The organism is Desulfitobacterium metallireducens DSM 15288 (assembly GCF_000231405.2).
Taxonomy (GTDB): Bacteria; Bacillota; Desulfitobacteriia; order Desulfitobacteriales; family Desulfitobacteriaceae; genus Desulfitobacterium_A; species Desulfitobacterium_A metallireducens.
Genome location: NZ_CP007032.1, coordinates 2073610 through 2188952 on the forward strand (window position 1 = coordinate 2073610; position 115343 = coordinate 2188952).

General features: G+C 43.4%; 106 protein-coding genes, 32 tRNA genes, 6 rRNA genes and 1 other annotated feature (1 of these 145 running past the window's edge). Of the genes, 7 read left to right on the plus strand and 137 right to left on the minus strand.

What is annotated here, in order from left to right; all coding sequences use genetic code 11:
• Nucleotides 1-66: 66 nt before the first annotated feature.
• From DESME_RS09995 to DESME_RS10275, 58 genes are all read right to left on the minus strand, one after another.
• Nucleotides 67-633 (minus strand): SpoIIIAH-like family protein, encoded by a 567-nt coding sequence (locus DESME_RS09995; protein ID WP_006716063.1) that lies wholly within the window; start codon nt 631-633, stop codon nt 67-69.
• Between the two features lie 2 nt (nt 634-635).
• Nucleotides 636-1196, minus strand: a complete 561-nt coding sequence (locus DESME_RS10000) for a hypothetical protein (RefSeq protein ID WP_006716062.1) — start codon at nt 1194-1196, stop codon at nt 636-638.
• Nucleotides 1197-1233: 37 nt separating this feature from the next.
• Nucleotides 1234-1824 carry a stage III sporulation protein AF gene (locus tag DESME_RS10005; RefSeq protein ID WP_006716061.1) on the minus strand — a complete coding sequence of 197 codons (591 nt, stop codon included), beginning with the start codon at nt 1822-1824 and terminating at the stop codon, nt 1234-1236.
• Between the two features lie 12 nt (nt 1825-1836).
• Entirely contained in the window at nt 1837-3105 is a 1269-nt protein-coding gene (gene spoIIIAE, locus DESME_RS10010; RefSeq protein WP_006716060.1) for a stage III sporulation protein AE, read from the minus strand.
• A gap of 10 nt (nt 3106-3115) precedes the next feature.
• Entirely contained in the window at nt 3116-3505 is a 390-nt protein-coding gene (gene spoIIIAD, locus DESME_RS10015) for a stage III sporulation protein AD (RefSeq protein WP_006716059.1), read from the minus strand.
• 11 nt (nt 3506-3516) lie between these two features.
• On the minus strand, nt 3517-3714 hold the full coding sequence (spoIIIAC, locus tag DESME_RS10020; protein WP_006716058.1) for a stage III sporulation protein AC: 198 nt from the start codon (nt 3712-3714) through the stop codon (nt 3517-3519).
• 18 nt (nt 3715-3732) lie between these two features.
• Nucleotides 3733-4242, minus strand: coding sequence for a stage III sporulation protein AB (locus tag DESME_RS10025; RefSeq protein WP_006716057.1), 510 nt, complete (start codon nt 4240-4242; stop codon nt 3733-3735).
• A 19-nt stretch (nt 4243-4261) separates the two neighbouring features.
• Nucleotides 4262-5275, minus strand: coding sequence for a stage III sporulation protein AA (gene spoIIIAA / locus DESME_RS10030; protein ID WP_006716056.1), 1014 nt, complete (start codon nt 5273-5275; stop codon nt 4262-4264).
• Between the two features lie 302 nt (nt 5276-5577).
• Nucleotides 5578-7242 carry a ribonuclease J gene (locus DESME_RS10035; RefSeq protein WP_006716055.1) on the minus strand — a complete coding sequence of 555 codons (1665 nt, stop codon included), beginning with the start codon at nt 7240-7242 and terminating at the stop codon, nt 5578-5580.
• 98 nt (nt 7243-7340) lie between these two features.
• Nucleotides 7341-7898, minus strand: a complete 558-nt coding sequence (gene efp / locus DESME_RS10040; RefSeq protein WP_006716054.1) for an elongation factor P — start codon at nt 7896-7898, stop codon at nt 7341-7343.
• A gap of 66 nt (nt 7899-7964) precedes the next feature.
• Nucleotides 7965-9023 carry a M24 family metallopeptidase gene (locus DESME_RS10045; RefSeq protein ID WP_006716053.1) on the minus strand — a complete coding sequence of 353 codons (1059 nt, stop codon included), beginning with the start codon at nt 9021-9023 and terminating at the stop codon, nt 7965-7967.
• A 129-nt stretch (nt 9024-9152) separates the two neighbouring features.
• Nucleotides 9153-9863 (minus strand): LysM peptidoglycan-binding domain-containing protein, encoded by a 711-nt coding sequence (locus tag DESME_RS16450; RefSeq protein ID WP_006716052.1) that lies wholly within the window; start codon nt 9861-9863, stop codon nt 9153-9155.
• Nucleotides 9864-9889: 26 nt separating this feature from the next.
• Nucleotides 9890-10393, minus strand: a complete 504-nt coding sequence (locus DESME_RS10055; RefSeq protein ID WP_006716051.1) for a hypothetical protein — start codon at nt 10391-10393, stop codon at nt 9890-9892.
• Between the two features lie 4 nt (nt 10394-10397).
• Complete coding sequence (pilM, locus tag DESME_RS10060) at nt 10398-11804, minus strand: type IV pilus biogenesis protein PilM (RefSeq protein ID WP_006716050.1); 1407 nt, start codon at nt 11802-11804, stop codon at nt 10398-10400.
• Nucleotides 11805-11828: 24 nt separating this feature from the next.
• Nucleotides 11829-12578, minus strand: coding sequence for a prepilin peptidase (locus DESME_RS10065; protein WP_041484217.1), 750 nt, complete (start codon nt 12576-12578; stop codon nt 11829-11831).
• 66 nt (nt 12579-12644) lie between these two features.
• Nucleotides 12645-13133 carry a type II secretion system protein gene (locus DESME_RS10070; protein ID WP_006716048.1) on the minus strand — a complete coding sequence of 163 codons (489 nt, stop codon included), beginning with the start codon at nt 13131-13133 and terminating at the stop codon, nt 12645-12647.
• A gap of 18 nt (nt 13134-13151) precedes the next feature.
• A complete protein-coding gene (locus tag DESME_RS10075; RefSeq protein ID WP_006716047.1) occupies nt 13152-14381 on the minus strand; it encodes a type II secretion system F family protein in 1230 nt (409 codons plus the stop codon).
• Between the two features lie 31 nt (nt 14382-14412).
• On the minus strand, nt 14413-15450 hold the full coding sequence (locus DESME_RS10080) for a type IV pilus twitching motility protein PilT (protein ID WP_006716046.1): 1038 nt from the start codon (nt 15448-15450) through the stop codon (nt 14413-14415).
• A 119-nt stretch (nt 15451-15569) separates the two neighbouring features.
• On the minus strand, nt 15570-17381 hold the full coding sequence (locus tag DESME_RS10085) for a GspE/PulE family protein (RefSeq protein ID WP_006716045.1): 1812 nt from the start codon (nt 17379-17381) through the stop codon (nt 15570-15572).
• Complete coding sequence (locus DESME_RS10090; RefSeq protein WP_242837401.1) at nt 17345-17827, minus strand: hypothetical protein; 483 nt, start codon at nt 17825-17827, stop codon at nt 17345-17347. Before DESME_RS10090 ends, DESME_RS10085 begins: the two co-directional genes overlap by 37 nt.
• Nucleotides 17734-18240 carry a PilW family protein gene (locus tag DESME_RS10095; protein WP_006716043.1) on the minus strand — a complete coding sequence of 169 codons (507 nt, stop codon included), beginning with the start codon at nt 18238-18240 and terminating at the stop codon, nt 17734-17736. The genes DESME_RS10090 and DESME_RS10095 overlap by 94 nt, the downstream gene beginning before the upstream one ends.
• 20 nt (nt 18241-18260) lie before the next feature.
• Entirely contained in the window at nt 18261-18653 is a 393-nt protein-coding gene (locus DESME_RS10100; protein ID WP_006716042.1) for a type IV pilus modification PilV family protein, read from the minus strand.
• 3 nt (nt 18654-18656) lie between these two features.
• Nucleotides 18657-18995: a competence type IV pilus major pilin ComGC gene (locus DESME_RS10105; protein ID WP_006716041.1), complete on the minus strand. Its 339-nt coding sequence runs from the start codon at nt 18993-18995 to the stop codon at nt 18657-18659.
• A gap of 373 nt (nt 18996-19368) precedes the next feature.
• A complete protein-coding gene (gene aroB, locus DESME_RS10110) occupies nt 19369-20451 on the minus strand; it encodes a 3-dehydroquinate synthase (protein ID WP_006716040.1) in 1083 nt (360 codons plus the stop codon).
• Nucleotides 20435-20962, minus strand: a complete 528-nt coding sequence (locus DESME_RS10115) for a shikimate kinase (protein WP_006716039.1) — start codon at nt 20960-20962, stop codon at nt 20435-20437. Before DESME_RS10115 ends, aroB begins: the two co-directional genes overlap by 17 nt.
• Nucleotides 20963-20988: 26 nt before the next feature.
• Nucleotides 20989-22140: a chorismate synthase gene (gene aroC, locus DESME_RS10120; RefSeq protein ID WP_006716038.1), complete on the minus strand. Its 1152-nt coding sequence runs from the start codon at nt 22138-22140 to the stop codon at nt 20989-20991.
• Nucleotides 22141-22159: 19 nt separating this feature from the next.
• The gene (locus tag DESME_RS10125; RefSeq protein ID WP_041483981.1) at nt 22160-22594 is read right to left on the minus strand and encodes a hypothetical protein; all 435 of its coding nucleotides are present in this window, start codon (nt 22592-22594) and stop codon (nt 22160-22162) included.
• 12 nt (nt 22595-22606) lie between these two features.
• Entirely contained in the window at nt 22607-23437 is an 831-nt protein-coding gene (aroE, locus tag DESME_RS10130) for a shikimate dehydrogenase (RefSeq protein ID WP_006716036.1), read from the minus strand.
• A 116-nt stretch (nt 23438-23553) separates the two neighbouring features.
• Nucleotides 23554-24084, minus strand: coding sequence for a YqeG family HAD IIIA-type phosphatase (locus DESME_RS10135; RefSeq protein ID WP_006716035.1), 531 nt, complete (start codon nt 24082-24084; stop codon nt 23554-23556).
• 287 nt (nt 24085-24371) lie between these two features.
• Nucleotides 24372-25214 (minus strand): flavodoxin family protein, encoded by an 843-nt coding sequence (locus tag DESME_RS10140; RefSeq protein ID WP_006716034.1) that lies wholly within the window; start codon nt 25212-25214, stop codon nt 24372-24374.
• Nucleotides 25215-25400: 186 nt separating this feature from the next.
• The gene (sigK, locus tag DESME_RS10145; protein WP_006716033.1) at nt 25401-26153 is read right to left on the minus strand and encodes an RNA polymerase sporulation sigma factor SigK; all 753 of its coding nucleotides are present in this window, start codon (nt 26151-26153) and stop codon (nt 25401-25403) included.
• Between the two features lie 83 nt (nt 26154-26236).
• On the minus strand, nt 26237-26923 hold the full coding sequence (gene pilO, locus DESME_RS10150) for a type 4a pilus biogenesis protein PilO (protein ID WP_025248763.1): 687 nt from the start codon (nt 26921-26923) through the stop codon (nt 26237-26239).
• Nucleotides 26924-26940: 17 nt separating this feature from the next.
• The gene (locus tag DESME_RS10155) at nt 26941-27492 is read right to left on the minus strand and encodes a hypothetical protein (RefSeq protein ID WP_006716031.1); all 552 of its coding nucleotides are present in this window, start codon (nt 27490-27492) and stop codon (nt 26941-26943) included.
• Between the two features lie 3 nt (nt 27493-27495).
• The gene (gene pilM, locus DESME_RS10160; protein WP_006716030.1) at nt 27496-28461 is read right to left on the minus strand and encodes a pilus assembly protein PilM; all 966 of its coding nucleotides are present in this window, start codon (nt 28459-28461) and stop codon (nt 27496-27498) included.
• A gap of 28 nt (nt 28462-28489) precedes the next feature.
• On the minus strand, nt 28490-30205 hold the full coding sequence (locus tag DESME_RS10165) for a hypothetical protein (protein ID WP_006716029.1): 1716 nt from the start codon (nt 30203-30205) through the stop codon (nt 28490-28492).
• A complete protein-coding gene (locus tag DESME_RS10170) occupies nt 30189-30731 on the minus strand; it encodes a hypothetical protein (RefSeq protein WP_006716028.1) in 543 nt (180 codons plus the stop codon). The genes DESME_RS10165 and DESME_RS10170 overlap by 17 nt, the downstream gene beginning before the upstream one ends.
• Before the next feature lie 19 nt (nt 30732-30750).
• A complete protein-coding gene (locus DESME_RS10175; protein WP_006716027.1) occupies nt 30751-31311 on the minus strand; it encodes a PilW family protein in 561 nt (186 codons plus the stop codon).
• Nucleotides 31308-31652, minus strand: coding sequence for a type II secretion system protein (locus tag DESME_RS10180; protein ID WP_006716026.1), 345 nt, complete (start codon nt 31650-31652; stop codon nt 31308-31310). The genes DESME_RS10175 and DESME_RS10180 overlap by 4 nt, the downstream gene beginning before the upstream one ends.
• A gap of 19 nt (nt 31653-31671) precedes the next feature.
• Nucleotides 31672-32190 (minus strand): pilus assembly FimT family protein, encoded by a 519-nt coding sequence (locus DESME_RS10185; RefSeq protein ID WP_006716025.1) that lies wholly within the window; start codon nt 32188-32190, stop codon nt 31672-31674.
• A 23-nt stretch (nt 32191-32213) separates the two neighbouring features.
• Entirely contained in the window at nt 32214-33419 is a 1206-nt protein-coding gene (locus DESME_RS10190; RefSeq protein WP_006716024.1) for a type II secretion system F family protein, read from the minus strand.
• Nucleotides 33420-33474: 55 nt separating this feature from the next.
• Nucleotides 33475-35196 carry a GspE/PulE family protein gene (locus DESME_RS10195; RefSeq protein WP_006716023.1) on the minus strand — a complete coding sequence of 574 codons (1722 nt, stop codon included), beginning with the start codon at nt 35194-35196 and terminating at the stop codon, nt 33475-33477.
• 102 nt (nt 35197-35298) lie between these two features.
• Nucleotides 35299-35817 (minus strand): type II secretion system protein, encoded by a 519-nt coding sequence (locus DESME_RS15415; RefSeq protein WP_006716022.1) that lies wholly within the window; start codon nt 35815-35817, stop codon nt 35299-35301.
• 253 nt (nt 35818-36070) lie between these two features.
• A complete protein-coding gene (locus DESME_RS10205) occupies nt 36071-36313 on the minus strand; it encodes a DUF4911 domain-containing protein (RefSeq protein WP_006716021.1) in 243 nt (80 codons plus the stop codon).
• A gap of 37 nt (nt 36314-36350) precedes the next feature.
• Nucleotides 36351-37640 (minus strand): peptidase U32 family protein, encoded by a 1290-nt coding sequence (locus DESME_RS10210; RefSeq protein ID WP_006716020.1) that lies wholly within the window; start codon nt 37638-37640, stop codon nt 36351-36353.
• A 61-nt stretch (nt 37641-37701) separates the two neighbouring features.
• On the minus strand, nt 37702-38727 hold the full coding sequence (gene mltG, locus DESME_RS10215) for an endolytic transglycosylase MltG (RefSeq protein ID WP_006716019.1): 1026 nt from the start codon (nt 38725-38727) through the stop codon (nt 37702-37704).
• A 31-nt stretch (nt 38728-38758) separates the two neighbouring features.
• Nucleotides 38759-40063, minus strand: coding sequence for a VanW family protein (locus tag DESME_RS10220; protein ID WP_006716018.1), 1305 nt, complete (start codon nt 40061-40063; stop codon nt 38759-38761).
• Between the two features lie 153 nt (nt 40064-40216).
• Nucleotides 40217-40552, minus strand: a complete 336-nt coding sequence (locus DESME_RS10225) for a DUF1292 domain-containing protein (protein ID WP_006716017.1) — start codon at nt 40550-40552, stop codon at nt 40217-40219.
• A gap of 54 nt (nt 40553-40606) precedes the next feature.
• The gene (ruvX, locus tag DESME_RS10230; RefSeq protein ID WP_006716016.1) at nt 40607-41020 is read right to left on the minus strand and encodes a Holliday junction resolvase RuvX; all 414 of its coding nucleotides are present in this window, start codon (nt 41018-41020) and stop codon (nt 40607-40609) included.
• Nucleotides 41021-41100: 80 nt separating this feature from the next.
• Nucleotides 41101-41352, minus strand: a complete 252-nt coding sequence (locus DESME_RS10235) for an IreB family regulatory phosphoprotein (RefSeq protein ID WP_006716015.1) — start codon at nt 41350-41352, stop codon at nt 41101-41103.
• A gap of 80 nt (nt 41353-41432) precedes the next feature.
• Nucleotides 41433-44063, minus strand: coding sequence for an alanine--tRNA ligase (gene alaS, locus DESME_RS10240; protein WP_006716014.1), 2631 nt, complete (start codon nt 44061-44063; stop codon nt 41433-41435).
• A 59-nt stretch (nt 44064-44122) separates the two neighbouring features.
• Nucleotides 44123-44360: a binding site (T-box leader), on the minus strand.
• 43 nt (nt 44361-44403) lie between these two features.
• On the minus strand, nt 44404-45486 hold the full coding sequence (locus DESME_RS10245) for an AI-2E family transporter (RefSeq protein ID WP_006716013.1): 1083 nt from the start codon (nt 45484-45486) through the stop codon (nt 44404-44406).
• A 68-nt stretch (nt 45487-45554) separates the two neighbouring features.
• Entirely contained in the window at nt 45555-45686 is a 132-nt protein-coding gene (locus DESME_RS16390) for a hypothetical protein (protein ID WP_282432808.1), read from the minus strand.
• Between the two features lie 23 nt (nt 45687-45709).
• Nucleotides 45710-45904, minus strand: coding sequence for a hypothetical protein (locus DESME_RS10250; RefSeq protein ID WP_006716011.1), 195 nt, complete (start codon nt 45902-45904; stop codon nt 45710-45712).
• Nucleotides 45901-46395 (minus strand): PRC-barrel domain-containing protein, encoded by a 495-nt coding sequence (locus tag DESME_RS10255; RefSeq protein ID WP_006716010.1) that lies wholly within the window; start codon nt 46393-46395, stop codon nt 45901-45903. Before DESME_RS10255 ends, DESME_RS10250 begins: the two co-directional genes overlap by 4 nt.
• A gap of 78 nt (nt 46396-46473) precedes the next feature.
• Entirely contained in the window at nt 46474-47601 is a 1128-nt protein-coding gene (mnmA, locus tag DESME_RS10260) for a tRNA 2-thiouridine(34) synthase MnmA (RefSeq protein WP_006716009.1), read from the minus strand.
• A gap of 18 nt (nt 47602-47619) precedes the next feature.
• Nucleotides 47620-47991, minus strand: a complete 372-nt coding sequence (nifU, locus tag DESME_RS10265; protein WP_025248765.1) for a Fe-S cluster assembly scaffold protein NifU — start codon at nt 47989-47991, stop codon at nt 47620-47622.
• A gap of 23 nt (nt 47992-48014) precedes the next feature.
• Nucleotides 48015-49205: a cysteine desulfurase NifS gene (gene nifS / locus DESME_RS10270; protein ID WP_006716007.1), complete on the minus strand. Its 1191-nt coding sequence runs from the start codon at nt 49203-49205 to the stop codon at nt 48015-48017.
• A gap of 36 nt (nt 49206-49241) precedes the next feature.
• Entirely contained in the window at nt 49242-49694 is a 453-nt protein-coding gene (locus tag DESME_RS10275) for an RrF2 family transcriptional regulator (RefSeq protein WP_006716006.1), read from the minus strand.
• A 242-nt stretch (nt 49695-49936) separates the two neighbouring features.
• Here DESME_RS10275 and DESME_RS10280 point away from each other — a divergent pair, with 242 nt between their 5' ends.
• Nucleotides 49937-51244, plus strand: a complete 1308-nt coding sequence (locus tag DESME_RS10280) for a replication-associated recombination protein A (RefSeq protein ID WP_006716005.1) — start codon at nt 49937-49939, stop codon at nt 51242-51244.
• 187 nt (nt 51245-51431) lie between these two features.
• Here the strand turns inward: DESME_RS10280 and trxA are convergent, their stop codons facing one another.
• From trxA to hisS, 4 genes are all read right to left on the minus strand, one after another.
• Nucleotides 51432-51761: a thioredoxin gene (gene trxA, locus DESME_RS10285; protein WP_006716004.1), complete on the minus strand. Its 330-nt coding sequence runs from the start codon at nt 51759-51761 to the stop codon at nt 51432-51434.
• Nucleotides 51762-51839: 78 nt separating this feature from the next.
• Entirely contained in the window at nt 51840-52121 is a 282-nt protein-coding gene (locus DESME_RS10290) for a metal-sensitive transcriptional regulator (protein WP_006716003.1), read from the minus strand.
• Nucleotides 52122-52279: 158 nt separating this feature from the next.
• The gene (gene aspS, locus DESME_RS10295) at nt 52280-54058 is read right to left on the minus strand and encodes an aspartate--tRNA ligase (RefSeq protein WP_006716002.1); all 1779 of its coding nucleotides are present in this window, start codon (nt 54056-54058) and stop codon (nt 52280-52282) included.
• On the minus strand, nt 54055-55326 hold the full coding sequence (hisS, locus tag DESME_RS10300; protein WP_006716001.1) for a histidine--tRNA ligase: 1272 nt from the start codon (nt 55324-55326) through the stop codon (nt 54055-54057). Before hisS ends, aspS begins: the two co-directional genes overlap by 4 nt.
• Before the next feature lie 394 nt (nt 55327-55720).
• Here hisS and DESME_RS16395 point away from each other — a divergent pair, with 394 nt between their 5' ends.
• On the plus strand, nt 55721-55846 hold the full coding sequence (locus DESME_RS16395) for a hypothetical protein (protein WP_282432809.1): 126 nt from the start codon (nt 55721-55723) through the stop codon (nt 55844-55846).
• Nucleotides 55847-55860: 14 nt separating this feature from the next.
• Here DESME_RS16395 and DESME_RS10305 read toward each other — a convergent pair whose 3' ends face one another.
• From DESME_RS10305 to DESME_RS10425, 25 genes are all read right to left on the minus strand, one after another.
• Nucleotides 55861-56358 (minus strand): DNA-deoxyinosine glycosylase, encoded by a 498-nt coding sequence (locus tag DESME_RS10305; protein ID WP_006716000.1) that lies wholly within the window; start codon nt 56356-56358, stop codon nt 55861-55863.
• A 22-nt stretch (nt 56359-56380) separates the two neighbouring features.
• Nucleotides 56381-57598 carry an EAL and HDOD domain-containing protein gene (locus DESME_RS10310; RefSeq protein ID WP_006715999.1) on the minus strand — a complete coding sequence of 406 codons (1218 nt, stop codon included), beginning with the start codon at nt 57596-57598 and terminating at the stop codon, nt 56381-56383.
• 161 nt (nt 57599-57759) lie between these two features.
• Nucleotides 57760-59310 carry a coproporphyrinogen dehydrogenase HemZ gene (gene hemZ / locus DESME_RS10315; protein WP_242837402.1) on the minus strand — a complete coding sequence of 517 codons (1551 nt, stop codon included), beginning with the start codon at nt 59308-59310 and terminating at the stop codon, nt 57760-57762.
• An 8-nt stretch (nt 59311-59318) separates the two neighbouring features.
• Complete coding sequence (locus tag DESME_RS10320; RefSeq protein ID WP_006715997.1) at nt 59319-59945, minus strand: MBL fold metallo-hydrolase; 627 nt, start codon at nt 59943-59945, stop codon at nt 59319-59321.
• Nucleotides 59946-60029: 84 nt separating this feature from the next.
• On the minus strand, nt 60030-60479 hold the full coding sequence (gene dtd / locus DESME_RS10325; protein ID WP_006715996.1) for a D-aminoacyl-tRNA deacylase: 450 nt from the start codon (nt 60477-60479) through the stop codon (nt 60030-60032).
• On the minus strand, nt 60479-62659 hold the full coding sequence (locus DESME_RS10330) for a RelA/SpoT family protein (RefSeq protein WP_006715995.1): 2181 nt from the start codon (nt 62657-62659) through the stop codon (nt 60479-60481). Before DESME_RS10330 ends, dtd begins: the two co-directional genes overlap by 1 nt.
• Nucleotides 62660-62695: 36 nt before the next feature.
• On the minus strand, nt 62696-63208 hold the full coding sequence (locus DESME_RS10335) for an adenine phosphoribosyltransferase (RefSeq protein ID WP_006715994.1): 513 nt from the start codon (nt 63206-63208) through the stop codon (nt 62696-62698).
• Nucleotides 63209-63270: 62 nt separating this feature from the next.
• Entirely contained in the window at nt 63271-65754 is a 2484-nt protein-coding gene (gene recJ, locus DESME_RS10340) for a single-stranded-DNA-specific exonuclease RecJ (RefSeq protein WP_156922807.1), read from the minus strand.
• Between the two features lie 60 nt (nt 65755-65814).
• Entirely contained in the window at nt 65815-66759 is a 945-nt protein-coding gene (locus DESME_RS10345) for a cation diffusion facilitator family transporter (RefSeq protein WP_025248767.1), read from the minus strand.
• A 269-nt stretch (nt 66760-67028) separates the two neighbouring features.
• The gene (locus DESME_RS10350) at nt 67029-67469 is read right to left on the minus strand and encodes a hypothetical protein (protein ID WP_006715991.1); all 441 of its coding nucleotides are present in this window, start codon (nt 67467-67469) and stop codon (nt 67029-67031) included.
• Between the two features lie 872 nt (nt 67470-68341).
• Nucleotides 68342-68836, minus strand: coding sequence for an acetolactate synthase small subunit (ilvN, locus tag DESME_RS10355; protein ID WP_006715989.1), 495 nt, complete (start codon nt 68834-68836; stop codon nt 68342-68344).
• Between the two features lie 4 nt (nt 68837-68840).
• A complete protein-coding gene (ilvB, locus tag DESME_RS10360) occupies nt 68841-70532 on the minus strand; it encodes a biosynthetic-type acetolactate synthase large subunit (RefSeq protein WP_006715988.1) in 1692 nt (563 codons plus the stop codon).
• A gap of 181 nt (nt 70533-70713) precedes the next feature.
• Entirely contained in the window at nt 70714-71700 is a 987-nt protein-coding gene (gene secF / locus DESME_RS10365; RefSeq protein ID WP_006715987.1) for a protein translocase subunit SecF, read from the minus strand.
• Nucleotides 71700-72935: a protein translocase subunit SecD gene (secD, locus tag DESME_RS10370; protein ID WP_006715986.1), complete on the minus strand. Its 1236-nt coding sequence runs from the start codon at nt 72933-72935 to the stop codon at nt 71700-71702. Before secD ends, secF begins: the two co-directional genes overlap by 1 nt.
• Nucleotides 72936-73159: 224 nt before the next feature.
• The gene (locus DESME_RS10375; protein WP_006715985.1) at nt 73160-73822 is read right to left on the minus strand and encodes an HD domain-containing protein; all 663 of its coding nucleotides are present in this window, start codon (nt 73820-73822) and stop codon (nt 73160-73162) included.
• On the minus strand, nt 73815-74558 hold the full coding sequence (locus DESME_RS10380) for an EcsC family protein (protein ID WP_006715984.1): 744 nt from the start codon (nt 74556-74558) through the stop codon (nt 73815-73817). Before DESME_RS10380 ends, DESME_RS10375 begins: the two co-directional genes overlap by 8 nt.
• A gap of 131 nt (nt 74559-74689) precedes the next feature.
• Entirely contained in the window at nt 74690-75046 is a 357-nt protein-coding gene (gene yajC / locus DESME_RS10385) for a preprotein translocase subunit YajC (RefSeq protein WP_006715983.1), read from the minus strand.
• Between the two features lie 86 nt (nt 75047-75132).
• Nucleotides 75133-76269, minus strand: a complete 1137-nt coding sequence (gene tgt, locus DESME_RS10390; protein ID WP_041483983.1) for a tRNA guanosine(34) transglycosylase Tgt — start codon at nt 76267-76269, stop codon at nt 75133-75135.
• Nucleotides 76270-76334: 65 nt separating this feature from the next.
• Entirely contained in the window at nt 76335-77360 is a 1026-nt protein-coding gene (gene queA, locus DESME_RS10395) for a tRNA preQ1(34) S-adenosylmethionine ribosyltransferase-isomerase QueA (RefSeq protein WP_006715981.1), read from the minus strand.
• A gap of 35 nt (nt 77361-77395) precedes the next feature.
• Nucleotides 77396-78775: a SpoIID/LytB domain-containing protein gene (locus DESME_RS10400; RefSeq protein WP_006715980.1), complete on the minus strand. Its 1380-nt coding sequence runs from the start codon at nt 78773-78775 to the stop codon at nt 77396-77398.
• Between the two features lie 53 nt (nt 78776-78828).
• Entirely contained in the window at nt 78829-79851 is a 1023-nt protein-coding gene (gene ruvB / locus DESME_RS10405; RefSeq protein WP_006715979.1) for a Holliday junction branch migration DNA helicase RuvB, read from the minus strand.
• Nucleotides 79852-79887: 36 nt separating this feature from the next.
• Nucleotides 79888-80484 carry a Holliday junction branch migration protein RuvA gene (gene ruvA / locus DESME_RS10410; RefSeq protein ID WP_006715978.1) on the minus strand — a complete coding sequence of 199 codons (597 nt, stop codon included), beginning with the start codon at nt 80482-80484 and terminating at the stop codon, nt 79888-79890.
• Complete coding sequence (gene ruvC / locus DESME_RS10415; protein ID WP_006715977.1) at nt 80481-80978, minus strand: crossover junction endodeoxyribonuclease RuvC; 498 nt, start codon at nt 80976-80978, stop codon at nt 80481-80483. The genes ruvA and ruvC overlap by 4 nt, the downstream gene beginning before the upstream one ends.
• Before the next feature lie 163 nt (nt 80979-81141).
• Entirely contained in the window at nt 81142-81900 is a 759-nt protein-coding gene (locus DESME_RS10420; protein WP_006715976.1) for a YebC/PmpR family DNA-binding transcriptional regulator, read from the minus strand.
• Nucleotides 81901-81975: 75 nt separating this feature from the next.
• Nucleotides 81976-82386: a DUF3842 family protein gene (locus tag DESME_RS10425; protein WP_006715975.1), complete on the minus strand. Its 411-nt coding sequence runs from the start codon at nt 82384-82386 to the stop codon at nt 81976-81978.
• Nucleotides 82387-82787: 401 nt separating this feature from the next.
• Here DESME_RS10425 and DESME_RS10430 point away from each other — a divergent pair, with 401 nt between their 5' ends.
• Nucleotides 82788-83006 carry an alpha/beta-type small acid-soluble spore protein gene (locus DESME_RS10430; RefSeq protein ID WP_006715974.1) on the plus strand — a complete coding sequence of 73 codons (219 nt, stop codon included), beginning with the start codon at nt 82788-82790 and terminating at the stop codon, nt 83004-83006.
• A gap of 126 nt (nt 83007-83132) precedes the next feature.
• Here DESME_RS10430 and DESME_RS10435 read toward each other — a convergent pair whose 3' ends face one another.
• The 3 genes from DESME_RS10435 to DESME_RS10445 all read right to left on the minus strand — a co-directional run bounded on the left by DESME_RS10435 (nt 83133) and on the right by DESME_RS10445 (nt 86606).
• Nucleotides 83133-84764, minus strand: a complete 1632-nt coding sequence (locus DESME_RS10435) for a long-chain-fatty-acid--CoA ligase (protein WP_006715973.1) — start codon at nt 84762-84764, stop codon at nt 83133-83135.
• A 200-nt stretch (nt 84765-84964) separates the two neighbouring features.
• Nucleotides 84965-86041 carry a cytochrome c3 family protein gene (locus DESME_RS10440; RefSeq protein WP_006715972.1) on the minus strand — a complete coding sequence of 359 codons (1077 nt, stop codon included), beginning with the start codon at nt 86039-86041 and terminating at the stop codon, nt 84965-84967.
• Between the two features lie 31 nt (nt 86042-86072).
• Entirely contained in the window at nt 86073-86606 is a 534-nt protein-coding gene (locus DESME_RS10445; protein ID WP_006715971.1) for a cytochrome c3 family protein, read from the minus strand.
• Between the two features lie 182 nt (nt 86607-86788).
• Between DESME_RS10445 and DESME_RS10450 the strand changes: the two genes are divergently transcribed.
• Nucleotides 86789-88345, plus strand: a complete 1557-nt coding sequence (locus tag DESME_RS10450; RefSeq protein WP_006715970.1) for an ABC-F family ATP-binding cassette domain-containing protein — start codon at nt 86789-86791, stop codon at nt 88343-88345.
• A 261-nt stretch (nt 88346-88606) separates the two neighbouring features.
• Here the strand turns inward: DESME_RS10450 and mch are convergent, their stop codons facing one another.
• The 6 genes from mch to DESME_RS10480 form a co-directional block, all read right to left on the minus strand.
• Nucleotides 88607-89581 carry a methenyltetrahydromethanopterin cyclohydrolase gene (mch, locus tag DESME_RS10455; RefSeq protein WP_006715969.1) on the minus strand — a complete coding sequence of 325 codons (975 nt, stop codon included), beginning with the start codon at nt 89579-89581 and terminating at the stop codon, nt 88607-88609.
• A 127-nt stretch (nt 89582-89708) separates the two neighbouring features.
• Entirely contained in the window at nt 89709-90464 is a 756-nt protein-coding gene (locus tag DESME_RS10460; protein WP_006715968.1) for a TSUP family transporter, read from the minus strand.
• 146 nt (nt 90465-90610) lie between these two features.
• Complete coding sequence (locus DESME_RS10465) at nt 90611-90799, minus strand: hypothetical protein (RefSeq protein ID WP_006715967.1); 189 nt, start codon at nt 90797-90799, stop codon at nt 90611-90613.
• Nucleotides 90800-90999: 200 nt separating this feature from the next.
• Nucleotides 91000-91116, minus strand: a 5S ribosomal RNA gene (rrf, locus tag DESME_RS10470).
• A 138-nt stretch (nt 91117-91254) separates the two neighbouring features.
• Nucleotides 91255-94169: ribosomal RNA gene (locus tag DESME_RS10475) — 23S ribosomal RNA — on the minus strand.
• 352 nt (nt 94170-94521) lie between these two features.
• Nucleotides 94522-96087: ribosomal RNA gene (locus DESME_RS10480) — 16S ribosomal RNA — on the minus strand.
• The 16S, 23S and 5S rRNA genes sit together here, the layout of an rRNA operon.
• A 659-nt stretch (nt 96088-96746) precedes the next feature.
• Between DESME_RS10480 and DESME_RS10485 the strand changes: the two genes are divergently transcribed.
• Nucleotides 96747-96917 carry a helix-turn-helix domain-containing protein gene (locus DESME_RS10485; RefSeq protein ID WP_242837455.1) on the plus strand — a complete coding sequence of 57 codons (171 nt, stop codon included), beginning with the start codon at nt 96747-96749 and terminating at the stop codon, nt 96915-96917.
• A 157-nt stretch (nt 96918-97074) separates the two neighbouring features.
• Here DESME_RS10485 and DESME_RS10490 read toward each other — a convergent pair.
• Together DESME_RS10490 and DESME_RS15420 are read right to left on the minus strand one after the other, a co-directional pair.
• Nucleotides 97075-97149, minus strand: a tRNA-Gly gene (locus tag DESME_RS10490).
• A 222-nt stretch (nt 97150-97371) separates the two neighbouring features.
• Complete coding sequence (locus DESME_RS15420) at nt 97372-97587, minus strand: aspartyl-phosphate phosphatase Spo0E family protein (protein WP_025248770.1); 216 nt, start codon at nt 97585-97587, stop codon at nt 97372-97374.
• 171 nt (nt 97588-97758) lie between these two features.
• On the opposite strand from DESME_RS15420, the gene DESME_RS10500 reads away from it, so the two are divergent.
• Nucleotides 97759-98154, plus strand: a complete 396-nt coding sequence (locus tag DESME_RS10500) for a CoA-binding protein (protein ID WP_006719173.1) — start codon at nt 97759-97761, stop codon at nt 98152-98154.
• A 92-nt stretch (nt 98155-98246) separates the two neighbouring features.
• Here DESME_RS10500 and DESME_RS10505 read toward each other — a convergent pair.
• From DESME_RS10505 to DESME_RS10655, 31 genes are all read right to left on the minus strand, one after another.
• A tRNA-Gly gene (locus tag DESME_RS10505) sits at nt 98247-98320 on the minus strand.
• Between the two features lie 42 nt (nt 98321-98362).
• Nucleotides 98363-98436 (minus strand) — tRNA-Gly (locus tag DESME_RS10510).
• Nucleotides 98437-98444: 8 nt separating this feature from the next.
• A tRNA-Ile gene (locus tag DESME_RS10515) sits at nt 98445-98521 on the minus strand.
• Nucleotide 98522: 1 nt separating this feature from the next.
• Nucleotides 98523-98597 (minus strand) — tRNA-Asn (locus DESME_RS10520).
• Between the two features lie 19 nt (nt 98598-98616).
• Nucleotides 98617-98707 (minus strand) — tRNA-Ser (locus DESME_RS10525).
• Between the two features lie 15 nt (nt 98708-98722).
• Nucleotides 98723-98807, minus strand: a tRNA-Leu gene (locus DESME_RS10530).
• 4 nt (nt 98808-98811) lie between these two features.
• A tRNA-Thr gene (locus DESME_RS10535) sits at nt 98812-98887 on the minus strand.
• 34 nt (nt 98888-98921) lie between these two features.
• Nucleotides 98922-98998, minus strand: a tRNA-Arg gene (locus tag DESME_RS10540).
• 9 nt (nt 98999-99007) lie between these two features.
• Nucleotides 99008-99082, minus strand: a tRNA-Gly gene (locus tag DESME_RS10545).
• A gap of 8 nt (nt 99083-99090) precedes the next feature.
• Nucleotides 99091-99166: transfer RNA gene (locus tag DESME_RS10550), tRNA-Lys, on the minus strand.
• A gap of 6 nt (nt 99167-99172) precedes the next feature.
• Nucleotides 99173-99247, minus strand: a tRNA-Gln gene (locus DESME_RS10555).
• 46 nt (nt 99248-99293) lie between these two features.
• Nucleotides 99294-99368: transfer RNA gene (locus DESME_RS10560), tRNA-Met, on the minus strand.
• 8 nt (nt 99369-99376) lie between these two features.
• Nucleotides 99377-99460: transfer RNA gene (locus DESME_RS10565), tRNA-Tyr, on the minus strand.
• Nucleotides 99461-99483: 23 nt separating this feature from the next.
• A tRNA-Asp gene (locus DESME_RS10570) sits at nt 99484-99560 on the minus strand.
• A gap of 8 nt (nt 99561-99568) precedes the next feature.
• A tRNA-Val gene (locus DESME_RS10575) sits at nt 99569-99644 on the minus strand.
• A gap of 6 nt (nt 99645-99650) precedes the next feature.
• A tRNA-Glu gene (locus DESME_RS10580) sits at nt 99651-99726 on the minus strand.
• A gap of 393 nt (nt 99727-100119) precedes the next feature.
• Nucleotides 100120-100193 (minus strand) — tRNA-Gly (locus DESME_RS10585).
• An 8-nt stretch (nt 100194-100201) separates the two neighbouring features.
• Nucleotides 100202-100278, minus strand: a tRNA-Ile gene (locus DESME_RS10590).
• A gap of 1 nt (nt 100279) precedes the next feature.
• A tRNA-Asn gene (locus DESME_RS10595) sits at nt 100280-100354 on the minus strand.
• A 19-nt stretch (nt 100355-100373) separates the two neighbouring features.
• Nucleotides 100374-100464, minus strand: a tRNA-Ser gene (locus tag DESME_RS10600).
• A gap of 15 nt (nt 100465-100479) precedes the next feature.
• Nucleotides 100480-100564 (minus strand) — tRNA-Leu (locus tag DESME_RS10605).
• A gap of 4 nt (nt 100565-100568) precedes the next feature.
• Nucleotides 100569-100644 (minus strand) — tRNA-Thr (locus tag DESME_RS10610).
• Nucleotides 100645-100679: 35 nt separating this feature from the next.
• Nucleotides 100680-100756: transfer RNA gene (locus tag DESME_RS10615), tRNA-Arg, on the minus strand.
• An 8-nt stretch (nt 100757-100764) separates the two neighbouring features.
• Nucleotides 100765-100839: transfer RNA gene (locus DESME_RS10620), tRNA-Gly, on the minus strand.
• Between the two features lie 8 nt (nt 100840-100847).
• Nucleotides 100848-100923, minus strand: a tRNA-Lys gene (locus DESME_RS10625).
• A 6-nt stretch (nt 100924-100929) separates the two neighbouring features.
• Nucleotides 100930-101004: transfer RNA gene (locus DESME_RS10630), tRNA-Gln, on the minus strand.
• Between the two features lie 46 nt (nt 101005-101050).
• Nucleotides 101051-101125, minus strand: a tRNA-Met gene (locus DESME_RS10635).
• An 8-nt stretch (nt 101126-101133) separates the two neighbouring features.
• Nucleotides 101134-101217: transfer RNA gene (locus DESME_RS10640), tRNA-Tyr, on the minus strand.
• A 23-nt stretch (nt 101218-101240) separates the two neighbouring features.
• Nucleotides 101241-101317: transfer RNA gene (locus tag DESME_RS10645), tRNA-Asp, on the minus strand.
• A gap of 8 nt (nt 101318-101325) precedes the next feature.
• Nucleotides 101326-101401: transfer RNA gene (locus tag DESME_RS10650), tRNA-Val, on the minus strand.
• A gap of 6 nt (nt 101402-101407) precedes the next feature.
• Nucleotides 101408-101483 (minus strand) — tRNA-Glu (locus tag DESME_RS10655).
• Between the two features lie 726 nt (nt 101484-102209).
• On the opposite strand from DESME_RS10655, the gene DESME_RS10660 reads away from it, so the two are divergent.
• Entirely contained in the window at nt 102210-102842 is a 633-nt protein-coding gene (locus DESME_RS10660) for a YczE/YyaS/YitT family protein (RefSeq protein WP_006718858.1), read from the plus strand.
• Between the two features lie 831 nt (nt 102843-103673).
• Here the strand turns inward: DESME_RS10660 and rrf (DESME_RS10665) are convergent.
• The 8 genes from rrf (DESME_RS10665) to DESME_RS10700 form a co-directional block, all read right to left on the minus strand.
• A 5S ribosomal RNA gene (gene rrf / locus DESME_RS10665) occupies nt 103674-103790 on the minus strand.
• A gap of 137 nt (nt 103791-103927) precedes the next feature.
• A 23S ribosomal RNA gene (locus tag DESME_RS10670) occupies nt 103928-106842 on the minus strand.
• 353 nt (nt 106843-107195) lie between these two features.
• A 16S ribosomal RNA gene (locus tag DESME_RS10675) occupies nt 107196-108761 on the minus strand.
• Nucleotides 108762-109132: 371 nt separating this feature from the next.
• Nucleotides 109133-110797: a ribonuclease J gene (locus tag DESME_RS10680; protein WP_006718860.1), complete on the minus strand. Its 1665-nt coding sequence runs from the start codon at nt 110795-110797 to the stop codon at nt 109133-109135.
• Nucleotides 110798-111104: 307 nt separating this feature from the next.
• Nucleotides 111105-112157, minus strand: coding sequence for a cytochrome c3 family protein (locus DESME_RS10685; RefSeq protein WP_006718862.1), 1053 nt, complete (start codon nt 112155-112157; stop codon nt 111105-111107).
• A 236-nt stretch (nt 112158-112393) separates the two neighbouring features.
• Entirely contained in the window at nt 112394-113272 is an 879-nt protein-coding gene (gene dapA / locus DESME_RS10690; protein ID WP_006718864.1) for a 4-hydroxy-tetrahydrodipicolinate synthase, read from the minus strand.
• Nucleotides 113273-113297: 25 nt separating this feature from the next.
• Nucleotides 113298-114524 carry an aspartate kinase gene (gene dapG / locus DESME_RS10695; RefSeq protein ID WP_006718866.1) on the minus strand — a complete coding sequence of 409 codons (1227 nt, stop codon included), beginning with the start codon at nt 114522-114524 and terminating at the stop codon, nt 113298-113300.
• A 35-nt stretch (nt 114525-114559) separates the two neighbouring features.
• Nucleotides 114560-115343 carry the 3' portion of an aspartate-semialdehyde dehydrogenase gene (locus tag DESME_RS10700; RefSeq protein ID WP_006718868.1) on the minus strand. It continues 212 nt past the right edge of the window, so 784 of the gene's 996 nt are visible here — the last part of the coding sequence; its start codon lies beyond the right edge, outside the window — the gene reads right to left on this strand; the stop codon is at nt 114560-114562.

Sequence of the window (115343 nt, forward strand, 5' to 3'; positions counted from 1 at the left end):
ATTTGTTCTAAGTTTATTTTAATTCGTTCTAAGTTTAAATAAATCCTGCAAGTTAAAATACTTATTTTATTTTCTTATTGAAATATTAATCCGGTCTAAACGAACAGGCGTAACCCGCATCGTAATATCCTGAATTATACTTATTTCATGAGGCGATAATGACGCAGCTAAGATAATGATATTAATACTATCCGGTGCTAAATCAACAACTACATCCTGAAATCCTTTGATTTTCAACAAATTTTCGATTTCGTCTTCTTTGCTAATTCGGCTCGTGAGCTCAAGCCATTTCTGCTGAGCGTCTTCCTTTGTCTTCTCAATATTCGAATTTAGGACTGCCGCAAGCATTGTTTTTTCATCTTGACGAAGCTGGTCTCGCCGCAAGCGATAATCCACAAAATAGTTCTCACCTCGCAATTCCGGTTTTACTACTTCTGTCGAGACTTGAATATTTTGGCTATCGATTACTCCATTGACCGCTAGCGTATTTTTTTCATCAATATGAGACGGTTGATGATCTGTAAAAATCCATCCTACTCCGATCAAGATACAAAGTAAGAGCAACAATCCACCTATACACCATCGAACCTTGTTTCTTAACATTTGTCTCGGTATCTGAATCAAAATCTTCATTTTCAGACTCCTTCCATAGGTTGAACCGAGATTTTCTGAGTTGGAATATCTAATAGTGTTTTCACTGCATTATGAATATTTTCCCGGATATTTGGATCCTGTGCTCCTTCAGCAATAATCAACACCCCGGCAACGGTCGGACGTTCTTCCATAACGATTACAGGTTGACTCGCTCCGTTAGGTATTACCAGTTGATTGTTCTCTGTGACCTCTGAGGACTCTCGTGTCCCCCCCGTTTTATCCGCTTCTTTGATTGTTTTTTTCGTTACACTTCCACTCATTGCGAACTCTGATTTAAGTGAGGTTGAGAGCGTAACTGAGACTTGAACTTTTCCAACGCCATTCATTTGCTGCAAATTTTGAACGAGTTTATCTTCAAGATCTTTTTCTAAAAGATTAATTTGAGCGGATTCGTTATCTGTGTCTTGCACAGCGGGTTGTTGGGTTAGTTCCGTTCCTACATTGGAACTTCCATTGCTGGTCAGCATCAAGATGATGGCAACCGCAATGGCAGCTACAATGGTTACGAGGAACTTCGGGGATATTTCTTCGAAAAACTTCATCAAGATCATCCTCCATCTTTTATAGGCAACTTATGCCTTATTTTTGAGTCACAAATATTTTATTCTGAGGGATTTGAAGAAACGTTGAGATTTTCTCTTTGATGGTCAGGTCTAGAGCAGATTGAGATTCAGGTTGAGACTTAATTTCATTCCCTTGATTCCCGATGGTGATCGGCGAAACGTTCTGCATCTCCGTTTTAGGTGAATTAAGCTGAATGTTAACCCGTTGCACTTGAGGTTGATCCACAAGTCCTGCATCAGAAGGCTCAAAAACGGCTTCAACCTTAACTTGATCCACACCTGAAATTCCAAGGACTAAGGCTTCGATCTGATTCTCGACGATCTGCTTGAACTGTTCTTGGACTGCATTCCTGCCGATATCAAGCCCATTGTTTCCTGCTAATACAGGAAGTTCTTGAGACCGGACTTCTGTCCAGGCTGGGATTGATGTACTCTGCGGAAGATGGAGCAGCGCGGTTAGGGGATCAAGCACTGCCGAAATAACAAAGAGCCCCATCACCAATTTTACAAACCCCTGCATGGATTTATTCGGAAGTAACATTTCTAAGACACTAGCCAGCAGAATGATAATGGCTAAATTCCGCACGAGTGTTTGTAAATTCTCCAATTTATCCCTCCTTTACCTCAGCATAACGGTTAAATTTCCTGAACCGACGACAATCGCGATGCTGATAAAGAACATAATCGCCACAGAAGCCACCGAGGCAAAAATATAGGTAAGGCTTTTAGACATATCTTGAAGACTATCAGAAAGCTCTTTTAACCCTAGAGGTTCGACTAAGGCCGCTGAAATTTTAAACACAAAAATCATCGCTGCAATCCGAACGGCCGGGCCTATACAGAGCAAAGCAATCGCTAAAACGCCAATAATTCCTAATGAATTTTTCAAAAGCAATCCTGAACTCGCCACGATTTCCACTGCATCTTTGAAGAACTTCCCGACAACCGGAATTAGATCCGCAGAATACTTTGCTGTCCTAAGTGTTACCCCATCCGCAACCCCACCGCTTAGCCCTTGAATCGTCATCACTCCGATAAATACGGTCATCAAGACCCCAATTCCCAACTTTCCTGTGAACTCAAATAAACTAGCAAGCTTACCGAGTTTAAAGTCACTGGAAATATTATTAAATAATTTAAGGACCGCCGTTAAAAAGAACAAGGGTAAAATAACGGTTTTCATGAGAGTCGCTAACAAGGTTAAACTTCCAATCACCATCGGTTTAAATAACGCTGCTGTCGTTAAATTTCCCATAGCCATCAAAAGCGTCAGCATGACCGGAAACAAGGTCTGCATGAAGCTCGTCATCTGATCAATCGCGTCTGTTGCGATCTCCAGGGTCTCTTGAAAAGCAGCAAGGGCTATGACCATCAGGACTAAGTAGCTTAAGCTCTTGACCATTTTTCCTATACTCTCGCTGCTAAAGGCGTTCTGAAGATTTTGAAGAACGGCAATCAAGACAGCTAATACGAGCAGTTTGCCCATAAGCGGGCCGCTTTTTAAAATTTCTTGACCTAAAAATGAAAGCAAACTACGCCCCAATTTTTGAGGGTCAAGACTCAATTTTCCTTCACGCAAATCGTCAAACATTTGCCCGAGTGAGAAATTAGGTACAGAGGCTTGGACATCACGATCAATCTGCTCTAAAAACCCTCTAACCTGGCTTAAGTCAATCTGTTTCTCTAAACCTTCAGCTTCCTGACTTTCTTGAGTACCTATAGTCCCCCTATTTGCGGCTAGGTCGCTGCTCGCCTCTGAGTTGATCTCGATTTTGATGCTAGTATCCTCAATTCCCGAAGGAGAACCATTTTCTGCCCAAACTACTCTAGGAGTTGTCCAACTCAAGATTAAAAAAAAGAGGACTCCCCATCCTAATAATCGCCGCACGTTCTTCACCTCACGGAACAAGTCGCTTGATCGACTCGAGAATCGCTACAATAATGGGCATCGCCAAGACAAGAACTCCCACTTTCGCCGCCAGTTCAATTTTAGTCGCTAAAGCCTTCTGATCCGCATCACGGCAAATATCTGCCGCAAATTCGGCGAGGTAGGCTACCCCGACAATTTTTAAGACGATGAACAAATAATAAGAACTGATATTCGCTTGATCAGCGAGACTTTGTAGGAGATCCACAATGATTTTGATTTTATCTAAGACCGCGACAAAAATAATTGTCCCAGCCAAAATTGTCAACTGAAGGGCAAATTCATTCCGTTTTACTTCTTTCAAAACCGTGCCGATAATGGCCACAATCAAAGCCAACCCAACAATCTGCCATATTTCCACGTTCAGACCCCCTAGTACAGTTGAAATACACTCTTCACCAGACTAAACAAGTCTCCCACAGCCTGAACGACGATATATAAAACAACCACCACCCCTGCCAAGACTGTCAATTGGCTGATCTCCCTACGGTTGGCCTGATCGAGAACCATGACCAAGATTCCAACTAATAATCCGATGCCTGCGATCTTCAAAACCATATCAAAAGACATCTTTTCTCCCCCTCTTTCTTAAATCAAGAAGATGACTCCGGCAATCCCGCCCAGGAACCCCAGATAAGACCACATTTTCGCTTGTTTATCACACATAATCAGAGCCTGTTCCTGCACATCCCGAATTTGCTGTTTAACCAGTTCGAGCTGTTTATGTTGCTCTTGCCGATCAGATCGACCGAGCCCTTTACCGACATTTTGGATGACCTGCCAATCCTCAGATTTAAGACAAAATCTCTTTTCTTGGATTCGGATAGTTTCGCTCCAGGCTGTGTTGGCACTTTCGCCCTCCTGGACTCTGCGCTCAAGTTCCGCAAAAAATACCTTCCAAGCACCCTCAGAACGGTGTTTAAGGAGTGCAAACGCCTCCGGCAAAGGTGTTCCTCCCCAAATAATTTCCGTGTCAAGGAGAGTCAGTGCTGTGATGAAGTCTCGCAATTCTACAGGCCGTTTTTTAATCCGTGCCGCCAAGTAAAGCCCTAGACTTCCACAACCCAGAATGAGAATGATCGAGGCTAAAATAACCATTCCGCTCTCCCCTTTCTTTTTAATCTCTTCGCAGTTCGAGCTGATTTTTGAGGTCAAAAATGGATTCCACTGTGCCAGGACCCTTACGCCGACTGAGTATAACTAACCGCTCGAAAACACCACTGGCAAAAAGTGCTTTAAGAACAGGCCGTTTTTTCGCTTCTTCCCCACTCTCGGCGTGAGCCGTACTAAGTACACTGACTCCGGTTCTTAGTGCGTCCAGCACGGCTTCAACGTCTTGAGGATGACCCAGTTCGTCAACAGCAACGACACGTGGAGACATGGAACGAATCAACATACTCATCCCTATAGCCTTGGGACAACCATCAAGAATGTCCGTGCGGCAACCTAAATTATATGAAGGATGTCCCTGCCACATGCCCGCAATTTCTCCTCTTTCATCGACGACCCCAACTGTTTGGCCCTTTAAGGAAAGATTGGGTACCCCATCACTTATACAACGGATCAGATCGCGAAGTAAGGTTGTCTTTCCCGCCCGTGGCGGAGAAAGGATAAGCGTATGATATAAAGACCCATCAGCACGGATTAAGCGAGGCAAAATTTGAGGGGCTTGCCCTGATATTTCTAAGGCCAAACGAATATTTAAGCCTGAGATATGCTTAAGATTTTGAACCATCCCTTGCTTTAAGGTAACCTCTCCAGTCACACCTACTCGATGTCCGCCAGGCAGTGTTATATAGCCTTGTCTGAGCTCATCTTCAGCTGCATAGAGTGAACTTTGGGTCATTCGCTCTAACGTTTGCATCAGATCCTCACGTTGGACATGATAAGCCTTTTCGCTCGATACAGACTTTCCCCAAGCATCGAGAAAGTACTCGCTATCCTTACCCTGAAGCAGTAGCGGTTTGCTCGTGCGTAACCGTATCTCCTCAATTTCTGATAGAGGAAGACCTGTTGCTGCGGCAAAAATATCGCGTAAGGGATCACTTAACCACTTCACGATTGCTTCTAAGCGGTTCATTTTGTCTTCTTTTTCTGGATGGATAGAAACTAAACTATAACGTAACGACACACTCTGTCCTCCTTTGTTAAAAGGTATGTCCCACACCTATAAATTAGACATCCCCCTTGAAAAAACATGATTTAGCCATTAGTCATTAATAATTCATGAAATTTATTTGATTTCTAAGTCGAGTGTGTTCATATTTATTCCTTTACAGTAGAGCACTCCATCCTTTAATCTAGCGGTAGTTAAGTTAAATACTCTCAAGGTGAAATAAAGTTACAAAAAAAACAGCAGATATTAAAAATCTGCTGTTTTTTTGAGAAGAAATGACTCATTCCGTTTTTAACTCTAAAATAAAATCCTTAGTATTACACTTGGAGTAAAACCGGTAATATCATTGGACGACGACGCGTTTTATCCCAGAAATAATTACTCAAGCTTTCATGGATCGCAGCTCTCATTACTCCCCATTCCCAACTTTCCTGTTTTAGTTGAACCTCAATAGCTACCGTCGCATTGTTTTTCGCTCCCTCGATCAAATCGTTGGCTTCTTTCATGAAGGTGAATCCACGAGAAATAATATCCGGACCCGATACAATCGAATGGGGAACGCCCTTACCTCGGGTTAAGCCAACAACGACAACGACAACCCCATCTTTAGAGAGTTGTTTACGATCTCGAAGGACAATTTGTCCAACATCTCCGATTCCCAAGCCATCAACATACACGCTTCCTGCTTCAACTCTGTCCCCTATTTCCATTTTTTCCGGAGTTATCACAACCCGCGTACCCAGTTGAGTAATGGGGATTTGCTTTTCCTCATAGCCCAGTGATTGACCAATCTTACGTAAAGCCACTTGGTGACGAACTTCTCCATGATGAGGAATCAAGAATTTGGGCCGGGTTAAACGAATCACGAGTTTAATCTCTTCTTGACACGCATGACCTGATACATGTACAAGCCCCATGTCTTTAGTCACAACTTCTGCACCGATTTGATACAAATGATTGATCGTTCTCCCAATCAGCTTCTCATTTCCGGGAACAGGGGTTGCCGATATAATCACTGTATCCCCTGGGGCAACATTAACTTGACGATGATTTCCTGTGGCCATTCGTGTTAAAGCGGCAAACGGCTCTCCTTGACTCCCTGTTGTTAGCACTAATAAACGAGAATGTGAAAAATTATTAATCTCACCCACATCCACCAACATATCCTCTGCTGGCAAATGCAAGTATCCTAGCTCGTGTGCTGTTCTTACAACTTGTTCCATGCTTCGACCCACAACACAAACTTTTCGCTTTAATTCCATGGCAGCATCAATCGCCTGCTGAATTCGATGCACATTTGAAGCAAACGTTGCCATGATAATTTTTCCCTCAGCACGGGCAAACCAATCCCTAAGGGTTTTCCCCACCACTCTTTCAGACATCGTCATCCCCGGGCGCTCCGCGTTAGTAGAATCACAGAGAAGCGCCAGCACTCCCTCTTGACCCCATTCTGCTAGTTTACTCAAATCCATCTCATGCCCATCAATCGGCGTGTAATCGACCTTAAAATCTCCTGTATAAATTACCCGCCCAACAGGGCTCAATAAGGAATATCCTACAGCATCGGGAATGCTGTGAGTAACGCGAAATGCTTCCACTTCAAATTCGCCAGCCTGTACTGGTTTACCCGGCTCAAGCACCCGAAATAGAGAGTCCGGATACCCTCCACGTTCTTGAACTTTAGCACGAACTAACCCTATCGTCAGCTTAGTCGCATAGACGGGAACATTCAGTCTTGGCAAAATAAAAGGCAAGCCTCCAATATGATCCTCATGCCCATGAGTCACAAAGATACCCTTAATTTTATCCTTCCTTTTTTCTAGATAACTAATATCAGGAATCACTAAATCAATTCCTAATAATTCATCATCCGGAAATTTTACCCCACCATCGATCACGACAATCGAATCTTCATATTCAAAAACAAGCAAGTTTTTCCCAATCTCACCTGTTCCACCCAAAGGAATAATATTTAGTTTCATTAAAAAAACCTCCTCGAGAAGCGATCTAATTCATAGACAAAGCTTGCCCCGAAGGAGGTTTTTTAATTCGTTATACTATTATACTAAAAGCTTAATAATTAAGCACGTTGCACATAGTTTCCTGTACGAGTATCGATGATTAGAACTTCACCTTCATTGACAAAGAAAGGAACCTGTACAATCGCTCCTGTTTCCATCGTTGCCGGTTTTGACCCCCCGGTAGCCGTATCTCCTTTAACCCCAGGTTCCGTATGAGCTACAACTAATTGTACCGTATTGGGAATATCCACACCAATAACTGTTCCATTAAAGAAAAGGACCCCTAAATTCATATTTTCCTTAAGCCATTTAACACCGTCTCCGATTTGTTCTTCAGTCAGAGTGGTCTGTTCATAGCTTTCATTATCCATGACTGCGTAAAGCTCTCCATCTTTATAAAGGTATTGCATATCATGACGTTCAACATGAGCTGTTTCAACTTTTTCGCTGGCATTAAATTTTCGTTCAGTAACTCCACCCGTTTTTAAATTCTTAAGTTTCGTACGTACAAAGGCAGCACCTTTTCCTGGTTTAACATGTTGGAACTCAACAATTGAATAAACGTCACCATCAAGTTCAATCGTAAGACCCGTCTTAAAATCGCTAGTAGAAATCATAAAATCCTATTCCTCCTATATATATAATATCTTATATTAGCTTGTCCCAATCAAAAGCAAAAAATTTTACTCAATAATAATGAACTCCTTTGGCGCTTGTGTCAAGACCTCACAGCCATTTTCCGTAATTACAGCCATATCTTCGATACGAACGCCACCCCAATCAGGAATATAAATTCCAGGTTCAATCGTAATGACCATACCTGGTTTCAGAATCCGTTCTTCCCGAAGATTTAAATTTGGTCCTTCATGAATGGCAAGGCCAACTGAATGTCCTAAACCATGTCCAAAATATTCACCATAACCAGCCTCTGCAATGATGCCTCGTGCAACTGCATCGACTTCTCTCCCTGAGATTCCCGGTTTAAGTGCTGCAATTCCAGCCTTTTGAGCGCGTAGTACAATCTCATAAATTTCATGCTGTTTTTCTGTCGGTTCACCAAAACAAATCGTTCGTGTAATATCAGAACAATAACCTTGGTAAATTGCGCCAAAATCCATTGTCAAGAAGTCACCCGGTTGAACTTTTTTCGGGCTTGCTACGCCGTGAGGCATTGAGGAGCGTAATCCAGATGCCACAATGAAGTCAAAAGAGGCCCCACTCGCACCATTACGACGCATCGCGAATTCGAGTTCCAAGGCAATCTCTTCTTCAGTTTGTCCCACTTCAACAAACTGAAGAATATGGGCAAAAGCATCATCAGCAAGCTTAACCGCTTGACGAATTTTCTCCAGTTCCTCCACATCTTTAAGTGAACGCAGTTCTGCTAAAAGCTTGGACTGAGGAACCAGCTCTACTTGAGGAAGTGATTCTTTCAGATCCAAATAGTCCGCATAGGTCGTGTACTCTTCTTCGAAACCGACTCTAGCCGCCTTTTGAGCCAATTCTGTAAGAGAAGAATACATATTTGTGATCTTAACCACCTGAAAATCAGGAGCTTGCGCAGTGGCTTGTTGTATGTAACGAAAATCCGTAAGTAAATAGGCTTTTTCAAGTGTAATGAGTAACATTGCACTTGTTCCAGTAAAACCACTCATATAGCGACGATTTTCCGGTGAGGCGAGGATAAAAGCATCTAACTTTTCCTCCTGCATTTTCAAGCGAATTCTTTCTAATCGACTCATGCCATTTACCCCTTTCCTAACACAACAAATTTTATCATAAATTTTCCGCTACGACTAGTTTCCCTTCATTTTTGGCAATTAATAAGCCGGATGAGAATTTAACTCAACCGACTTGCTTAATCCTTCACTTTACTTGCGAAATATCTGCGGACGCATCTGGCGAATATCAAAACCGAGTTCTTGTGTCCGCGTTAGCGGATTTTGCATAGGTTGGCTTTGCTCACCATATAACCCCATCTGACCTGTCGGAGCAAAAGAAGTATTAGGACCGAATTGACTGGATGGAACAGATTCATTGGACTGACTTTGTTGAGTTGTTGTTCCGCTGATACCTGGGCTTTGGCCAAAAGATAAATTTGCAGTCCCCGAGGATGGCTTCGCGGAAGGTGCAGTCGCGGATACCGTTGTTCCTCCCCCTTCGCTCATCAAACGAGGAGAATGCACAATATCGACATTACTCAGCATAATTTGAACTTCGCACGGACCGTGTTCACCTTGGGGCTGTATTTTACGAATCTCTGTCCGTGGAACAATCAAATGGATTTCATGAGGAACTCTACTTTCCCCAATCCGCTTAATTCGAAAGCGAACCCCTTCAATTTCCATTTCTACATCATCCATCTTATCTCCAGCATACTGATTTCCCTTGTCAACACTTATTTCAGCATACTGTTCATGAGCATTGGAACTTTTGAGTTCCGGCAGAACAATCTTTTGACCAATCTGGAGCGTCAAAGGATTTATTCCAGGGTTCGCAAGCATCCATTCTTCACAGGTTCCGCCAAGTCGTTGAGCAAGACGGAAATAATCATCTCCACGCTGGATTACGTAATCAGGCATTAAGTTCGCCCCCTCTCCCTTCCATATTATGGTGAATCAGGTTTGTCAGGTTCATAAAAATAAACTTTTAGAACTGACTCCCCGCCTTCGGGGTTAAGCCGAACCTCCTGAATCTGAATCGCTTGATCGGAATTATTTTCAAGATGCTGAAAAGCAGTTTCAATCCCGCTCCAACTTCCCGCTAATTTAAAATGAAACAAAGCATAACTTAATCTTCTGGGTTGATCTGAACTTATTGAATCCTTGCTCTCATTCTCAATCCGGTCTAAATTGACCGAAAGCACTTGGACATTTTCCTCCTTAAAAAATCTTTGGCATTCTTCAATTGTCGTTGGAAGATCCATTAGAGTAGGAAACATGACTTGCTGAATTTCAGGACGTTGGAGTTCCACTTGCGCTTGCCAATACTTTCTCTCAACGTTTAACTCCTGATTCTTATCATGGATCGGATAATAGATCAGACCCATCAAGAAAAGAGCCCCACCCACAATTACCAGATATTTTAGACGATGATATTCTATCCCTAGCACGCTCTCACCTCACAGCAGTTACCGTGAAATTGATCACGGAAGGCGCTTCTTGACGGTATTCATGGAGATGAACCTGTCTCCAATCTTGATCTTGTAGATCCATCAGGAATTGTTCAAATTGGCCAGCCTTCAAAGCCGTACCTTGCAGGGTAAGTACCGATTCTTTATACTCCAGATGCTCGAAGCTTATCCCGTCACCTACAAGGTCTCGAAGTGAAATCAGAGAAGTTGTAATTCCCCTGCTCGACCCTTTTGCTTCCTTCCATTCGTTCACTAAGTAAGTCTGGCTTTGTTGCTGAGCCTGTTGGGTTTCAACATTTGTTTTCAGGTCATCAACTTCCGCTTGCAAGACTTTCTGTTGATTCTTCCCCTGAACCCACAGACCCAAACTACTGAGAAGAATACTTAATATAAGGCCTGCAACTATCCATTTTTGATGACTTTCTCTTTTCTTCAGAAGATATTCAGAGAGAAGATTGATGTTTTGAGTCTTACCTTTCTGACCCCTACCGAGCACCAACCCTAGACAAGGCAAGCACGGAAGAATCGACTGGGGAAGACTTTTTCTCCAAGGCCATGTCTCCACTAATTGTTCAAGTGATGAAATCTCAGTCAGCTGATTCAGACCAGGTAGTTTTGCATCCATTAAACTTTGGGCAAAAAATAATACGCTTCTCTGTCCACTTGTAAATATTCGATGAATAGGGGTTTCAGTATTTATCAATCTAAAAATACGAGCAATTTCATCAATCCATTCCTGAGGATCACTTCCCGAAGAAACTGGAAAGAATCGAGTCATCTCCGGAAGGATTCCATGATACAAGAGGATTTGAATTCCACCCTTCGTTTCACTAAAATATAAATAACGTTCCTGAGGTTGAAGATTTAAGGCATTCCCCATGGCAGTCACCGAAAATTCAACGGTAATTGGTTTAAAACCCGCTCCCCTCAATGTTTGGAGCATACTCTCTAGTACAGATCGCCGTGTTGCACCTAAGGTAACCCTCATTCTATTTAGCTTCTTATTCTCCTCAGTCAAAGCATACCCGATCACTTGATTATCTTGGGGAATTGGTGTTTCTTCCTTGGCCAGATACTGGATGGCCGCCTCACGAAACTTTGGATCAATCCAAGGAAGAGGATATTCCCGAATAAATCCATTTACTAGCGGGATTGCTAACCGAATTGGTGTATTAACGGGAATTTTATGGGCTTGACGAATCTCATTTAGAAGTTCGGTTAACATTTCGCTCTGAACTTGGCCTTGTTCAAGCCATCCTCCGGGAATCGAACGCGAGTCAAACTTGACCTGATTCAGGTTAACAAGCTTACCCCGCTTCGATTCTGAAATATAGACGAGAAGATGCAATTCCCGCTCACACAGCTCGAGGCAAACCTGCAATCCGGACATAAACTCGCTCCTTTCAGTCTGTTTCTAGAAAAGGGTCAAGTACGCTTGGATCAGACAATCTCCGCCAAATAGGGTTGCATAGGCTCCGAGTACGAGAAACGGGCCAAAAGGGATCTGTGCCCGAAATTCCCTGCCTCGAATAACCATCCAAAGTAGCCCGATAATAGAGCCAATCAAACTCGCGATAAAAAGAGCAAGCAGGATGTTAGGAAATCCCAGAAATGCACCCATACCCGCAATCAATTTGACATCTCCTAACCCCATCCCTTGTGGATAAATCTTAGCGATTAACCAGAAAGCACCTCCTGCCCCGATCGCTGAAGCAAGACTTTCTCCTCCAGAAAGTCCCATCGGAAGAAAAAAAGAAGACCCAATTCCAATCGTAAGGAGAGGGAGTGTTAAAACATCCGGTAAGCGCATGGTATCCCAATCAATGAGGGCTAAGGCTAAAAGGACAGCCAACAGGATAAAATGAAGCCCAAGCACAGGAAGAGGCTCCGCAGGGTTTCTCCATGCCCACAAGAAGAACAAGAGACCTGTCAGCAATTCTACCCCTGGATATCGCCAGGATATTTTGGTGCCACAGGAATGGCACTGCCCACGAAGTGCAATAAAACTCAAGACGGGAACAAGCTCCCAAGCTTTTAGGGCATGGTTACATTGAGTACAGTGAGAGCCGGGTTTTACGATAGATTCCCCACGAGGTACACGATAAATAACAACGTTTAAAAAGCTTCCGATGATAAGTCCAAAGATTCCCCAAAACAGGCTCATAATAATCTCGTCCACAATTCTTACCTCTAATATTATCATTTAATACATTCTTACTTTAGGTAAAGTTTAATTACTTGAAGTCCAGAGTATGTCAGCTAAAGTTGGATCGTAGGCCCGCACCTCAGCCCCTAATCCATCTGTCGCAAGATAAATCATAATTAAATTCGTAGGAGTTGGCGAAGCAGGTATCAATCCATCTGTACCCAGAGTTGATACTCCAAATCCTTTGTTAGCATCGTCTGTTTTCTGTTGCGTTGTCGCTATATCGAGTTTAGCGACATATTTCGGAATGAAATTAGCAGCTGTTACCTTACCCGCGGTCGCGGAAAACTCCGTGGTCGTCGGTTTAGGATAGATTCCATTTTCCGCCTGATAACGATCTAAGGCAGCTTTTACTTGGTAAGCTGTAGCAATATCGGCATTTCTACGGGCTGTTTCTGAACTCGAACTAATCTTGGGTATAGTGATCGCTGCCAATACAGAAATAATGACAACCACCATCAGGACTTCAACCAAGGTAAATCCTTCATGTTTAATCTTCGAGCATTTAACCATTTCTCCGTCCTCCATTTTCTATTGGATTTTCGTTCCTACCTCAAAAACAGGCATCATCACTCCAATAGCTATAGCTCCAATGATTGCTGCAATTCCAATAACTAAGATTGGACCTAAGATCGACGTTAATCGTTCCATTTTTTCTTCTAAATCCTGGCGCAATATCTTTGCTAAATGGTGAAGGATCGTACTCAATTGACCAGACTCCTCTCCTATTGCCCAGAGCAGATCAACATCAGGAGGAAAAAATGAATCCGATTGAAATATCATCGAGAGGCGTCTTCCTTCACGAGTCGCGCGCGTTAATTCCCGAATTTTCTCTTTCATCACAGGTAAGCGCACCGTTTCTTGAGCAAGGCTTAAAGCATCCGCAAGAGGAATACCAGCCTCCATCAATGTTCCAAGTATCCTGAAAAACTGAACTTGGTCACTTTGTCTATAAAGTGAGCCCCACAGAGGAATTCGCTCCAAAAATTTGAGACCTTTACCTCTCCATTCTTTGGCATACTTCAGACGTAAAAAACATAGTCCCCCCAAAATACTGATAAATAACAAGCTAAGGCTGAGAGGGATCCAGCGAGCAACCGTAAAAATGACTTGAGTCATAAGTGGCAAAGTACTATCTAAATTGCTTAAAACCTGTTCATAAACCGGTAAAACAAATAGGCTAAGCGCAAAAACAACGCCAAGTGCGAGAATGAAGAGAAAACTAGGATAGGCCAACGCTCCCTTAATCTTACGCTGGAACTTGTACTCCTCTTCCAAATCACTCGCCAGCTGAGTTAATATTCCCGGTAATTTTCCAGCTTGCTCACCTGCCCGAATCAAGGCCCTTATGACTGGAGTGGGGGGTGGATTAACGTCATTCAAAGCCTCTGAAAGCTCTAATCCAGCTTCAATATTTGCTTTAACCTCTGCCCAATTCGTTTGCCTACCTATTCTTGCTTTTCTTCGCCCTTGAATAGACATCAAGTCAAGAGCGGAAGTAATGGGAATTCCCGCTTCGAGAAGCATTCCTAAACGTTGGCTCAAATCTGTCCAAAATCGGAGAGAATTTTGTCGCAAATCAAAAGCTTGAAGCGCAGAAAGGATCTCACTCAGACCTTGAGAAGAACGAATCAAAATGGGGTAATATCCTTCATGATATAAACGTCGTCGGATCTCTGCTAGACCCGTCCCCTGCCAGGTTCCTTGAATGATTCGGCCTTCAGCATCAGCCGCCTTCCAGAAATATTCTCGAACCTTCATCCCACCGACTCCTCTTTAAAACACGTTCTCTTTAACGTCCCAGCACCTGTAACTTTTCTTGTACTACCTCTGGTGAAATCAATCCTTGTCTGACTAAATCTTGGAGGCCTCTTTCCATAGACTGCATACCCTGCTTTCCCCCCGTTTGGATCACGGTGGGAAGTTGGTGGGTTTTTCCTTCGCGGATTAAATTTCGGGCGCCTTGAGTAACCCTCAAAATTTCAAAAGCTGCAACTCGACCTTGTTTATCTGCCCGTGGCAAGAGTTGCTGAGCTAAAACTCCCTGGAGCACCGCCGCTAACTGAACCCGAATTTGTTGTTGTTGATAAGGAGGAAAAACATCAATCATCCGATCAACAGCCTGTGTCGCATCATTGGTATGGAGCGTACTAAAAACCAAGTGTCCTGTTTCAGCCGCGGTCACCGCTGTGCTTATAGTCTCTAAATCCCGCATTTCCCCGACGAGAATCACGTCCGGATCCTGACGCAAAACAGAACGAAGTGCATTAGCAAAGGAAAGCGTATCATTTCCAATCTCGCGCTGATTAACTAAACTTAAGCGATGCTGGTGGAGATATTCAATCGGATCCTCAATCGTCACAATATGAGCAGAGCGCGTCCGGTTAATATAATCAATCAGCGAGGCCAAAGTTGTCGACTTACCACTTCCCGTCGGGCCTGTCACTAATACTAAACCTTTTTCAAGTTTTGCTAACTCTATACAAACCGATGGTAAACCTAAACTTTCGGGTGAAGGGACTGTAAACGGAATAATCCGAATGACAACAGCAACCGAACCTCGTTGCCGAAAGGCATTCACCCGAAAACGTCCTACTCCGGACAGACTATACGAAAAATCGAGTTCACCCATTTCCAAAAAGCGTTGTGCTTGAGTCTCATTCATCAAAGAATGGGCAAATTGATCCAGCTCTTGACGAGATAATTTTTCTTCCCCAATGCGCGTTAAAACCCCATCAATTCGGAGAACTGGAGGACTTTCAACTGCCAAATGAATATCTGATGCTTTATGTTCTACTGCTAATTGAAGTAACGACTCAATATTTAACATTTACTACACCTCTCTGGTTTAAGGTAAAGAAAACCCGACTTTCGCCGAGCCTTAGCGAGAAACGAAAGTCGCTGGTTGCACTTATGCTATCTGCCCCAAACTTATACTTTCTGTTAGTGCTAGACACCCGTTGATGAGCTCCAGACTTCTTCCCATGTTGTTAACCCTTTTCTAACCTTATCTAATCCGTCTTGATACAAAGGGATCATTCCTGAACTTAAGGCAGCTCGTTCAAGCTCAAGCGCACTCTGCCGAGCTAAAACCAAATTTTTAATCGTCGAATCATAGTGTAATAATTCATGAATTCCAATTCTCCCTGAATATCCAGTTCCCCGGCAATGAGGGCAACCCTTCGCTTGAAAAATCTCTTCAAAGGTTTCACTCAACCCTAATGAATCCCGTTCAACCTTGCTTAAAGTATGAGGCTCTTTGCATTTCTCACACAATTTTCGGACTAAACGTTGAGAAAGTACGCCCCGAATCGCGCCCCCTAATAAATAAGGCTCAATCCCCATATCCATTAACCGAGTCAACGCTTCAGCCGCAGTATTCGTATGTAGCGTCGAGAGAACCAAGTGTCCCGTTAAGGCTGCTGCAATCGCAATCCGCGCAGTCTCTTCATCCCGTATTTCCCCAATCATAATCACATCTGGATCTTGTCTTAGAATCGCTCTTAAGCCCTTGGCAAATGTTAAACCAATGCGGGGTTGAACTTGAACATGAACAACTCCAGGCAAGCGGTATTCTACAGGATCTTCAATCGAAACGATGTTCAATTTCTCTGAAGCTAATTCTCGCAAAAGAGCATAGAGTGTTGTCGTTTTGCCACTGCCCGTCGGCCCCACAACAAGAATAATTCCATGAGGTTGTTTAAGTAGAAGTCGCATCTTTTCTTCAACTTCAATCCTCATTCCCAACTGTTGCAGCGTTCGCTGAGCTGTATCCGGATTCAATAACCGGACAACGACTTTTTCTCCATAGACTGTTGGCAAAGAGGCGAGCCTTAAATCAATCCAGTTGCCAGCCACCGTTAATTCAGTTCTTCCATCTTGAGGTAAGCGTTTTTCCGCAACATCCATACGAGCCATCACTTTTAAGCGAGCAATCACATTCCGAGCAACTTCTAAAGGAAATTTCTGTCGTGTCTCTAAACGTCCATCGATCCGGTAACGCACAATAAATTGATCTTCACGCGGTTCCCAATGCACATCACTAGCCCCGAGAGAAACTGCTTCTATTAGCAGGGAATCAACCAACCGTACAGTTGGCGCATCATCTTCCAAGTTTTCCATGCGTTCAAAAACGGAGGGTTCCTGATTTAAAGCGTCTTTTTGACTCGACGCTAATTGGGCAACCGAATTTTCAACCGTCACATATTTACGAATTGCTGCCTCAATCTCATTCTGATCAGCAAGGAAGGGTTCAATTTGATATCCTGTCAAAACTCGGATATTATCTATAACCTGCAGATTACCCGGATCCGCCATCGCAACCTGTAAGCGATTTTCTTGAAGCTTAAGAGGGATCAACAGGTATCGTCGAGTCATTTCCTCTTGAATCAATTTGACCATAACCGGGTCAATTTCGACTTCGGTCAATTTAATCCAAGGAACACCTAGATAAGAACCCAACGCTTCGAGCATTTCCTCACGTTCTAGGAAACCTTCCCGAACCATACATTCACCCAAACGTTCATGGGACAACTGTTGGCTTTTTAACGCTTGCGAAAGTTGACTTGAGTCAATTCTGCTGTGGTCGAGTAAGAACTTGCCGAAGCCTCCCTCCCCCAAATAGGGTTCTTTTCTTTCTCTAACTCCTAATTCAACGCATTCCCAAGGCTTTTGTTTCTTTTGATTATACCAGTCTTTAATACTCAATACAGTTCTCGTGTAACTTACTGATAGATTTCCTGATATTGTGACACTACCCATCGATTTTGATCCAGGGGATCCAAGGATAAGAAAACCTGAATCTTGCGGCGGGCTACACCCTGTTGAGCGTCAGAAGTTACCCAATACCCCCCTTCTCCTACCGTGACATCAATAACTGCTGTTCCTTCTCCAATTGTGCGTTTACCCCCAGTGAACAAAGGGTTCTTAATCAGCTCTGATTTTGCCCACTCTAGTCCACCCTCTGAAGTATAAACGGCTTGACGACTCAGCGCCTCCCTTTTGGCCATCCGATTTTCCGATTGAGCTTTCAAATACGCTTCTAACCCAAACGCGGAGAAGGTAGCAAAAAGGAGAAGAATAAGAACCGTTGCAAATCCTTTGTCGAGAGATCTTAAGGATGAGGTGGAAGATACGTCCGTTGACGGCTTGTCCCCTTCCAGTTCACCGTTTGATGACCGACTTGGGCTTGAAGTGTCACTGTCCACAATCCAGCCTCTCCCTTCGTACAATTCCAGCTGATCACTCGACTGGCAACTGGATTAGCTACGCCAATATGTTCTATATACAAATCCTTAATCCCATCATAATCTTTATCTGCGAGGTAGTAAGCATCCTGACTTGCTCCCTGTCCCCATGGTAAGACACGAAGATTCCCCTTATTATCCCATTCGACAGTCTGAGCTCCTCGAATCGCATCGAGAACAGTTCGTCCTGCATTCAAAACGGCGAAATGAGCTTCCATTCGATCTTTAACTTCTTGGGTAACTCGCCACTGGTCCGTAAACAAGCGCAAGGAAAAGGCTAAAATAATACCTATCACTGTTAGGCTTACCAACACCTCAACAAGTGTAAATCCCCCCTCCCTAAATTTCTGGTTTAGTCTCTCTGCTCTATCCATCGGCTTTATTGGCACTCCTTCTACTGCAGGTAATATAACGTGGTTATGTCATATATCGATAAGTGATCTTTTTTAGGCCAGCTCACTTGAGTCGTGACTTTCAAAAGGACATTTTCCAACTCCCATTCGGAGAAAATACTCCATTGGAATCCATTTTCTGAGCCTTGTATCTTACCCCCAGGGATGCATTTCCCTTCTGCAAAATTATCAGGCCATGACTGAGTAGAAAGCTGTTCCATTAAGTTCTGAGCCAAATTAGCCGCTTCCGTCGTGGCTAAAGCCTCTCGAGAATTTTGAATTGCCCCTTCAGTTAATCCATAGAGAGCTGCAAAACTCATGGTTAATAGGAAGATGGCGATAAGTGCATCAATTAAGACAAACCCGTACTCTTCGTGCTTTCTTCTAATGACCATTGCTCAAATCCCCACTCTTCCTTGTGAATCCAAAGTATACGATCGGCCATCTGGCTGAGTAGGAAGTTTGTCTAAGTATGGGCCTCGCCAGCCATGAACTTCAGGAGGTAAAGTCAACAAATCTTCCAGGCGACTCGGGAAACTCCCCGTATCCAACCGATAAAGTTCAACTGCCCCCTCGATTCTTAGCTGATTAGCTTGCTGAACTTGTTTGTTAGACGAAAGTATTGCTGAACCATATTTCGGGACAACCTGAGCCATAATCATTCCTAAAATCGCGAGGGCTAATAATACTTCAAGTAGCGTAAAACCAAAGGAACCCGCTTTAGTAACTCTCCTCACTTTTTACGACTTCACCCCCTGTTACTCCATTGTTTCAGAAACGACTCCTGTGGCACGTTGCCATTCCGGAATACCCCTCATTATTCGACGTCAGCTTCATCATTACTGGCAATCGCGCCTTTCATTCTCTTATATTTTACTATTCTAGCTCCCCCTTCTCTTTTTCCTCTATGTCCTGGTCCCTTTCGACATAATTTGTCTTAATCTTTGAACATAAGTGATACAACCCAGTTATAATACATATTTTTTAGCTAATGTTATTCCGTGTCGATAAAGAAAACCCACCTTATGCAGCATTTAGCGAAGCGGAAGCGCTGTTTTGCACATAATAAAAAGCCGCCCTTACGGCGGCTATCACGATCTCCATATATCTCTACTTTATTATGACTTTGTTCCAAGCCTGAAGAATTTCTTCATCACAGGCATCCCGTACGACTAAAGCATGGCCAATCTTATCCGGAAGAATGAGAACCTTTTGGCCCTTTTGATTTTTCTTGTCCGCTTCCATCAGATGAAGTAAAATTTCAGGATCTTTACCCTGGATCTGGATGGGTAATCCTAAGCCTTTGACTAAATCCAAAATTCGCTTAACCTCTGCTGAAGTGATTAAACCTCGTGCTTCTGCCAGATAAGTAGCAGCGATCATGCCGATACTTACCCCTTTCCCATGAGAAATTCCTTGATAAGCAGCCTCCGTCTCTAGGGCATGCCCGAAACTATGCCCTAAATTCAGAAGCATCCGCTGTCCTTTTTCCTTCTCATCTTCCATCACAACCCTGACTTTGACTTGCAGCGAGCGTGAAGTTAGTTCCTGATAAATCTCAGGAATCCTATCTATAATTTTCTGTTGATTAGTTTCTAAAAAGGAAAAGAGCGCAGCATCACCAAGCACGGCATGTTTAACCGTCTCAGCCAAACCATTTAGCACTTCTTCCCACGGAAGTGTTTCCAACGTTGAAAAGTCTGTCCACACAACAAGCGGGGGATAAAATGCACCTAAAAGGTTCTTGCCAGAGGGATGATTGACCGCTGTTTTGCCACCAATGCTACTATCGACTTGAGCCAGTAAGGTAGTCGGAATTTGAACAAAACGAATACCTCGCATATACACGCTGGCAAAGAATCCGGCAAGATCACCAATAACCCCGCCTCCGAGGGCAAGAACCACACTATGGCGATCTGCACCGCAAGCCACTGCTTCAGAAGTTAACTTGCTCAGCCGTTCCAGGGATTTTTCCTCTTCCCCAGGAGGAACAACTAAAACATCACATTGAAAAGCGGAAAATCCATTAATCAAACGTTCTAGATAGTGTTCCTTGACTCGGGGATGCGTCACAATAAGTAGGTGTTCTATCCCACCGAGTTCTTTTTCTAAGTAGGCACCTAAATCTTCGAGACCTACTCCGAGAAAGATAGAGTAGGGTCGAGAGGAAGTCACCTCAAGCTTTTGTTTCATCTTCAATTCTCCCCTCGATCTTACCCAATATCTCATTAGCGACCTCATCAATATCGAGTTCTGTTGTGTCAATAATAAGATCCGCTTGATTATAAATAGGTTGCCTTGAGAGCCAGAGTTTTTGGGCCTCATCCCGCCCTTCTCTCAAAAGCGGCCGGTCATTTTTACCGCCAATACGGTCGAGAATAGTGTCAATCGGGGCATATAAAGAAATAATAATTCCGATCTCTGTGAAAGCCTCCCAGTTTTCCGGATTCAAGGGGGTTCCTCCCCCTGTTGCAATGACCATCTTCTTACGTTCCTTTAAGCGCTTCACCAAAACGGTTTCTTCAGAACGAAATCGCGTTTCTCCATGCTTTCGAAATATTTCCGAGACGCTCGTCCCACTTATTTCTTCGATCGCTAAATCAGTATCGAGAAAATCCCAACCCAAATGTTTAGCTAACCTTTTCCCCACAGAAGTCTTCCCTGTCCCCATAAATCCAATCAATACGATGTTTTCTATCTTCACGTCTTCATCCCCACTCTCAGCAAACTTTACTGTGCCTTCAAATATTCGAGGTACTCTTGCCAAGCCCTTTTTAATTCGTACATCGTATCTGATGGAAATTTTTCCAAAACGGCTTGGGCAATTTCCCAAGCGATCACATGTTCTAAGACGGTAAGCGCAGCCGGCACAGCACAAATATCGCTTCGTTCAATACTCGCTTGGACTTCCGCTTTTGTTTCCAAGTTTACGGTTTGTAATGGATGATAAAGGGTCGGGATGGGCTTCATTGCAACTTGAACAATCACAGGTTCACCATTGGTCATTCCGCCTTCAATTCCCCCTGCATTGTTCTGATTTCGCTTATACCCTTCACCCGAATGATATACGATCGGGTCGTGAACCTCAGAACCAAAGCGCTTTGCTGTCTCAAATCCTAAGCCAAAGGAAACCCCTTTCATGGCCTGTACGGACAAGATGGCATGGGCTAATCTTCCGTCTAATTTACGATCCCACTGAACATAGGAACCAAGTCCTGCTGGCAGGTTCAAAACCTGAATCTCTAATATTCCTCCCAAAGATTCTCCTAAACGTCTTGCCTCACTTAGCTGTTCGTTTAAACGTTGCTCTCCCTCAACATCTCCGACTTTCCATTCAGACTGGAATACACGCTCCCATTCTTGTGCCGTATTCTTCCACTGTAAGTCCACAGCTCCCACTGAGATAACACGGCCGCGAATTTCCACCCCTAAGTCTGTCAATAACTGACGCGATAAATTTCCCACGGCTACCCGTATCGCTGTCTCGCGTGCACTCGCCCGTTCTAAAACATTACGGATCTCCATCCGATATTTAAGCGTTCCTGTCAAATCCGCATGTCCTGGACGCGGTGCAATTACTTTTTTACTCTCCCAATCGACATCTTTACCTGAAGTCATCACGCTTTCCCAGTTCGCCCAATCTCGGTTTCTCACTTCTAAAGCCACAGGAGCTCCTGTCGTTACTTCTCCGCGAACACCCGCCGTAATGACTACTTCGTCTTGTTCGATCTTCATCCTTCCGCCTCGTCCTGGACCCTTTTGTCTATCCTGGAGGGCTCTGTCAATTTCCAGCTTGGAAAGGGTTAAACCAGAGGGTAATCCTTCCACAATCCCGGTCAATTTAGGTCCATGCGATTCTCCTGCTGTTAAGTAGCGTAACATGACTTTTTCCTCCACTCTCTTATTTAACAATTTCTTCACGAACCCTGGCTGTTACGGGCATCATGATCACATTTCTTGTTAGTTTACCCGCTTTTAAACTAATCGTTCCCCCCATACTTGGGTAGCCCGGTGCATAAAACCTAATATCAGTCGGAGCATTTACGATAATGACTCCCTTTGGTAAATAAACATCCTTAACCCTTTTACCTTCGCGTATAATCCGGTAAAAGCCCTGTGTATAAAAAAATTCGACCTCATACCACGTGCGCTCAGATAGCGCTGCCTGGCGAGTATCCCGTAATTCTTGGGTGAGTTGGGTTGAGGCCAGCGCTAAATTCCGTTCATTCTGTTGGACCGGTAGCTTAACTAACAAAACGAAGCCTGCACCGGAAAGAAGGGTAAGAACGAGAAGTAACTCGATGAGTGTATACCCTGTACTCGAGCGTCTAGCCATCATAAGCCCCCCCTATTCTTTGTTTGGAAGCGCCTCAAACAATCCTTTTTTCATTCCCGCGACTGGAGCTTGTCCTCCAAACCAAAATTCCCAAGCTAAAGCGCCTTGATAAAGAAGCATTCCCACTCCATTTAATGTACGGCACCCCAGTTCCCTTGCTTCTCGCAGAAAGGGAGTTTCCCAGGGATTAAAAATGATATCAACGACCCAAGTTTCGGGGAAAATTCCTCGGAGAGAAAAGGGATACTGCTCCTGCTTTAAACCAAGGGACGTCGTTTGAACCAGCAATTGAGCCGAGTTAAGCCAGTCGCCAGCCTCCCACGGCTTGACAACTGCATCCCCGCCTTGACTCTTAATTAAGTCAACAAGCTGTTGAGCACGTTCCGGAGTCCGATTTAAAACAGTAATTTTCACGTCATAGGGTATGAGAGCCATTGCAATTCCTTTCGCAGCTCCACCTGCTCCAAGGATGACCACTTCCATGCCTTTCTCTATCTTCATCTCATCTTGAAGCGAACGAACAAAGCCATTGCCATCCGTATTATGACCGAGCAATCGTCCATCCTCAGCGACTTTAACGGTATTTACCGCTCCCGCTTGCAAGGCTTCAGGAGTCAACTCATCGAGGAAAGGAATAATCTGTTCTTTAAAGGGGACTGTAACATTCCAGCCTGAAAATCCCAGAGCCTTCAACCCCTGAACGGCTTGGGACAAATCACCCGATTCAATCTGGAAACGTAAATAATCAGCTTCTACGCCAAGCTCTCGATATCCGCCTCGATGCATTGCTGGAGAGAGGGAATGCGCAACAGGATTCCCGATGACCGCAAAATGTTTTTCCAAAATCCCTTCACCTTTCTATTTCATAAACATCTTCACAAGGGTTTAACAAAACGGAATGGTTACCCATTCCGTTTCTGATCATTATTGTACTCAAATCAAAACCAGTCGTATTCTAATCAGTGGGCTTTAGGGCTATGCGGTTTGGCATTTGCAAATCGTTTCATCAGCCAGATCATGACACGTTCTACTCTGCGCATCACACGTGTACCAAAATATTCTCGTTCACTGATCGGTAGAACAAGAATTGTCGAGAGTCCTAAACGGTTTCCTCCCATAATATCCGTAAAGAGTTGATCGCCTATGACCACAGTGTCCTCTTTTCCCGTTCCTAAAATCTCCATACCCGCTCGAAAAGCCCGCCGACGCGGCTTAGTCGCCCGAAAAACAAACGGAATTCCTAATCGTTCGGCAACGACTGCAACTCGTTGCTTCTTTTTATTATTGGAGACGACACACGCTTTAATCTCCGCAGCCTGTAATTTCTCAAACCACGCCACGACTTTAGGACCGACCTCTAAGTCATTCCAAGGAGTCATGGTATTATCTAAATCAATGATCAGTCCATGAATTCCATGCTGGACTAATCGTTCAATGGATATGCTATCCAAAGAATTTGCTTGAAAGGTAGGCGTAAATAGTTCGAACATGATACCCCCCAAAGTTGCCAGTTTTTACTTATTATATCTTAGCACTTGAGCTGGAGCAAGCTTCCTATCCTTCTCTAGTCTAATTTTCCCCGCCCGTCTGTGATTTACAGCAAGGCACTATTTCTTCATGGCCCTCTTTTATTCCTTCTTTTTCATCTGATAAAACTTTTCTTGCTGAAAATTCGATTAACTATTATTATAGTCCCTTAAAAAATAGGGAGTACCTCGAAACTAAGTTTCAAGATACCCCCTTCAGGGAATCTAAATCGGATGAAATATCCCTCCAACTATTCCTTGTGAGGAATAAGCCAGGTATCGTTTCCTTTATAAGGATCACGAACAAGGGCCAACTCTTTGCGCCGGGAAATGAATTCCTGAACTTTCCCCCGAAGCCAACCCTGGAAGTGTTCTTTTAGATGCTCTTTTTCAAAGGGGTTTTTAGACTCTCCATAGACCCACTTAAGCCCTTTCTCCTCAGGGTATAGAGTAGCCGTTTGACCACAAATGGAGCAGACTGCTTTCGCAGGCTCTGGAAATTTCCAAATCTCAGACCGACATGTTGGGCATTCGCCGTTTTTAGCGGATCGAGCTTCTCCAAACAACGCATGACCCATTTCCCTAGCTCTGGCTAAAGCCTCAGGATTGGAAACACCTTCACCCGGTAAAGCGCCAAAGAACATATGGCTATCTTTCAGATTAAGTCCCATAAACTGAACCATTGCAGTGAGGGCTGATAACGTATATCCCTGCCAGCCTTCGATACCATAGGTCGCAATAACAACACAGGGTTTACCCCATAAATCATCAATATGTTGAACCATAGCAATCATACGATCCGCCCATACTTTGGTCACACCAGCAGGTCCTAGAACATAGTCAGGGGCAGATAAAATAATTGCATCTGCAGCTTTTATCTTTTCTAGTAGAAAATACATGTCATCATTTAGAGGACATTGTTTACCAGGAATTAAACACGTGTAACAAGCACGGCAGAGTTCCAAATTAAGATCAGCTAATCTGATGAGTTCTAACTCACAATCGTCTCCAGCCGCTCTTGATACTTCTTTAGTAAGAATCTCTCCATTTGCAAGCTTACGTTGGGACGCCACAATACCAAGAATCTTCTTCATCTGCTCCCCTTCTTTCTAGCCTATTAAGTTTTTATATGGAATATACAGAAAATTCATTCCATTTAAGTTTAATTAATTTTATAGTTTCCGTCAATATGTAATATTTTTGCATACATCAAGCAATCGAGATTTCGCATTCGTAAAACGAAGAAGTCAACCTAGCATACACCAGGCTGACTTCTTTCTTCATTGGTTCTTTGGATTATGATCTTCCATCTCTATCATAAGCTTTTGAATCGCTTTCTTTTCTATTCTTGAAACATAAGAACGGGATATTCCTAAGGCTTTAGCGATTTCGCGTTGAGTTCGTCGCGGATTATTCATGAGTCCGTAGCGAAGCTCAAGCACTAACCGTTCCCGCCGTGTCAATTTTTTTACTTTTTCGAGCAACGCTCGCTGTTCAAATTCGTTTTCTACTTTATCTGAAATGGCTTCCCCTTGCGAGGCCAAGACATCCATTAACGAAATCTCATTGCCTTCCTTATCTACTCCGATAGGATCATAGATGGAAACTTCACCGCGTGACTTCTTTAAGCTGCGCAAATGCATCAAAATTTCATTTTCTATACACCTTGCGGCATAGGTCGCCAATTTCGTGCCTTTCCCAGGATCGAAGGTATCTATCCCTTTAATTAAGCCTATCGTCCCTATTGAGATCAAATCATCACTATCTTCCCCTGTTCCATCAAATTTCTTAACAAGATGGGCTACTAAGCGAAGATTGTGCTCAACGAGTTCATTCCGAGCATGCTCGACCTGCCTTAAATCCTTAACTCCACACTCTGAATTTTTACTCGCTCGCAAGATTTGCAAATACCGAGATTCGTCCGCTTCACTCAAAGGCTGGGGAAATGCATTATTATTGATATACGATACTAGAAGGGTTACCCCTTTAAGCACAGATAAAGCAATACTGACCGCTAAGATTTCCGTCAACATGTCATCCCACCCCTTTCGCGCCTTGTTTTAATTTCTATGCACGAAAAGGGGAAATTCTGCTTATCCCAATTATTGAATATATATTATTCTTTGTTTGGGTTTGGAGTTACCGTAGTGGGAGGGATAATCGTAAGAATGGATTTTTGTGTGGCCTTCGCATCTGCAGCTGGGCTAAACAATTTGGGGATTGAATCAATTCCAAATGCAACACTCATAAAGTGGGGTTTTAGCTTTAGTTCTTTCGCCCCAAGCCGGGCAAAAGCTTGGAGTTTAAGATCTGCTTTCAAGCCTGTATCTTGAGCCTTGAAACTCACGCTGCGTAAGACCAATGCATCCGAACTATTTTGCAATTCGTTAATCATGTCCATTATATCTTTAGAACTCCCTAAAGCCGAAAAAGATAATCCAATAACCGAATACAACTCTTTCGTCTCAAGTTTATCAAAAGATAAACTTTCACTCACCAAATTATGACGTTTTAACGTTGTATAGATATTATACACTAGTACTGGCTTATCTAACGTGCTGGGCAACGTCTTAGCTATTCTAGCCAGTTCTACTTCCTGAGTTTGTATTTCTTTATTCAACATATATGGATTAGCTGAATACGTCGATAATTGAGTATATTCTTCTTGTTTTGAAGTGATTTCACTTTGTTTATTTTTTATACTAGCAAGCTGGGGTTGCAACAGGTAGGTAACATAAGCAAAACTTAGGCCGAACACAATCAATCCAATCAAAAAAGCGATTTGCAACTTTTCTTTTCTCAAGTATTATCACCCACTTATCATTTCGCCTCTGCGAATTTTAGGGTCAGACTTAGGGTCTGCGGCTTATCTTGAAGTGAAACAGTGTTTATATCGATCGATTGAAACAATCCGGAATCTCGTAGGCTTACCCATAAACGCAATACATCAATGGGGGTGACGATATTTATACTGACCTGAAAGCTTTTATCCTCCTGAATGTTAAGTGAACTAATCGTTGTATCACTCGGTAAAAGTGGCATCAACTTTAGAAACACATCATCAGGATTCAGTTTGCTTTGGTTATAAATTAAGAGAACTTGATTCCCCTCATCAACCTGCTTTTTTAATTGATTTAACTGGTTAACGTTCTGCTTTTCTACACTAAAGCCTGAAATCCGAGTGTCTAATTGAAGGATATCTCGATCGAGTTTATAAGCATAGAGCCACGGCGAACTGGCAAGGAAAGCAATGAGAAGGACTCCCCCCACATAAAGTATAAATAATTTCGAGGTGGCGTAAATTGAACGACCGGAAGCCTTGAACCTTTCAGCTTCCCATCTAGCCAGGAAATCCAATTGATTTTTTACCACGTCTTAATCCTCCCGCAAAGCCAATCCTATTAAGCCCCCTAGCAGGCTAGAATTCAGATTAAGCTGAGAAACTTTTTTTGAAAACTTCAGCTTCAACCCTTTCGGATAAGCAATTTGAGTTGGAAGTTCTAGGTTCGTACGAAATACTTTATCAATATCCCTAAGTTTAGCGTACTCTCCAGTAATATAAATCATATCTACATTTTTCCCAAAATGTCTGCTAGTAAAAAAGGTTAAAAATTCTTCTAGGTTTCGCATGACTGGAAAAAAAGTGTTTTCAAGCCCCTCTAGATAAGTAGAATCATACGAAAGCTCTGAGTCCTTGGAATCTTCAATTAATCGAACCAGTTCTTTTGAATCGAAGTAGACTTCAGAAAAGAGGAAAAACACACCCTGTTCCAGAATAACGATCTCCGCACGCTGGCCTGATAAATTCAGGATAACATAATCTGATGAATCTGATCGAGCATATAACCTGGATAAACACTCGAATTGGACATCGACTACTTTCGGTCTTAGTTTAGCTTCCTGCAACACTGACATTTGTGCATTCCAAAAATCTCTTGGAACAGCTGTTAAAAGGACTTTGTAGCATTTTTGTCCTTCTTCTTCAACCTCGTTCAACACGCGATAATCGATGATATAATCAGCAACATTCAATGTAAAGTACTGCTCTACCTGTTCAGTAAAAAGTACCTCAAGAAGTCTTTTCTTCATCACCGGAACAGTGATGATTCGGGTAATCACCCCAGGGCAGGAAAAAGATAGCCCAAAATCCCTTGTGGAAATCCAATTTTTCTTAAAAAATTGTTTTAACTCTTGAGCAGATTCCGAAACAACACTATCCGCTGCTTTTTTCAAGTCAAAAGAATACGCTTTTTCTATTTTTACTTTTAAGCCATTAGTACGGATTTTAGCAATCAGCCAATGCTGATCTGTCACCGTTGCCACCCATCTCGTTCTTGTCACTACAGTTCTCCCTTTATTGAATCTTTCGTTATTCAGGGGTTTCTACTTCCCAAAGAGAACCTTCCTTAGTCGGAGGATTATTTACAATCTGCCCCCAAGTTAAAGTTCCCGGTACAGTCAAGAAATACGTTGGATAACCCGCTGGGGCTAAAATCTTTACAGCATCGGTTGAATCCCAATTTATAGGATATATTGAAGCCTTGCCATTTATAAAAACGGTTTGAACATTTGATCCTAAATTATCCTTTAATACCACATCATCCAGCAGCCATTGAGTTACTTTGCTTGTTGAATCCTCTGTATTTAAAACCCAATAGCCATTGTGATATTTTTCGACATAAATATTCACATTTCCTGTAGTACTGTAAAAATAATTATCCTCTGCTCTGATCATTCCACGATACAAGTTATTGGGATCAATCACCTTACCACTCTCATCTAAAACAACAGCTCTTGCCGTCGCAGCAAGTTTAATCTCTTTATCATTATACGTAAAATAAGGGTCGAGTTTTAGTTGAAAGTTGTTAAATTCATTTTGAGTTATCAATGTATTTTTTAAGGTAACTTTAAGGGTTGCCCGCATTGATGGGCTGTCTGAGCCCGTATTTAAGAAAACTTCGATATCATATAGGTTAGGATCTAATTCTCCACTGTTAGACGTAAAGGTAATGCCCCAATGGTCAGGGTTGTAAAATCCTGTAGTCAAAGAGGTATCCCAATCATAATCCGCTAACTCATCATTCCTATCTCGCATTTGCAAAGCAACATTAATAATCATCGGTTCACCGATATATCCCCAGGTTGAGTTGACCGGTCCCGTATCTGATCTAATATTTAGCCTGGGAAGGGCCACTCCCCCTGAATCTAAAGGAACCACAGCGAGATGATCCGGCTCCCCTCCGAGGACTGTGAGATTTGTGTTATTCGTCGCTAAGACAGCCGTATTAGATTGATAATTTGCTGTAATCCCGATCGTACCCTGTGCTATCCCCTTAAAAGTACCCACAGGTTCTATACCTTTTGCTATCGCCGAATTACCACTGTACCACGTCCAGTCAGTAGGTTGTGTAGTTATTTCACACTCAGGCTCCGTATCAATATTGAATAATTTAGCTGTAAATTGAATAGATTCATCAATTTTTACCGTTGGATCTTTCGGAGAGATATCCACCCTTAGACGGGGAGTTGGTTTTATCTCTGGATTCGTTGGATCATATGCAATCGGAGCATTCAATACAGTCATACTCGTCTGACCCGTTATGAACTTTGAATTGTTTGACTCTATTTTTAAATACCAGGTTGATGATGAAGGAATTATTACTCGAATTGGAAGACTAACCCCATAGTTGATCGAATCCGGTTTGAACGTTACAGAATCAACAGAATTACCAATAAGTTCATTACCCTTAAGATCATATTGTTTTTTAGTCACATCATCTATAAGCGTAAAGCTAAACGTCGTGGTTCCATCGACTGTGGCGATATTGGAGTCTAGATATTCCTGCTTTTTAGAATTTGGAGATGTCACAAATAAATTGATATAGAAAGCAATATTCGCATAATGTTGTGACGAGATAATAATCTCATCATTTCTATCTGAAATGAAAGTACCCGTATCCTGAATACGTACTCCCCTCTCACCTTTATCCACACCATCATTGCCAACAGCAAGGGAAATACCCGTAACTCCCAAAAGTAAAGTAACAATAATTATGAAAATTATATATTTATGATTTCTCAACATTCATACCTCCCCTCTCAAAAATTTCAGAAAGGATTTTGCTTAGTTCTTCTCTATACGGCAGGGTAAACGTATATTGTTTTTGAATAGTCCGTTTAATCCCAGAACGGTCGGGATAATATCCCGTGCTTTTAACCGTAATAATATAGGTTGCCGAAACGATAGACTCAATTGGCGGATCATCGGATCGGGCAACCTCCAGCTCAGCTTTATCAACCGTCACCGTAACATCAAAATCTCCTACTAACCCTAAGGGGTTGGTTTGACTAGCATTTGTGGTGTAATGAACGGTATCAAAGGGTGAATATGTAGGCAGCTTTTCAGCATGCTTTGAGTTCACATCCGTCTTAACCATGGCAATTCCATAATTTGCACCTGCTTCGGCTAGATAATAAGCACGAAGTCCTTGCTCCTCAGACGTTTCCAGCCGGTGATTATAATTGACAATGCTAAACATAATTCCCGAGATCATTAAAAACACCATAATTGCTATTACTGAAGTGAGTAAAGCCGATCCCCTGTCTCGCATTTTCTTACTCCTCTACTCTTTAATATAAACGCGACCAGGATATAAGTTGAAACTCATCTTTTGTTTGTGGGTCTATCGTAACAATGGTTATTTTGATGAGATGAGAGTTAATTACTCCTCCATCAGTTACCCCTTCTAGCGTTATCGTTTTTATCTTATCTGCAATTAAGTATTCGTTATGATTAGAAGTAGATTCAATCCACTCGCCAAGCTTTAAACTGCTATCGTTAACATCGAAATAGATTTCCCGTGGTAATTCTTGATCAGGACCACTCAGGTTAGGATTAATATCAATAACACAATGTTCAACATCCTTATTTGGCGGATCATAATACACCTTAAAAACTTTATTATCGCTAATGACGTCAAAATAAGTAGCCTTATGCAATCTGATCTCATCTAGAATATTCATCATTGCCACTCTAGCATTTTTTTCAAGTTCATTCTGCCGAGTGACAGAGTTGAGCAAATGAATTTGGCTCGTCATCAACTGAGATATATACAGCATTAAAACGCCAAAAATTGAAATGGCAATAGCCATCTCCAAGAGCGTGAACCCTTGCTCGGATTTTTTTCTCATGGTATAGCCCTCACCCTCAAGGTTTTGAGCACGACATTATCGATCTCGGGCTTAGAACTGTTAACGGTAATGGTCACGGTCTCAAGATAATCGTTTGGCGTAAGATCACTAACTGCAGATTCAACGTTAATTCCCTCTACAGGGGTACTGATTACACTTCCCTGCTCTAGATAATATTCCATCTGGCCTGCTGCTATAAAAAACATCTGTTGGCGAATCTCGTGCTGGGTCTTATATTTAAAGACATACTTATAACCACTAAAAATAAACCCAGTCCCTATCATGAGAATGGTTAGAGCAAGTACTACCTCCAATAAAGTCATACCCTTGTCTTTGCCCATACACGAACTCACCTGCCTATTACCCACTGATCGTTACTTTTCCTGTTACAGATTCAACAAGAATCTCAATCTTGGCTCTCGATGCATTTGTCAATACCACTTTAGCCTCACCAGACCTAACAAAACCCCTTAGATCATATTTAATTCCTTCATCCGTATCCGTAGAATCAGGAATAGGTATTGTCGTTACTAACCCAACACTTTTATAAGGTAATAAATCTGGATCGGTCGTATTGACAGAAACAAACCTCACGCCTGTATCAAACTGGGCTGCTTCGCCAAGAGAATTCCCATTCTTATCAATCACTTCCACCGAATTCGCGGTGAGCTTAACATAGACATCCTCACGTCTGTCCATAGCCAACTGCTGCGCGTGTCCTAAGCGTTCGGTAACGGCCTCCGCGGAAGATTGAAGCCTATACTGATCTTTGACTGCGCCATACTTTGGAGCTGTGACCAAAGCTAGGATTCCTACTAATGCAATCACAATCATCAGCTCTATTAAGGTAAATCCCTTATCCCTCTGACGAAGACTCATTCTTCCACCTTCGAATCGTCTGCTTATTTCAAATTCGTTGACATACTAAATATCGGGAGAGCAATGGCAATAATTAACCCTCCAGCGACGATGCCAATGATAAGCGTAAAAATAGGCTCCACTAAGGCAACCATCTTGGATATCCCAAGTTCCACTTTCTTGTCATAACTATTAGCCACTTCTGACATCAATTCCTCAAGTCTTCCCGTTTCTTCCCCAATGGAAATCATCTGAATAATCATTGGGTCGAAAAATTTTTCCTGTCCGAAAGCTTGAGCTAGGGTTTCCCCATTGATAATTCGTTCTCTGGCACTAACAATTGCATGACTGGGCACTTGATTACCAACAATTCTCTCCATCGAATTTAAAATAGGGACAATAGGGATAGCAGAATGAAGAAAAAGAGCTAGTGTTCGTGAAAATCGGGCAAGAATAACATTTTTAAGATTATTCCCGAATACAGGGATGCGAAATAGCACAGCATCTAAATAATATCGCACCGTAGGTATTTTAGATCCTTTGGTCATAAGTAGAATAAAAGCAATCACTCCAACCCATAAATATAGTCCATTTTGATTAATGAAGTTGGATATATCTATAATGGCTTGGGTAATTGCCGGTAAGCTTTGCCCAGTCCCTGCCATCATACCCGTAAGTTCAGGCAGCATAAATTTCATAAAGAAAATCACTAAGCCAATTAAAACGAAAGTGAGGATCACAGGGTAGACCGCTGCGCTGGAGATCTTTTTCCGGATAAAGTTTTCCCGTTCATAGTATTCCGCCATGCTCACGAGCACCGTATCAAGATTTCCGCTTTCCTCACCCACAGCGACGAGATTAATTAACAGTTCCGGTAAAGCACCTTCAGTCTCGCGCATCGCTGTCGAGAGAGAATCCCCACGGCTAACTCCACGATTGAGAATTCCAAGTACGTTTTTCAATTTTTTATCTTCCATTTGGGACTGAAGAATTTCGATACCCCTGACAAGATTAGCGCCAGATCGAATCATCATCGCCAATTGGCTACAAAATGCAGAAATGGATTCGTAATTGACCTTTCTTTGAAAACTTCGACCTAAAGCATTAGCCAGCGCACCTTTTTCCTTAAGGGTAATCAATTGCCATGCGTTTCCGGAAATTATTCGGAGAGCGGCCTCTCGATCTGCTGCTTCCAAAGTTCCTTCTTGCAAGGCCATTTTTTCATTAATTACGACATAGCTATACTGCATTCAGTCTCACCTCTTGGTCCCTATTATATCATAGAACCCAAACTTCATAATTTCTTCACTCGTCGACAAACGCTACCCTCAAGAGTTCATCAACCGTGCTAATTCCTGCTAACACTTTCGTCGCTGCAGCTTTTTGTAGCGTATTCATGCTTTGCGAAACAGCATACTCCCGTAGCTCATCCGCCGTTGCCCGGTTGTCAATCAACTGTCGATGTCCTGCTTGGAGTGACATGAATTCAAAGATAGCAATCCGCCCTTTATAACCGCTACCATGACAGGCATTACATCCCATCCCTTTTTTGAGCGTTAAATTCTCATATTCTGGGATTCCCAATAATCTCTTTTCATTATTGTTTGCTTGATATTCTTTGACACAATTGGGACATATCTTACGAATCAGCCGTTGAGATACAACCCCAATCAAAGAGGCTGAAATGAGAAACGGTTCAATATCCATATCGACCAAGCGCGTAATGGCACTGGCTGCATCATTGGTATGAATGGTCGATAACACCAAGTGTCCAGTTAAGGCCGCGCGAATTGCTATTTCAGCTGTTTCATTATCTCGCATTTCCCCGACCATAATAATATCAGGGTCTTGGCGCAAAATTGATCTTAACCCATTTGCGAAGGTCAAGCCAGCCTTAGTATTAACCTGTGTCTGATTGACTCCTTGAAAATTATACTCGACCGGATCTTCCAGCGTAATAATATTTTTTTCCTCTGTATTCAATTGGTTCAACATCGTGTAAAGGGTCGTCGTTTTTCCGCTTCCTGTAGGTCCTGTAACAAGAATGATCCCATACGCTTTAGAAATCAGGTCATCAAACAATTCAAGGTCATGCCCCTCGATCCCCAGAGCTTCTTTATCTAGCACAACTGCGGACTTGTCCAAGATACGCATCACTACTTTTTCCCCATACATCGTGGGCATGATCGAAACACGCAAGTCAATAAACCGGTTACCCACCATGTAAGCTATCCGTCCATCCTGGGGTAATCGCTTCTCCGCGATATTTAAATTCGCCATAATCTTGATCCGACTTACGACAGGTGCTGCCATATTATTCGGGACACGCATGATTTCGCGCAAAACGCCATCGATTCGAAAGCGTACCCGCATTTCCTCTTCCATAGGCTCTATATGAATATCACTGGTCACATTACTTACTGCATTTTCAATAATCGTATTCAGAAAGCGAATGATCGGAGTCGCTTCATCTTCTTCCTCAGCTCGAACGAACGAGTTAACCGTCGCCACGTCCCCTTGGGAAGCCGCCGCGACCTGAGACATCCCCGTTTGCCTAACGAAATCGCGAGCCGCCTTAGCTGCTTCGCTTTTTCCGTAGTACCGGTCAATTGCTCGAGAGATATCCACAGCTTTGGCAAGAACCGGACGAACGATCATCCCCGCAGCTAAGCGTAAATCATCGAGTGCATAATAATCGGTCGGATCATTCATCGCCACCATTAAAGCACCATTGGCTAGGTCAACTGGTACCACATTATATTTCCGGATGACCGATTCAGGGAGTAAATTGAGTATTTTCTCTTGAACCACAATCCGGCTCAAATCAATGGTCGTTAAACCCAGCTGTCTCTGCATTGTGTGGAGAATATTCTCTTCTGTAACTAGTCCTTGGTTAATCAAGACTTCACCAAGCCTCAATCCCAGGGACTTCTGCGCAGTTAAAGCTTCTTCTAACTGTTGGGGCGTGATCAACCCTCCAGCAATCAGGATTTCTCCGAGTCGCTTGCGTTCTGTTTTCAGAGCCATGTGTGGGTGCTCCTTTCGGAAAATGTTGTGTCATGTGATGAAGATAGATGAAAAAAGAGTGTTTTGGTAAACACCCTTTTTTGATATAATAATTTTTATTTTCTATCGACTAACTGGTTGTACAAGGTCAGATATGGATTTCCCATTTTCATCACACCCATATACTTTATACGAAATGCCATCAGCTTGTAAGATGGCAACTACAGCACCTTTATATCCAGCTTGAAATGTAGTAGAAGGTACGGTTGCTGTTGAAGGAAGAACATATACTGCCGCCGTAGGATTAGATGTTAAATCCACTGTATTGCTAACTCCTGATGCAGTAGTAACAATAGGGTTTTTCATGTCCCCATCGACAAATGTACCATTACCAAATTGAGCTTGTAATTTTGTGTCAGCACTATCACTAGATTTAAGTGCAGAAATTGCTGTAGTTACAGATCGAAAATTCGTCTGAACCCCAGCCAACTTAGCATCTGTCTTTACGCTTCCAAACTTTGGCACCAACACAACAGCCAAAATCCCGATAACTGCGATAACAATCATAAGTTCAATCAAGGTAAACCCACTGTCTTTTCTGCGTTTAACCATTCTTTGGACATCGCCTTTAATTTTGTCCATGATTTCGCTCCCCCTATGTTCCTTTATTCACTTAGTTTCTGGAGATGAGATCTATGTGACGCGAACTATATTCTGTATCTCTGTATTATTTTCTTAAAAATCAGACTTTCTCCAAATTTAGGACTATAGACCTATTGACTCTTCTCATCCCAGGCTTCATTCTACAGGATTCGCTTTAAAATTTCAATCCTATTTAAAATAATTTTAAGAAAATTGGTTAAAATTTATTTTTTTGATTATAACCGAAAATATGCTATCTTTCTTCTTTTAGAAATTCTACTCCTAATCCCATTTTCTCCACAGCTTGACGTAAGTCCGGCCAAGTATCTTGAGTGGCTTGAAATAAGACTTCCCCTGTAACTTTATCCAAGGTCGTTACCACCCCAAGATGACCTAATCCTTCCACAAGTTTAACGAGCATTTGGATTTCAGAACGGGGTGCACGGGCTTTGACGAGTTTATCCGAGTCTGAAAAAGGAATAATTCGTTCTGACATGGACTTCCTTCCTCTTTTCCTTTTATACTTTATCGACTTATTTCTTCACTTTAGGTTTTCTCAGGATACTGAATTCAGGTAAAGGCTGCGGTAATTCTAAGCGTAAGATTTGTTTCCCATGGTTAGCTACTTCAACGGGCTTACCGTCGATATCCCACATCTGTTTCACTTCAAAGGACCAAGGTTCTCCCTCAGGCATGAGAACTTCGATCATATCTCCTTGCCTGAAATAGTTGCGCTGTTCAACCCAATATCCATAATTAGCGTTATCTAAATCGAGGTCAGGGTTAGCCTGTAGTAACTCTTTCTTAGATAATCCTACCCCGACAAAGTTATATTCTCGAATATAGTTAGACGTCTCTAAGTTATGCGCGTCCGCTCCAGGTTTACCAAAAAGAAAACCTGTTGAATAATCGCGATGGCTCACTTTATCCATTTCTGCTAGCCAGCCTGGAAGCTTAGTTTGGAACGCTTCTTCACCCTGTTCCCATAACGTATCAATCGCATCCCGATAGGCTTTGACATTACAGGATACATAGTGAACGCTTTTCATTCTCCCCTCAATCTTGTAACTATCCACTGCTGAAGATTTTAGAATAGGCAGTTGCGGTAGCAAACATAAATCATGAGAATTAAAAACATATGTTCCTCGCTGATCCTCCTCGATAGGAAAAACTTCGTCTGGTCGTTTTTCTTCGACTAAGCCATAACTCCAGCGGCAAGGCTGTGTACATTCCCCGTGATTGGCATCGCGCCCGGTCAGATAATTTGAGAGTAAGCATCGTCCGGAATAGGACATGCACATCGCTCCATGAACAAACATTTCAAGTTCTCCGGAAACATTTTTTCGAATCTTTGCGATCTCCTCTTTGGTCAGCTCACGGGCAAGCACAATCCGTTCAATTCCCTGTTTTAACCAAAAACGCATACTCTGTGAATTTGTATTATTGGATTGGGTACTTAAATGCAAAGCAAGCTTCGGAGCGACTTCCTGAGCCAAAGCAATAATTCCAGGGTCTGAAACAATCGCCGCATCGGCACCCCATGACTCCAATTGTTGAAGATATTCCGCCATGCCCACAAAGTCTTCTTCATGGGCAAAGATATTCACGGCAACATAAATCTTGCGCCCAGCCTGGTGGGTATACTTGATTGCTCGTTCCAGTTCCTCGGGTTCAAAATTCCCTGCATATGCTCGAAGACCGTAAGCAGCTCCGCCGACATAAACTGCATCAGCACCATATGCCAGAGCAAATTTTAATTTTTCAAAGTCCCCTGCAGGTGCCAATAATTCAGGTTTTTGCTGTATATCCATACTTGAATTCATTCTTTATAACCCCTATCTTCTTAAGATATAACTTTAGTTATACCATTTTGTCGAAACTTTTTTATGAGTACTTCTTCTGATTTTCCAAATGCTCAGCAAATGTTTTTGCAAAGACGTGGTAACCGTCCGACTTAGCCAAATAAAATAAGTAATCACTCTTTTCCGGATGGAGAACTGCATTAAGAGATGCATGGCCAGGACTGGCAATGGGTCCAGGTGGCAACCCGTTATGGAGATAGGTATTATACGGTGATTCGATTTGTAAGTCCTTATTATAGAGCTTCGCTTTGGGGGTACCCAAAATATACTGGATTGTCGCATCAACTTGAAGAGGCATCTTGCGGTCCAGTCGATTCATTAAGACACCTGCAATAATCGGGCGATCCGTTTCCTGTACTGCTTCCTTCTCAACAAGTGAGGATAAATTAACCCAATCCCGAATGGATAAATTCATCCCTTGAAGTTGCGTTTGGACCTCCGCCGTGAGTTCTTTTTGAAATCGTTGTAGCAATAAATCAATTGCCGTATGCGGGGTAGTCTTCTTATCCAAAAAGTAGGTATCTGGAAACAAAAAGCCATCCAAACGATGACTATCTTGGGGAATACCCTGTAAAAAAGAATAATCAAAACCATCTGTAGCTAGAACCTGAGCATATTCTTCCTTCGTACCGATTCCCTTTTGAACCAAAAGATTCACAATTTGATCAGTAGTATACCCTTCGGGAATAGTTAACCGAATGGCCTCTACTTCGGTTCCTGAGAGCAATTTAGTTAGCATAGATTTAGGGCTCATATCTGCTGAAAGAAGATAATCACCGGCAATAAGTTTAGAATCTGCCTGAAGTTGACTTGCCAAAAGACGAAAAGCCCGAGCACTGCGAATCAAATGCCTTCGTTCGAGTTCCGTACCCACTTGATTCGCTGTCATTCCAGGGGTGATCGCAATCATCTCTGAGGTATTCTGGTTTGAATAGGGTTGATCGGCCCATGACCACCAGACTCCCCCGCTCACGACGGCAAGCGCTAAGAGAATGACTAAAGAACTTAACCCTTTCTTTAATTGATTTATTCTCTTTGATCTCCGCATACCCACTCTCACTTTCTATGAGATGTAATCGTTAATCCGCACCTACCCGTAATATCTTATGCGTCGGTGCATATTCATCACGACTCAACAACAGCTTGCTCTCCATCCCCGAGGCATCCTTCACAATCCGATACGTTTGGACAATATAGCCTTTATAACCTGCCTGATCTTGGACAACCTTTCCGGGAGGAAGGCTTGAATCAACTCGCATAATCGTTTGAAAGTCAGTCTCTTTTTCAATCTTTTGCTCAAACCGAACGGTCTTACCGGTCTTCTTACCATATATGCGAACCGTCATCATTCCGTTTTTCACTTCAGTTCGAATATATAGGAGCGAAGAGGTATCATTTTTGAATTTAAAATCGAGATTCGGATAATTTACCGTTGCGTCCTGACCTAATGGGATATAGGAAATCACCACCGCATGAGGATAACGCTCGACAATCGGCAAATTGGCAAGAACTGCAGCACTATAGAGGGTTGAAGAAACTTGACATATTCCTCCACCAATTCCTCGGACATATTCATTATTAATAATTATGTAGGCATCTTTGTAACCCGTCTCAGCCGTTCTCGGTCCAATCGTTTCATTAAAAGATAAGGTTGCTCCGGGCATAAGCAAAGTTTTATCAAGTTTTTTAGCCGCTGCTACTAAGTTTGCTGACCGATTTTTATCTTTAACATTAAACTGCGTGGTATACTCGCCAACAATTCCGTTAAAAGCTAAGGTTTGCAATTGTTCTGTGGTTTTCAACGCTGCCACATCGGCAACAGGAATTTCCACTTGCTTGGGCAAAGTTGCAAACGATTGATTTCGAAGCTTGTCCAGGATAGCATCGATTTGAACGACCTGACCCGGGACTGCAGGTATAATTACAAACTGATCATTATCTATTGTATAGGATGCATCCACGGCTGATCGATTTAGATCTGCTAATTTTTCCTGTAAAATTTGATGGGCTTGGATTGGGTCTAATTTTAAGACACTCTCAATTCTCTGACCTGGCTTCGTCCAAAGTTTCTCCCAAACCGTATTAAAATCTAAAGCAAGCCCTAACTCCTTAAGCGTGACAGAAACCTCTTTTTCATTGTACACCAAGAGGATATTTTGTGCTAGCTTGTCCCCTTCCCAGTCCTTAATCATCGTTTGGGCTTCCTGCGCCGTAACGCCTGATAACTCCAAGCCCTCTAGAGAAGTCCCTTCACTCAAAGTGTTATGGCTCACACTTGATGGAACCTGAGAAGTATCCATCTTCCAGGGGATTACGTTTCCTTGGTTGCATCCAGGAATAACCAGTAGCGTTAAGCTGAATAGAAGTATAGAAATAATTTGCATATCACTCTGGCCCCCAATACCGCTGAAATGAATTTCATTAGTATTAGAATCTACAGTTTCAGAGCAAATTATTGCTTAAGTTCAACAAAAAATTCGCTTGAATTTCAAGCGAATTTTTCATCAATTATTAGAGTAAATTTTTCGTGAAGAAAACTATTCATCTTCTTCCATGTTTTCCCAAGCATCAGCAACTTTTTCCCATTCATCATCATCTTCGATGTCGAGCAACATTTCGTTACCGTCTGCATCATGACCTAACTTCAGGATAATAGCCTCATCAGTGTCTTCATCTTCATCTTCAGACTCTTCCTCGCCGGTGATCGGCAGGAGCACGAAATACGTAGAACCGTCTAGTTCTAAGGTGTCTAGATGAAGGAATTCATGATCGTGACCTTCATCATCCGTAAGGATAACTGTGTCAAATTCTTCTTCGTCATGGACATGGTCATGATCATGGTCATGGCCACAATCGTGGTTATGGTCAGTCATTTAATTCACCTCTTATCAAAGATAGTGTCATTTTACCCTAAGAGGTAATGATTGTCAAACATTCCGTTGACGATGATCAAGATACCCCTGTAAAATAAACACCGCTGCCATTTTATCAATTACTTTTTTCCTTTTCGCCCGAGAAACATCCGCTTCGATTAAAGAACGCTGTGCTGCCACAGTACTCAGTCGCTCATCCCAAAGCTTCACGGGGAGCTGAAATCGCTCCTGTAAGAGCTCCGAAAATTCTTCCGATAATTGTGCTCTCGGCCCTAGTGTTCCATTCATATTCTTAGGATAACCGAGAACGATTTCTCGAACCTCATATTTATCAATTAACTCAGCGAGTTCATCTATCTCTGCCTTCGATCGGCGAATTGTTTTAATGCCTTGAGCTGTCCAAAGCAGTTCATCGCTTATCGCTACGCCAATAGTCCGTTCTCCAAAATCCAGCCCCATAATCCGCATCGCAGGACCGCCTTTCATCTTAAGTTATGATTAACGACGAAGCCCCCACAACTTTAGCTGTGAGGGCTTCTGTTGAAATTTTACTTTTGTAAGTATGAGCGAACAAGCTCCTCTAATAATTCGTAGCGTTCCAATTTGCGAATTTGGGAGCGCGCTTGATCATAACTGGTAATGTAAACTGGATCTCCTGACATAAGATACCCCACCAACTGGTTGATTGGGTCATACCCTTTCTCTTGTAAGGCAGCATATACATGTTCCAAAATTTCACGAGGTGAAGCTTCCCCTCCTTGAGATTGAAACATCATTGTTTCTTCCATACGTCCGTCCATGATCGTTTCCCCCCTTCGCAGTCGGTTCTACGGACTTTTCAATGTTAGAGAAGTATTCGCTCTTTTATCGTATTTATCCTTTATTTTCTAAGAAAACTTTGGATAATCCGGGGCACTTGATCCAGAGCTTCACCCAATTTAGCGGGGTCTTTACCCCCTGCTTGGGCCATATCCGGTCGGCCACCGCCGCCTCCCCCAGTAATTTTCGCAACTTCTTTAATAATCTGCCCCGCATGCAACCCACTTAAACCTGTTGGATTAACAAGTGTGACCCAATTGACTTTTCCTTCAACCGGGGCACCTAATATGATAACCCCAGATTTGAGTTTATCTCGAAGCATATCGGCCATATTTCGTAACGCATCCATGTCTGAAGCTTGCACGGCAGCAGCGATAACTGCAACTCCTTCAACCTCTTTAACCCGTTGCATTAAGCCTTCAACTTCATACTTGGCCATTTTAGCCGTCTGTTGCTGAAGTTCTTTTTCAAGATCATGCACCTGCGTCACAAGTCCTTGGACCCGTTTTGTAAGATCCGCAGGCTGAGCTTTCAATAGTTGAGCAAGTTCAAGCCGTTCTGCATCCAGCTTTCGGGTGTAATCTAAGCTAGCCAATCCTGCAACCGCTTCAATGCGTCGCAGTCCAGCACCGATTCCGCCCTCAGAAAGGATTTTAACAAGACCAATATCTCCTGTAGCGCGGGCATGGGTTCCTCCGCATAGTTCTTTCGAGTAATCTCCCATCGAGACAACCCGTACGACGTCACCATACTTCTCACCAAAGAGAGCCGTCGCTCCGCTTCCCTTCGCTTCTTCGATTCCCATTTGAGCCGTAGAAACAGAAAGATTCCCCAAAATGGCTTGGTTCAACTGATCTTCTACCCGCTGAATTTCATTCTCGGTCATAGCATGAAAATGCGTAAAATCAAAACGCAAATGCTCCGGTGTCACTAAGGAACCTGCTTGTTGGACATGCTCTCCTAAAACAGAGCGCAATGCGGCTTGAAGAAGGTGAGTTGCACTGTGATGGCGCGCTGTGGCTTTTCTTGCTTCCTGATCTACTAACGCTTCTACCATTTCTCCTGTATGCAAAATTCCTTGAGTCACGAGCAACTTATGATAATACGTACCTGTAACGCCTTTTTTCACTTCAAGAAGTTGTGCTTCAGCACGAACCGTCCGGAGGATACCTAGGTCAGCAACTTGACCTCCGCTTTCGGCATAGAAGGGAGTTTGGGATAAGAAACAGAGCACTTCATCCCCTTCGGCAGCTTCCGTTACGGCTTCTCCATTGACGAATAGAGCTTCAATCTTCACGTTTTCCCCAAGAACATCATAGCCATCAAAGGAAGTTGTACCTAAGGCTTTCGCTTTTGCAGCGATCGCTGGACTTTCCTGAACAGCTCTCATTTGTTGGGATTGTTCTTTAGCTAAACGGCGATGTTCTTCAGCGGCAATCTCATAACCTGCCATATCGACAGATAATCCTTGCTCGGCCAAAATCTCTTCTGTCAGTTCAACGGGGAACCCGTAGGTTTCATACAAGTTGAATGCATCTGCTCCACTTAATATGTTTTCTACCGCTTCTTGCAGAGACTTCACTTTTTCTTGGATCATCAACGTTCCTTGTTCCAAGGTGGCTTGGAAATTCTTTTCCTCCAAACGCAAATGGTTCAAGATGAAGTTTTCATTCTCTTTGAGTTCAGGATAGTGATGCGCATAATCCCTTTGGATAATTCTAAAAACAGGCTCCAAGAACGGCTTATCAATTCCGAGAAGACGCGCATAGCGAATCGCACGGCGTAGAATTCGACGCAATACATACCCTCTTCCATCACGACCTGGTCGGATTCCATCCGAGAGCATGAAAGAAACAGCACGAGTGTGGTCAGCAACGACTTTAAGTGCGATGTCGGTCTTCGCCTCGACATGGTATTGAACCCCAGCAATCTCAGCGACCTTGTCAATGATCGGGCGGAAAAGGTCTGTATCAAAGTTAGTTTCTGCCCCTTGCATAACTGCTGCAATCCGTTCCAGTCCCATCCCTGTATCAATGTTCTGCTTCGGCAATGGGGTAAGCATCCCATTTTCATCTCGGTTGTATTGCATAAACACTAAATTCCAGATTTCTAAGAAACGATCACAGTCACACCCGACTGCACAGTCCGGTTTTCCACAGCCGCGTTCAATTCCAAGGTCTACATAAATTTCAGAACAATACCCACAGGGTCCAACGGGTCCGGCAGCCCAGAGATTTTCCGGATCATTGAGAATCCGCTCCGGTTGAACTCCGGCTTTCTCGAGCCAAAGTTGTCTGGCATCTTCATCCTCAGGATGGACCGTAATCCAAAGCTGATTAACCGGTATCTTTAAAACTTCAGTGACATATTCCCAGGCCCAAGGAATCACTTCACTTTTAAAATAATCACCAAAAGAAAAATTCCCAAGCATCTCAAAAAAAGTATGATGGCGGGCTGTTACTCCTACATTTTCAAGATCGGGAGTTCGGACGCATTTCTGAGCGGTTGTTGCTCGTGGAAAGGGGGGCTCAACCTTACGCATAAAATAGGGTTTAAAAGGAACCATCCCCGCAACCGTTAAGAGCAGCGTCGGATCATCCTTCGGAATCAAAGATGCGCTAGGCAATCTTTTATGCCCCTTGGACTCAAAAAACTTAAGAAACATTTCGCGCAGTTCGTTACCAGTATACATACTTTACCTCCCTAGAAATTCCTAAATGGGTTCAGAAAATAAATAAAACCCGCCCCTTAATCAGGGACGGGCTCTTACCGTGGTACCACCCTGCTTACCAATTCAATTGCCCTTGACTAAATGGCATGGATTGGTCGCTTTGGGACAGATAAACTGTCATTGCACTTAACGCGTGCTTTCGTCAAGTTTTACTTGCCCTCGGAAATAGCGTTCATATCTAACCTCATAACTCTTCCCACCTGCCAGAGTCTCTCTGTTAAAAAGGCCAAATACTATTGGTTTCCTCATCGGTTTGACTTCAATCTTATGTAACTCTTCTGTTGTAAAATTATAGCGGAACTCAGGGTAACTTGTCAACAGACGGAGTCAGCTTAAGCACTTCTTCATCGGGTTGCATTTCCGGCGAGACCAGTCGAAAATAGATGTGTCTTAAGATAACTCGGAGTACGGCGGCAATAGGAACAGAGAAGAGCATTCCCCAAAAGCCTGCAATCTCTCCCCCCGCTAAGAGCACGAAAACGATCAGTAACGGATGGAGTCCTACGCTATCTCCCATAAGTTTAGGCGAAATCACGTCACTTTCCAGTTGTTGCACAACAATAATCACGATCGCGATCTTTAATCCCATCATTGGAGAATAGATTAAACCGAGCAGAATGGAGGGTACCGCCCCGATTACAGGTCCAAAATAGGGAATCAAATCAAATACTCCACAAATTATCCCGATCAATAGAGCATAATCCATCCCCACCAACTTTACCCCAACCCCTGTCAGGATGCCCACAATTACAGCGATGATTAAGTCTCCACGAATAAAGCGTCGCACAACATGATTAATATCTTGAAGCAATCGTTGCCACTCCAAGCGCCATTTTTGAGGAACAAGGCGTAAACACCCTTTATTTAACCGCTTCCAATCGGCTAAAAAATAGATGGCTAAAACAGGGGAAAGAATAAACAAACTCAGAGAAGCCAACATTTCTGGTAGAGTATGAAGAAAGGCGCGTAAACATTCGACCAAATAAACTTCAATTCGAGCAAGATTTTCGTCAAACACTTGAGCAACTTGATTGGGCAGTCCCGTCGAACGAAAGTTAGCACGAAAGTCCTGAATGGATTGATCTAAAGTTTGCATCGTCGTGGGTAGTGAAAAGGCAAGTTTCGAAAGTTCAATGTAAAGCTTAGGCAGCATGAGAAACAATGTCGTTCCCAAAAGAACAATAATCCCAATAAAGACGCAAGCAATAGCCCAACGCCTGCCCATTCCTCGCTTTTCTAATCCCTCGACCACAGGGCTGAGTACATAAGCGAGAGCAAAGGCGAGTAAAAATGGACCGAGCACCGGTTTCACCAGCATGAGCAGAATAAATCCGAAGACAAAGACGAAGGAGACGAAAAGCCAACGCCAACTTTGCTTTCTCAAGCGAGCTCCTCCTAATAAAAAAGCGCGACAAAGCGCGCTTTTATTTCAAGTCAATAATCCAAAGAAACTTACCATTTAACCTTCCGCATACCTTTACGCATCAGAGACATGGCTTTGTTTCGTGGGCGAACCATATAACCAATAGCTGCCCCAAGAAGACTTCCTGCAACCATTCCACCAACCATTTGTCCTGATTTCAAGACCATCCCTCCTTCTGTTTAATTTACTCCAAAGCAGATTCCGAAATTCCAGCATCGAGGATTGGGTCTTCCCAGGCGATTAAGGAACCATCTTCTGCCAAATCGTAAATAACTACCTTATCGGTTTGGTTTGTAAATTCTACACAGCAGTCCCAGCAGTAATACTGTCCTACTCCGACCTTGCCGATCACTCGACCTGCACAAACTGGACAATTCATGAGAGTGAACCTCCTTCTTGATCATGGTCCCAGGGAGATACGTGGTCATCAATGATTAAGACGTCTTTCCCATCAACCATGACATTTTCCTGCAGAATCGCGCCTCGGCCTTGTGTCAGATCAGAGAATAAACCATCTGAAACCTCAAATCCAACGATGCTTTCAGCCGAATCGTCGAGGAAGACATCTTGAATCGTACCTTTTGCTTCCCCACCTTGGGTAAATACCTGATTGCCAACCTTCTCGGACCATTTAACACCTTGAATATTTTGAACTTCATTGTCTTTTACGGTTAAGGCATCCTTCCCGACAGCCGCAACCGCGCTCCGTGGAAGTCCTTTTCCTGAATGAAAAATATGACCGTTCTCTAAGAGCATCCCACTGACTTTTTGAGACTTTGAATCAAAAACGACATCCTGGATCCAGCCAATTGCATCGCCGCTCTTCAGATTCAAAATGGGTAAACCAATGAGATCTCGGGCACGTCTCATATTTTCCTCCTGACAAAATAGTTCTTTAATACTATTTCCCGAGTCGATTCAATTCATTCATTCATCTTAAAATTTGATTTATATCCCTCTTGGATCAGAAATAATCTTACCTCCACCAATGACACGATCTCCATCATAAAAAACGACAACCTGTCCTGGTGTAATCGCGCGCTGTGGAGTTTCAAACTGAACTTTGACACAAGCTCCAATTGCCCCCTTGATTTGTTCGGAATTTTCGACAGGGTAAATCATGGCAGGAGCTAAGGAAGCTTTGTAACGAATTTTAGCACTCACCTTCAACGGCTCTGTCAGGTCCTCAATGGCCATCCAGTTGAGATCCGTCGCGTAGAGTGCATCTGAAAACACCTCCGGATCCTCTCCTAACACGACTTCATTCCGTTCCGTATTAAAGCCGACAACAAACATAGGTTTCCCGAACGTCACACCGAGGCCTTTGCGTTGTCCCACCGTATAGTGTACCAACCCTTGATGACGCCCTAAAACATGACCTTGCTTGTCCACAAAGTTTCCCGGTTTAATTGGCTCAGTCGCTCTTTTTTCAACAAAGGAAGCATAATCATTATCCGGAATAAAACAAATTTCCTGGCTATCCGGTTTACGCGCCACGCGAAGAAGCCCTCGTTCTTCTGCCATTTCACGAATCCGTTCCTTCTTATAATCGGCTAACGGAAACAACGTATGTGCCAATTGATCCTGAGTCAGAGTATAAAGCATGTAGGTCTGATCTTTCCACGTATCCTCAGGACGATTTAGGAAAAGCCTTCCGTTCTCTGGATTACGTAAAATCTGAGCATAGTGTCCAGTCGCAATATAGTCCGCACCCAAACCTTGAGCTTTTTGCAGCATTTCTCCCCAGCGCACAACACGATTACACATCACACAAGGATTTGGTGTTTCTCCTTTAAGATAAGAAGCTGTAAAATAATCAATCACATTTTCCTCAAAATAAGAGCGAAAATTCAAGACGTAATGCGGGATTCCCAATTGAAACGCAATTCGCTTTGCATCATCAATTGCCGAAATGGAACAGCAGCCTCCTTCTACATCTGGACCTGCTGAAGGCCAGATCTGGAGCGTAACACCAATAACGTCATACCCTTCTTCTTTGAGCAAAGCGGCGGCGATGGAACTATCCACACCGCCGCTCATGCCGACTACTACCTTTGGTTTATCGGTAATTGTCATATTCTTTTCTTTTACCCCTTACTTTTGATGTTTTTCACGATAATCTTTGATTGCAGCATGTACTGCATCTGCTGCTAAATTGGAACAGTGCATTTTAACCGGAGGAAGTCCGTCTAAAGCTTCAGCAACAGCTGCATTGCTCACTTCTAATGCTTCATCAATCGTTTTCCCTTTAACCATTTCTGTAACCATACTGCTCGTAGCAACGGCTGCACCACAACCAAAGGTTTTAAACTTAACATCTTTAATTATATCATCCTCAACATCTAAGTAAATACGCATGATATCGCCACATTTGGCGTTTCCAACTTCACCGATGCCATCAGCATCTGGAATTTCACCGACATTGCGGGGATTTGTAAAATGATCCATAACTTTTTGTGAATACATCATTTCTGAACACACTCCTTAAATTATTGTGCCTTAGCCGTGTTATGAAGGATTTGATCATAGAGCGGGGACATCATCCGTAACCGCTCGACTATTTTAGGTAACTGTTCAAGGACATAATCGATATCCTCTTCTGTGTTTTGACGTCCCAAAGAAAAACGTAAGGAACCATGTGCAATTTCATGTTTGAGCCCCATCGCGAGGAGAACGTGAGACGGATCCAGAGAGCCTGAAGTACATGCCGAACCACTCGATGCTGCAATTCCCATCATATCCAAACTGAGAAGAAGAGATTCACCCTCAACATACTGAACGCTAACATTCACGTTATTGGGGAGACGCTTGTCCCCTCGCGGTCCATTCACCTTGACATAATCTATTTTTTCCAAGATTCCATCCATAAGTCTATCTCGAAGAACTTTCAATTGTTTCTCTTCTTCTTCCATCCGCTTGCCGGCTAATTCGCAAGCTTTACCGAATCCAACAATTCCTGGTAGATTTTCTGTACCTGAACGACGTTTTTTCTCTTGTCCGCCGCCGTAAACTCGAGGCGAAAGTTTGACCCCTTTACGAATGTAAAGAGCGCCAACCCCTTTCGGTCCATAAATCTTATGACTCGACATGGTAAGAAGATCAACATTCATTGCTTTTACATCAATAGGTATTTTGCCTAAGGATTGGACTGCATCAACGTGGAAAGTGACTCCCTTTTCTTTAGCAATTTTACCAATTTCAGCAATCGGTTGTATCGTTCCGACTTCGTTATTCGCGTGCATAATCGAAATTAAAATCGTATCAGGACGAATCGCGTGCGCGACCGCTTCAGGATCTACTAATCCTTCTTCATCGACAGGAATTACGGTCAATTCAAAACCACTTTTTTCAAGATATTCACAGGTTTCAAGCACTGCATGGTGTTCGATTGCTGAAGTAATTATATGCTTTCCATTTTTACGCTGAGCATCAGCCGTTCCCAAAACGGCCAGATTATCAGCTTCTGTTCCACCACTTGTAAAGGTAATTTCATTCTCTTGCGCTCCAATCAAAGCAGCGACTTGTTCTCTCGCTATTTCCAAACCTTCTTTAGCTTCTTGTCCAAAGGAATGGACACTTGATGGATTACCATACTTCTCCGTATAGTATGTCATCATTAATTGAGCAACTTCCGGATCCACCGGAGTCGTCGCGCTATGGTCTAAATATACTCTCCTCATTGAGGTCCCTCCTAAAACTTTATAATGGCTCAACTTTTAATTATAAAAAATATCAAAATTGCGTTCAGATTCTTTTCCCTTGGCATCCTGAACCATATTTGCTAAAGTAATAGAATCGACTACATCGGCAATCGAATCCCGCACTTTTTCCCAAATGGTTCGGGTCACGCAATATTTTGCTTTTTGACAACATTCGGGGTCTTCCTCTGATACGCAATCCACGGGCGCAATGGATCCCTCTAGAACACGAATCACGTCACCCACTCGAATCTGATCTGCTTCCCTACCCAAGACATAACCTCCTTGGGCACCACGAATACTTGTAACCAGACCCGCTTTTCGTAAGCCTGAAATGAGTTGTTCTAAGTAATGCTCCGAAATACCCTGTCGTTCGGCGATACTTTTTAAGGAAATCGGTCCTTCACCGGCATGTTGAGCCAAGTCAAACATCGCTTTTACACCATATCGGCTCCGTGTTGAAAGCTTCAAATATCCCCATCTCTTTTCTTTGGTAACTTAGGTTGGGATCACGAATTCCTAAGGTCAACCATATCTTATTAAAATACTCGGGATTTGTCAAGTTAATCCCGAGTATTTTAATAAGATATTTTTATCACAAGTGAAGTTTAAATATATGTGTTGTTTAGAATACTTTTCTAAAGGGCAAGGATTCGTTATACTAAAATTAAAACGTATTATTATGCATAAACCGGATGAAAGGATAAAGAAAAATGGATGATCTCTTTTCAGTAACCTTCAACCCAAATCAAGTTGCCCCACTCGCAGACCGAATGCGTCCACGGACCATTAATGAATATATCGGCCAATCTCATATCCTCGGGCCTGGGAAACTTTTACGACGGGCCATCGAAGCAGATCGTATCAGCTCTCTCATCTTATATGGACCACCCGGAACAGGCAAAACCTCGCTTGCCCATGTCATTGCTCAAGCCACCGCTGCTAGTTTTGTGCGTATTAATGCCGTATCCTCTGGAGTAAAAGAAATTCGCGAGATTATTCAAAACGCCACAGAACAACTCCATCTCTATGGAAAAAAAACGCTAGTCTTCTGCGATGAGGTTCATCGCTTTAACAAAGGACAGCAAGACGCGCTATTACCCGCTGTCGAAAACGGAACAATTACCTTTATCGGAGCCACAACGGAAAATCCTTTTTTTGAAATCAACTCTGCTCTACTGAGTCGCTCAACCTTGTTTCAACTTAATCCCTTAACTCCTGAGGAACTTCGTCAAGGTTTGCAGCAAGCTTTAATGGATAATGAACGAGGTCTAGGCCAATATGCGGTTGAGATTGTCCCTGACGCCTGGGAGCACTGGCTCAATTATGCAAATGGTGATTTACGCCGAGCCCTTAATGCTCTCGAGCTTGCTGTTTTAACCACTTCACCAGTCGACGGAATCCGTCATATTTCAATGGAAGTAGCTGAAGAATCTATTCAACAGCGAGCCATGCGTTTCGATAAAAACGGAGATAACCATTATGATATTATTTCAGCTTTTATCAAAAGTATGCGAGGCTCTGATCCGGATGCTGCCCTTTACTGGTTAGCCGTCTTATTAGAATCCGGCGAAGACCCTCGCTTTATTGTCCGCAGAATTATCGTCCATGCTTCTGAGGATGTTGGTCTAGCAGATCCCCAAGTAATGCTCCAGGCTCAGGCTGCCGCTAATGCTTTGGAATGGCTGGGGTTACCGGAAGCCCGTATCCCGATCGCCCAAGCGGTCCTCGCCATTGTAACAGCACCCAAAAGCAACAGTGCCTATGATGCCATTAATAGTGCCCTGGATTATGTTCGTACACATCCTACTGGAGAAGTACCCCGTCACTTACGCGACGCTCACTATCCAGGCGCCAAAAAATTAGAGCATGGTAAAGGATACCTTTATCCCCACACTTACCCAGGCCACTGGGTTGAGCAACAATATCTGCCAGAAAGTGTTGAAACGCCTGGTTTCTTCACCCCTTCTGGGTTAGGTCAAGATGTTGGCAACCGGGGAAAATGGGATCATGGAGAGTAATGAGCCTATTACCCACGCTTTACCTTTATCACAGGTTGCATAAGGTTATGATATCCCGAAACTGAATATACAAAAAAGGCTTCCCATAGCCGAATTTATGGGCAACCCTGTCAATTAAAAGGTAATTGAAAATATAAATTATTATTTAAGTAGCCACGACTCAGTCGTGGCTACTTTTGTTACCTACTTAAGCGTGAGCATTCAGCATTTTAACAAGATCTGCTTTACCACGGAAACCAACGATTTTATCAACCAATTGGCCACCTTTAAAGACACCTAAAGTTGGAATACTCATTACGCCATACTGACTTGCAACTGGACCTTGCTCATCAACATTCAACTTACCAATTACAACTTTACCTAAATACTCATCAGCCAACTCTTCTACGATCGGTGCTACCATACGGCATGGATTACACCAAGTTGCCCAAAAATCTACTAAGACTGGCTTCTCCGAACCAAGTACATCTTGATTCCAATTTTCTGTTGTAAACGTTTTAACATTTGCTCCTGCCATTTTAAAAATTCCTCCTCGAAATAAACTTTAGCATCGCCAAAAGCTTTTGAGATAAATAGTATTGAAACGCAATTTTACTCATTTTATGAATTTTGTGAGTACCCCAACGAGGTCTTCAATCGCAGCGTCTTTATCCTCTTCATCCCTACTCGCTTTTTTTAAACATCCCCGGGAATGGTATTCGAAAATCATTGTACCGACTTTGTTCACAGCCGCTCTAACTGCAGCAACTTGAACCAACACATCTACGCAGTACTTATCATTTTCAACCATGCGTTGGATTCCTTTTACTTGACCCTCTACTTTTTTCAAGCGGCGAAGAAGGTCTTCCTTCGCATCAGAATAAGGACATTCGTTCATATTCATTCTCTCCCATATACCCTCAGGGGGTAGCTATGCACTTATTATAATCTTAAATATTTTCTCTGTCAAATCTAAATATACGAACTTCAGATGAAATTTAAAACTCCATCTGAAGTAAGCATTCCCCTTATTTTAAATAATAATTAGATTAGTGTTTATTTGGTTTTAAGGTCTGGAATATTCGTTTTGATATGAAGCTCTTTAAGTTGTTTATCAGCTACCGGAGACGGTGCGTGGCTCATCAAATCAGCTGCGCTTTGTGTTTTCGGGAAAGCAATCACATCTCGGATCGTATCTTTGCCTGTTAGAAGCATGATTAAGCGGTCAAGGCCAAGAGCGATTCCGCCATGTGGAGGTGTCCCATATTCAAAGGCGTCCATCAGGAATCCAAACTGAGCTCTCGCGTTTTCAGGAGTGAATCCTAGCAATTCAAACATTTGCTCTTGAACATCACGTTTGTGGATCCGGATACTCCCGCCCCCTAATTCAATGCCGTTCAAGACCACATCATAGGCTTTAGCCCGTGCTTTGCCAGGTTCAGTTTTCAACACGTCTAAATCTTCATCCATAGGAGCAGTAAATGGATGATGAATGGCGACAAACCGTTTCTGCTCTTCATCCCATTCTAAAAGAGGGAATTCTGTAACCCAAAGGAAGTTTAAGGCTCCTTCGGGAATGAGATCTAAGCGCTTACCTAGCTCTAACCGGAAATGTCCTAATGCTTCTGCTACCACCGATTCCTTATCAGCAATAAAGAAAAGAATATCTCCCGTTTCTCCCCGCATCAATGAAATCAGTTCTTGTAACTGTTCTTCCGTAAAGAACTTAGCAATCGGGGATTTGACTCCTTCTTCTCCCAGAACAATATAGGCTAAGCCTTTCGCGCCAAACTGATGAACATATTCCACCAAACCGTCAAGCTCGCGTCGTGGCATTCCTGCACATCCCTTAGCACAAATCCCTTTAACCCGACCCCCTTTGGCCAAAGTATCTGTGAACACTTTAAAATTGGAATTTGCAACAACCTCAGCTACATCAACGAATTCCATGCCAAAGCGCATATCCGGCTTATCCGATCCAAAACGTTCCATTGCTTCCTTATACGTTAAGCGCACAAACGGACGAGGAATATCTTTGCCTGTAAATTCCGTAAAAATACCGGCGATTAATTCTTCCATCATGGGTAAAATATCTTCAACCTCAACAAAAGACATCTCAACATCCAACTGGGTAAACTCAGGTTGACGATCAGCCCGCAAATCTTCATCTCGGAAACATCGTACAATCTGGAAGTATTTCTCCATTCCGGAAACCATCAAGAGCTGCTTAAAAATCTGTGGTGATTGAGGCAGAGCATAGAATTCACCGGGATGAACACGGCTCGGTACGAGATAATCCCGTGCTCCTTCTGGTGTGGATTTCGTAAGCATAGGAGTCTCTATCTCATAGAAACCACGGCTGTCAAAAAAGTTTCGCATGATCTGGGAAACTTTACTCCGTGTTTTAAAAACTTTCTGCATCTCAGGCCGACGCAAATCAAGATAACGGTATTTCAAACGAACCGTTTCATCCACATCGACATCATCCTGAATATAAAATGCTGGGGTCTTCGCAGCATTTAAAATTTCTAATTCTTCAGCAACGACTTCAATTTCTCCAGTAGGCAAATTGGGATTTGTTGCTCCCTCAGGGCGAAGACGGACTCTTCCTAAAATGGAAACTACGAATTCTGACCGTAACCGTTCCGCGGTCGTGAAATTTGGAATTTCTGGATTAAAGACAACTTGCACTAAACCTGAACGATCGCGAAGATCGACAAAAATCACTCCACCATGGTCTCTCCGACGTTGTACCCACCCAAGTAAACGAACGACTTGTCCGTCATAATTCGCCCGCAAACTTCCTGCCTCAATCCGTTCTGATAATACTGTCATACTTCTTCCTCCCATTTACGCATAAGATCATCTAATACGTCAGTAATTGGTACTTCTAATTGTTCCCCAAGGGCTAAATCACGCAGGATAACCACCTGGCGGGTCAATTCATCTTCACCAAGAATAGCCGCGTAGTGGGCTTGTGCTTTATCCGCAGTTTTTAATTGCGATTTTAAGCTTCTCCCCAGTAAATCTATACTCGCTGAGATACCTTTGCTTCTTAACTGGCTAACTAAAGAAAAGGCTTTCTTCTGTGCAGCCTCACCTAACGCGATAAACATCACGAATTCCTTAGGAGCTCGTTCTGTAACCTGACCAGAAGCATAGATCGCGTTGAGAACACGTTCCATCCCCATCGCAAATCCGATTCCCGGAGTCTGTGGACCACCCACTTCTTGAACAAGTCCATCGTAACGGCCCCCGCCACAAATTGCACTTTGGGCACCAATATCCTCAACTAGGACTTCAAAGGCAGTCTTCCGGTAATAATCTAAACCACGTACAAGACGAGGATCCACTTTATAACGGACCCCTGCTGCCGTCAAGAGTTCCTGTAACTCCTGAAAATGCTCAGAACATTCCAGGCAAAGTGTATCCAACGTTGTCGGTGCACCTTGTGTGATTTCCTGACAGGTTGGATTTTTACAATCCAGAATCCTCATGGGGTTCCGCTCAAAGCGGTCCTGACAATCCTTACAGAGCTGTTCTCGACGAGGGGCCAGGAATTCTTGGAGCTTCGTGCGGTGTTCAGCACGACAGGTTGGACAGCCGACTGAGTTGACATGTACTTCTAACCCTTTTAACCCTAACCGGTTATAAAGATCCCACACCAAAGTAATGACTTCAGCATCGACGATAGGCTTGTCCGCTCCTAATACCTCAACTCCGAATTGATGAAATTGACGGAATCGTCCCGCTTGAGGCCGCTCGTAGCGAAACATGGGTCCCATGTAATATAACTTTACAGGCTGCGGACCCCCATATAACTTATTCTCGACATAGGCTCGGCAAACTGAAGCTGTTCCTTCTGGCCGTAAGGTGACGGAACGATCCCCTTTATCAAGGAAACTATACATTTCCTTGTTTACAATATCTGTGGTTTCGCCCACACCGCGTTGAAAGAGTTCCGTTGCTTCAAACATCGGGGTACGGATTTCTTCATATCCATATTCCCGACAAATCTTACGAATTTGCTGCTCTAGATCTTGCCACTTTTCGACAACACCTGGCAAAAGATCCTGTGTTCCTTTGGGACGCTGAATCGCCACTCGTAATCCCTCCTAAAAATAAATAAAGCTCCTCAATCTCTTGCTTATTAGCAAGGGACGAGAGCTCCCGTGGTGCCACCCTTATTGACGAAAAGATTAGCCTCTTTTCGCCCACTTTTTGGTCTCTAACGGAACCACACGACTTTTCTTCCCCTCCTAGGGTGTCCTCCTAAGCGTCTCTCAGGCCGGTTTCAGCTATCGGCCCTCCCTGTTGAGAGATTATGCACAGTCTCTTCCTAAGAATTTTCTTGAAATGGGAATCCAAGTTAAATGATCTTTATAATACTAAATCATACAAAAAAAAAGCACTCTTGTCAATCTTACATTTTTTCTATAGAAAAAGGTTACTCTACACAATGAAAATTCATTTTAAGCAACAAGGAGGTGCTAGAAATTGAGTAACAAGAAAACAGATAAAACCCGTACTCATGCTCCCAATCTAGAAGATAATAGCCCCAAGCCCAATAAATCCGACCGATATCTTATGAAAGATAACCTTAATGACCATAAACACTCGTAATTAAAAATCGGAACTCATCGAATCCAGGTCCGAAGGAGCTGCCATTCGTTTAGTTTTCGTTCCCAAGATACGGTATTCGCAGGACTTGTTGAAGGAAGCGTTTGATAGACTAATCCCTCTTTTAGCTCAAAGCCGACCTGGCGGTTAAACACTTCAAAAGCCTTTTTCCCATTAAACGCTACATAGCGAATTTCTGGGTATTGAGCCAATAGTTCGGCAAAGGGATTAGGCTGAGGGGACTTAATATGAGAGTCCAAGCTTCCTTCCCTCTCGCAGGTTGCAATAACGTCCCAAAGGGCGAATTTATAATGCAAAATGAACTCCAACTTTTGAGCATATGCCGTATTTGTTAGAAGTTCTGATGAAAACAAGGTACCTAGAATCCTCCAGAACTGATTACGAGGATTTGCATAATATTCTTGTTTGCGAAGGGATTCTTCACTCGGCATTGAGCCTAGAATAAGCACATGGGAATGCTGATCAATAACAGGTTTGAGCCCTTGAATAAACATGAATGCCCCCCCATTTCCTACTTTAAGCTACCCCTTGTGAAATAAAAAAATCTGCTTTTTCTAAGGACTGAGCATAGAGTTGTGGGATTCTCATCTGAATCAGATTGAGTTCAATTACTATAGCACTCAACTTCGACCAATCCCCTTTCTCATAACAAATCATCAAATCTAGTATAGCACGATAGATGTTTTGAGATCCTTGTAAGGCTTTCATTATATCATCGCATAATGGAAGTTGCTTACAGATTTTCTCCAATGACTGATCTAAAACCGCATCAATCAACGAAAACAACCCCATTAAAAAAAATTCAGAGCTCTTCTCGCCCATACCCAATTCTCGCGCAATGGCTTCTGCAAAGGTAGCCCGTATATAGGATTGAACAACAAGCTCTTGTGGTTTTCCTTCGCTAATATTCCCAATAGTCATTAGAGAAATCCATTTTTTCAATTCCTGAGGTCCAATTAGGGACAAGGCCTGGCGGATTGAAGAAATTTTCGATTTAAAGCCAAAAAATGAAGAGTTAATAAATTTAAAAAGTTTGTAGGAAAGAGATACATCTGCTTTAATGATTTGTTCTAAATATTCAGTGTCAAACTCCTTCCGATAAACTTCTTTAAGAAGTCTTAGCGAATTCATTTTACAGAGAGAAATATCCTTGCCTTCAATAATTACGGGTTTGCTAAAATAATATCCTTGAAAATAATGATAACCTAGCCTGAACGCTTCCTGATAAGCTTCAACCGTTTCCACTTTCTCAGCAAGAAATTTAGCTTTCTTCCCCAGCCGTTCGATTAAGATTTTCCGATGCTCCGGACGCGTCGCTAAGAAATCGACCTTGATAATATCTGCATATTGAAGCAGAGGAATAACCGCTGGAGTCAAGACAAAATCATCAAGCGCTAAAAGATAGCCTGCATTTTTTAGTTTTTGACAGACCTCGATAATTTCCGCATCAGGATTTACCGTTTCTAAAATTTCTATGACAACAGTCTCTTGAGGCAGCAGGGTTGCAGTTTCATTTTTAAGCAAATTGGAGGTAAAATTAATAAACGCCTTCTTGCCCCCTGTGAACTGTTCAATTCCCATCGCAAAAAAACTACTGGAAATCAACCTTCCTGTAGCCTGATCTCCATTGGGCAAATTAAAGTAATTATCTACACCCTCACGAAATAAGAGTTCGTATCCCAATAATATTCCCCTACGGTCGAGAATTGGCTGCCTTGCGACAAATACATCCAAAAATTCTCCCTCCTATTGTTCTATACATTGTTCAAATATTAACAAAGGATATCATTCGATAGATTTATTGCTAATCCCTTCTTTGTCAGAATCTTCATCAAATTACGTCAATCTAAGCCAAATTATTCAAAAAAGCCCATCCAGTAATGGATGAGCACTTATCATAACGTCAAAAACGCATTCACTCTCTTCTGATGAAGCTCTGGCCACCTCTTCAAATAAACTTGCCAATTTGAAGGATGTTGAAGATTTACTAATGTGTAATCCTTGGAGTTCACAACTTTACTTGATGCTCCTGCACCGATTCCAAGCACGGATTGCCGTTCTTCCATGATTCCAATGTTATAATAACACTCCGCTCCCGGTAAAGCGAAGCCAATATTCTCTAAATTCCCTGCGATATGTTTTTGACGATAGAGATAGTAGGGGCGCATTCCAAAAGAGCGAGTCATCACTAGGGCTAATTCCTGCATCGATTCCAGATCTTTACCTAAACTTTGCACTAAACCAGCTTCATACTCTTTAGAACCGCGTTTAATGGCAAGCGCATGAACAGTGAGGTTATCCGGCCTGAGTTTTCCAATCTGGTTTAACGTTTCCTGAACTTCTTGCGTAGTCTCACCAGGTAACCCTAAAATTAAGTCCATATTAATAACCCAACCGGGAACCTCGCGGGCAAGCTCATAAATCCTCAAAATATCTTCGACCGAGTGAGCTCTACCAATCCGCTTTAACGTCTCATCATGCATCGTTTGTGGGTTAATGCTTAAACGATTAACACCTTGCTCATTAAGGGCTTGGAGTTTTTCTTGAGAAAGTGTATCCGGTCGCCCAGCTTCCACTGAGAGTTCAATCTCTTCTGTCATTGGAATATTATCCCGAATCCATTGAAGCAAATCGGAAATTTCGGAAGTAGATAAGATCGTAGGGGTTCCACCACCGAGATAAAGTGAACTGGCCCATCTTCTCGTTTCTTTCATCCACTCTCCCGTTGCTCGAATCTCCTCGTAGAGCCCTTTCAGATAGAATTGAAGGGGTTCTCTTCCGTGTTGTAAAGAATAAGCCGGGAAAGAACAATAGCTACACCGCGTCGGGCAAAAAGGAATTCCTACATAAACAGCAACATGCTCTGGATGCTCAGTAAGTTGATGTAGATACGGACGTTGTAGAGCTACAATTTCTCGCAATAGTTGGGTTTTATCCTCTCGGATTAAATAGTGCTCTTCTAATACTTTCTTTTCTTCCGTTTTTGCAATCCCGAGATCGTTTAACCGATGTAAAATCTTACTAGGTCTTATCCCCGTTAAAATTCCCCAAGGAGGGGTATGCCCCGTCACTTGAGTCAGTAAATGAAAAAGTCCATGCTTAAGTAGTATTTTACGTTCTGTTTCTTTCCCTACCTGAGGGTGATCAAGGATTTGCATAATATCTTGCGAATCCAGAGTGACTCGGACCGATTGCGATTGTACCAAGTCGTTAGACATCTCGTCATAGAATATACTCTGAACGCAATAAGGCTGTGCCGGAAAATTAACTTCCACCTCAATAACAGCGATTCGATTTTCCGCATCGTGTTCCATATTTATCATCTCAGGATCTTTAACCCACACCTTTCCTTTGGGGAAAAAAGCGCGTATTAAGGAAAGACCCGCTTCCATTTCGGAGCGGGATAACGTCATACTCGATAATTCTAAGTTAATTTGCTTGTTCATTTGATGATTCATACTAAAAACGGATTTGACCGTTTTTCCCTCCCTATTGTAGTTGCTTCCCCATGTCCAGGAAAAACCTGGGTTTCTTCAGGTAAGACCAGCAATTTCTGCTTGATACCATCCAGAAGTTGTTCGAGTGACCCTCCGGGGAAATCGGTGCGACCGATAGAACCCTGAAATAGAGTATCCCCACTGATTAACCCTTCTGAAGTCAAAAAGCAAACACCACCTAAGGTATGGCCTGGAGTGGCTATCACCCTGACGGTCATATTTCCGATCAAAATCGTTTGTCCATCTTCGAGTAAGAAATCAGCAGGTTTCGTTTGAATTGAGGAATTTAAAGAACCCGAAATGCTTGAAAGATTTTTCCGCCCTTCAGTAAGCATATCAGCATCTCCAGCATGAATTCCCACTTTAGCTTTCAATGCGTTTCTCAGTTCTTCCACTGCACCAATATGATCAAAATGACCGTGCGTCAGCAGAATAAATTCTACGTGATAGCCCTTTTCCAGAACCCAATGATAGATTTTATCTCCCTCTGCACCGGGATCGATCACTACAGCTTTCTTCGTTTCTGGGCAACTCATAATATAACAGTTTGCTCCCATTATTCCCATGGCTCCGCTTTCAATCATTGACCTCTCTCCTTTACACAATCCCGAAGACTTATTCTTGCCCCATTTACTCCCTATAAAGCTGATCCATGATTCCTGCCTGGTTTAGAATGTCTTTTCACTATCTAAAAGCAAAGTCACAGGTCCATCATTCACTAACTCGACCTTCATGTCAGCTTGGAAGATTCCTGTCTCAACATGCACCCCTCTTAAGACGATCTTCGAAATGGCTTCCTCATAAAGCGCTTTAGCTTTTTCAGGTGAAGCAGCTGATGAAAAACTGGGACGTCTACCCTTACGGCAGTCCCCATAGAGGGTAAACTGAGAAACCAAAAGAATCCCTCCCTTTTCCTCCAGAATCGAGCGATTCATTTTCCCTGCTTCGTCCTCAAAAACCCTCAACCCAATGATTTTATCTACCATCCAATCCAAGTCCTGAGACGTATCGTTTCCACCTACTCCAAGCAAAACAAGAAATCCTTTGCCAATCTGTCCGACAATTTCTCCATCAACGCGAACGCAAGATTGGCTCACGCGTTGCACCACACTACGCATTATTTTCCTCCTGTATAAACCCGTTCGACGGAGCTCACATCTTTAACCCTACGAATTTTTTGCATCACATTATACAAATGACCTAAATTGCGGATCTCTATTCTCAGTTGGATATGTGCCATTTGATCCTTACTCACCCGAGCATTAATCCCTAAGATGTGAGTTCGCGTCTCCATAACCGTGTTCATAACATCTGTAACCAGTCTTGCTCGATCCAATCCGAAAATTTCAATATCAACTGGATAAATGGTATCCGCCTGGGCATCATCCCAAACAACTTCCACCATCCGACTTAATTCATCCTCATTATGGGCTTTAATATTATCACAATCACGGCGATGGATTGAGACCCCACGCCCGCGTGTTATATAGCCAACGATATCATCCCCTGGTAAGGGGTTACAACATCGTGAGAAACGAACGAGGATATTATCTACCCCTTTGACTCGAACTCCTTGACTCGATTTTCCGTAGCCGCTTGAGGGTTTCCCTTCTCCCTGTTGAAGTGCAGCTAGGTGGAGTTTTTCCTTCTCCTCCTTGCTCAAATCCTCACGCAGACGCACCAGGAATTTATTAATAGTAACCGCGCCATCCCCCATAGCAGCATAAAGGTCTTCGACATTGGTGATATTATAGCTCTTCGCAAAAGCCATTAAGATCTCCGGCTTAAGTATTGCAGAGGACTCCAAGCCCAGTTTACGAATCTCACGTTCTAAGCTCTCTCTGCCTCTGGCAATATTTTCCTCTCGTTTTTCCTTCTTGAACCATTGCCGGATCCGACTCTTGGCCTGTGAGGTTTTTACAAAAGACAACCAATCCTTGCTCGGTCCATTACTTTGTTTCGAAGTCAGGATCTCAACGATATCCCCATTCACCAGTTTCGAATCTAAAGGAACGATTCTACTATTAATTTTTGCTCCAACACAACGATGTCCTACATCTGTATGAACGCGATAGGCAAAATCAATCGGACAAGACCCTGCAGGAAGCTCAACGACATCCCCTTTAGGTGTAAACACAAAAACCGTATCCGAAAAAAGATCAATTTTTAGGGACTCCATAAATTCCCCGGCATCCTTGGAATCATGTTGCCATTCTAAAAGTTGACGAATCCAAGAGAGCTTCTGATCAAAACTCCCAGAGATTGATTTGCTTCCCTCTTTATATTTCCAGTGCGCTGCAATCCCGTATTCAGCCGTACGATGCATTTCCCAAGTTCTAATTTGAATTTCAAACGGTTCCCCATGGGCTCCTACGAGCGTCGTGTGCAGAGATTGGTACATATTAGGCTTGGGCATGGCTATATAATCTTTAAATCGTCCTGGTAGCGGTTTCCACATCGTATGGATGATACCAAGCGCACCATAACAATCATTCACCGAGTCGACAATGACACGGACCGCCGTTAAATCATAAATCTCGCTCAGTTCTTTATTCTGAGTGACCATTTTACGGTAAATACTATAAAAATGTTTCGGCCGTCCTGCAATCTCGGCATGAATTCCTACCTCACCCAGTCGATGTCGAAGCTGCTCAATCACTTCATTGATTTGATCTTCTCGCTCACGACGCTTAAAGGCGATTCCTTCAGACAAATCATAATATTCCTGAGGCTTTAAATACCGAAAAGAGAGATCTTCCAACTCCCATTTAATTCGGAAAATTCCCAAGCGATTAGCCAAAGGGGCAAAAATCTCGATCGTTTCCTGAGCGATTTCTTTCTGTTTCTCATGACTATGATATTTTAAAGTCCGCATATTATGGAGACGGTCTGCTAATTTGATTAAAATCACGCGAATATCTTTAGCCATCGCTAAAAACATCTTACGGAGGTTCTCCACCTGTTGTTCAACCTTGGTTTTGTAGGGGATCCGTCCAAGTTTGGTTACTCCGTCCACCATTAAAGCAACTTGCGGGCCAAACTCTTTTTCAATGTCTTCGATCGTGTAGGGCGTATCCTCAACCACATCATGAAGCAAGGCAGCCGCAATTGTAGCCTCATCCATTTCCAATTCCAAGAGGATTTTTGCCACTTCGAGAGGGTGTTGAATATAGTCTTCCCCCGAGTTACGCAGTTGCCCGCGATGAGCCTTTTCGGCGAAATAGTAAGCCTTTTCCGCTAGCCCTGATTCTTGGGGAAAAACGTGTTTCAATTGATCTAAAAACTCGCTTTCCGACATTTCCTGACTCCCTCTCTAACTATAAATCAAAAGCTATTAATATTGAACAAGCGAAAAGATCGGATAAGTGCCGAGCTTCTCTCGCCCCTCAAGCTCAGCGAGCTCGATGAGAAAACTCATACCCATAACTCGAGCCCCTGTTTTTTCAACCAGTCGAGCTGTCGCCAGCATCGTTCCCCCTGTTGCTAATAAATCATCTACAATCACAACGCGCTGACCTGCATGCAAAGCGTCTGCATGCACTTCTAACGTATCCGATCCATATTCAAGTTCATAGGTTTCACTGACAGCCTCTCCCGGCAGTTTACCTGGTTTACGTACTGGCACGAAGCCGATCCCTAAAGCATAGGCCACTGGGGCACCCAGTAAAAAGCCCCGGGCTTCTGGCCCAAGAATTAGCTCCGGCTTCCAAGGCCGAATCTGTTCCACCAAGGCATCAACAGCTGCCCTGTAAACCTCTCCATTTTTCAACAAGGTTGTTATGTCTTTAAAAGAGATCCCCGATTTTGGGAAATCCTCTATTACTCGAATATGATCTTTAAAATCCATGAATCTTCCGCCTTTCATCTTCTATCCCCTAATCTACACCACGAAAAGGCTTCTCGTCAAAATTAGTAACCGTTTTTTATCACCAGATCTGACCATGAGGCTGTGCTAAATTCTTTGGCGAAGTGGCATAAATCCTCCCACGTTCTCTTGCCGCTATGATAACGGAGAGACGAATCCAAATCAAGTTTTTTCTGGGTTGGGATCCACTCAAGTGCGAAACGTTCAGTTCCTCCTAAGATCCTAATTAAGCCTAATTCTTCAAATATTTTAAGGGCTTCCAACGGATCTCCCCCGTCTTGAGCTTTGGGCGTCCAGGAAAAAAACGGAGAAGGCTTGGCCTGCTTCGCTAGCTGGGCTAAAATACGATATACCTCAATCAGTTCCTCTCGAGTTAGATAACCCGCCCTTCGTTGTAAATCTGAATCTGACAACTGAGCTTCAGCGGTGGCCCAGGGGGTTAGAAGGTGTACTGCCATCTGAGCTCGAATCATAGTCCATTCTTCCCAACTCGTTGGCAATCCTAAAAAGAGGATCATTAGCCAAGGCTTTTCTTGGTCAATTACCTGATCCCTCAGGTTCGTATGACCCTTCAAAAATTCAGTTAAGGTCGTCCATCTTGTCTGATCATGAAGACCATCCCAAACTAAAACATTCGTCCAATCTTCCGGCGTAATCCCTATTTCCTCCTGTAATGCGTGTAGCCACTGTTCTCGTCCGTAATTCCGCCAATCATAACCCTTTGCTGATTCACCATAGGTTGCTGCTACTTCAGTTCTTCCCTGCAGGAATTCTCCAACTGCCTCTTGATGCTCTTGTAAGTTTTCTCGCTCTTCCCAAAATGCTTCGGGTTCAACGTCTTTCAGCATCATCTGAACCGCGTCGGGTCCACGATACGTATTCCAATCTAGTCCAAAGGTGACATCGACACATTTAGATGCCCTTAGGCTTTCAACTGCATCCCCTTTTCGGAATGCGATCCCTTCGATCTCCCCATTTAAACCGAACTGACATTTCAAGTGAGCTTTGTCTTTACCTACCGTATTAACTCGATGAAGGGGTAACTGAACTCCAGCTAAAACCGGACTCGGGTTGCCCAATCCAAAAGGAGCCAGTTGCTCTAATTGAGACAAGAGACTTCCATCAATCGAAGCAAGCGAAACAAGTTGATCCACTTTCACATGTTCACAAAAAAGATCTTCAGGGTACTCAGCAGCATTCTGATTGAGTCCCTCCCTTAGGGCAGCTATATTCGAACATTTTAAAGAGAAGCCTGCTGCCTGACTGTGCCCGCCAAAACGTTCGAATAAATCAGCCTGTCCACGAAGGGCGTTCAGTACGTGATAGCCTGGGATTCCTCGAGCTGAACCTTTGGCTTCTTCCCCCTCTTCAGTCATTAAGAACACAGGGCGATAAAAACGTTCTACCAGGCGGGACGCGACAATCCCAATGACTCCGGGATGCCAGTTTGGTGCAGAAAGAACAATAACACGAGGTAGTGGATGTTGCTCTAACTGCGCCACTGCCTCTGCCAAGATTTCCTTCTCCGTTTCCTGGCGGTCCGTATTCTCTTGGCTTAAGTAACGTGCTAACTCTTGAGCACGTTCAGGCCTGCCTGTCAGAAGGAGTTCTAGCCCAGCTTTAGCACTATCCATCCGGCCTGCTGCATTGATTCGGGGAGCAACCATGAAGGCAATTTGTCCCGCCTTCAACGGTTTATTTTCCAGCCCGCATTCCTCCAACAAGGCTTGCATTCCTACATGGACGGTATGTTCCATCTGTTTTAAACCATACGACACGATAACCCGGTTCTCATCAACCAGCGGAACAAGATCAGCAATTGTCCCTAACGCAACAAGATCCAGAATTTCAATCTCTGAAAGCGACTCTCTCTGATTCGTCCCAAGATTCCTAAAATACTCGAGCAAAGCCTGGGCCAGCTTAAATGCAACGCCAACTCCTGCAAGCTCCCGAAAGGGATAACCCGATTCCGTGACTTTCGGATTAAGAATTGCAAAAGCCTCCGGTAAAATCTCTGGGGGTTCATGATGGTCTGTAAGAATAACGTCAATTCCTAATTCCTTTGCATACGCAATTTCTTCAACAGCTGTAATTCCACAGTCAACCGTAATAATCAGTATGACATTTGATTGTGATGCTTTCAATATGGCTTCTTTATTTAGCCCATATCCCTCATCCTTTCGGCTTGGGATATAAGCAACCGCTTGAAAGTTTAAATCAATTAATACTTTATAAAGCAAAGCTGAACTGGTTACACCATCGACATCATAATCTCCATAAATTAGGACTTTTTCATGATGACTATGCGCAAGTGCAAGACGTTCAATAGCCTGAGCCATATCATGAAACGCCCATGGTGAATTTAAATTAAGCAGGGATGGCCTTAAAAAGTCCACCACCTGCTTTTTTGTACTCAATCCTCTTCGAGCTAAAATATCTGCCACAATGGGTGAAAGCTCAAGCTGGCTTTGTATTCTATCTGACACAGGTCCAACGGGCTGTGGTTTAATCCAGATCTTATTCAAAATATCTCCTCCACAGCTCATTATAATCTACTCTGAAAACCTCTGGCAAGGAAATCCTATTCTTTAATTTTTAGTGAGAAGTATTTCATCTTTAGCCGCTTTATGACAAGTCGCTTGATTCTCATCACAAACCTGGCATTTTCCTGGATTATCACCGCAAGGCTCAGCATGAATCAAAATCTGCGTGCCAGGAATCTTTTTCTTAATTTCTAACTCAATTTGATCGCAAAGCTCATGAATATCGTAGATAGACTCATACTTGGGAACGACCAAATGAAGATCAATATGTCGTTCTGCACCGGCACGACGCGTTCTTAATTTATGGAATTCAACAAACTGGCTTTTGTATTCCTCAAGTACTCCGAGAATAATCTGATATTCTTGGGGATCTAGACTCACATCAACTAAAGGCATAAAGGCCTCTTTCGTAAGATCGTAAGCTGCTTTGAAGATTAGACAGGCCACAAATATGGCGATCAATGGATCGACAAGGGCCCAACCCGTAATTTTAATAATCAATAAGCCTATAAAAACTCCAGCTGAAGTAATCACATCGGTGCGTAAATGCAAAGCATCTGCTTCAAGAGCAACTGAGTCTGTTTTCTTGGCCACTCTCATCAGGTTGGCTGAAACCAATAAATTCGTTGCGGCAGAAAAGCCCATGATTACAAGCCCCCAGCCTAGATTTTCAACGGCGGCACCTTCACTTAATTTATTCACTGCTTCTTTGATGATTAAAAGTGCTGCTACGAAAATAAGCATTGCTTCGATCGTGCCGGATACATTTTCAATCTTCCCGTGCCCATATGTATGCCTGGCATCCGCTGGCTTCCCTGATTCTCGGACAGCAAATAAAGCTATGATTGCAGCAATTAAGTCAATGCCAGAATGAATCCCCTCTGAAATGATACTCACTGAACCACTGAGCACCCCAATAACAACTTTACCTATCGTTAAAACGGAGTTCGATAAGACCGAAATAGCAGCCGCTTTTGTTTTCTCTTGCATAAAAATAACACTCCTTAAATCTAAAACGATCAATTTGGGCTTAAACAGAACTATTGACAGCGCTTTGCAATAGCCATAATTGCCCCATCTGCGAATATGATTACTTTCATTATAGGGATATAAAAATGGGACTCCCTCCGGAAGTCCCACGGATTTCTCCGCTGCCCTTTTACTAAGGCCCAGCTATAGCCTGACGCTATGTTATTGTATATGATATATATATCAAAAATGAACCTATTGGTCAAGCTCGATTATAATTTTTTTTAAAATTAGATGAGAATATTTCCCAAAACAATCCAAGTGAGCCCTAAAAAAGTTCTCCATAAAACAGGAGCAATGCCCCAAAAGACCTGTTTTCTCCTCAGATGAGGTACTAAACCTGTTCCCATAACCATTGCCCATAACATTAAAGCAATAAATGGCGTGAGAAACGCACCAAACACTACAAGGCTAACCATTCCCCCTGCTAAGCCTGTGATGAGTTCACTCTTTCCTGCTTTACGACTGAAGAATAAGAGTAAAATAACTGCCCCGCTGACCCCCGCCAATAAAGAAAGTTCCCAGAGCCAAAATTCCTCTTGTTTAAATAGCCCAATTAAACTGGTTAATATCAGGCTAGCTCCTATAATTCCACGGATCCCTGCGATAATAGTCATCCCTGCTGCCAAAAGAAGTAGCCCTTCAAGCGCGACTAATTGCCAAAAAGTCAAGGGCTCCCCTCCTCATCTCAATAAATTCTTATAAATTGTTACATTTACCTCACTAAGTAAGTATCCTCTATTATCTCACGATAAAAGTTTTTTAAACCGTCTATTCATAGCTTGTTCGTTATTGTCAAATATTCCCTTTTGTGCATATTCTATATTAGTTCTCACTCATCTTAGTAATTCTTTTGGAGGAGGTTTGCTCTATGTGGTGGGGTCGTGGTTTCTGGGGGTTTCCCTTCTTTCCAGGCTTTTGGGGTTTCCCATTCTGGGGTTGGCGCCGTTGGTGGTGGTAATTTAACAACTTGGAACAAGGCTGCTTGGCGTTCTGCCAGCAGCCTTATTTTTTTGTGACAAGCCCCTTTTAGTATACACAATCATGGAAAAATAACTTGGAATCATATTGGGAATAATGAAGGGCTATTGCACTTGAACTAAGCGTTCATTGTACAACAGCCCAACCAACATCCTCAAAATGAGAGCTTAATAGATAATCTTAGAAGATAACACCGAGAGCAATAAGAATCAATATCGCAACAGCAATAACGCCTACGCCAGCACCACAGCCTCCATAACCATATCCGTACATAATTTCACCCCCGAAATAATTGTTAATTCAATTTTAGAATGGGAAGAACTTAAAAAACAATTCCTAAGGCGATCAATAAGAGAATAATAACGACAACAATCGCGATTCCGGCGCCACCAACACCAAATGTCATGATTGTTTCCTCCTTTATAGTTGGTAATATCTGGTTACAGTATAAAATATTCCCTATCAGAGAATATGTGAGATGTCCAATTAAAAAGCTCCTGTTAAAATACAACTTTTAACAGGAGCTTTTTATTAGCTAAGTTTAAGAAGTGAGGCGAATGCGCTATTGCTCTTTCGCGGGAATAGGCCCACGCGAGAGGGCAATCTTACCCGTGCGGACTATTTCAATAATTCCATAGTCTTTAAGAACTTCGCAGAAAGCATCAATTTTGCTCTCTTCCCCGGAAAGCTCGATTACCATTGTCTCACGATTTACATCCACAATCTTGGCTCGAAAAATATCCACAACATCGACGATATGCGAACGGAACTCCGCACTGGCTTTAACTTTTATCAGGGCAAGATCCCGTTGAATTGAATCCTTCGAAGTGAGATCTACAATCTTAATTACGTCGATTAACTTGGATAGCTGATTAACAATCTGTTCCAGCTCATTTTCATCCGCTTGGACAACTATTGTAATCCGAGTCGTATCCGGTTCCTCCGTATAGCCTGCAGCTATGCTTTCTATATTAAAGGCACGACGGCTAATGAGACCGGATATATGCGTCAAAACACCAGGCTTATTTTCAACAAGAACACCTAAAGTATGTCTCATCTCATTAACCTCCCATAATCATTTGATCTAAGCGACCCCCTGCCGGAACCATAGGAATCACATTTTCATCCGCCGGAATCCGGATATCGACAAGGATCGGGCCCTTGGCTGCTAAAGCTTGTTCAAGTGTTGCTTCTAACTCCTCAGGCTGAGTAACGCTTAGTCCAGGAATGCCCATTGCCTCAGCGAGCTTTACAAAATCAGCTTTTACTTTTAACGTGGAATGGGAGTAATGTTCATTATAAAACATTCTTTGCCATTGCGAGACCATACCTAAAACCTGATTATTTAAGATAAAGATTTTCACGGGCAAGTCCAAATCGGCAATTGTAGATAATTCCTGACAATTCATCATAAATCCGCCGTCACCTGTAAACACGACCACAGGCTGTTCAGGACTTCCCACCTGAGCACCTAATCCCGCCGGCAATCCATACCCCATCGTTCCTAGCCCTCCTGAGGTCAAGAAATGCCGTGGATGTTTGAACGTGTAGAATTGAGCCGCCCACATCTGATGCTGCCCCACATCTGTAATGACAACCGCTTCTCCCCTCGTCAATTGGCTTACCCTTTCGACGACATCTTGGGGCATGATCTGACCAGGACGGTGCGTATAGCTCAATGGTTTTTCTTCTTGCCAAACCTTAAGCTGATTTCTCCATTCGTTATTCTTACCAGACCACTCTTCAGCAGGCCATTTTTGAACCTGCTCAAGTAAATTTGGAATTGCCCAACGTAAATCTCCTACTACTCGAATATCTGCTGTAACATTCTTATTGATTTCAGCTGCATCAATATCGAAATGAATTACTTTTGCTTTTGGAGCAAATTTTTCAACCAATCCTGTCACACGATCATCAAAGCGTACCCCTAATCCAAGAAATACGTCACACTCCGTTGTGGCCATATTGGCTGCATAAGTTCCATGCATCCCTACCATCCCCAAGTTTAACGGATGGTCATCGGGGACGCACCCAAGACCCATTAGGCTTGTAATGGCAGGTATTTTCGTATATTCAATGAACTTTCGTAATGGGAAAGACATATCCGATATGTTAACACCACCCCCAACGAAAATCAGTGGTTTTTTAGCTTGTTCTAAGACCTGGGCGACAGCTTGAATCGCTTGAGAATCTCCGTCAAAGACCGGATGATAACCTCTTAAACAAACATCCTGCGGATACTCAAAGTCCAGTTGTGCAGCAAATACATCCTTCGCAATATCGATTAAAACAGGGCCTGGACGACCCGTACGAGCAATATGAAAAGCTTCCTTCATCACCTTAGGAAGTTCTTTAACATCTTTAATTAAATAATTATGTTTTGTAATTGGCGTTGTAATTCCCGTAACATCGGATTCTTGAAAAGAATCTCGTCCAATCAAAGGGACTGCTACTTGACCTGTAATCGCAACGAGGGGTACGGAATCCATATAGGCTGTTGCAATCCCGGTGACTAAATTCGTCGCACCTGGTCCTGAAGTCGCAATACACACTCCAACCTTACCTGTCGACCGCGCATATCCATCCGCTGCATGTGCGGCTCCTTGCTCATGCCGGGTCAGAATATGGGGAAACTTAGCCTCATATAAGGCATCATAGAGCGTTAATACAGCGCCCCCTGGGTACCCAAAAACGATTTCGACTCCTTCTTTTCTCAAGCTTTCAATAACAGCCTGAGCTCCCGTCATCCTCATAAACGCCCTCCTCCTACCTTTTAATGTATTATAGTACACATTCAAAGAAATTGCACTATAGTAATTGATTCAACTTACTGAAAAATCTTAGAAAGACCGACTTTCGCTGAGTTTGCAATGAAAATTTCTTTATGTTAAAAAGTCCTAGGCATTGCCTAGGACTTTTAAGGATGACGTGAAGTTAAGCTTTAGCACCTGAAGGGTTCTTGCCACGTGTTGACTTCATCCGGAGCTTAATCTCAACTAAGATTTGACTCGCATTGAAAATCGAAGAATAGGCACCAGAGATCACACCAATGAGCATCGCCAGTGCAAATGTACGTGTCGATTCACCACCCAGAATTAAAAGAAAAACTAAAGCCACGATAACTGTCATAACAGTCTTAATCGAACGTCCCATCGTTTGCCAGATTGACTTATCGACCATATCTTCGTAACTGTCTCCGCGTCTCATCCGAACTTCATTTTCTCGAATTCTATCAAAGATAACTACTGTATCATTGATAGAGTAACCAAAAATCGTCAGAATTGCTGCTACGAAGGTTGAATCCACTGGCCATTGGAAAATTGAAAAAAGTCCTACTGTTACAAGAATATCATGTAACAAAGCAACAATTCCAGAAACAGCAAAAGCAAATTGGAAACGGATCGAAATATAAACGAGCATAAGAACGGCAGCAACCAGCAACGCTTTCAACGCATTCGCTGTTAACTCCTGTCCGATTGATGGGCCCACTTTATCTTCCTTCAAACTCGCCTTATCATAACTTCCAGCAATTGTCTCTAGAGCTGTTAACATTTTGTTGCGTTGATCTTCGTCCAAGGCTTCAGTTCGAATCAAGGCCAATTTATCGTCTGAAATTTGAACATTTCCACTCAATCCTACCGATTGTAGCGTATCTGTAATCTTCGCCTGAGTCGTCGGTTGGTTAAATGTAACTTCGTACATGGAACCCCCTGTAAAATCGACTCCTAAATTTAGTCCTCGTGTAAATAGAGAGATAAGACCTGGGACGAGAATGAGTAAGGAAATCGCAAACCACCAATATCTCTTGTTCACAATATCAAAGTAGAGTGGATGTATTTTCTTAACCTCTCCATACGTTTCTGACTCAGGCTTATGTGCCGGTGTTGGCGTAGTTGATTTGGAATTTTTCTTATCTGGCATTACTCTTCCCTCCTAGCGCCAAACCATTTCGAATTCATTTTCGGATTAATGTTGACAATCCACCGCATAATTATGCGAGTCAAGGTTACTGCTGTGAACAAACTAGCCAGAATACCAACACCAAGGGTAATCGCAAATCCTTTAATTGAACTTGTCCCAAGGAAGTAAAGGGTCACAGCTGCAAACAATGTGGTAATCTGAGAATCAAAAACCGTAACAAAGGCACGGCTGAAACCCGCTTCAACTGCAGCACGCAATGATTTACCAAGTCGTAGCTCTTCTTTAATCCGTTCATAAATAATAATATTTAAGTCTACGGCCATAGCGATCGTTAAAATAAAACCGGCGATACCTGGAAGGGTTAGTACAGCACGGAACCCTTTAAGGACCCAAAGGTTGATGAGCATCAGTACAATTAGAGAAAGATTAGCAACTAAACCAGGTACCCGATACAAAACAAGCATAAAGAGGAAAATGAAGATAATTCCATAAATACCCGCTTGAACACTTTTATTTAAGGAATCTACACCGAGAGATGCACCAACCTGACGCTTTTCAACAATTGACAAGCTCACAGGCAAAGCCCCTGAACGCATAAGAACTGCATAATTAGCGGCTTCTTCTAAGGAAGAATAACCGGTAATCTGGGCTTGTCCATTCGCAATTGGTGTATTAACCCGCGGATTTTGAATCTGATCATTATCAAGATAGATTCCTAAGTTTTGTCCAACAAGCTTCGTTGTTGCAGCTGCAAACTTATTGGCTCCTTCGGTTGAAAATGTTAAATTAACAACAAATCCACCACTTTGCTGATCACTTCCAGCGCGAGCATCTTTGAGATCTGAACCTTCGACCAAGACATTCCCCTGCGGATCACGGAAAGTCAACTTCGCAGTAGTCTTCAAGACTTCAACCGCCTTCTCGGGATCCTGAACACCAGCGAGATCAACCACAATCCGCTTATTTGCCAGATCCGCTTGCACTACTGGCTCTGACAATCCCATTTCATTAACCCGTTTTTCAATAACGGATTTAGCATTGTCCATATCTTCATTTGTAACTGCGGCTCCCTCTTGGCTCGGTTCAGCCTGCAGAATCAAATGGACACCGCCGCGCAAGTCAAGTCCCAACGGAATTCCAGTTTTGGGATCTGTAAGGGGCTTAATTGAAAACACAACAGCGATAGCCACCAGCAAAATGGTTGCTGTGAGCTTAAGGATACTTGCCCTTTTCATTCTTTTTCCTCCCTTTTAGTTTGCCTGGGACTTGCCCATGCCAAAATTTATTATAAGGCTAGGCCCGTCTTAGTGTCAATTCGGGCATAGGATATTAGTAAGCTACTTTTTATCTTTTCTCGACTTTAATTTTTACCATTTGTTTTTTAAAACGTGTTATCAAACAATTTATTCCATAAAGCTTCAAAGTTTTCACCCGTGGCGTAATACCAATATCCAAAAATTTATAGCAATTTTACTTCATTGATCTTAAGCTCAAAACGTGTTTTTAAGAAATTAGCGGCTTTACGGCATAAAAGCATACGGGCCATAAAAATTTCAAAATAATCCATAACCGGACAAAGTTCCGTATTGATTGTGATTTCTAATGCGATCCTTTCATTAGGATAAACTCGTAAGAAAGAATGCTCTACTGCATAATTAACACGGTCGTGGATGTCAAAAGTTGCCAAATCAGGGTTCCTTACACGCGAACGATGAACATCAGATTTATCTGCTAGAATCAAGGCTGCAGATACATCATTGACTGGATTTCCATCCACCTCATCATGATTTCCAATTGCACCAATGATGATGGCAATTTCCTCTGGAGCCATACCATGCCTTTCTAAAATTTGAGAGGCCATAATTGCACCCGTCTGTGCATGGCTGACTCGATTTACAGCATTGCCGATATCATGGAGGTATGATGCAATAGCAGCAAGTTCACAAGTTCTTTGTGGATACTCTAATTTTTCAAGAATATTTGAGGCAATACGGGACACTAATCCCACATGACGCAACCCATGCTCAGTAAATCCGATCGCTTCTAAATGTCGATTTCCACCTTCAATATAACCCTGAACGATAGGGTCTGCTTTAAGATCGTTTATGGTAAGCTTAGTCATGCTCTGGTCCTCCTTCTTTCAGTATCCTGAGGCGGTAACAATTGATTGCCGTCTCGCCCAGATCGTCTAATAACCCATAGTTTGCCCAAGCTCCAATCACCGCTCCTAAACCAGGGATCATTTGTAACATCTTCCGAAAATCAATGGCATCTCGATATTCCTGTTGAAATTGTTCCCAATTGATTTGTTCTAGCGAACGTTCTTCTGGAAACCGAGCCACTACCTCCTGCCAATGCTGAAGCTCATAGAATAATACGGGTCGTTTTTCTTGACTCGAAAAGGCAAGTTGAAAAACATAGAGCAAGTAAAGACGTTCCGTGTAATCATACGTTGAAAATCCGTACACGTGCGCTAATTCAAATAAGAACTTCATTTTAATCACAATTAACACAGGAAAGTCTGCAATTCCAAGGACAATTCCACCAGCGCCTGTTCCAGCTCCCTCAGCTGCAGCAATTCTTTTGTATTTCTTAAGTAAAAGCTGACCTTGAGCATCACGCTCTTGAAGTGTCAATCCCATTTGAGGTTCACCTTTAGGGACAAAATTCAGTCCAAATAAAACAGCCTTGATGAGCCCTTTAATTGTAGTTGTTATAGCATCATAGACTTTCCGTGGAATCATTTGATTGACACGTTCTTGTAGCTTCTTAGAGCTTTTTTCAACAAGACCGGATGGCTTTAAAATTTTCTTCTGCCAGCGTTGCAAATGTCTTCTGACGGATTGCTCGTAAGTCACATCATTTCTCTCCTTTAATGATGAGGCAAAAAATAAGAAAGCAAGTGGTACACCACTTGCTTTACCCGATACTCTTTATTGTACCACTCAAGAAAAAACTCATGCGTAAATTAGACTTCACCGGTCGTGATTTATTTTTCGTCAGTAGCTTCCGTTCCTTCCTTAGGAGCATCTTCCACTTTAACTTTAGCTTTATCTTTTTTATCCTTTTCAACGGCAACTTCTCGATTTTCGACACTTGCAATTCCATTCTTGGTTACTTCGATCTCGACTTTATCAGCAATCTGTACCATTACCGATTTTTCTTTGACTTTAGTGATCTTACCATAAACTCCACCGGCGGTGATAACTTTATCCTTTACCCGTAGACTGTTAAGTAAAGCTTGACGTTGTTTGGCTTGTTTTTGTTGTGGCCGAATCATCAGAAAGTACATAATCCCGAAAAACACCACAAAATAAAGAACAAGAGTTAGAGTTGATGATTGCATAAAGAAATCCTCCTTAAAGTAATAGTCATATTTTGGATATTCATTATTAAAATGAAGAACCCTTCTTTGTTACACTGACTATGTATTTAGTCTAGATAACCATAATCAGTAAAAAACTTCTGTCGATATTCCGGTAAGCGGTCTTCAGCAATCGCTTCCCGAATTTCCTTCATAAGCGTTTGTAAAAAGCGCAAATTATGAATACTCATGAGGCGTAAACCTAGAATTTCATCGGCTTTCAGCAAATGACGAATGTAGGCTCGTGAATAATTGCGACAAGCATAGCAATCACACGTCGGATCGATTGGCATAAAATCATGAGCAACTGCAGCATTCCGAACGACAAGCTTCCCATAACGCGTCATTGCTGTCCCATTACGAGCGATCCGTGTCGGTAAGACGCAGTCAAACATATCAATCCCGCGCATGACTCCCTCAATCAAAGCATCAGGTGAACCGACTCCCATTAGGTAACGAGGACGATCCTTTGGAAGTAAGGGAACGGTATAATCCATAACTTCATACATCAGTTCTTTGGGTTCACCGACACTTAGTCCACCAATCGCATAACCTGGTAAATCAAGTTCTGTAATTTCAGCTGCGCTTTGCTTTCTGAGATCCTCAAACATGCTCCCTTGTACAATTCCAAAAAGAGACTGACGATCCGTTGTCGTCAAGGTCTCCTTACAGCGTTTTAACCAACGTGTCGTCCGCTCCATCGATGCTTTGGCATATTCCCGAGTTGCTGGATAGGGGGTACATTCATCAAAAGCCATCACGATATCTGAACCCAAAGCCATTTGAACCTGGGTTGCAATTTCCGGGCTTAGAAACTGTCGTGATCCATCAAGATGGGAGCGAAATTCAACCCCTTCTTCCGTAATCTTACGGAGATCGCCTAAACTAAAGACCTGAAAGCCTCCACTATCGGTAAGAATTGCTCCATCCCAATGCATAAACGAATGCAATCCACCCGCTTCACGGATAAGCTCTTGCCCTGGACGGAGAAACAAGTGGTAGGTATTACTTAAGATAATTCCTGCCCCTATTTCTTTTAATTCTTCTGGATTCATCGTCTTAACCGTCGCTTGTGTCCCAACCGGCATAAAAACGGGCGTATTGATCACCCCGTGCGGAGTGTGGAGCTTTCCTAATCGTGCTTTCGTTCGTGTATCTTCTTTTAAAACTTCTAAACGTACCGCAGGCAAATGGTTCACATCCATTTCAATTTAATACTATTCATTATACGAGTAATTGGATTAAAGTACAACTTTTGGAAAAATAGCTTTTACAAGATGAGCATAGCATCTCCAAAGCTATAAAAGCGGTAGCGTTCTTGCACTGCTAACTCATAGGCTTTCATAATCAAATCCCGTCCAGCCAAAGCACTAACTAACATAACCAAAGTTGATTTAGGGAAATGGAAATTTGTAATCAATGCATCAACGACTTTAAAAGAGTATCCTGGATAAATAAAAATATTTGTCCATCCTTCCCCAGCTCGAATCAACCCGTTCTCCTGTCCAACCGATTCTAGCGTACGTGAGGCTGTTGTTCCTACGGCTATCACACGTCTTCCTTCTTGTTTAGCTCGATTGATCCGCTCGGCCACTTCCGGGGAAACGCGATAATACTCAGAATGCATCTCATGCTCTTCAATCTTTTCTACTTTCACCGGTCTGAATGTGCCTAGCCCGACATGGAGAAGGATCTCGACAATTTCAATTCCCTTTTGACGTAACTGATCCATCAACTCACGCGTAAAATGCAATCCTGCCGTGGGTGCAGCTGCTGAACCGCTCTCCTTGGCGTAAACTGTCTGATAGCGTTCTTTATTTTCGAGTTTTTCCGTGATATAGGGTGGCAAAGGCATGTTTCCTAATTCATCAAGAACAGCCTCAAAAATCCCCTCATACGAGAAACGAATTATACGATTACCATCCGGTAGGATTTCCAAAAGCTCTCCGATGAGTTTTCCGCCTCCGAAACTCACCTTCTGACCCTCTTTTAAACGCTTACCGGGTTTAATCAGCACTTCCCAAACATCCCGTTCTATGCGCTTTAAGAGGAGGCATTCGATATGAGCACCCGTTCCTTCCTTCTCCCCAATTAAGCGGGCAGGTATGACCCGAGTATTATTGACCACTAAAACATCCCCGGGTTGTAGTAGATCAGGCAACTCATGAAAGATGTGGTGCTCAATCTCACCACTGGTACGATTAACCGCCATTAACCGTGAGGAATCCCTAGGTTCCACAGGGTGTTGAGCGATAAGCTCTTGAGGTAGATAAAAATCAAACTCTGATAACTCCAACTCTCATTCTCCTTTGATTCCATTCAAATCAATTCTTATTTGTCCACAAGGACAACATTATCGTAATAAAAATCCAGTATTTCTTGATAACCATATCCAAGTTGGGCCATATGATACGCCCCCCATTGAGACATTCCAACCCCATGGCCCCAACCGCGTCCCCAAAAGATGAACACACCCTCTGAAGATGGATTTTCACGAATTCCAAGTGAAGAACTAAAAATTCGATCTAAACGAGGACCTGAGTTTATTGGGACATTCTCACTTATCACTGAAGGCTCGATCAAATTTTTCCATTGTCCCAGCTTATTTTCTTGACCTTTTAATTGGGCTTGACCCGGAATTTCCTGAACCTCAAAAAGGCTTCCCAAGAAAGCCTGACTATGTATAGGGTGTCCAAAGGGATAAAAAGCCTGGACAAAAGTCCTCCCCGAGATCTCCTTCGATTTGCCGTTTTGATCCGTCATCCTTACTTTTTTTACTCTACCCGACGGGTATTTGTCAAGTTGAACCTCTTGAATCGATGATAACTGAAACGTCTTGCCTAAGACATCTGCGCCAATAATGAAACGCCATTGATCTGTTGCCCCACCCATTCCTTTAGAATAAGGATCAGGATGAGACGAAAAATGGGTATCTGGATTACTCCAGACATTCTCTGCCTTTTCTGTATACCCCCCATTATGGGACGAGTATAACGCATCAATCGGGAGTTTCGTCTGATCATCGACCAAAATCTTTCCCTCTGTCGCAATGATGGCTGTGGAGGCTTTCCCTTCGACCTCTTTACCAAGATAAGCCTGATCAAAATCAGGAGAGTCCGTAATTTGCGAGTTTATTTGTAATTTTTTCACGACATAAGTTCGTGCCGCAACTGCTTGAGCTTTTAACGCCTCTAAACCATCTTGAGCCCAAAGATTACTCATTTCGATCGGAACAACTCCTTTTAGATATTGTTCCAGATCAATTTGATTAATTAATGACCAATGATCTCCTTTCCAACTTAGGCGCAAACTTCCGCGATAACGAACAGATTCTCCATCCGGGGTTTGGATTTTAAAGACTCCAGAAGAGTCCAGAGCTCTTAATTCAATTTGAGTCCCCCTCCAAATTTGGAAAGGGTTATCATTGAGACGAATGATCGGTGCAAGCCCTCCCCAACCACACTCCAGCGATGAACCTTCAGCGCATGGGGTTTCAGTTATCTGCTCTTTGAACTCTGTCAGTTGATAATTCCCTTCGTCGATCTGAATTCCAATCCAACCCGCATCTTTATATTTCCAGACCAATTCAACCGGGATTTCTTGAGCTAAGCAAGGCTTAGCGTTCAGGAAGACTAAAAACAGCATAAGTACCATCAGGACGCATCTTTGAAAAGTGGACAATCCATTTTCTCCTGGTAAATAAGGTAGCATTTGAAACCACCTCTTTTTCCCGTTTAAAATCAGATTGCCCTATTTATGTTATCTTATTCTTCCGAAAGCTTCACTTCTTGATTATAAGGATAGGGAATACCCATATGTTCATACGCACGAGCAGTAGCCACTCGTCCCCGAGGTGTGCGTTGCAAAAATCCCTTTTGTAACAAGTAAGGCTCAACCACATCTTCGATGGTTTCTGATTCTTCACCAATCGTTGCGGATAAGGTATCTAACCCTACTGGTCCCCCAGCAAACATCTGAATAATTGTATTAAGCGTGTTATGGTCAATCCGATCTAGCCCCGCGGGATCAACTTCAAGACGATCTAGTGCTTTACGCGCAAGTTCTGTAGTGACTACTCCATTCTCCCAAACTTGGGCATAATCCCGCACTCTTTTAAGTAAGCGATTGGCTACTCGCGGTGTTCCACGCGAACGTCGACCAATTTCGGCAGCTCCATCAGGGGTGATCTCGAGATGTAAAATACTCGAGGCGCGTCGAACAATCTTAATCAAATCTTCTACTTCATAAAATTCCAAGCGACTAATCACGCCGAACCGATCTCTTAAAGGAGAGGCCAGCTGACCTGCCCGCGTAGTCGCGCCAACTAGCGTAAAGGGGGGCAGTGAAAGGCGAATCGAGCGAGCACTTGGGCCTTTACCTATGACAATGTCCAAGCATCCATCTTCCATAGCAGAGTATAATATTTCTTCCGTCGTCCGGCTTAGGCGATGAATCTCATCGATAAACAATACATCTCGAGGCTCTAAAGAAGTTAGGATTGCTGCCAAATCCCCAGGTCGTTCAATGGCTGGCCCAGAGGTCGTTCGAATATTAACTCCCATTTCTAAGGCAATAATATTAGCCAATGTCGTTTTGCCTAAACCGGGTGGCCCATAAAGCAAAACATGGTCCAACGCTTCACCGCGAGCTAAAGCAGCTTGGATAAATATTTGAAGGTTTTCCTTAACCTTCGTTTGTCCGATGTAATCTCCCAGCCGATGCGGACGAAGGGCTTCTCCCTCAACATCCTCCGGTAATTCTTGCGGAGATACCATACGTTCTTCCATGCCGATTTATCCTCTTCTCTTATTTATTATGCATAATTATTTCTGAGACGCTATTGCCCCCAAAGCTTCTTTAACCTGCTCTTCAACCGATAACTCACGGCCCTCCGTTAGAATTTGAGCTAGTGCCTTTTTCGCTTCCTCTAAACTAAAACCTAAAGCTAACAAGGTTTCCACAGCTTCGGATTGGATTCCCGTCCCTTCCAACGAGATATAGGATTCTCCGCTCCCAACTTTGCCTTTAAATTTCTCCCGCAGTTCAAGGACAAGGCGTTGAGCCGTCTTTTTACCGATTCCGGGAACCTTCGTAAGCATTGTCAGGTTTTCCCCTGCAATAGCGCTTTGTGCTTGAGTCAAACCTAACGTCGAAAGAATCGACAATGCTGCTTTCGGACCAATTCCTGAAACGGTAAGCATCTGGAGAAATATTTCCTTTTCAGCTAAAGAGGAAAATCCATAGAGTGAAAGTTCTTCCTCCCGCAAAACCACGTGAGTATATAAAACCAACTCTTGCCCCGAATGAAGTTTCGACAAAAGTCCGTAAGCCACTGTGAGTAGATAACCTGTTCCCTGAACATCCAAGACGAGCTTATCTGTCTGAATCTCCCAAACCTTTCCTCGTAACATCCCAATCATTTTATCTCTCCCATCCGATTCAGCAAATTTACGCTATGGGCATGACAGATAGCAATTGCAAGCGCATCAGCTGTATCATCCGGTTTAGGAATTTCATTAAGGCCCAGTAACGCACGTACCATTTGTTGAACCTGTTTTTTATCAGCTTTACCATACCCTACAACTGCTTGTTTCACCTGAAGGGGTGTATATTCGTAAACGGGGATTCCCGCTTGTGCTGCTGCAAGAAGCACAACTCCGCGAGCCTGTCCCACTGAAATTGCAGTTGTGGTATTACGATTAAAGAAAAGTTCTTCCACTGCAACTTGCTCAGGACGATGCGCTTCGATAAACGCTTTCATCTCTGTATAAAGCATCAATAATCGTTCCGACATCGGTATATGTGCCGGAGTCCGCCAAGATGCATACGTTATGGGAATCAAACGATTCCCTTGTTTTTCAATTAAGCCATAACCCATAATAGCTGTTCCTGGGTCAATTCCAAGTATCTGCATAGTCACCTTCCTTTCAATAGAAACAATTCGACAGGAAAGCGAGGTATTCCTGTTTTATAATTACTCCACAAAGGAAAACGGTGCCCGCCTGAGCACCGTTCTCCGTACTTTTCTGTCTTTAACTTAATTTATATGATAACTAATTGACAATATGACTCCCGTTTTATTCTAAATCCTCGTCAGAAAGAGAATCAGCAAGTTCAAAGTTAGCATAGACGCCTTGAACATCATCGTGTTCCTCTAAAGCATCCATTAAACGGATCATTTTCTTGGCTTGCTCTAGATCCGCAATTTCGACTGTATTCTGAGCTATTTGATTAACGATTGCTTCAGCAACAGGAACTTTTTGACCGAGTAGGGCTTGGTGGACTCCGTCCAAATCTTCTGAAGCAGTATAGACTAAATAATTTTCTCCATCGTTATCGATATCTTCTGCCCCAGCCTCTAAAGCCATAAGCATGAATTCATCCTCAGAAAGCTCAAAATCCTCGAGTGGAACGGTTATTTGTCCCTTTTCGTTAAACATCCAATTAACGCTTCCCGTCTCCCCGAGATTACCTCCATTTTTTGAAAAAATATGACGCATTTCTCCTGCAGTTCGATTCCGATTATCGGTAAGAATATCGGCCATGACTGCTGCTCCGCCTGGGCCGTAACCTTCATAACGAAGCTCCTCATAAGCAACTCCATCAACACCGCCAGCACCCTTTTGAATCGCACGCTTGATATTATCATTTGGCATATTCGCAGCTTTTGCATTATCAATAGCAATTTTCAAACGAAAATTATTCTCAGGCTCGCCACCGCCTGCACGCGCCGCCACAATAAGCTCACGACCAAGTTTTGTAAACACTTTACCCTTTTGAGCATCTGTTTTTGCTTTTTTATGTTTAATATTCGCCCATTTAGAATGTCCTGACATTAGATAATCCCCCTTAATTAGTACAAAAAATATTTTAACACAAAAATTCAGGGTGTAAAAGACCTCAGTCCTTTTTTACGGAGTTACTCTCTGCTCAACCTCATTAACTAAGCTCTCAACATGATGAGGTAAAGGAATGCGGTTTGATCCTATGATTTGGATATTCCCTCTCTGAATAGGAATCAGGATTTTATCCGCTTGACTCTTCGCAAGAGCTGTTGCGATAAGAGGGGTAATCTCGCCCATTAACCCATAGACAATCATAATTTGAAAAGATCCCACAATCAAATCGACGCGCTCTACATTAAAACATATCGCGGATTCTCCAGACGCTCCTTCGGTTGCGCCCGCTCGCATCATCGCCCCTGTTGCTAAGGCATTTGTACCTAAAGCAAGGATTTCTAGTTCGGGCATCCGTTTCCGCAGTTGCTCAACGATGTGTTTACCTATACCTCCACCTTGTCCATCAATGACTGCTACTCGCATTGTGCCCCTCCTTAACGATCTAACCTTATTTTACACGTGATACCAGGAATTCACAATCCGGTTAATAAATTTAATATTCTGACTTTTATAAAATGGGTAGTAAAACTTTGCGAAATAGGTTATACACTAGTTGTGAAAGCAACATGTTTCACAACTAGTGTATAACACTGGTTACCTTCTCATCTCACTCCTCCTCAATCTAACCCCTCTGCTCTATGCCCAACTCAGTTGGGCTATTTTTTTTTGTACACCTTTCGCGTTTTATTTCGATCAATTTATTTTCATCTATCTCCTTTTTATTTTATCAGATGAATATTTTTCAGGAGATTCGGACATTTTAATAATGTTTCCTAAACATTTGATAACTCTCCCCACTGTTTAATGAAAAAGGAGGAAGGCCAATGAGCCGTAACAAGCCAGAGATTCCTGAATCCGAGAAACAGTTAGATTCACTTAAGTGGGAGGTCGCTGAAGAACTCCACCTCGATGATGATATTCAAGAAAAAGGGTTTGGAAACATGACAACCCACGAGGTAGGGCAAATCGGCGGAAATATGGTTAAAAAAATGGTTAAATACGCCGAGGAACAAATGACACATGGAGCAGACCTTAACGATTAACCATTATGAATCATGATTGTAAAGATGGTAGTGACGGCCATCACGACATCTTTGCTCTGAAGTGACTCTTCTCAGAGCACTTACACCAAGGAGCGGGCAATAATTGCCCGCTCCTATTAAATTAGATTAGATACTGTTCAAGAGTCTCAGCTTTTCTTTCTCTTCTTCAATTAAAAAACGTCTTAATACTTTTCCCACCGCTGTCCTTGGAAGACTATCGCGAAATTCGATTTCCTTGGGTATTTTGAAAGCGGCTAATTCTCCTTTTAGGAAACTCTGAATTTCCTCTTGAGAAATCCCCCATCCCTCTTTAATAACGATATAAGCTTTGATTTTTTCGCCCCAGTACGAATCCGGAATACCGGCGCAGGCAACTTCCTGAATGGAAGGGTGTTTATATAGAATTTCCTCCACCTCGCGAGGATAGATATTATACCCCCCGGAGATAATCATATCTTTTTTGCGATCAACAATATAGACGTATCCTTGTTCATCCATTTTTGCAAGATCTCCAGTATGGAGCCATCCATTCCTAAGCACGGCTTGTGTTTCTTCGTTTTTTTGCCAATACCCGAGCATGACTTGCGGCCCAGATACCACGAGTTCACCGACTTCATTTGGATCTAGAACTTGTTTTCCAGTCGCTAAATCAACAATTTTTGCGTTCGTATTAGGCACAGCAACTCCAATTGATCCAACTTTTAATCGTGTCAGAGGATTGATATGTGTTACCGGAGAAGCTTCTGATAGTCCATATCCTTCGACTAAACGTCCCCCTGTCAACTCACCAAATTTAAAGGCGACTTCGATTGGTAACGGTGCAGACCCGCTAATACAAGCCCGAAGTGAAGAAAGATCATATTCCTTGATACGAGGATGGTTAATCAGAGCAACATACATCGTCGGTGCCCCAGGAAAGAGGGTGGGACGCTCATTCTTAATCTGATTAAGAACCTCCTCAGGATCAAATTTAGGCAAAAGGATCATTGCACTACCGGAAAGGATTGCTAAATTCATCCCCACGGAGAGCGCATAAATATGAAACAGAGGAAGAACAATCAGTATTTTTTCTTTCCCTTCTTTGCCATGAATCCACTCCCAAATCTGCAAGGCATTGGCAACAAGATTAGTATGAGAAAGCATAACTCCTTTGGATATTCCAGTTGTCCCACCTGTGTATTGTAAAACTGCGGGATCTAGCGCAGCGTTTATTTGGGGCCACGGGGCCTCTTCACAACCTCTCTCTTCCTGGATTAGCTGCCCAAGATCGAGGATATTATCCGATCCCCTCATTCCCGAAGCAATTAAACCATCAATAATAATATATTCTAGCCCTACTTCCTGTTGGATTGCTTGGAGCCTAGATAACAATTGTGGAATTGAAATAATGGCTGTTGCCTGCGCATCGGATAATTGTGCTCTTAATTCATTCTCCACATACAGAGGATTGGTCTGAACCACAATACATCCCAATCTCATTAAAGCAAAGAAGGAGATAACCCACTGTGGACTATTAGGCATATCAATTGAAACTCGGTCGCCGAATTTGATTCCCCTTAGGCTAAGTGCAAGTGCCAACCCCTCTACCGCTTGATCCATTTCTTTATATGACCAATTTTGTCCTTTAGAGATAAGTGCTGGTTGATTAGGATACTTTCGTACAGATTGTTTGAACATCTCCAATAAACTCATATCAGGGATTTCTATGTGTCTTCTTACTCCTGGCTCATAAAAAGCCTGCTCTCTTAAATTGTTCATCTCTCTACCTCCTCAATCGCTCCCCACTCAATTAGATACACTATATATACTCCAAATTTTCTAAATATTCTATCTAATATATGTGAACAGTTCCTTTTTTCCTTTAAACGGTTTTATTCTTTAGGGGAATGATAAAAGGAGTATGCTAAAAAAAAGCACCCTCCAAAAATGCAGGGTGCCTAACTCATGATAAACTGAGTTTATTTTGCTAGCTCAGGTAAAGACTTTTTAATGAGGTCAATCATCGTCTGATTCTTGATTTCGATTGGTTTTGTTGCTGGGTCATCCCCGAGATCCGCATACTTCATGGCGGTAAAGCTATGGTCCCGAGTAATATGTCCATAGGCATCAGACGGATTCTTCCACATAATTTGATCAATTTTAGCCTGATCAAGTTTACCTTCGTGACAGTCATTACAGATTTCTAATGGGGTGTCTTTCTTGAGCAACACGCCGCTCGCATTTGCTTTGTGCGGCCCGTGACAAGTCAAGCAACCATTGATTTCTCCAGTTTGAGCATGTTTGCTAGCGAAGAAATTACGGGTCCCATGATGATTATCTGTAACAAAATTCCCATCTTTGTCCTTAACAGGATCACTTTTATGACAGTTTATACAGGACTCTTCAGCTGTGCTTAATTTCATCGTTGTCTTTTTATCGGCATACGTGGCATTAGCATGCACGCTACCAGGCCCATGGCAAGATTCGCAGGAGAATCCTGCCGTTGGCGAACCGCTCGGTACACCTGATGCATGACAATTCACGCATGTCTGAGCTGATTCTGCAACCCAATCTGCTTTTCCATCCTTATCAATATCCTTCTGACTCGCTGATTTAATGTTCCATTTATCTCCAGCCTTTTCAACTGCCGCTACTCGATAATACTTGTCTTTAAATCCAGCAGGTGCTTGCGCCACGATGTAATCATCCATCATTACTCCATAAGTCGTATTCTTAGATAAATCAATCGTTGCCGAAGTTGGTTTATCCGTATTGACTGCATCGAATACCGTAATGGGCCCCAGCGTTTGGGCCATCGGATAATCAGAAAGGGGTTTAAACGACTTAAAATGACCCGTATTCGGTACCACATTAAACTTATTGGCATGGCACCCCTGACAGGTATCGTTTCCTACATAGGTCGCCGCCGTTAGCATATTCGCCGCCTGATTAACTACTTGTTGCGGTGTTGTTTGCTGTTGATTGCATCCAAATAAAACAATAGCCACTAATCCCAGCAGCGATAACAGGATCAAGACATTCCTTCTTCGTTTCAAAACTCTGACCTCCCTTGTTTATTTTGCTTTTTTACTGGACACCTGATGTTTGTTGACTCGGTGGATGTACTATATAACGATGACAATTGAGACAAGATACCTTGTTCTCCAGAATAAAGGTATGCGAGCTACTAGGTGCCAGCGAACCCGAAGTAAGCGCTATATTTTTGGCCTGAGGAAAACTGCTGTTTTTACCTGTATGACAAAGGATACACGTTTCAGTGTTGACTTTTGGTTCAATATTGGCTGGAATTTGATTTGTAAAATGAACATATAGTTCCTTAACAGCTTGGAGTTTTCTCGATACATATCCCACTGTACCTGGATTGGAATGGCAATCGAGGCAAGTCACAGAATTATGCGTGCTGACTTGCCACGTTGCAACCTGAGGACTAATTTCATGACAACTCGCACAGAAATTCGGCTGAGAAGTATAGTGCATCCCTATCCCTGCGATAGAGAGCAGTACGACAAGGCCAACCAGTGAAAGAAAAACTAATTTCTTCGAATTTTTCTTAACCGATGGCTTACCCTGATCGAGCTCATCTTGGGAATCTGAAGTCATTGCTAATAACCTCCTTTCAATTACTTTTCTAGTTTTTACTAGAAGAATTTTTTTACTCATTTACTTCCAATTTTCCGAAAAATACCCTAAATTATTTAGCAATATGAAATAATCTTTGACTTCTGCTTCACTGTTTTTTAAGATAGAGGGTGTGCTAAAAGACAAGGAAAAGGAGATCCTGAATGAGTGTATTAAATGTTGAAAATGTCTCTCACGGTTTTGGTGGCCGTCAAATCTTAGATGAAGCCTCCTTCCGCTTGCTCAAAGGGGAACATGTCGGCCTAGTGGGAGCCAATGGTGAGGGCAAATCCACTTTTTTAGATATTATCACGGGTAAACTTATCCCAGACAAAGGAAAGGTTGAATGGTCCAATCGCGTCACAGTTGGATATTTAGATCAACATAGCGTTTTAAGCAAAGGAAAAAGTATTCGCGATGTTTTAAAGGAAGCCTTCCAATCGATGTTCGAATTAGAAGCGGAAATGCTGTCCCTTTATGATGCTATGGGTACCGCTACTGAAGAACAACTCGCAAAAATGATGGATGATGTCGGCGAGATCCAAACGATTCTAGAGTCCAATGGTTTCTATTCCATCGATGCCAAAGTTGAGGAAGTCGCCAATGGCTTAGGTTTAGGCGAGATTGGGCTAGACAAGGATGTTACTGACTTAAGCGGAGGGCAACGAACAAAAGTTTTACTGACTAAACTCTTGCTTCAGAACCCCACTATTCTTCTTTTGGACGAGCCTACCAACTATTTGGATGCGGAACACATCGAATGGTTAAGTCGCTATTTGAAAAACTATGAAAATGCCTTTATCTTGATATCCCATGATATTCCCTTCCTGAATAACGTAATTAACGTGATTTATCATCTTGAAAATGCGACACTTTCACGCTATACCGGAAATTATGAAGAATTCACACAACTCCTGGCGCTAAAAAAAGAGCAGGAACTGAAAGCCTACGAAAAACAACAAAAAGAAGTCGATCGTCTTGAAGACTTTATCGCACGCAACAAAGCAAGAATTTCCACAACAGGCCGAGCAAAGAGCCGCCAAAAACAACTTGATAAAATGGAGATCCTTGAAAAACCGAAGGAAAAGATCAAACCTGTTTTTAAGTTTCATGAAGCACGGACTCCCGGACGTATCATTTTCGAAGCGCAGAATCTGATCCTCGGATATGACGAACCCTTAACCCGTCCAATGAAGCTGAAGTTAGAACGCGGACAAAAAATAGCCATTCGAGGAGTGAATGGCTTAGGTAAAACAACCTTATTAAAAACCTTGCTCGGAATCCTTCCTCCTATCAGTGGGCAAGTTCAACTTGGAGATTATCTTTTCCCAGGATATTTTGAACAGGAATCCTCCCTCCATAACACAAATACTCCGCTCGACGAAGTATGGTCTGAATTCCCTGGACTTTCCAACGCTGAAGTCAGGCAGGCGCTAGCCCGATGTGGTCTTACCAATGAGCATATCTCCAGTAAAATGATGGTATTAAGCGGTGGAGAAAACGCTAAAGTGAGACTCTGTAAACTCATGCTTAAAGATGTCAATTGGCTGGTGCTTGACGAACCGACGAACCATCTCGATGTCGATGCTAAAGGCGAATTAAAAAAAGCCCTTAAAGAATTTAAAGGCACCGTTCTTCTTGTCTCTCATGAACCTGAGTTTTATGCAGATTGGGTATCCGATATCTGGAATCTTGAACAGTGGACAACTAAGATCATTTAGCGGCTTCATTTATCATTTCTTCGTTAGGTAACTGACTTTTATGCCTAGCTTGCTGTGGGGTTCCTAGTGGCCTTGAGTAATACGCTCGGATCTAAGGCTGAAAAGCCCAACAAGTGTTACTAATACCCTCCAAGCCATGGTTTTAAAAATGGAAGAAGGGATGCGGTCCCTAGGAAAAGCTTCCTTAAAAGAGTTAAGTCCAGACGATCTTGTTGCCCTCGACACTTACACGGCCGAAGTTACGGGCGTAAAACGAATCTATTAAACCTCCATTCCAAAAGAAACTTGTAATAACTCTGGGCGAACAGCTCCCGCATGGAAGCACCGACCACTTTTCAGATTCGTTAGCCAAATCTCAGCAGGACTAAAAAATAATGGATCAATATCATAAAAATCGTTATATTGGTCTATGACAGTTGCGAATAGGTGCCCATATTCGGGGGAAGATGAAGTGGGCACTTGTTTAATGATGGATTGCAAATAGCCATCCTCATCATTCACATTGAAATAAACACTAGCCCCATATCGAATGGCATCATTTGTACGCCCCAAAGCTTGCATCGCATCAGGAGTCACTGGCGGAAGGGGACAGATCCCCCACCCCGTACGAACTGCCGTAATATCATAAGTAAGTGTCTTCAATTTATAAAGTCCTGTTTCCAACGTACGCGCTGCAATTTGAATAGATCCTACTAGGGATGAAGTTGGTGCAACTAAAATAAACAAGTTCGCAGGTTTGCACTGGCATTTTCTAAGCATGTCCTGAATGGCTTCATCAGAGGGGAGTTTCTCGCTTTCTAAACAAATAATCGCGTTATCAGATGGATCTGCACACCCAAACTCAGCAAATAGTTTTTCTCTATTGGCTACCGCTCGTCCCGGTCCTGAGCCCAGAGCTGAAAAATTCCTCGCATGCACAGACCAACCTGCAAACTGAGACAACATACAAGCCCGTAACGGATGATCTGTAACGACTTGGACTGATGGCCATTGAAATCCCTTAAAGTTAGCCCAGCGAACATCAACACGGCCCAATCCACCCATACAAATCTCTGCAAAAAGCACTCCTGCTTCCCAGCCACCAAGTGCATTTACTCCACAATCGATGATGTGTACTCCGTTCTTCTCTGAAACTTCAAGGTTCAATCGTTTTTGATTAACTATAAGTTGATTTACCAAAGGCATAGCCAGCCTGCTCGGCCTCAATTCAGGTATTTCAGGAAGTACAAAAGGCATAGGTATCATCCTCCTATGCCTTTTAATCTCTGCAAATCAATACGAAATTAATCATTATGAAAGTCGATCAAGAATCTAGATTGATTCGGCTTTAGAATTAAGGACTACACCTCCAAAGTTAGTTAGATTAGTTAAAACTTTGCCAGATGAGTTTAAACGCAACAAAAAGAGACATCGTAATAAAAATCGGTTTAACTAGTCTGGCTCCCCGCGTAATTGCTAACCGTGTACCTACTTGGGAACCAACTAGCATTGATAAGGCCATAGGAATGCCATATTGATATAAGATTTTTCCGTTCCAAGCAAAAAGGAGCAAAGAAGCTAGGTTGCTTGTAAAGTTTAAAACTTTGGAATTAGCTGACGCTGAAACGAAATCGAAACCATAAATTGTAATAAAAGCAAAGATAAGAAAAGAGCCCGTGCCCGGCCCAAAAAAGCCATCATAGAATCCTAATGCGAAAGAAAATGTTACTCCTAAAAGAATGCTTGATCGTTTAAGCCCCTGAAATTGATCCTCTATTCCTAAAGTTTTATGAATAATGCTATAAATACCAACAAATAAAACTAATATAGGCACAATCTTATTAAGAAAGTCAGGACTAACTCTGAGAACGGACCACACGCCCAAACATGCTCCTAAGAATGTGAAAGGCACTAACCATTTTACTAACCGAAAATTGACTTTACCAGAACGAGCGAATGTTATTGAACTATTAAATGAGCCCATGGTAGAAGCGAATTTATTGGTACCTAAAGCTAAGTGTGGTGGAATGCCAACAAGTAACAGGGCAGGTAAACTGATCAATCCACCTCCACCAGCAATAGCATCAACAGCAGCTGCTAGGAATCCGAAAATACAGATAATAACTATAGTTGATAACATGATTATATTTACCTCATCTTAATCTCTCAAAACTTTATATTCACTTTCATAAATAACTAATACAACAAAAAGATGGTGAAAGATAAATTTCAATCACCCTCTTACTTTCTTAACATCACCCTAATCTTCTTGGATGACATGCTCATCTATTTCTTTTTATAATTCTTGCTATCTTTATTATCCTTGTTTGCTTCTTTATTACTAAATCTAGCCAAAAGTACAAATAAGATTCCAAGGATAATCCAAGTTATACCTACTGAAGTATTATTGGTTATAATTTTATAAATACCCGAACCAGCAAATCCAAGACCAGCGATTAAATACCATAAGTTCATTTTCTCTCCCCTTCTCTATCTCAACTTTTAATAAAATATAAAAACGTTAATATTATCTTTGTTATCATTGAGCTAACTCACGGAACTCACATAACATTCAGTTTAACGCAGAAAAGGCGAAGAGACAATATTTAAAATTTAAATAGCAATATATAAAAAGCAAAGAGACCATCAATTAAGATAGTCTCTTCACTTTGCTTACCTGGCGACGACCTACTTTCCCAGGACCCTGCGGTCCAAGTATCATCGGCCCTGGAGGTCTTAACTTCCGTGTTCGAGATGGGAACGGGTGGAACCCCTCCGGCATAATCACCAGATCGTTTGAAGTTTTCAGGGCTCTTTTCAGAGCTTTCTGTTCCTTCAAAACTACACAGATCTTTTCGTTTTTCTTCAAGTCATCAGTTTCTCTTCACTCCAGTTTGAGCCCAAGTGAAGTTTACCTTTAGTGTCGTCATTAGGTCAAGCCCTCGACCGATTAGTACCCGTCAGCTCCACACGTCACCGCGCTTCCACATTGGGCCTATCTACCTGATCATCTTTCAGGGGTCTTACCAGCTTGTGCTGTGGGAAATCTCATCTTGAGGTCGGTTTCGCGCTTAGATGCTTTCAGCGCTTATCCGATCCGGATATAGCTACCCAGCTATGCCTCTGGCGAGACAACTGGTACACCAGTGATCCGTCCAACCCGGTCCTCTCGTACTAGGGTCAGCTCCCCTCAAATTTCCTGCGCCTGCGACGGATAGGGACCGAACTGTCTCACGACGTTCTGAACCCAGCTCACGTACCGCTTTAATGGGCGAACAGCCCAACCCTTGGGACCTACTACAGCCCCAGGATGCGATGAGCCGACATCGAGGTGCCAAACCTCCCCGTCGATATGGACTCTTGGGGGAGATAAGCCTGTTATCCCCAGGGTAGCTTTTATCCGTTGAGCGATGGCCCTTCCACTCGGTACCACCGGATCACTAAGCCCGACTTTCGTCCCTGCTCGACTTGTTGGTCTCGCAGTCAAGCTCCCTTTTGCCTTTACACTCTTCGCGCGATTTCCATCCGCGCTGAGGGAACCTTTGGGCGCCTCCGTTACTCTTTAGGAGGCGACCGCCCCAGTCAAACTGCCCACCTGACACGGTCCTCAACCCCGATTCAGGGGTCTAAGTTAGAATTTCAGTACAAAAAGAGTGGTATCCCACCGGCGACTCCACCAAGGCTGGCGCCCTAGCTTCTTAGTCTCCCACCTATCCTGTACATTTTATACCAAAATCCAATGTCAAGCTACAGTAAAGCTCCATGGGGTCTTTCTGTCCTGTCGCAGGTAACCCGCATCTTCACGGGTATTACAATTTCGCCGAGTCCCTCGTTGAGACAGTGTCCAGATCGTTACGCCTTTCGTGCGGGTCAGAACTTACCTGACAAGGAATTTCGCTACCTTAGGACCGTTATAGTTACGGCCGCCGTTTACTGGGGCTTCAATTCAAAGCTTCGCCTTGCGGCTAACCTCTCCTCTTAACCTTCCAGCACCGGGCAGGCGTCAGCTCCTATACTTCTCTTTTCAGATTGGCAGGAACCTGTGTTTTTGTTAAACAGTCGCCTGGACCATTTCTCTGCGGCTCTTCTTGCGAAGAGCGCCCCTTCTCCCGAAGTTACGGGGCTATTTTGCCGAGTTCCTTAACGAGGGTTTTCTCGCGCGCCTTAGGATTCTCTCCTTATCTACCTGTGTCGGTTTGCGGTACGGGCTCTCTCTCACTCACTAGAGGCTTTTCTTGACAGCTTGGAGTCGGTTACTTCGCTACTTATTTTCGCTCCCCATTACCTTTCAGGCAACGCGTAAGACGGATTTACCTGCCTCACACCCTACGGGCTTGGGCGTGCTCAACCAACGGCACGCTTAACCTATCCTTCTGTGTCACCCCATCGCTAATAACGTTTAAGAGAGGTACTGGAATATCCACCAGTTGTCCATCACCTACGCCTTTCGGCCTCGGCTTAGGTCCCGACTGACCCTGGGCGGACGAGCCTTCCCCAGGAAACCTTAGATTTTCGGCGGGTGAGATTCTCACTCACCTTTTCGCATACTCATACCGGCATTCTCACTTCCAAGCTCTCCACCCAACCTTCCAGTTGAACTTCGCTGACCTTGGAACGCTCCCCTACCCCTTACAGTAAACTGTAAAGCCATAGCTTCGGTGATACGCTTGAGCCCCGTTACATTTTCGGCGCAGAACCACTCGACCAGTGAGCTATTACGCACTCTTTAAATGGTGGCTGCTTCTGAGCCAACATCCTGGTTGTCTGTGCAATTCCACATCCTTTTCCACTTAGCGTATACTTTGGGACCTTAGCTGATGGTCTGGGCTGTTTCCCTTTTGACTATGAAGCTTATCCCCCACAGTCTGACTCCCAATCTAAATTCTTGGCATTCAGAGTTTGATAAGGTTCGGTAACCCGGTAAGGCCCCTAGCCTATTCAGTGCTTTACCGCCAAGAATCATCAATTGAGGCTAGCCCTAAAGCTATTTCGGGGAGAACCAGCTATCTCCGTGTTCGATTGGCATTTCACCCCTACCCACAGTTCATCCCTTGCCTTTTCAACGACAGTGAGTTCGGGCCTCCAGTAGGTTTTACCCCACCTTCACCCTGACCATGGGTAGATCACACGGTTTCGGGTCTACAGCATGTAACTTGTCGCCCTTTTCAGACTCGCTTTCGCTTCGGCTCCAGCTTCTCGCTTTAACCTCGCTACATACCGTAACTCGCCGGTTCATTCTACAAAAGGCACGCCATCACACCTCAAGGGTGCTTTGACTGCTTGTAAGCGTACGGTTTCAGGTTCTTTTTCACTCCCCTCCCGGGGTGCTTTTCACCTTTCCCTCACGGTACTGGTTCACTATCGGTCGCTAAGGAGTATTTAGCCTTGGGAGGTGGTCCTCCCGGTTTCCCACGGGGTTTCTCGTGTCCCGCGGTACTCAGGATACCCTCACAGCATTTCTTCTTTTCGCTTACAGGAGTGTTACCTTCTTTGCTGAATCTTTCCAGATTTCTTCAGCTAAGAATTAATGCTTAATAGAGGGTCCTACAACCCCAAGCTCCGAAGAGCTTGGTTTGGGCTCTTCCCGTTTCGCTCGCCGCTACTCAGGGAATCGATTATTCTTTCTCTTCCTCCGGGTACTTAGATGTTTCAGTTCCCCGGGTTGTCCTCTTTAACCTATCTATTCAGTTAAAGATCATTGGATATAACTCCAATGGGGTTGCCCCATTCGGGTATCCACGGATCAATGCATGCTTACTGCTCCCCGTGGCATTTCGCTGTTAACCGCGCCCTTCTTCGACTCTTAGCGCCTAGGCATCCACCGTACGCCCTTAGTAGCTTGACCTAAATCTTTTCGCCACTTCAGGTTTTATATGAATCCTTTGACTTTTGAAAAACTATTTTCTCTGTGCAGTTTTCAAAGAACACCATTTTTTGGGCCAATTCTGAGGGTTTATTCTCTGGATTGGACAAAAAATTTAGAGAAGCCATTTCTGGTCTCTCAAAACTAAACAACAAAGGAAAGCTTACGCTTCTTTACAGCCTCGCAGATTGCTCTGCGCTTTTGCCTTTTCGGCTTTTGAGTCTTTCGACTCTACCCTTCAATCGATTCCGTTTCTCCAAAGAGTTTCTTCCTCGATTGAGGATCGACCATAGGATTAGTTAACTTAAAATCTTAAGCTAACATGTCTCCTTAGAAAGGAGGTGATCCAGCCGCACCTTCCGATACGGCTACCTTGTTACGACTTCACCCCAATCATCGGCCCCACCTTCGACGGCTAGCTCCCTTTCGGGTTACCTCACCGGCTTCGGGTGTTGCAGACTTTCGTGGTGTGACGGGCGGTGTGTACAAGGCCCGGGAACGTATTCACCGCAGTATGCTGACCTGCGATTACTAGCGATTCCAACTTCATGTTCTCGAGTTGCAGAGAACAATCCGAACTGAGACCGGCTTTCTCGGATTTGCTCCACCTCGCGGCTTCGCTTCCGTCTGTACCGGCCATTGTAGCACGTGTGTAGCCCAAGACATAAGGGGCATGATGATTTGACGTCATCCCCACCTTCCTCCGGTTTATCACCGGCAGTCTGTCTAGAGTGCTCGACCTTACTCGTTAGCAACTAAACATAGGGGTTGCGCTCGTTGCGGGACTTAACCCAACATCTCACGACACGAGCTGACGACAACCATGCACCACCTGTCTCTACGTTCCCCGAAGGGCACTCCTTAGTTTCCTAAGAATTCGTAGGATGTCAAGCCTTGGTAAGGTTCTTCGCGTTGCGTCGAATTAAACCACATGCTCCACCGCTTGTGCGGGCCCCCGTCAATTCCTTTGAGTTTCAACCTTGCGGCCGTACTCCCCAGGCGGAGTGCTTATTGTGTTAACTGCGGCACAGAAGGGGTCGATACCCTCTACACCTAGCACTCATCGTTTACGGCGTGGACTACCAGGGTATCTAATCCTGTTTGCTCCCCACGCTTTCGCGCCTCAGCGTCAGTTACAGTCCAGAAAGTCGCCTTCGCCACTGGTGTTCCTCCACATCTCTACGCATTTCACCGCTACACGTGGAATTCCACTTTCCTCTCCTGTCCTCAAGATAACCAGTTTCCGATGCAGGCTTGGGGTTGAGCCCCAAGTTTTCACACCAGACTTAATTATCCGCCTACGCGCCCTTTACGCCCAATGATTCCGGACAACGCTTGCCCCCTACGTATTACCGCGGCTGCTGGCACGTAGTTAGCCGGGGCTTCCTCCTCAGGTACCGTCATGTAAATACACTATTTGCATATCTACCGTTCGTCCCTGAAAACAGTACTTTACAACCCGAAGGCCTTCATCATACACGCGGCGTTGCTCCGTCAGACTTTCGTCCATTGCGGAAGATTCCCCACTGCTGCCTCCCGTAGGAGTCTGGGCCGTGTCTCAGTCCCAGTGTGGCCGTTCACCCTCTCAGGCCGGCTACTGATCGTCGCCTTGGTAGGCCTTTACCCCACCAACTAGCTAATCAGACGCGGGTCCATCCATTATCGATAGCATGTTCAGAGGCCATCTTTCTTTAACCGATGATGCCATCAGTTAAACGTATCCGGTATTAGCCCTCGTTTCCAAGGGTTGTCCCGATTTAATGGGTAGGTTACCCACGCGTTACTCACCCGTCCGCCACTAAAAACTCGCTAAGCAAGCTTATTGAGTTCTCCGTTCGACTTGCATGTGTTAGGCACGCCGCCAGCGTTCGTCCTGAGCCAGGATCAAACTCTCCATAAAATTTATGAAGAAAATTTGATTGCTCAAATTCATCTCAAACTCTTTAACGAGTCACTTGGCTGTTCCTTGTTGTTTAGTTTTCAAAGACCAATCTTTGTCGTCGCAATCACTCGCGACAGTTATTTATTTTAGCAGATTGACTCTCTCGAGTCAAGTGCCTTTTCGCTTCTGAACTTCATTTGAAGCCCATCAGCGTGGATTCTTAGATTAACATTTTCTCTCTACCGAGTCAAGTGTCATTTCTAAGCCCCCATGCACTTACCAGCATTTCTGCCGGCTTCGGAACGGCTGTCCCTTAGCGCTCAATTAGAATACCATAGGGCTTTATAAGTGTCAATACATAAATTCACATGACGATTATCATCAAATTTTGTCTTATTGAAAAACTTAGTTCCACCCCTACTCCCTCTAGATGTGGAAGTTAGTTTTACAAATAAAAGGGTGGCTTTAAGTTCTGCAAATTGTTCTGCAAATTGTTCTGCAAATTGTTCTGCAAATTGTTCTGCAAATTGTTCTGCAAATTGTTCTGCAAATTGTTCTGCAAATTATTATACTCTTATCTAGCCCGTTCTCAAGCAGTAATCCTGCCTGGAGGCAGGAGGCTCATTATGTCTAAGTTTAAACATTTTATCCTGAGTGAAAGAATATCCCTTGAACACATGCTTAAGGATTCCTGCTCATTTAAAGCGATCGGAAGGGAACTTAACAAAGATTGCACTTCCATTTCCAAGGAAGTGAGAAATTATCAATTATTAAAAGGACGGTTCCTATGGTCGGGCTTTCAACAACTGTCTTCATCATCTGACTTGCACCCAATCCTACATTTGTGACTCTCCTCTGTGTCGTAACCGTTACTGTAGATTTTGTTCTCATTGTTTTTCAATTCGTTCGGAATCACGCGGTGGGATTAACGTTAATTTGGTCAATGCAAGATAGAATGAGGTAAATAAATAGCACTGCATATCACTGCAGTGCTCATATTACGTATGGAGCGGAAGACGGGATTCGAACCCGCGGCCCTCGGCTTGGGAAGCCAATGCTCTACCACTGAGCCACTTCCGCATTTAACGTTATTTATTATACCAAATAGACTGAGAGTGTCAAGCTAAAATTCCTTTTCAATCTACTGAATCTATACATAACACAATTCTAGCGAGAAGATTTATCCATGTTTGCTCGTTCTCTGACTAATTTGATAGCCATCAATTATAATACAGACCATTTTGGAGACTTTCACTCTATTCTCTTCGGTAAATTTTTAATTGACTACAGAATCATCTATGGTTATGCCCCTATAGTCTTATAACTCTGTTCATACTGTTGATTCTGATATTGATTAAGTAATATATCTAATCTTTGGCTTAATCTTACTACTTCAGGGTCAGTAAGTGGCTTTTCCACGCCTAGATGATTTAGTTCCCTCCGCATCTCTTCTATGAACTGAAGTAAACACGTAATAGAATACTCCTCCGTAATACCACTTCCCTTCCTTGAACTCATATTATCCATTTTACTTCAAGGTGAAACGCTATATCTATAGGAAATTTTGTCGAATATTGTTTTTTATATAGTCATGCACGAAATCGCACTTCTCCATTTGCTAAGTTCCCTGAACTCAGGTAAAATATGCCTTAGATAAAGAAGTCATTTCACATTATAGGAGGGGTTTAAATGCAAGGAGATATGAAAGAATTTCTTCAACAAGAAAATTGGGCAGTCATCGGAGTATCTGATAATCCAGAAAAATATGGAACCAAAGTTTATCTTCAGCTCAAAAAAGCTGGATATAAGGTTTACGCGGTCAACCCAAAATTAGATCAAATTGATGGGGATACCTGTTATCCTAATCTTAGCTCACTTCCACTTGTCCCAGATGCTGTCAGTGTTGTTGTACCCCCCAAGGCAACAGAACAAATTATTAATGAATGTGCAAAGCTAGGAATTCGAAGAATTTGGATGCAACCCGGTAGTGAAAGCGACACTGCCATAAAAGATGGCGACGATCAAGGCTTAGAGTTAGTTTATAGCCAATGCGTACTCATTCAAACACGAGACAAAGTTAAATAACTATCCAAATATAACGCTATTAGATACTTTGTTTTATAAATAATATACACAGAGAAACCGCACTGAAGTTCAGTGCGGTTATTTTTTATATTTGGAGCGGGTGATGAGAATCGAACTCACATAACTAGCTTGGAAGGCTAGCGCTCTACCACTGAGCTACACCCGCAATTTAAACCGCACTGAAAATCAGCGCGGTGCTTTTTATGTATGGAGCGGGTGATGAGAATCGAACTCACATAACTAGCTTGGAAGGCTAGCGCTCTACCACTGAGCTACACCCGCAAGGTGTATGGTAGCAGGGGAGGGATTTGAACCCTCGGATGAGCGGGTATGAACCACTTGCCTTAGACCACTTGGCTACCCTGCCATGGCTCCCCGAGTAGGACTCGAACCTACAACCTACCGGTTAACAGCCGGTTGCTCCACCATTGAGCTATCGAGGAATATATCAATGTATTTGACTGGCGGAGAAGGAGGGATTCGAACCCTCGCAGCAGTTACCCACTCTAACGGTTTAGCAAACCGTCCTCTTCAACCTCTTGAGTACTTCTCCGCAATATTATTTTTTTGGTGCGGAAGACGGGACTTGAACCCGTACGGTGTTAACCACACGCCCCTCAAACGTGCGCGTCTGCCAATTCCGCCACTCCCGCACTATGGAGCCATTGACCGGGATTGAACCGGTGACCTTATCCTTACCAAGGATACGCTCTACCAACTGAGCTACAACGGCAACTTAACTTTTTAAGGATCAACAAAGTTTTAAATGGTGCGCTCGGAGGGATTCGAACCCCCGGCCTTCTGATTCGTAGTCAGACGCTCTATCCAGCTGAGCCACGAGCGCATTATTTTTTGGAGCGGGTGACGAGATTCGGACTCGCGACTTTCACCTTGGCAAGGTGACACTCTACCACTGAGTTACACCCGCAATAGAATTGGTGAGCCATCCGCGACTCGAACGCGGGACACCCTGATTAAAAGTCAGGTGCTCTACCGACTGAGCTAATGGCTCATAAAATGGCTGGGGTGGCAGGATTCGAACCTACGAATGCCAGAGTCAAAGTCTGGTGCCTTACCGCTTGGCGACACCCCATCATCATATTTATATCAGTCTTCCTTTTCTGATGACTTGATACCTTTGGTTGCGGGAGCCGGATTTGAACCGACGACCTTCGGGTTATGAGCCCGACGAGCTACCGCTGCTCCATCCCGCGATGTTTAGTGGTGGGCAGGGATGGATTCGAACCATCGTACCTTACGGAACAGATTTACAGTCTGCCGCCTTTAACCGCTCGGCCACCTACCCACGTTTTTCATATGAAATTAAAATGGCGACCCCGATCGGATTTGAACCGACGATCTCCTGCGTGACAGGCAGGCATGTTAAACCACTACACCACGGGGCCAGTGTATTTGGTGGGCGATGACGGGATCGAACCGCCGACATCCTGCTTGTAAGGCAGGCGCTCTCCCAGCTGAGCTAATCGCCCGGAATTTGGTGACCCGTACGGGATTCGAACCCGTGTAGCCGCCGTGAAAGGGCGGTGTCTTAAGCCGCTTGACCAACGGGCCATTTTCGCGAGAACATTTGTTAGTATATCTGAATTCGACTTAGATGTCAACACATTTCGTATTTTTATGTCATTTTTTACGCTCTATTTCAGCATCTATTTTCTCTAGTGGAGATTCACACATCTCTATATTCTCACCTATTCAGAGATTATTATTTCAGACGCTCTGAAGTGCCGTTATTCCCTGCTAACGATATTTCGAAATGAGTATAATACTCTCAAACTATTTAGTCCATCGAAGAAAATCATATAATCTGCTCGAGTAACAAAAATCTTTTTGATCTGTTCTGTCTTAATCTATCCTCAAATGGATTGCTAGTAATATAACAAGCATATCCAATGAAATTCTATAAAACAAAACCGCACTGAAAATCAGCGCGGTGCTTTTTATGTATGGAGCGGGTGATGAGAATCGAACTCACATAACTAGCTTGGAAGGCTAGCGCTCTACCACTGAGCTACACCCGCAAGGTGTATGGTAGCAGGGGAGGGATTTGAACCCTCGGATGAGCGGGTATGAACCACTTGCCTTAGACCACTTGGCTACCCTGCCATGGCTCCCCGAGTAGGACTCGAACCTACAACCTACCGGTTAACAGCCGGTTGCTCCACCATTGAGCTATCGAGGAATATATCAATGTATTTGACTGGCGGAGAAGGAGGGATTCGAACCCTCGCAGCAGTTACCCACTCTAACGGTTTAGCAAACCGTCCTCTTCAACCTCTTGAGTACTTCTCCGCAATATTATTTTTTTGGTGCGGAAGACGGGACTTGAACCCGTACGGTGTTAACCACACGCCCCTCAAACGTGCGCGTCTGCCAATTCCGCCACTCCCGCACTATGGAGCCATTGACCGGGATTGAACCGGTGACCTTATCCTTACCAAGGATACGCTCTACCAACTGAGCTACAACGGCAACTTAACTTTTTTAAGGATCAACAAAGTTTTAAATGGTGCGCTCGGAGGGATTCGAACCCCCGGCCTTCTGATTCGTAGTCAGACGCTCTATCCAGCTGAGCCACGAGCGCATATTTTTTGGAGCGGGTGACGAGATTCGGACTCGCGACTTTCACCTTGGCAAGGTGACACTCTACCACTGAGTTACACCCGCAATAGAATTGGTGAGCCATCCGCGACTCGAACGCGGGACACCCTGATTAAAAGTCAGGTGCTCTACCGACTGAGCTAATGGCTCATAAAATGGCTGGGGTGGCAGGATTCGAACCTACGAATGCCAGAGTCAAAGTCTGGTGCCTTACCGCTTGGCGACACCCCATCATCATATTTATATCAGTCTTCCTTTTCTGATGACTTGATACCTTTGGTTGCGGGAGCCGGATTTGAACCGACGACCTTCGGGTTATGAGCCCGACGAGCTACCGCTGCTCCATCCCGCGATGTTTAGTGGTGGGCAGGGATGGATTCGAACCATCGTACCTTACGGAACAGATTTACAGTCTGCCGCCTTTAACCGCTCGGCCACCTACCCACGTTTTTCATATGAAATTAAAATGGCGACCCCGATCGGATTTGAACCGACGATCTCCTGCGTGACAGGCAGGCATGTTAAACCACTACACCACGGGGCCAGTGTATTTGGTGGGCGATGACGGGATCGAACCGCCGACATCCTGCTTGTAAGGCAGGCGCTCTCCCAGCTGAGCTAATCGCCCGGAATTTGGTGACCCGTACGGGATTCGAACCCGTGTAGCCGCCGTGAAAGGGCGGTGTCTTAAGCCGCTTGACCAACGGGCCGTTAGCGCAATAACTATATTACATGGACAAGCCTGAGTTGTCAAATACTTTTTTAGAATGCAAGAAAGTTTTTTAGAGAGTAAATTAAATAGGCTGCGTAATGAAACAAATTTCTACTCTTCTTGAACTATTCCACTCTATAAAGAATTTACTTCGCGATCAAAACACAAGAGATATAGCTACGCTGCAACAAGATAGCCAGTTCTCTTTCTTTAGTGCGTCTGAATCATATTTTCTTTAACTAATAACGTATTTGCTGTTTGTGTTACTGCAAGAGCAGTAATAACTGCTACAGGGAAAATAGGAACAATTTAGACCTTCTGAGGCGCCTCAGACGATTGACCCTGAGTCTCTTCTCTTATGAATTATTTGAGCCTCGTTTCGGTAAGCACGGGTATAAAATTTGTTCATCTTTAATATCCACAATTCCACCTTCCTCTATTTAGTGAGTTAGTATAAATTTTCTTACTTTATGTCTCTAAATATGAAAAGCTCGCAATTCTCCAATATAGCCTATTGTAAAATAGTATATCTGTTTGCATATATAGCCTGGAAGTATTTTTAACGTTGATAGTTTGGTTTATTGCTAATTACTTACGAACTAGAATTTATATGGGTACAAATACTTAAAGTTACTAGCATAATTTCATTATATTTTATGCTATAATAACAATCGGTTTATAGTTCTATATACAGAGTTGTCCTATTTTAACGGCGAGGTGTAACGTGAAGACGTTTCTAGTTAAGTATTTATATTTTTTTAGCGGAATATTTATAACATGTATAGGTAACTATTTTCTAATCAATGCTCAAAATCTTGGGGTCAGCCCTTGGGATGTTTTTCATCTTGGTATTTCCAAATACTTTCCGTACCTAGGGTTGGGTACAATTGGAATTATAGTTGGACTGTTAATTCTGATCCCGACTTCTTTTATGGGGATAAAACCGCGAATCGGGACCTTTCTTAATATCTATATCTTCGGACTTATGTTAGACGAACTAATGTCGAGTCATCTCTTAGAAATACCAACAAGCTACATCTTAAGTCTTGTATATTTGATAATCGGAATTTTAACTACAGGAATCGGAACAGCAGTTTATTTACATACCGATGCTGGAGCTGGTCCAAGAGATGCTTTGATGTTAGGTCTTAATCAAAAAACTCATTTAAGTATTGCACAGGTACGCTCAGGAATTGAGATTATGGTAGTCATCTTAGGCTATATCTTAGGTGGTCCTATAGGAGTTGGCACTCTTATCTTTTCGTTAACCATTGGAATCTCAGTGCAATGGGGTATGAAATGGGTGAATCAGCTCAAATTTATCATTTCTAACCGACCCGTAGAAGTATCTAAGTAATAATGACCCCATTATCGTTCAGTCCTCGAAATTAAGATCAAATTTACTTTCTCTATCCTCATTACTGGAATGTCAAGGAATATGATTTTACTTAAAAAATTTAATTCCTGTCAAGTATAAGTCATTCGATTTTGAACGATAAATTCATAAGTCGCAGCGTAAACCTCAGGGCAATATACATAACGAATCACCCAAATCTTTTCTTATAAAATAAAGGCTATATTTATTATTTGTAGCTATAAGGCAACTATAACTATATTAATATGGTGCTGACTAGTAAAAATATACTATGACTTTTACTGATCAGCCCTATACAATTAGTCAAACTTCCGTGATCGAGTTTCGAAAAAGAAAGATAGTATCTCTTGTTCGTGCAAAAACACATAAATCATAATGGAATACTATCGCCAGTGAGCTGTACGGGTCAAATCGCCCCTAAAGAATCATGCTATAAAAAGCGGAGAAACCACGTCATTCAACGTAGTCTCTCCGCTTTTGCATACCTGGCGCCGACCTACTTTCCCAGGTAGGTCGCGCCTCTTAGAATCCTTCTAGGGCCATGGCGCTGACCGCGAAAACCATTCACTGGATGGTTTTCGCGGTCCAAGTATCATCAGCCCTGGATGGTAACTCGAACTTCCGTGTTCGAGTTACGAAAATGATATGTACTCGATCGTTTTCGACCAAGCTGTACAGCACATAGAATTACTGATCGGCTCAGGCGTACAGGTGGGACTAACCCAAGAAAATCATTCATGCTTGTACACGGGGTACGTTTTTACGCAGTAAAAAGCAAAGAGACCATCTTACGACAGTCTCTTCACTTTGCTTACCTGGCGACGACCTACTTTCCCAGGACCCTGCGGTCCAAGTATCATCGGCCCTGGAGGTCTTAACTTCCGTGTTCGAGATGGGAACGGGTGGAACCCCTCCGGCATAATCACCAGATCGTTTGAAGTTTTCAGGGCTCTTTTCAGAGCTTTCTGTTCCTTCAAAACTACACAGATCTTTTCGTTTTCTTCAAGTCATCAGTTTCTCTTCACTCCAGTTTGAGCCCAAGTGAAGTTTACCTTTAGTGTCGTCATTAGGTCAAGCCCTCGACCGATTAGTACCCGTCAGCTCCACACGTCACCGCGCTTCCACATTGGGCCTATCTACCTGATCATCTTTCAGGGGTCTTACCAGCTTGTGCTGTGGGAAATCTCATCTTGAGGTCGGTTTCGCGCTTAGATGCTTTCAGCGCTTATCCGATCCGGATATAGCTACCCAGCTATGCCTCTGGCGAGACAACTGGTACACCAGTGATCCGTCCAACCCGGTCCTCTCGTACTAGGGTCAGCTCCCCTCAAATTTCCTGCGCCTGCGACGGATAGGGACCGAACTGTCTCACGACGTTCTGAACCCAGCTCACGTACCGCTTTAATGGGCGAACAGCCCAACCCTTGGGACCTACTACAGCCCCAGGATGCGATGAGCCGACATCGAGGTGCCAAACCTCCCCGTCGATATGGACTCTTGGGGGAGATAAGCCTGTTATCCCCAGGGTAGCTTTTATCCGTTGAGCGATGGCCCTTCCACTCGGTACCACCGGATCACTAAGCCCGACTTTCGTCCCTGCTCGACTTGTTGGTCTCGCAGTCAAGCTCCCTTTTGCCTTTACACTCTTCGCGCGATTTCCATCCGCGCTGAGGGAACCTTTGGGCGCCTCCGTTACTCTTTAGGAGGCGACCGCCCCAGTCAAACTGCCCACCTGACACGGTCCTCAACCCCGATTCAGGGGTCTAAGTTAGAATTTCAGTACAAAAAGAGTGGTATCCCACCGGCGACTCCACCAAGGCTGGCGCCCTAGCTTCTTAGTCTCCCACCTATCCTGTACATTTTATACCAAAATCCAATGTCAAGCTACAGTAAAGCTCCATGGGGTCTTTCTGTCCTGTCGCAGGTAACCCGCATCTTCACGGGTATTACAATTTCGCCGAGTCCCTCGTTGAGACAGTGTCCAGATCGTTACGCCTTTCGTGCGGGTCAGAACTTACCTGACAAGGAATTTCGCTACCTTAGGACCGTTATAGTTACGGCCGCCGTTTACTGGGGCTTCAATTCAAAGCTTCGCCTTGCGGCTAACCTCTCCTCTTAACCTTCCAGCACCGGGCAGGCGTCAGCTCCTATACTTCTCTTTTCAGATTGGCAGGAACCTGTGTTTTTGTTAAACAGTCGCCTGGACCATTTCTCTGCGGCTCTTCTTGCGAAGAGCGCCCCTTCTCCCGAAGTTACGGGGCTATTTTGCCGAGTTCCTTAACGAGGGTTTTCTCGCGCGCCTTAGGATTCTCTCCTTATCTACCTGTGTCGGTTTGCGGTACGGGCTCTCTCTCACTCACTAGAGGCTTTTCTTGACAGCTTGGAGTCGGTTACTTCGCTACTTATTTTCGCTCCCCATTACCTTTCAGGCAACGCGTAAGACGGATTTACCTGCCTCACACCCTACGGGCTTGGGCGTGCTCAACCAACGGCACGCTTAACCTATCCTTCTGTGTCACCCCATCGCTAATAACGTTTAAGAGAGGTACTGGAATATCCACCAGTTGTCCATCACCTACGCCTTTCGGCCTCGGCTTAGGTCCCGACTGACCCTGGGCGGACGAGCCTTCCCCAGGAAACCTTAGATTTTCGGCGGGTGAGATTCTCACTCACCTTTTCGCATACTCATACCGGCATTCTCACTTCCAAGCTCTCCACCCAACCTTCCAGTTGAACTTCGCTGACCTTGGAACGCTCCCCTACCCCTTACAGTAAACTGTAAAGCCATAGCTTCGGTGATACGCTTGAGCCCCGTTACATTTTCGGCGCAGAACCACTCGACCAGTGAGCTATTACGCACTCTTTAAATGGTGGCTGCTTCTGAGCCAACATCCTGGTTGTCTGTGCAATTCCACATCCTTTTCCACTTAGCGTATACTTTGGGACCTTAGCTGATGGTCTGGGCTGTTTCCCTTTTGACTATGAAGCTTATCCCCCACAGTCTGACTCCCAATCTAAATTCTTGGCATTCAGAGTTTGATAAGGTTCGGTAACCCGGTAAGGCCCCTAGCCTATTCAGTGCTTTACCGCCAAGAATCATCAATTGAGGCTAGCCCTAAAGCTATTTCGGGGAGAACCAGCTATCTCCGTGTTCGATTGGCATTTCACCCCTACCCACAGTTCATCCCTTGCCTTTTCAACGACAGTGAGTTCGGGCCTCCAGTAGGTTTTACCCCACCTTCACCCTGACCATGGGTAGATCACACGGTTTCGGGTCTACAGCATGTAACTTGTCGCCCTTTTCAGACTCGCTTTCGCTTCGGCTCCAGCTTCTCGCTTTAACCTCGCTACATACCGTAACTCGCCGGTTCATTCTACAAAAGGCACGCCATCACACCTCAAGGGTGCTTTGACTGCTTGTAAGCGTACGGTTTCAGGTTCTTTTTCACTCCCCTCCCGGGGTGCTTTTCACCTTTCCCTCACGGTACTGGTTCACTATCGGTCGCTAAGGAGTATTTAGCCTTGGGAGGTGGTCCTCCCGGTTTCCCACGGGGTTTCTCGTGTCCCGCGGTACTCAGGATACCCTCACAGCATTTCTTCTTTTCGCTTACAGGAGTGTTACCTTCTTTGCTGAATCTTTCCAGATTTCTTCAGCTAAGAATTAATGCTTAATAGAGGGTCCTACAACCCCAAGCTCCGAAGAGCTTGGTTTGGGCTCTTCCCGTTTCGCTCGCCGCTACTCAGGGAATCGATTATTCTTTCTCTTCCTCCGGGTACTTAGATGTTTCAGTTCCCCGGGTTGTCCTCTTTAACCTATCTATTCAGTTAAAGATCATTGGATATAACTCCAATGGGGTTGCCCCATTCGGGTATCCACGGATCAATGCATGCTTACTGCTCCCCGTGGCATTTCGCTGTTAACCGCGCCCTTCTTCGACTCTTAGCGCCTAGGCATCCACCGTACGCCCTTAGTAGCTTGACCTAAATCTTTTCGCCACTTCAGGTTTTTATATGAATCCTTTGACTTTTGAAAAACTATTTTCTCTGTGCAGTTTTCAAAGAACACCATTTTTTGGGCCAATTCTGAGGGTTTATTCTCTGGATTGGACAAAAAATTTAGAGAAGCCATTTCTGGTCTCTCAAAACTAAACAACAAAGGAAAGCTTACGCTTCTTTACAGCCTCGCAGATTGCTCTGCGCTTTTGCCTTTTCGGCTTTTGAGTCTTTCGACTCTACCCTTCAATCGATTCCGTTTCTCCAAAGAGATTCTTCCTCGATTGAGGATCGACCATAGGATTAGTTAACTTAAAATCTTAAGCTAACATGTCTCCTTAGAAAGGAGGTGATCCAGCCGCACCTTCCGATACGGCTACCTTGTTACGACTTCACCCCAATCATCGGCCCCACCTTCGACGGCTAGCTCCCTTTCGGGTTACCTCACCGGCTTCGGGTGTTGCAGACTTTCGTGGTGTGACGGGCGGTGTGTACAAGGCCCGGGAACGTATTCACCGCAGTATGCTGACCTGCGATTACTAGCGATTCCAACTTCATGTTCTCGAGTTGCAGAGAACAATCCGAACTGAGACCGGCTTTCTCGGATTTGCTCCACCTCGCGGCTTCGCTTCCGTCTGTACCGGCCATTGTAGCACGTGTGTAGCCCAAGACATAAGGGGCATGATGATTTGACGTCATCCCCACCTTCCTCCGGTTTATCACCGGCAGTCTGTCTAGAGTGCTCGACCTTACTCGTTAGCAACTAAACATAGGGGTTGCGCTCGTTGCGGGACTTAACCCAACATCTCACGACACGAGCTGACGACAACCATGCACCACCTGTCTCTACGTTCCCCGAAGGGCACTCCTTAGTTTCCTAAGAATTCGTAGGATGTCAAGCCTTGGTAAGGTTCTTCGCGTTGCGTCGAATTAAACCACATGCTCCACCGCTTGTGCGGGCCCCCGTCAATTCCTTTGAGTTTCAACCTTGCGGCCGTACTCCCCAGGCGGAGTGCTTATTGTGTTAACTGCGGCACAGAAGGGGTCGATACCCTCTACACCTAGCACTCATCGTTTACGGCGTGGACTACCAGGGTATCTAATCCTGTTTGCTCCCCACGCTTTCGCGCCTCAGCGTCAGTTACAGTCCAGAAAGTCGCCTTCGCCACTGGTGTTCCTCCACATCTCTACGCATTTCACCGCTACACGTGGAATTCCACTTTCCTCTCCTGTCCTCAAGATAACCAGTTTCCGATGCAGGCTTGGGGTTGAGCCCCAAGTTTTCACACCAGACTTAATTATCCGCCTACGCGCCCTTTACGCCCAATGATTCCGGACAACGCTTGCCCCCTACGTATTACCGCGGCTGCTGGCACGTAGTTAGCCGGGGCTTCCTCCTCAGGTACCGTCATGTAAATACACTATTTGCATATCTACCGTTCGTCCCTGAAAACAGTACTTTACAACCCGAAGGCCTTCATCATACACGCGGCGTTGCTCCGTCAGACTTTCGTCCATTGCGGAAGATTCCCCACTGCTGCCTCCCGTAGGAGTCTGGGCCGTGTCTCAGTCCCAGTGTGGCCGTTCACCCTCTCAGGCCGGCTACTGATCGTCGCCTTGGTAGGCCTTTACCCCACCAACTAGCTAATCAGACGCGGGTCCATCCATTATCGATAGCATGTTCAGAGGCCATCTTTCTTTAACCGATGATGCCATCAGTTAAACGTATCCGGTATTAGCCCTCGTTTCCAAGGGTTGTCCCGATTTAATGGGTAGGTTACCCACGCGTTACTCACCCGTCCGCCACTAAAAACTCGCTAAGCAAGCTTATTGAGTTCTCCGTTCGACTTGCATGTGTTAGGCACGCCGCCAGCGTTCGTCCTGAGCCAGGATCAAACTCTCCATAAAATTTATGAAGAAAATTTGATTGCTCAAATTCATCTCAAACTCTTTAACGAGTCACTTGGCTGTTCCTTGTTGTTTAGTTTTCAAAGACCGCATTTTCTCACTACTATGTGGTAAATCTAATTGTATCAGATTGATTCATTTTAGTCAATCCTTTTATCACTCGTTCATTTCTAAACTTCGCGACAACATTTGTTATTCTAACTCATAGATACTCTAAAGTCAACTGTTAATTTTATTCTCCCATATTACACCCTTTGATGACGTTATTAATACTATTATAACATGGGATTCACCGCTAATTATTATCTTAAGTATACCGTTGAAATATACCTGTCCATAAAAATAAGAGGGGCAACCCCCTCTTATTTTATCTATTCCACTTCTTGAATAATAGGTAAAATCATGGGACGACGACGGGTTTTTTCGTAAAAGTGTTTACTCAGCGCATCCCTTACCTGTCCTTTTAATACAGCCCATTCGGTCACGTGATTGTCCTTCAAACGAGCCATCGTCTGACGAACTTTTTCTTTGGCCTCATCAAGCATAGTTTCTGATTCACGAACATAAACGAACCCTCGAGTTACGATATCTGGTCCGGCTACAATGGCTCTCGTAGAACGGCTAATCGTCATGACAACAATAAGAATTCCATCTTGGGAAAGTTGTTTACGATCCCTAAGGACTATATTTCCGACATCTCCGACACCTAAACCATCAATTAGAACTTTCCCTGCCGTAACTTTTCCTGTCATACTTGCGCCATGCCGTGTAAACTCGATAATACTCCCATTCTCGGCTAAAAAGATATTATCTCTTTCCATTCCTAGCTGCTCCGCAAGCTGCATATGCTTAACCAACATCCGGTATTCCCCGTGGACAGGAATGAAATATTGCGGACGAACCATGTTCAACATCAACTTAAGATCTTCTTGACTAGCATGCCCCGACACATGAACTCCATTAATTGAACCATAAATCACATTTGCACCCAGCTTAAATAAACGATCAACAGTTCGAGCTACAGATTTTTCATTTCCAGGAATGGGACTGGCCGAAATAATTACAGTATCTCCGGGTTGAATTGAGACACTACGGTGGTCACTCATGGCCATCCGTGATAAAGCTGCCATTGGTTCTCCCTGACTTCCTGTCGTCAATATACATGCTTGGTTACCCGGCAGATTTACGATCTCATCGACATCTATTAAAGTTCCTTCAGGAATATCAAGGTATCCCAACTCTGAGGCAATTGCTACGACATTAACCATACTCCGTCCAACAACAGCAACTTTGCGATTGGTTTTGTAGGCTGCTGTAATAGCTTGCTGAATCCGATGTACATTTGATGCAAAGCTAGCGATGATAATACGCTCATTAGCATCTTTGAATGCTTCTTCAAAAGTATGTCCAACGTTCCGTTCCGACATCGTAATTCCAGTGCGTTCGACATTAGTACTGTCGGACATTAAGCAGAGTACCCCTTTATCACCCAGCTCAGAAAACTTATGAATATCCAAAATATCACCAGACACTGGAGTATGATCAAGTTTAAAATCTCCGGTATGAACAATTGTACCCAGTGGAGTGTGAATTGCTATCCCCACCGCATCAGGTATGCTGTGGCTCACCCGGATAAATTCTATCCGAAACACTCCTAACTTAATCATATCACGGGGTTGGACTACAGTAGCTTGGACATGATTTAGATTGCTTTCTTTAAGCTTCGACTGAATAAGTCCTAAAGTCAGCCGTGTTGCAAAAATCGGAACATCTAAATCTTTGAGAAGATAGGGTAAAGCTCCGATATGATCTTCATGTCCATGCGTCACTAATATACCCTGGAGCATCTCTTTATGCTCAATCAAGTAAGAATAATCAGGTATGACAACATCAATCCCTAACATTTCTTCATCAGGGAATGCTAGTCCCGCATCAATCAAGACCATTTGATTATCATAGCGAATTACCGTCATATTTTTACCGATCTCACCCAAGCCACCCAAGGGTATAATCTGCACCTTGTGTTCTTTTGGCATCTATTAGCACCTCCGCCATTATTTTCCTTTTAAATTATGATATTGTGCCCGTTCGAGTTGTAACGTTTCAGAAGACGCAATCATAGACAACAACAAAATAACGAAATACTGAAACAAACACAACGCCCCTGGTGTTTGCCAGTATTTCGACGCATCAATTTGAAACTAGCCGCACAATTAATCTAACTGTAATTATAACTCTTTTAAACAAAACTAGCAAGATAACAGAATTCTGTACAGTAATAATAAAAAACAAGCAGATTTAACTGCTTGTTTTTGTTGCTAGCTCATTTTTATTTGATTTTGTTTATTTTTGATTAGGAAAGTTTTGTTTAATGAGGTCAGTAAATTTTTGATTTTTAATTTCAATTGCAGGAGTTGCTGGATCATCCCCTAAATCTTCTAACTTCATTGCTCCAAAACTATGGTCAGCCGTAATGTGTCCATGAGCATCCGTCGGATTCTTCCACATGAGTTGGGCTGGGTCATATTTCTTCCCTGCATGGCAGCTATTACAAATTTCAGCTGGATTATCCTTTTTCAGAAGTTGCCCATTTGTATTGGCATTATGAGTAGTATGGCAAGTAAGACAACCCATATTAGCATCAGCATGAGCACTGGCGAAATAGTCACGAGTACCATAATGATTTTGTGTGGTGTAATTACCTTGAGCATCTTTCGCAGGCTCTAGTTGATGGCAAGCAATACAAGATTTATCAGATACATTCATGGTCCCTTTTTTATCTTCTGCCGAGACATGGATACTTCCCGCACCATGACAGGATTCACAGGATATCCCTGCATCCTCTGGATTGGTTTCAATCCCAGGCGCATGACATGCGCCACAGGTAAAATTCGAAGCTGTCCAATCTTTTTTTCCATCCTTATCCATATCTGTTTCACCGGCAGCAACAACACTATATTTATCCCCATCTTTTTTTAATTTAGCTACACGATATGTTGGATTTTTGAAGCCAGCATCTTTAGGAACATCAGCAACAACGTATTCATTCATCATTACGCCATAGACTTTAGCTTTGGAAAGATCAAGTTTTGTAGAAACTGCTTTTTCTGTATTACTCGAGTCATAGATTGTGATTTCGCCAAGGGGTTGTGAAGTTGGAAAGTCGGAAAGTGGTATAAAAGCATGACCATGACCTGTATTTGCTACTGCCGAAGCTTGTTCCGCATGACAAACTTTACATGTTTCTGTTCCAACATAAGTAGCTTTCTCTACGTTAGCCACCTCTTTAGGTTGCTCCGTAGTCACTGTGGATTGTTGAGCTCCACAACCTGCTAGAACTACACCTGCTAATGCTGTGAAAGCGAAAGCAAGGACAAGCTGTTTTACTTTTTTCACATCTTTTTCCTCCCTAACTGCTTTTGACCACCCGATTAAAAACTTTTATACCCTTTTTGCTCCCTCCCCTGCTCTGATCTTTACGGCTATAAATTAACCTTCAGCCTATACAACCTTTAATTAAATTACTTGTTCTTATTTTAGCAAATAAATATATAATTTTCCATATAATGTTCACATAAATTTCATAAAAAAAGTCGTTGCCAATGACTAGCAACGACTTTTTTTATGAAAATCTACTTGTCTTTGACATTTTGAAGGAGTTCTGTCAAAAATTTTTCTTCTTCAGGTGTCGCATCCACTAAGGGTAAGCGTACCTTTCCTGCTTTTAGTCCGAGTGTATTCACTAAGTATTTAACGGGAACCGGATTTGCTGTGATGAAAATTCCCTTAAAGACTGGCATAAGTTTAAGATGCCATTGTAACGCATTATTAGTATCTCCTTCAAACCAGGCATCGACCATTTTCTTCATCTCATCACCAATAACATGCGAGGCAACACTAATAATTCCACTACATCCAAGAGCCAGCATGGGCAAAGTAAGCGAATCATCCCCACTATAGACCATGAAATCTTCGGGGAGTATTCGTTTAAGTTCACTTACTTGATCCATCAAGCCAACTGCTTCCTTTAGAGCCACGATATTCGGAATCTTGCTCAAACGGAGAACTGTTTCTGGAAGTAAATTTATAGATGTTCTTCCTGGAATATTATAGAGCATGAGTGGAAGTTCAGTTGCTTCGGCGATTGTCTTGAAATGTTGATACAATCCCTCTTGGGAAGGTTTGTTGTAATAAGGAACGACTGCCATTAAACCGTCAACACCTGTTGCGACGGCTTTACGAGCTAGATCAACACTACTTGCAGTTGAGTTTGATCCGATACCTGCATAAACGATAACCTCTCGACCCACAGCCTCCTTTACCACTCGGAACAATCCCAATTTTTCTTCAACGCTTAAGGTTGGAGATTCTCCAGTTGTACCGGCAACAACGATGCCATCTGTACCATGTTCGGCCAAATATTTAGCTAAGCGCCCTGCTTCTTGATAATCCACTTCCAAGTTATCATTCATGGGGGTAACCATTGCTGTCAAAATTCTACCTAAACTCATTTTTTCTCAACTCCCTATCTTAATTTTAAGCCCCTAGTTGGTATTTCTTATGCAAGGCTTGGACAGCTTTAACCATATTTTCCTGATCGACCAGAACCCATATTGTAGTATGAGAATCTGCTGACTGTAGAATTCGAACACCTGCATCTGATAAAGCTTCAACCATATCGGCCATTACACCTGGGACTCCATGGATCCCTGCACCGACTATAGATACTTTCGCACAGCTCGGAACAGTTGAAGGACTAAAGCCCATATTTTCAAGAATTTTAACCGCTTTATTCGCCTCATCATCCCGTACTGTGTAGAGGACCGCATCTGGCTGAACACTAATGAAGTCCACACTAATACCCGCTAAAGCCATTCCCCTAAAAATTTGTTTATTTGCTTGTAAGGTATCCGTTAAGGCCAGGGTTGGTACACAAATTTGAGTGACGCTTGGCGTGTGAGCTATTCCAGTAATCGTTCGATCTCCTGTGATGTCTGTACCTGCACTCATATCGGCTTGAATGCTTGTCACAAGAGTCCCCGGAGCATCAGAGAACGTACATTTGATCCTTAAAGGTATGTTTCGTTGCATAGCTATTTCGACTGCTCGGGGATGAATTACCTTCGCTCCCTGGTGCGCTAACTGGCATATTTCATTATAAGTAATGATATCAAGAATCCTTGCATCTTCTACAATGCGTGGATCAGCCGTCATAATTCCCTCAACATCAGTATAGATGTCGATAGCCTCGGCATTTAAAGCGACCCCTAAAGCCGCAGCTGTAGTATCACTTCCACCACGCCCCAGAGTCGTGACTTGCCCATCTTCAGTGATTCCTTGAAAACCTGTGACAACGACAACTTTACCCTCTTTTAAATACTCAACGATCTTTCGGGGTTCAACTCGAATAATTCGAGCATCTCCATAGCTGTCATTTGTAATAATTCCTGCCTGCCCACCCGTCAAAAGTACAGCATCAAATCCTAAACTTTTAAGGGTACTCACCATGACCGCTCCAGATATAACTTCTCCGCAACTCACTAAAAGATCTAGTTCACGCTGTGGTAAATCAGAAGAAATGCCTTTGACCATATTGATAAAGGTATCAGTAGCATAAGGATCTCCTGTTCTCCCAATTGCGGATACAACCACAACAGGAGAAAATCCTTCTCTTACCGCTTCTGAAACCTTTGATGAAACTTGAGAGCGCCGTTCGGCTGTTGCTAAAGAAGTCCCACCAAATTTCTGAACTAAGACTCGCATGCCCGAACTCCCCCTATTAATTCTTGTTTAGTGATCTATTTCTTGAGTAGTAACTCCGCTATTTGTACGGCATTCGTGGCTGCCCCTTTACGAATCTGATCACCTACAACCCAAATGTTGAGTCCATTTGCAATTGAAAAGTCTTCTCGAATTCTACCGATATAGACTTCATCCGTATCTGAGGTATATAAAGGCATAGGATACTTATCCTGAGTTGGATCATCAATCACTTTTACTCCAGCAGCTTTACTCAAAACGGCTTTAACTTCTGCTACGCTTACCTTGCGTTCAGTTTCAATATTAATGGACTCAGAATGACTCCGGAACACAGGTACACGTACTGTTGTAGCAGTAATCGCCATATCCGGCACATGAAAAATCTTACGGGTTTCTTTAACCATTTTCCATTCTTCTTTGGTGTAATCCCCTTCCCCAAAAACATCAATCCTAGGTATCAAGTTAGAGGCAATTTGGTAAGGAAAAGCTTGGCTTACAATCTCTCCTCCATTAGCTATAGCATGAATTTGGGCTTCGAGTTCTTCGATTCCTTCACGTCCAGCTCCTGAAACGGCTTGATAAGTAGAAACAACGATCCGTTTAATGCCTGCCAGATCGTAAATGGGTTTCAAGGCCACATTGGCAATAATGGTTGAACAATTCGGATTGGCGATAATTCCCTTATGCCACTTTACATCTTCTGGATTCACTTCAGGTACAACAAGAGGAACCTCAGGATTAAGGCGAAATGCGCTACTGTTATCAATTACGACAGCACCACTATTTACAGCCGCTTCAGCAAACTCCGTACTTGACGATCCA

Coding starts and splice junctions, on each gene's coding strand:
- DESME_RS09995 (WP_006716063.1), bottom strand. CDS start 633: ATGAAGATTTTGATTCAGATACCGAGACAAATGTTAAGAAACAAGGTT.
- DESME_RS10000 (WP_006716062.1), bottom strand. CDS start 1,196: ATGAAGTTTTTCGAAGAAATATCCCCGAAGTTCCTCGTAACCATTGTA.
- spoIIIAC (WP_006716058.1), bottom strand. CDS start 3,714: ATGTCTTTTGATATGGTTTTGAAGATCGCAGGCATCGGATTATTAGTT.
- DESME_RS10025 (WP_006716057.1), bottom strand. CDS start 4,242: ATGGTTATTTTAGCCTCGATCATTCTCATTCTGGGTTGTGGAAGTCTA.
- DESME_RS10035 (WP_006716055.1), bottom strand. CDS start 7,242: ATGAAACTAAATATTATTCCTTTGGGTGGAACAGGTGAGATTGGGAAA.
- efp (WP_006716054.1), bottom strand. CDS start 7,898: ATGATTTCTACTAGCGATTTTAAGACGGGTCTTACGATTGAACTTGAT.
- DESME_RS10045 (WP_006716053.1), bottom strand. CDS start 9,023: ATGAGTCGATTAGAAAGAATTCGCTTGAAAATGCAGGAGGAAAAGTTA.
- DESME_RS16450 (WP_006716052.1), bottom strand. CDS start 9,863: ATGCCTGATTACGTAATCCAGCGTGGAGATGATTATTTCCGTCTTGCT.
- pilM (WP_006716050.1), bottom strand. CDS start 11,804: ATGTCCGGATTGCAGGTTTGCCTCGAGCTGTGTGAGCGGGAATTGCAT.
- DESME_RS10065 (WP_041484217.1), bottom strand. CDS start 12,578: ATGAGCCTGTTTTGGGGAATCTTTGGACTTATCATCGGAAGCTTTTTA.
- DESME_RS10070 (WP_006716048.1), bottom strand. CDS start 13,133: ATGGTTAAATGCTCGAAGATTAAACATGAAGGATTTACCTTGGTTGAA.
- DESME_RS10075 (WP_006716047.1), bottom strand. CDS start 14,381: ATGAAGGTTCGAGAATATTTCTGGAAGGCGGCTGATGCTGAAGGCCGA.
- DESME_RS10080 (WP_006716046.1), bottom strand. CDS start 15,450: ATGTTAAATATTGAGTCGTTACTTCAATTAGCAGTAGAACATAAAGCA.
- DESME_RS10085 (WP_006716045.1), bottom strand. CDS start 17,381: ATGGGTAGTGTCACAATATCAGGAAATCTATCAGTAAGTTACACGAGA.
- DESME_RS10095 (WP_006716043.1), bottom strand. CDS start 18,240: ATGGATAGAGCAGAGAGACTAAACCAGAAATTTAGGGAGGGGGGATTT.
- DESME_RS10100 (WP_006716042.1), bottom strand. CDS start 18,653: ATGGTCATTAGAAGAAAGCACGAAGAGTACGGGTTTGTCTTAATTGAT.
- aroB (WP_006716040.1), bottom strand. CDS start 20,451: ATGAAACAAAAGCTTGAGGTGACTTCCTCTCGACCCTACTCTATCTTT.
- aroC (WP_006716038.1), bottom strand. CDS start 22,140: ATGTTACGCTACTTAACAGCAGGAGAATCGCATGGACCTAAATTGACC.
- DESME_RS10125 (WP_041483981.1), bottom strand. CDS start 22,594: ATGGCTAGACGCTCGAGTACAGGGTATACACTCATCGAGTTACTTCTC.
- DESME_RS10135 (WP_006716035.1), bottom strand. CDS start 24,084: ATGTTCGAACTATTTACGCCTACCTTTCAAGCAAATTCTTTGGATAGC.
- DESME_RS10140 (WP_006716034.1), bottom strand. CDS start 25,214: ATGAAGAAGATTCTTGGTATTGTGGCGTCCCAACGTAAGCTTGCAAAT.
- sigK (WP_006716033.1), bottom strand. CDS start 26,153: ATGTTGACGGAAATCTTAGCGGTCAGTATTGCTTTATCTGTGCTTAAA.
- DESME_RS10165 (WP_006716029.1), bottom strand. CDS start 30,205: ATGTTGAGAAATCATAAATATATAATTTTCATAATTATTGTTACTTTA.
- DESME_RS10170 (WP_006716028.1), bottom strand. CDS start 30,731: ATGCGAGACAGGGGATCGGCTTTACTCACTTCAGTAATAGCAATTATG.
- DESME_RS10175 (WP_006716027.1), bottom strand. CDS start 31,311: ATGAGAAAAAAATCCGAGCAAGGGTTCACGCTCTTGGAGATGGCTATT.
- DESME_RS10180 (WP_006716026.1), bottom strand. CDS start 31,652: ATGGGCAAAGACAAGGGTATGACTTTATTGGAGGTAGTACTTGCTCTA.
- DESME_RS10185 (WP_006716025.1), bottom strand. CDS start 32,190: ATGAGTCTTCGTCAGAGGGATAAGGGATTTACCTTAATAGAGCTGATG.
- DESME_RS10190 (WP_006716024.1), bottom strand. CDS start 33,419: ATGCAGTATAGCTATGTCGTAATTAATGAAAAAATGGCCTTGCAAGAA.
- DESME_RS10195 (WP_006716023.1), bottom strand. CDS start 35,196: ATGGCTCTGAAAACAGAACGCAAGCGACTCGGAGAAATCCTGATTGCT.
- DESME_RS15415 (WP_006716022.1), bottom strand. CDS start 35,817: ATGGACAAAATTAAAGGCGATGTCCAAAGAATGGTTAAACGCAGAAAA.
- DESME_RS10205 (WP_006716021.1), bottom strand. CDS start 36,313: ATGTCAGAACGAATTATTCCTTTTTCAGACTCGGATAAACTCGTCAAA.
- DESME_RS10210 (WP_006716020.1), bottom strand. CDS start 37,640: ATGAATTCAAGTATGGATATACAGCAAAAACCTGAATTATTGGCACCT.
- mltG (WP_006716019.1), bottom strand. CDS start 38,727: ATGCGGAGATCAAAGAGAATAAATCAATTAAAGAAAGGGTTAAGTTCT.
- DESME_RS10220 (WP_006716018.1), bottom strand. CDS start 40,063: ATGCAAATTATTTCTATACTTCTATTCAGCTTAACGCTACTGGTTATT.
- DESME_RS10225 (WP_006716017.1), bottom strand. CDS start 40,552: ATGACTGACCATAACCACGATTGTGGCCATGACCATGATCATGACCAT.
- ruvX (WP_006716016.1), bottom strand. CDS start 41,020: ATGCGGATTATGGGGCTGGATTTTGGAGAACGGACTATTGGCGTAGCG.
- DESME_RS10235 (WP_006716015.1), bottom strand. CDS start 41,352: ATGGACGGACGTATGGAAGAAACAATGATGTTTCAATCTCAAGGAGGG.
- alaS (WP_006716014.1), bottom strand. CDS start 44,063: ATGTATACTGGTAACGAACTGCGCGAAATGTTTCTTAAGTTTTTTGAG.
- DESME_RS10250 (WP_006716011.1), bottom strand. CDS start 45,904: ATGAATTGTCCAGTTTGTGCAGGTCGAGTGATCGGCAAGGTCGGAGTA.
- DESME_RS10255 (WP_006716010.1), bottom strand. CDS start 46,395: ATGAGACGTGCCCGAGATCTCATTGGTTTACCCATTTTGAATCTGAAG.
- mnmA (WP_006716009.1), bottom strand. CDS start 47,601: ATGACAATTACCGATAAACCAAAGGTAGTAGTCGGCATGAGCGGCGGT.
- nifU (WP_025248765.1), bottom strand. CDS start 47,991: ATGTATTCACAAAAAGTTATGGATCATTTTACAAATCCCCGCAATGTC.
- nifS (WP_006716007.1), bottom strand. CDS start 49,205: ATGAGGAGAGTATATTTAGACCATAGCGCGACGACTCCGGTGGATCCG.
- DESME_RS10280 (WP_006716005.1), top strand. CDS start 49,937: ATGGATGATCTCTTTTCAGTAACCTTCAACCCAAATCAAGTTGCCCCA.
- trxA (WP_006716004.1), bottom strand. CDS start 51,761: ATGGCAGGAGCAAATGTTAAAACGTTTACAACAGAAAATTGGAATCAA.
- DESME_RS10290 (WP_006716003.1), bottom strand. CDS start 52,121: ATGAACGAATGTCCTTATTCTGATGCGAAGGAAGACCTTCTTCGCCGC.
- aspS (WP_006716002.1), bottom strand. CDS start 54,058: ATGACAGTATTATCAGAACGGATTGAGGCAGGAAGTTTGCGGGCGAAT.
- DESME_RS10305 (WP_006716000.1), bottom strand. CDS start 56,358: ATGTTTATTCAAGGGCTCAAACCTGTTATTGATCAGCATTCCCATGTG.
- hemZ (WP_242837402.1), bottom strand. CDS start 59,310: ATGAACAAGCAAATTAACTTAGAATTATCGAGTATGACGTTATCCCGC.
- DESME_RS10320 (WP_006715997.1), bottom strand. CDS start 59,945: ATGATTGAAAGCGGAGCCATGGGAATAATGGGAGCAAACTGTTATATT.
- dtd (WP_006715996.1), bottom strand. CDS start 60,479: ATGCGTAGTGTGGTGCAACGCGTGAGCCAATCTTGCGTTCGCGTTGAT.
- DESME_RS10330 (WP_006715995.1), bottom strand. CDS start 62,659: ATGTCGGAAAGCGAGTTTTTAGATCAATTGAAACACGTTTTTCCCCAA.
- DESME_RS10335 (WP_006715994.1), bottom strand. CDS start 63,208: ATGGATTTTAAAGATCATATTCGAGTAATAGAGGATTTCCCAAAATCG.
- DESME_RS10345 (WP_025248767.1), bottom strand. CDS start 66,759: ATGCAAGAGAAAACAAAAGCGGCTGCTATTTCGGTCTTATCGAACTCC.
- ilvN (WP_006715989.1), bottom strand. CDS start 68,836: ATGAGACATACTTTAGGTGTTCTTGTTGAAAATAAGCCTGGTGTTTTG.
- ilvB (WP_006715988.1), bottom strand. CDS start 70,532: ATGAGGATGACGGGAGCTCAGGCTGTTATTGAAAGCTTGAGAAAAGAA.
- secF (WP_006715987.1), bottom strand. CDS start 71,700: ATGCCAGATAAGAAAAATTCCAAATCAACTACGCCAACACCGGCACAT.
- secD (WP_006715986.1), bottom strand. CDS start 72,935: ATGAAAAGGGCAAGTATCCTTAAGCTCACAGCAACCATTTTGCTGGTG.
- DESME_RS10375 (WP_006715985.1), bottom strand. CDS start 73,822: ATGACTAAGCTTACCATAAACGATCTTAAAGCAGACCCTATCGTTCAG.
- yajC (WP_006715983.1), bottom strand. CDS start 75,046: ATGCAATCATCAACTCTAACTCTTGTTCTTTATTTTGTGGTGTTTTTC.
- tgt (WP_041483983.1), bottom strand. CDS start 76,269: ATGGATGTGAACCATTTGCCTGCGGTACGTTTAGAAGTTTTAAAAGAA.
- DESME_RS10400 (WP_006715980.1), bottom strand. CDS start 78,775: ATGCTACCTTATTTACCAGGAGAAAATGGATTGTCCACTTTTCAAAGA.
- ruvB (WP_006715979.1), bottom strand. CDS start 79,851: ATGGAAGAACGTATGGTATCTCCGCAAGAATTACCGGAGGATGTTGAG.
- ruvA (WP_006715978.1), bottom strand. CDS start 80,484: ATGATTGGGATGTTACGAGGAAAGGTTTGGGAGATTCAGACAGATAAG.
- ruvC (WP_006715977.1), bottom strand. CDS start 80,978: ATGCAGATACTTGGAATTGACCCAGGAACAGCTATTATGGGTTATGGC.
- DESME_RS10420 (WP_006715976.1), bottom strand. CDS start 81,900: ATGTCAGGACATTCTAAATGGGCGAATATTAAACATAAAAAAGCAAAA.
- DESME_RS10425 (WP_006715975.1), bottom strand. CDS start 82,386: ATGCGAGTAGCAGTCATTGATGGACAAGGTGGAGGTATAGGTAAACAC.
- DESME_RS10430 (WP_006715974.1), top strand. CDS start 82,788: ATGAGCCGTAACAAGCCAGAGATTCCTGAATCCGAGAAACAGTTAGAT.
- DESME_RS10435 (WP_006715973.1), bottom strand. CDS start 84,764: ATGAACAATTTAAGAGAGCAGGCTTTTTATGAGCCAGGAGTAAGAAGA.
- DESME_RS10445 (WP_006715971.1), bottom strand. CDS start 86,606: ATGACTTCAGATTCCCAAGATGAGCTCGATCAGGGTAAGCCATCGGTT.
- DESME_RS10450 (WP_006715970.1), top strand. CDS start 86,789: ATGAGTGTATTAAATGTTGAAAATGTCTCTCACGGTTTTGGTGGCCGT.
- mch (WP_006715969.1), bottom strand. CDS start 89,581: ATGCCTTTTGTACTTCCTGAAATACCTGAATTGAGGCCGAGCAGGCTG.
- DESME_RS10460 (WP_006715968.1), bottom strand. CDS start 90,464: ATGTTATCAACTATAGTTATTATCTGTATTTTCGGATTCCTAGCAGCT.
- DESME_RS10465 (WP_006715967.1), bottom strand. CDS start 90,799: ATGAACTTATGGTATTTAATCGCTGGTCTTGGATTTGCTGGTTCGGGT.
- DESME_RS10485 (WP_242837455.1), top strand. CDS start 96,747: ATGCTTAAGGATTCCTGCTCATTTAAAGCGATCGGAAGGGAACTTAAC.
- DESME_RS15420 (WP_025248770.1), bottom strand. CDS start 97,587: ATGAGTTCAAGGAAGGGAAGTGGTATTACGGAGGAGTATTCTATTACG.
- DESME_RS10500 (WP_006719173.1), top strand. CDS start 97,759: ATGCAAGGAGATATGAAAGAATTTCTTCAACAAGAAAATTGGGCAGTC.
- DESME_RS10680 (WP_006718860.1), bottom strand. CDS start 110,797: ATGCCAAAAGAACACAAGGTGCAGATTATACCCTTGGGTGGCTTGGGT.
- dapA (WP_006718864.1), bottom strand. CDS start 113,272: ATGAGTTTAGGTAGAATTTTGACAGCAATGGTTACCCCCATGAATGAT.
- dapG (WP_006718866.1), bottom strand. CDS start 114,524: ATGCGAGTCTTAGTTCAGAAATTTGGTGGGACTTCTTTAGCAACAGCC.